General features: G+C 72.0%; 87 protein-coding genes, 1 tRNA gene and 4 pseudogenes. 41 read left to right on the top strand and 51 right to left on the bottom strand.

The features are described 5' to 3' along the window. Window positions 1–90 precede the first annotated feature (90 nt). Entirely contained in the window at window positions 91–771 is a 681-nt protein-coding gene (locus tag ACFCV8_RS01940; protein WP_376683282.1) for a (2Fe-2S)-binding protein, read from the bottom strand. A 199-nt stretch (window positions 772–970) separates the two neighbouring features. Between ACFCV8_RS01940 and ACFCV8_RS01945 the strand changes: the two genes are divergently transcribed. Next, window positions 971–2,014 carry a DMT family transporter gene (locus ACFCV8_RS01945; RefSeq protein WP_376683283.1) on the top strand — a complete coding sequence of 348 codons (1,044 nt, stop codon included), beginning with the start codon at window positions 971–973 and terminating at the stop codon, window positions 2,012–2,014. Here ACFCV8_RS01945 and ACFCV8_RS01950 read toward each other — a convergent pair. The 3 genes from ACFCV8_RS01950 to eat all read right to left on the bottom strand — a co-directional run bounded on the left by ACFCV8_RS01950 (window position 1,984) and on the right by eat (window position 5,740). Next, the gene (locus ACFCV8_RS01950) at window positions 1,984–3,369 is read right to left on the bottom strand and encodes a peptidoglycan DD-metalloendopeptidase family protein (RefSeq protein WP_376683284.1); all 1,386 of its coding nucleotides are present in this window, start codon (window positions 3,367–3,369) and stop codon (window positions 1,984–1,986) included. The genes ACFCV8_RS01945 and ACFCV8_RS01950 overlap by 31 nt on opposite strands. Window positions 3,370–3,511: 142 nt before the next feature. Further along, on the bottom strand, window positions 3,512–4,234 hold the full coding sequence (locus tag ACFCV8_RS01955; protein WP_376683285.1) for a gamma-glutamyl-gamma-aminobutyrate hydrolase family protein: 723 nt from the start codon (window positions 4,232–4,234) through the stop codon (window positions 3,512–3,514). 48 nt (window positions 4,235–4,282) lie between these two features. Then, entirely contained in the window at window positions 4,283–5,740 is a 1,458-nt protein-coding gene (eat, locus tag ACFCV8_RS01960; protein WP_376683286.1) for an ethanolamine permease, read from the bottom strand. 260 nt (window positions 5,741–6,000) lie between these two features. Here eat and ACFCV8_RS01965 point away from each other — a divergent pair, with 260 nt between their 5' ends. Genes ACFCV8_RS01965 through ACFCV8_RS01975 form a run of 3 tightly spaced genes read left to right on the top strand, consistent with a single transcriptional unit; the run spans window position 6,001 to window position 9,627 of the window. Further along, entirely contained in the window at window positions 6,001–7,365 is a 1,365-nt protein-coding gene (locus ACFCV8_RS01965; RefSeq protein ID WP_376683287.1) for a glutamine synthetase family protein, read from the top strand. 43 nt (window positions 7,366–7,408) lie between these two features. Next, window positions 7,409–8,836, top strand: coding sequence for an aldehyde dehydrogenase family protein (locus ACFCV8_RS01970; protein ID WP_376683288.1), 1,428 nt, complete (start codon window positions 7,409–7,411; stop codon window positions 8,834–8,836). A 5-nt stretch (window positions 8,837–8,841) separates the two neighbouring features. After that, window positions 8,842–9,627 (top strand): 3-oxoacyl-ACP reductase, encoded by a 786-nt coding sequence (locus ACFCV8_RS01975; protein ID WP_376683289.1) that lies wholly within the window; start codon window positions 8,842–8,844, stop codon window positions 9,625–9,627. Here ACFCV8_RS01975 and ACFCV8_RS01980 read toward each other — a convergent pair. Beyond that, complete coding sequence (locus ACFCV8_RS01980) at window positions 9,624–10,232, bottom strand: TetR/AcrR family transcriptional regulator (RefSeq protein ID WP_376683290.1); 609 nt, start codon at window positions 10,230–10,232, stop codon at window positions 9,624–9,626. The two genes, ACFCV8_RS01975 and ACFCV8_RS01980, sit on opposite strands and share 4 nt — an antisense overlap. 172 nt (window positions 10,233–10,404) lie before the next feature. Here ACFCV8_RS01980 and gndA point away from each other — a divergent pair, with 172 nt between their 5' ends. Beyond that, window positions 10,405–11,847 carry an NADP-dependent phosphogluconate dehydrogenase gene (gene gndA, locus ACFCV8_RS01985; protein WP_376683291.1) on the top strand — a complete coding sequence of 481 codons (1,443 nt, stop codon included), beginning with the start codon at window positions 10,405–10,407 and terminating at the stop codon, window positions 11,845–11,847. Window positions 11,848–12,022: 175 nt separating this feature from the next. Here gndA and ACFCV8_RS01990 read toward each other — a convergent pair whose 3' ends face one another. Both ACFCV8_RS01990 and ACFCV8_RS01995 read right to left on the bottom strand, forming a co-directional pair. Further along, on the bottom strand, window positions 12,023–13,393 hold the full coding sequence (locus tag ACFCV8_RS01990) for a hypothetical protein (protein WP_376683292.1): 1,371 nt from the start codon (window positions 13,391–13,393) through the stop codon (window positions 12,023–12,025). Window positions 13,394–13,767: 374 nt separating this feature from the next. Further along, window positions 13,768–14,196, bottom strand: a complete 429-nt coding sequence (locus ACFCV8_RS01995; protein WP_376683293.1) for a hypothetical protein — start codon at window positions 14,194–14,196, stop codon at window positions 13,768–13,770. 21 nt (window positions 14,197–14,217) lie between these two features. Here ACFCV8_RS01995 and ACFCV8_RS02000 point away from each other — a divergent pair, with 21 nt between their 5' ends. Continuing rightward, the gene (locus ACFCV8_RS02000; protein WP_376683294.1) at window positions 14,218–14,760 is read left to right on the top strand and encodes a GNAT family N-acetyltransferase; all 543 of its coding nucleotides are present in this window, start codon (window positions 14,218–14,220) and stop codon (window positions 14,758–14,760) included. Between the two features lie 217 nt (window positions 14,761–14,977). On the opposite strand, the gene ACFCV8_RS02005 is transcribed toward ACFCV8_RS02000, so the two are convergent. The 3 genes and pseudogenes from ACFCV8_RS02005 to ACFCV8_RS02015 all read right to left on the bottom strand — a co-directional run bounded on the left by ACFCV8_RS02005 (window position 14,978) and on the right by ACFCV8_RS02015 (window position 17,949). Continuing rightward, window positions 14,978–16,087 (bottom strand): trypsin-like serine peptidase, encoded by a 1,110-nt coding sequence (locus ACFCV8_RS02005; RefSeq protein WP_376683295.1) that lies wholly within the window; start codon window positions 16,085–16,087, stop codon window positions 14,978–14,980. A 58-nt stretch (window positions 16,088–16,145) separates the two neighbouring features. Beyond that, a pseudogene (locus ACFCV8_RS02010) lies at window positions 16,146–17,005 on the bottom strand (transposase); the annotation flags it as partial. 83 nt (window positions 17,006–17,088) lie between these two features. After that, the gene (locus tag ACFCV8_RS02015; protein ID WP_376683364.1) at window positions 17,089–17,949 is read right to left on the bottom strand and encodes an alpha/beta fold hydrolase; all 861 of its coding nucleotides are present in this window, start codon (window positions 17,947–17,949) and stop codon (window positions 17,089–17,091) included. Between the two features lie 105 nt (window positions 17,950–18,054). On the opposite strand from ACFCV8_RS02015, the gene ACFCV8_RS02020 reads away from it, so the two are divergent. Beyond that, entirely contained in the window at window positions 18,055–18,882 is an 828-nt protein-coding gene (locus tag ACFCV8_RS02020) for an SDR family oxidoreductase (protein WP_376683296.1), read from the top strand. A gap of 429 nt (window positions 18,883–19,311) precedes the next feature. On the opposite strand, the gene ACFCV8_RS02025 is transcribed toward ACFCV8_RS02020, so the two are convergent. From ACFCV8_RS02025 to ACFCV8_RS02035, 3 genes are all read right to left on the bottom strand, one after another. Next, a complete protein-coding gene (locus ACFCV8_RS02025; protein WP_376683297.1) occupies window positions 19,312–20,037 on the bottom strand; it encodes a dienelactone hydrolase family protein in 726 nt (241 codons plus the stop codon). A 681-nt stretch (window positions 20,038–20,718) separates the two neighbouring features. Beyond that, window positions 20,719–21,225: a GNAT family N-acetyltransferase gene (locus ACFCV8_RS02030; RefSeq protein ID WP_376683298.1), complete on the bottom strand. Its 507-nt coding sequence runs from the start codon at window positions 21,223–21,225 to the stop codon at window positions 20,719–20,721. A gap of 12 nt (window positions 21,226–21,237) precedes the next feature. Continuing rightward, window positions 21,238–21,414 carry a hypothetical protein gene (locus ACFCV8_RS02035; protein ID WP_376683299.1) on the bottom strand — a complete coding sequence of 59 codons (177 nt, stop codon included), beginning with the start codon at window positions 21,412–21,414 and terminating at the stop codon, window positions 21,238–21,240. A gap of 321 nt (window positions 21,415–21,735) precedes the next feature. Here ACFCV8_RS02035 and ACFCV8_RS02040 point away from each other — a divergent pair, with 321 nt between their 5' ends. From ACFCV8_RS02040 to ACFCV8_RS02060, 5 genes and pseudogenes are all read left to right on the top strand, one after another. After that, a complete protein-coding gene (locus ACFCV8_RS02040; RefSeq protein WP_376683300.1) occupies window positions 21,736–22,248 on the top strand; it encodes a tetratricopeptide repeat protein in 513 nt (170 codons plus the stop codon). Window positions 22,249–22,254: 6 nt separating this feature from the next. Continuing rightward, window positions 22,255–22,797, top strand: a pseudogene (locus ACFCV8_RS02045) (IS630 family transposase); the annotation flags it as partial. A gap of 44 nt (window positions 22,798–22,841) precedes the next feature. Continuing rightward, window positions 22,842–23,678 (top strand): class I SAM-dependent methyltransferase, encoded by an 837-nt coding sequence (locus ACFCV8_RS02050; protein WP_376683301.1) that lies wholly within the window; start codon window positions 22,842–22,844, stop codon window positions 23,676–23,678. A 618-nt stretch (window positions 23,679–24,296) separates the two neighbouring features. Beyond that, a complete protein-coding gene (locus ACFCV8_RS02055; protein WP_376683302.1) occupies window positions 24,297–25,385 on the top strand; it encodes a Dyp-type peroxidase in 1,089 nt (362 codons plus the stop codon). After that, entirely contained in the window at window positions 25,385–26,182 is a 798-nt protein-coding gene (locus ACFCV8_RS02060) for a family 1 encapsulin nanocompartment shell protein (RefSeq protein WP_376683303.1), read from the top strand. Before ACFCV8_RS02055 ends, ACFCV8_RS02060 begins: the two co-directional genes overlap by 1 nt. A 7-nt stretch (window positions 26,183–26,189) precedes the next feature. Here ACFCV8_RS02060 and ACFCV8_RS02065 read toward each other — a convergent pair whose 3' ends face one another. Then, the gene (locus ACFCV8_RS02065) at window positions 26,190–27,590 is read right to left on the bottom strand and encodes a M64 family metallopeptidase (RefSeq protein ID WP_376683304.1); all 1,401 of its coding nucleotides are present in this window, start codon (window positions 27,588–27,590) and stop codon (window positions 26,190–26,192) included. A gap of 204 nt (window positions 27,591–27,794) precedes the next feature. On the opposite strand from ACFCV8_RS02065, the gene ACFCV8_RS02070 reads away from it, so the two are divergent. Then, a complete protein-coding gene (locus tag ACFCV8_RS02070) occupies window positions 27,795–29,171 on the top strand; it encodes a tetratricopeptide repeat protein (protein ID WP_376683305.1) in 1,377 nt (458 codons plus the stop codon). Between the two features lie 15 nt (window positions 29,172–29,186). Here ACFCV8_RS02070 and ACFCV8_RS02075 read toward each other — a convergent pair whose 3' ends face one another. The 4 genes from ACFCV8_RS02075 to ACFCV8_RS02090 are packed head-to-tail and all read right to left on the bottom strand — an operon-like array spanning window position 29,187 to window position 32,089. Beyond that, window positions 29,187–29,366 carry a hypothetical protein gene (locus ACFCV8_RS02075; protein ID WP_376683306.1) on the bottom strand — a complete coding sequence of 60 codons (180 nt, stop codon included), beginning with the start codon at window positions 29,364–29,366 and terminating at the stop codon, window positions 29,187–29,189. A 16-nt stretch (window positions 29,367–29,382) separates the two neighbouring features. Continuing rightward, window positions 29,383–30,126: an aspartate/glutamate racemase family protein gene (locus ACFCV8_RS02080; protein WP_376683307.1), complete on the bottom strand. Its 744-nt coding sequence runs from the start codon at window positions 30,124–30,126 to the stop codon at window positions 29,383–29,385. Window positions 30,127–30,158: 32 nt separating this feature from the next. Next, window positions 30,159–30,587, bottom strand: a complete 429-nt coding sequence (panD, locus tag ACFCV8_RS02085) for an aspartate 1-decarboxylase (protein ID WP_376683308.1) — start codon at window positions 30,585–30,587, stop codon at window positions 30,159–30,161. A 44-nt stretch (window positions 30,588–30,631) separates the two neighbouring features. Beyond that, on the bottom strand, window positions 30,632–32,089 hold the full coding sequence (locus tag ACFCV8_RS02090; RefSeq protein ID WP_376683309.1) for an MFS transporter: 1,458 nt from the start codon (window positions 32,087–32,089) through the stop codon (window positions 30,632–30,634). A gap of 101 nt (window positions 32,090–32,190) precedes the next feature. On the opposite strand from ACFCV8_RS02090, the gene ACFCV8_RS02095 reads away from it, so the two are divergent. Together ACFCV8_RS02095 and ACFCV8_RS02100 are read left to right on the top strand one after the other, a co-directional pair. Beyond that, on the top strand, window positions 32,191–33,111 hold the full coding sequence (locus ACFCV8_RS02095) for a LysR family transcriptional regulator (RefSeq protein ID WP_376683310.1): 921 nt from the start codon (window positions 32,191–32,193) through the stop codon (window positions 33,109–33,111). A gap of 451 nt (window positions 33,112–33,562) precedes the next feature. Beyond that, window positions 33,563–34,066, top strand: a complete 504-nt coding sequence (locus ACFCV8_RS02100; RefSeq protein ID WP_376683311.1) for a GNAT family N-acetyltransferase — start codon at window positions 33,563–33,565, stop codon at window positions 34,064–34,066. Between the two features lie 301 nt (window positions 34,067–34,367). Here the strand turns inward: ACFCV8_RS02100 and ACFCV8_RS02105 are convergent, their stop codons facing one another. The 3 genes from ACFCV8_RS02105 to ACFCV8_RS02115 form a co-directional block, all read right to left on the bottom strand. Next, window positions 34,368–35,315: a hypothetical protein gene (locus tag ACFCV8_RS02105; RefSeq protein WP_376683312.1), complete on the bottom strand. Its 948-nt coding sequence runs from the start codon at window positions 35,313–35,315 to the stop codon at window positions 34,368–34,370. Window positions 35,316–35,568: 253 nt separating this feature from the next. Continuing rightward, window positions 35,569–36,270 carry a DUF5701 family protein gene (locus ACFCV8_RS02110; RefSeq protein ID WP_376683313.1) on the bottom strand — a complete coding sequence of 234 codons (702 nt, stop codon included), beginning with the start codon at window positions 36,268–36,270 and terminating at the stop codon, window positions 35,569–35,571. Window positions 36,271–36,798: 528 nt separating this feature from the next. Next, window positions 36,799–37,590, bottom strand: coding sequence for a GH25 family lysozyme (locus ACFCV8_RS02115; protein WP_376683365.1), 792 nt, complete (start codon window positions 37,588–37,590; stop codon window positions 36,799–36,801). Window positions 37,591–38,199: 609 nt separating this feature from the next. Between ACFCV8_RS02115 and ACFCV8_RS02120 the strand changes: the two genes are divergently transcribed. Beyond that, window positions 38,200–39,072 (top strand): methylenetetrahydrofolate reductase, encoded by an 873-nt coding sequence (locus ACFCV8_RS02120; protein ID WP_376683314.1) that lies wholly within the window; start codon window positions 38,200–38,202, stop codon window positions 39,070–39,072. Window positions 39,073–39,088: 16 nt separating this feature from the next. On the opposite strand, the gene ACFCV8_RS02125 is transcribed toward ACFCV8_RS02120, so the two are convergent. The 4 genes from ACFCV8_RS02125 to ACFCV8_RS02140 form a co-directional block, all read right to left on the bottom strand. After that, window positions 39,089–39,787 (bottom strand): L,D-transpeptidase family protein, encoded by a 699-nt coding sequence (locus ACFCV8_RS02125; protein ID WP_376683315.1) that lies wholly within the window; start codon window positions 39,785–39,787, stop codon window positions 39,089–39,091. Between the two features lie 131 nt (window positions 39,788–39,918). Continuing rightward, entirely contained in the window at window positions 39,919–41,730 is a 1,812-nt protein-coding gene (locus ACFCV8_RS02130; protein WP_376683316.1) for a choice-of-anchor A family protein, read from the bottom strand. Between the two features lie 105 nt (window positions 41,731–41,835). After that, window positions 41,836–42,414 (bottom strand): dienelactone hydrolase family protein, encoded by a 579-nt coding sequence (locus ACFCV8_RS02135; RefSeq protein ID WP_376683317.1) that lies wholly within the window; start codon window positions 42,412–42,414, stop codon window positions 41,836–41,838. A gap of 90 nt (window positions 42,415–42,504) precedes the next feature. After that, entirely contained in the window at window positions 42,505–42,966 is a 462-nt protein-coding gene (locus tag ACFCV8_RS02140) for a hypothetical protein (protein ID WP_376683318.1), read from the bottom strand. A 338-nt stretch (window positions 42,967–43,304) separates the two neighbouring features. Between ACFCV8_RS02140 and ACFCV8_RS02145 the strand changes: the two genes are divergently transcribed. From ACFCV8_RS02145 to ACFCV8_RS02155, 3 genes are all read left to right on the top strand, one after another. Further along, window positions 43,305–44,219, top strand: a complete 915-nt coding sequence (locus ACFCV8_RS02145) for a diiron oxygenase (protein WP_376683319.1) — start codon at window positions 43,305–43,307, stop codon at window positions 44,217–44,219. Between the two features lie 34 nt (window positions 44,220–44,253). Beyond that, window positions 44,254–45,903 carry an FAD-dependent oxidoreductase gene (locus ACFCV8_RS02150; protein WP_376683320.1) on the top strand — a complete coding sequence of 550 codons (1,650 nt, stop codon included), beginning with the start codon at window positions 44,254–44,256 and terminating at the stop codon, window positions 45,901–45,903. A gap of 215 nt (window positions 45,904–46,118) precedes the next feature. Further along, complete coding sequence (locus tag ACFCV8_RS02155) at window positions 46,119–47,735, top strand: chitobiase/beta-hexosaminidase C-terminal domain-containing protein (RefSeq protein ID WP_376683321.1); 1,617 nt, start codon at window positions 46,119–46,121, stop codon at window positions 47,733–47,735. A gap of 21 nt (window positions 47,736–47,756) precedes the next feature. Here the strand turns inward: ACFCV8_RS02155 and ACFCV8_RS02160 are convergent, their stop codons facing one another. Further along, entirely contained in the window at window positions 47,757–48,284 is a 528-nt protein-coding gene (locus tag ACFCV8_RS02160; RefSeq protein ID WP_376683322.1) for a DoxX family protein, read from the bottom strand. 269 nt (window positions 48,285–48,553) lie between these two features. Here ACFCV8_RS02160 and ACFCV8_RS02165 point away from each other — a divergent pair, with 269 nt between their 5' ends. The 3 genes from ACFCV8_RS02165 (at window position 48,554) to ACFCV8_RS02175 (ending at window position 51,487) form a co-directional block, all read left to right on the top strand. Beyond that, window positions 48,554–50,569, top strand: coding sequence for an FAD-dependent oxidoreductase (locus tag ACFCV8_RS02165; RefSeq protein WP_376683323.1), 2,016 nt, complete (start codon window positions 48,554–48,556; stop codon window positions 50,567–50,569). A 71-nt stretch (window positions 50,570–50,640) separates the two neighbouring features. Further along, a complete protein-coding gene (locus ACFCV8_RS02170) occupies window positions 50,641–51,198 on the top strand; it encodes a PadR family transcriptional regulator (protein WP_376683324.1) in 558 nt (185 codons plus the stop codon). Window positions 51,199–51,361: 163 nt separating this feature from the next. After that, window positions 51,362–51,487, top strand: coding sequence for a hypothetical protein (locus tag ACFCV8_RS02175; RefSeq protein ID WP_376683325.1), 126 nt, complete (start codon window positions 51,362–51,364; stop codon window positions 51,485–51,487). Between the two features lie 159 nt (window positions 51,488–51,646). On the opposite strand, the gene ACFCV8_RS02180 is transcribed toward ACFCV8_RS02175, so the two are convergent. Both ACFCV8_RS02180 and ACFCV8_RS02185 read right to left on the bottom strand, forming a co-directional pair. Further along, window positions 51,647–52,684: a hypothetical protein gene (locus tag ACFCV8_RS02180; RefSeq protein ID WP_376683326.1), complete on the bottom strand. Its 1,038-nt coding sequence runs from the start codon at window positions 52,682–52,684 to the stop codon at window positions 51,647–51,649. Then, on the bottom strand, window positions 52,681–53,505 hold the full coding sequence (locus ACFCV8_RS02185; RefSeq protein WP_376683327.1) for a phosphatase PAP2 family protein: 825 nt from the start codon (window positions 53,503–53,505) through the stop codon (window positions 52,681–52,683). Before ACFCV8_RS02185 ends, ACFCV8_RS02180 begins: the two co-directional genes overlap by 4 nt. 162 nt (window positions 53,506–53,667) lie before the next feature. Between ACFCV8_RS02185 and ACFCV8_RS02190 the strand changes: the two genes are divergently transcribed. From ACFCV8_RS02190 to ACFCV8_RS02205, 4 genes are all read left to right on the top strand, one after another. Next, window positions 53,668–54,291, top strand: coding sequence for a TetR/AcrR family transcriptional regulator (locus ACFCV8_RS02190; protein WP_376683328.1), 624 nt, complete (start codon window positions 53,668–53,670; stop codon window positions 54,289–54,291). Between the two features lie 258 nt (window positions 54,292–54,549). Next, window positions 54,550–55,563, top strand: coding sequence for an SPFH domain-containing protein (locus tag ACFCV8_RS02195; protein WP_376683329.1), 1,014 nt, complete (start codon window positions 54,550–54,552; stop codon window positions 55,561–55,563). Beyond that, entirely contained in the window at window positions 55,560–56,456 is an 897-nt protein-coding gene (locus ACFCV8_RS02200; RefSeq protein WP_376683330.1) for a hypothetical protein, read from the top strand. Before ACFCV8_RS02195 ends, ACFCV8_RS02200 begins: the two co-directional genes overlap by 4 nt. A gap of 70 nt (window positions 56,457–56,526) precedes the next feature. Further along, window positions 56,527–57,021: an FBP domain-containing protein gene (locus ACFCV8_RS02205; protein ID WP_376683331.1), complete on the top strand. Its 495-nt coding sequence runs from the start codon at window positions 56,527–56,529 to the stop codon at window positions 57,019–57,021. Here the strand turns inward: ACFCV8_RS02205 and ACFCV8_RS02210 are convergent. Beyond that, window positions 57,012–58,256, bottom strand: a complete 1,245-nt coding sequence (locus ACFCV8_RS02210; protein ID WP_376683332.1) for a cytochrome P450 — start codon at window positions 58,254–58,256, stop codon at window positions 57,012–57,014. The two genes, ACFCV8_RS02205 and ACFCV8_RS02210, sit on opposite strands and share 10 nt — an antisense overlap. 260 nt (window positions 58,257–58,516) lie before the next feature. On the opposite strand from ACFCV8_RS02210, the pseudogene ACFCV8_RS02215 reads away from it, so the two are divergent. Next, window positions 58,517–59,925: pseudogene (locus tag ACFCV8_RS02215) on the top strand (NF041680 family putative transposase). On the opposite strand, the gene ACFCV8_RS02220 reads toward ACFCV8_RS02215, so the two are convergent. Further along, window positions 59,922–60,341 carry a hypothetical protein gene (locus ACFCV8_RS02220; RefSeq protein WP_376683333.1) on the bottom strand — a complete coding sequence of 140 codons (420 nt, stop codon included), beginning with the start codon at window positions 60,339–60,341 and terminating at the stop codon, window positions 59,922–59,924. The pseudogene ACFCV8_RS02215 and the gene ACFCV8_RS02220 overlap by 4 nt on opposite strands. A 373-nt stretch (window positions 60,342–60,714) precedes the next feature. On the opposite strand from ACFCV8_RS02220, the gene ACFCV8_RS02225 reads away from it, so the two are divergent. Further along, a complete protein-coding gene (locus ACFCV8_RS02225; RefSeq protein WP_376683334.1) occupies window positions 60,715–61,515 on the top strand; it encodes a GPP34 family phosphoprotein in 801 nt (266 codons plus the stop codon). A 632-nt stretch (window positions 61,516–62,147) separates the two neighbouring features. Here the strand turns inward: ACFCV8_RS02225 and ACFCV8_RS02230 are convergent. After that, the gene (locus ACFCV8_RS02230) at window positions 62,148–63,374 is read right to left on the bottom strand and encodes a PQQ-binding-like beta-propeller repeat protein (protein WP_376683335.1); all 1,227 of its coding nucleotides are present in this window, start codon (window positions 63,372–63,374) and stop codon (window positions 62,148–62,150) included. A gap of 232 nt (window positions 63,375–63,606) precedes the next feature. Here ACFCV8_RS02230 and ACFCV8_RS02235 point away from each other — a divergent pair, with 232 nt between their 5' ends. Continuing rightward, window positions 63,607–64,179 (top strand): TetR/AcrR family transcriptional regulator, encoded by a 573-nt coding sequence (locus tag ACFCV8_RS02235; protein WP_376683336.1) that lies wholly within the window; start codon window positions 63,607–63,609, stop codon window positions 64,177–64,179. A 31-nt stretch (window positions 64,180–64,210) separates the two neighbouring features. Continuing rightward, a complete protein-coding gene (locus tag ACFCV8_RS02240; RefSeq protein ID WP_376683337.1) occupies window positions 64,211–65,176 on the top strand; it encodes an alpha/beta hydrolase in 966 nt (321 codons plus the stop codon). Window positions 65,177–65,218: 42 nt separating this feature from the next. Here ACFCV8_RS02240 and ACFCV8_RS02245 read toward each other — a convergent pair whose 3' ends face one another. Further along, window positions 65,219–66,955, bottom strand: a complete 1,737-nt coding sequence (locus ACFCV8_RS02245) for an Imm49 family immunity protein (RefSeq protein ID WP_376683366.1) — start codon at window positions 66,953–66,955, stop codon at window positions 65,219–65,221. Between the two features lie 315 nt (window positions 66,956–67,270). Between ACFCV8_RS02245 and ACFCV8_RS02250 the strand changes: the two genes are divergently transcribed. From ACFCV8_RS02250 to ACFCV8_RS02260, 3 genes are all read left to right on the top strand, one after another. Further along, window positions 67,271–68,392: a hypothetical protein gene (locus tag ACFCV8_RS02250; protein WP_376683338.1), complete on the top strand. Its 1,122-nt coding sequence runs from the start codon at window positions 67,271–67,273 to the stop codon at window positions 68,390–68,392. 16 nt (window positions 68,393–68,408) lie between these two features. Continuing rightward, window positions 68,409–69,530 (top strand): phosphotransferase family protein, encoded by a 1,122-nt coding sequence (locus tag ACFCV8_RS02255; RefSeq protein WP_376683339.1) that lies wholly within the window; start codon window positions 68,409–68,411, stop codon window positions 69,528–69,530. Window positions 69,531–69,902: 372 nt separating this feature from the next. Next, entirely contained in the window at window positions 69,903–70,448 is a 546-nt protein-coding gene (locus ACFCV8_RS02260) for an SMI1/KNR4 family protein (protein WP_376683340.1), read from the top strand. Window positions 70,449–70,687: 239 nt separating this feature from the next. Here ACFCV8_RS02260 and ACFCV8_RS02265 read toward each other — a convergent pair whose 3' ends face one another. Continuing rightward, a complete protein-coding gene (locus ACFCV8_RS02265) occupies window positions 70,688–71,095 on the bottom strand; it encodes a DUF6188 family protein (RefSeq protein WP_376683367.1) in 408 nt (135 codons plus the stop codon). A gap of 374 nt (window positions 71,096–71,469) precedes the next feature. On the opposite strand from ACFCV8_RS02265, the gene ACFCV8_RS02270 reads away from it, so the two are divergent. Then, entirely contained in the window at window positions 71,470–72,132 is a 663-nt protein-coding gene (locus ACFCV8_RS02270; RefSeq protein WP_376683341.1) for a hypothetical protein, read from the top strand. Between the two features lie 608 nt (window positions 72,133–72,740). Here the strand turns inward: ACFCV8_RS02270 and ACFCV8_RS02275 are convergent. Continuing rightward, window positions 72,741–73,904: an agmatine/peptidylarginine deiminase gene (locus ACFCV8_RS02275; RefSeq protein ID WP_376683342.1), complete on the bottom strand. Its 1,164-nt coding sequence runs from the start codon at window positions 73,902–73,904 to the stop codon at window positions 72,741–72,743. Between the two features lie 155 nt (window positions 73,905–74,059). Between ACFCV8_RS02275 and ACFCV8_RS02280 the strand changes: the two genes are divergently transcribed. Continuing rightward, window positions 74,060–74,695: a TetR/AcrR family transcriptional regulator gene (locus tag ACFCV8_RS02280; protein ID WP_376683343.1), complete on the top strand. Its 636-nt coding sequence runs from the start codon at window positions 74,060–74,062 to the stop codon at window positions 74,693–74,695. Here the strand turns inward: ACFCV8_RS02280 and ACFCV8_RS02285 are convergent. From ACFCV8_RS02285 to ACFCV8_RS02320, 8 genes are all read right to left on the bottom strand, one after another. Next, window positions 74,624–75,520 (bottom strand): ABC transporter ATP-binding protein, encoded by an 897-nt coding sequence (locus tag ACFCV8_RS02285; RefSeq protein WP_376683344.1) that lies wholly within the window; start codon window positions 75,518–75,520, stop codon window positions 74,624–74,626. The genes ACFCV8_RS02280 and ACFCV8_RS02285 overlap by 72 nt on opposite strands. Further along, a complete protein-coding gene (locus tag ACFCV8_RS02290) occupies window positions 75,513–76,490 on the bottom strand; it encodes an ABC transporter ATP-binding protein (RefSeq protein ID WP_376683345.1) in 978 nt (325 codons plus the stop codon). Before ACFCV8_RS02290 ends, ACFCV8_RS02285 begins: the two co-directional genes overlap by 8 nt. Continuing rightward, window positions 76,487–77,341, bottom strand: a complete 855-nt coding sequence (locus ACFCV8_RS02295) for an ABC transporter permease (protein ID WP_376683346.1) — start codon at window positions 77,339–77,341, stop codon at window positions 76,487–76,489. The genes ACFCV8_RS02290 and ACFCV8_RS02295 overlap by 4 nt, the downstream gene beginning before the upstream one ends. After that, the gene (locus ACFCV8_RS02300; protein WP_376683347.1) at window positions 77,338–78,297 is read right to left on the bottom strand and encodes an ABC transporter permease; all 960 of its coding nucleotides are present in this window, start codon (window positions 78,295–78,297) and stop codon (window positions 77,338–77,340) included. The genes ACFCV8_RS02295 and ACFCV8_RS02300 overlap by 4 nt, the downstream gene beginning before the upstream one ends. Then, window positions 78,294–79,955, bottom strand: coding sequence for an ABC transporter substrate-binding protein (locus tag ACFCV8_RS02305; RefSeq protein WP_376683348.1), 1,662 nt, complete (start codon window positions 79,953–79,955; stop codon window positions 78,294–78,296). The genes ACFCV8_RS02300 and ACFCV8_RS02305 overlap by 4 nt, the downstream gene beginning before the upstream one ends. 289 nt (window positions 79,956–80,244) lie before the next feature. Continuing rightward, on the bottom strand, window positions 80,245–81,258 hold the full coding sequence (locus ACFCV8_RS02310; RefSeq protein ID WP_376683349.1) for an agmatine/peptidylarginine deiminase: 1,014 nt from the start codon (window positions 81,256–81,258) through the stop codon (window positions 80,245–80,247). 211 nt (window positions 81,259–81,469) lie between these two features. Further along, window positions 81,470–83,227 carry an amidase gene (locus ACFCV8_RS02315; protein ID WP_376683350.1) on the bottom strand — a complete coding sequence of 586 codons (1,758 nt, stop codon included), beginning with the start codon at window positions 83,225–83,227 and terminating at the stop codon, window positions 81,470–81,472. Between the two features lie 367 nt (window positions 83,228–83,594). Then, window positions 83,595–84,170 carry a TetR/AcrR family transcriptional regulator gene (locus tag ACFCV8_RS02320; protein WP_376683351.1) on the bottom strand — a complete coding sequence of 192 codons (576 nt, stop codon included), beginning with the start codon at window positions 84,168–84,170 and terminating at the stop codon, window positions 83,595–83,597. 700 nt (window positions 84,171–84,870) lie between these two features. On the opposite strand from ACFCV8_RS02320, the gene ACFCV8_RS02325 reads away from it, so the two are divergent. Both ACFCV8_RS02325 and ACFCV8_RS02330 read left to right on the top strand, forming a co-directional pair. Beyond that, window positions 84,871–85,554 (top strand): TetR/AcrR family transcriptional regulator, encoded by a 684-nt coding sequence (locus ACFCV8_RS02325; protein WP_376683352.1) that lies wholly within the window; start codon window positions 84,871–84,873, stop codon window positions 85,552–85,554. 132 nt (window positions 85,555–85,686) lie between these two features. Beyond that, the gene (locus tag ACFCV8_RS02330; protein ID WP_376683353.1) at window positions 85,687–86,850 is read left to right on the top strand and encodes an agmatine/peptidylarginine deiminase; all 1,164 of its coding nucleotides are present in this window, start codon (window positions 85,687–85,689) and stop codon (window positions 86,848–86,850) included. A gap of 489 nt (window positions 86,851–87,339) precedes the next feature. Here ACFCV8_RS02330 and ACFCV8_RS02335 read toward each other — a convergent pair whose 3' ends face one another. From ACFCV8_RS02335 to ACFCV8_RS02355, 5 genes and pseudogenes are all read right to left on the bottom strand, one after another. Further along, on the bottom strand, window positions 87,340–87,873 hold the full coding sequence (locus ACFCV8_RS02335) for a SpoIIE family protein phosphatase (protein ID WP_376683354.1): 534 nt from the start codon (window positions 87,871–87,873) through the stop codon (window positions 87,340–87,342). Continuing rightward, window positions 87,813–88,016: pseudogene (locus tag ACFCV8_RS02340) on the bottom strand (SpoIIE family protein phosphatase); the annotation flags it as partial. The pseudogene ACFCV8_RS02340 and the gene ACFCV8_RS02335, both read right to left, overlap by 61 nt. Beyond that, window positions 87,929–88,357 carry a hypothetical protein gene (locus ACFCV8_RS02345; RefSeq protein ID WP_376683355.1) on the bottom strand — a complete coding sequence of 143 codons (429 nt, stop codon included), beginning with the start codon at window positions 88,355–88,357 and terminating at the stop codon, window positions 87,929–87,931. The pseudogene ACFCV8_RS02340 and the gene ACFCV8_RS02345, both read right to left, overlap by 88 nt. Window positions 88,358–88,782: 425 nt before the next feature. Next, window positions 88,783–88,856: transfer RNA gene (locus ACFCV8_RS02350), tRNA-Pro, on the bottom strand. Window positions 88,857–88,908: 52 nt separating this feature from the next. Then, complete coding sequence (locus tag ACFCV8_RS02355; protein ID WP_376683356.1) at window positions 88,909–91,542, bottom strand: AAA family ATPase; 2,634 nt, start codon at window positions 91,540–91,542, stop codon at window positions 88,909–88,911. Window positions 91,543–91,650: 108 nt separating this feature from the next. Between ACFCV8_RS02355 and ACFCV8_RS02360 the strand changes: the two genes are divergently transcribed. Beyond that, complete coding sequence (locus ACFCV8_RS02360; protein WP_376683357.1) at window positions 91,651–92,151, top strand: DUF309 domain-containing protein; 501 nt, start codon at window positions 91,651–91,653, stop codon at window positions 92,149–92,151. 91 nt (window positions 92,152–92,242) lie between these two features. Then, window positions 92,243–92,704, top strand: a complete 462-nt coding sequence (locus ACFCV8_RS02365) for a hypothetical protein (RefSeq protein ID WP_376683358.1) — start codon at window positions 92,243–92,245, stop codon at window positions 92,702–92,704. A 7-nt stretch (window positions 92,705–92,711) separates the two neighbouring features. Here ACFCV8_RS02365 and ACFCV8_RS02370 read toward each other — a convergent pair whose 3' ends face one another. The 4 genes from ACFCV8_RS02370 to ACFCV8_RS02385 are packed head-to-tail and all read right to left on the bottom strand — an operon-like array spanning window position 92,712 to window position 97,120. Next, window positions 92,712–93,947 (bottom strand): FAD-dependent oxidoreductase, encoded by a 1,236-nt coding sequence (locus ACFCV8_RS02370; RefSeq protein ID WP_376683359.1) that lies wholly within the window; start codon window positions 93,945–93,947, stop codon window positions 92,712–92,714. Next, window positions 93,944–95,389: an NAD(P)/FAD-dependent oxidoreductase gene (locus ACFCV8_RS02375; protein WP_376683368.1), complete on the bottom strand. Its 1,446-nt coding sequence runs from the start codon at window positions 95,387–95,389 to the stop codon at window positions 93,944–93,946. Before ACFCV8_RS02375 ends, ACFCV8_RS02370 begins: the two co-directional genes overlap by 4 nt. Window positions 95,390–95,408: 19 nt before the next feature. Beyond that, window positions 95,409–96,842 (bottom strand): FGGY family carbohydrate kinase, encoded by a 1,434-nt coding sequence (locus ACFCV8_RS02380; protein ID WP_376683360.1) that lies wholly within the window; start codon window positions 96,840–96,842, stop codon window positions 95,409–95,411. Continuing rightward, entirely contained in the window at window positions 96,839–97,120 is a 282-nt protein-coding gene (locus ACFCV8_RS02385; RefSeq protein WP_376683361.1) for a hypothetical protein, read from the bottom strand. The genes ACFCV8_RS02380 and ACFCV8_RS02385 overlap by 4 nt, the downstream gene beginning before the upstream one ends. 186 nt (window positions 97,121–97,306) lie before the next feature. On the opposite strand from ACFCV8_RS02385, the gene ACFCV8_RS02390 reads away from it, so the two are divergent. After that, on the top strand, window positions 97,307–98,314 hold the full coding sequence (locus ACFCV8_RS02390; RefSeq protein ID WP_376683362.1) for a hypothetical protein: 1,008 nt from the start codon (window positions 97,307–97,309) through the stop codon (window positions 98,312–98,314). 127 nt (window positions 98,315–98,441) lie between these two features. Next, entirely contained in the window at window positions 98,442–99,971 is a 1,530-nt protein-coding gene (locus tag ACFCV8_RS02395; protein ID WP_376683363.1) for an amino acid permease, read from the top strand. Window positions 99,972–100,034: the final 63 nt, after the last annotated feature.

Below are 100,034 nucleotides of genomic sequence, written 5' to 3' on the forward strand. Positions count from 1 at the left end.
GTCCTTGAGACGCTGGGGGCCGGGCCCCCCCCCGTGGGGGGGGGGGGGCACGCCCCCCCCCCCACGACCACGGCCGACAGGCCGGCCGGATCAGCGGCGTTCGAAGACGCAGTCGCCGCACAGTCCGCCCGTCGGCGTGCGGTAGTAGAGGCAGCAGCTGCGCCGGCGGAACGCCGCGTCGTGCGGGGCGCCGGTGGTCCGCAGGTCCGGGTGGTCGAAGAGCTCGGCGGTCAGCGCGCGGGCCCGTGCCACCACGTCGGGGCGGCGATGGGAGCCCGCCCAGGAGACCAGTTGGCGCAGGGCTCCCGCGAGCGCGGAGCCCGCGTTGCCCCACAGCAGCCGGTCGGACAGCGGGCCGTCCCGGTGGACCGCCTCGGCGAGCGGCACCAGGTGCCCGTACTGGACGGCCTCGCGGATGCGGTCGGCGGTCCCGGGCAGCGAGCCGGTGCCGTCGAGCCACAGGTCGTCGGGGGACGACGACCGCGGATCCCAGCGCAGGGCGCCGGGCGACAGATCGGGGAGCCGGCCCGTCGCCGCCGCCGGCCCGAGCGCCACCGACCAGAGCCGGGCGGCCAGCCCCAGGTGTGCGATCGAGGCGGCCACCCGGCGCTCGGCCGTCCCCAGCCGGGCCGCGACCGCGTCGACGCGAGCCGTCAGCGGGGCCTGCTCCCCCGCGTACAGCCGTGCCAGCGGGTGGTGTCCGCCGCCGGGCGGCGCGGTGGTCCGCAGCGCGAAGAAGCCGTCCGCCGGGCCCGCCGGGGACTCGTCCATTGCCTGTGCTCCTTCCCGGCGCTCCGGCGTGGAGCGGCCCCGCCCACGGTAGTCCCACGGGGCAGGGCAGTGGCCCCGGGCAGGAGGGCCACCCACCGGGGGTGGAGACGGGTACCGCGGCTGTACTACTGAAGCAGTACGTCCGATTGCCCTCTCAGGGACGACGACGCGGCGCCTCCTGGACGACATCGTGGGGTGCATGAGTTCCCTCGCGCTTTCCGTGCTGTTGTCCCTGGTCTCCGCGGTCGCCTACGCGGCCGGGGCGATCGTCCAGGAGCGCGTGGCCACCACCGGCGACGGCGGGTCGCTCGCGCCGCTGCGCAACCGGATCTGGTGGGTGGCCGTGGCCCTGAACGGGGTGGGCGCGGTGCTGCACGTCGTGGCGCTGGCCTACGGTCCGCTCAGTCTCGTCCAGCCACTGGGCGCGCTGACCATCGTCTTCGCCCTGCCGATGGCGGCGCTCTTCGTCCGCAGGCGGGCGGGGGCCACCGCGTGGCGGGGTGCGGTCATGGCGACGGCGGGGTTGTCGGGGCTGCTCGCGCTGACGGGGCACTCCGGGACCCACGCGCTGCGCGGGCCGGACCAGTTCGTGCTCGCCGGGGTGGCGCTGGGCGCGGTCGCGCTGCTCACCGGGGTCGCCGCCGGCGTGCGCCGTCCGGTGGCGCGGAGTGTGGTCCTGGCGGGAGCGGCGGGTATCGCGTTCGGCATCGCCTCGGTGTTCGTGAAGGCGGTCGCGGTGGTGTGGACCTCAGGTGCGGTGGTTGCCGGGCTGGTGGCGATCGCCCTGTTCGCCTCCGCCGGGACGCTGCTCTCCCAGGCCGCCTACCGGGGCGCCGGGCTGACCGCGCCGCTAGCGACGGTGACCGTGGCGAATCCGGTGGTGGCGGCGGTCGTCGGCATCGCGCTGTTCGGGGAGCGGTTCCGGTACGGCACGACCGGAACGGTGCTCGCGCTGGCCTGTGCCGTGGTCGCCGGGGGCGGCCTGGTCCTGCTCATGACGGAGCGGCTGGGCGCGGAATGCGGCGAGGGGACGGACGACGGCCCTCCCGACGCGGATGCCGCTCCGCGGGCGGCCGGCACCGCGGTGCGCCCGGCGCCGCCCCCACGGCCGCTGCCCACCGTCCTGCCGCTGGAACGCCTGGACCGGGTGATGTTCGGCACGGAGCGGACGGGGTCCGGGTCCGGCCGCCCGCCCGTGCTGGACGCCGCCGTTCAGACCTTGACGCCGCCCGCCCTGAGGTAGGCCAGCGGGTCGATGTCCGATCCGTAGCCGGGGCCGGTACGGATCTCGAAGTGCAGATGCGGGCCGGTGACGTTGCCGGTGGCGCCGGAACGGGCGATGCGCTGGCCCGCCGTGACATGCCGGCCCTCGCGCACGTGCAGCGCGGACAGGTGGGCGTACTGGCTGTACTTGCCGTCGCTGTGCCGGATCACGACCTGGTAGCCGTACGCCCCGCCCCAGCCAGCCGAGACGACCGTGCCGGAGGCGACCGCCCGGATCGACGTGCCGGTCGGGACCGGGAAGTCGACCCCCGTGTGGTAGCCGCTGGCCCAGGAACCGGGCTTGTGGTACGGGGTGCCGAGGCCCGCCGCCACGGGGGCGACGAGACCGGAGTGGTGCGTGGCCTGCTGCTTCTCGGGCGGGTGGCTCCCGGTCTTCTTCGGCTTCGGCCCGGGCCTGGCGGTCTCGTGGTGGGCCTTGGGCTTCGCGGTGTCCTTGCGCGGCTCGGGCTGCTTCGCGGTGTCCTTGCGCGGCTCGGACTTCTTCGCGGTCGCCTCGTGGGGCTTCGCCGTCTGCCGCTCGGGGGCGGTGGCCCGGTCGTGCCGTTCGGTGTTCGGGGTTTCGGTACGTTGCGGTGCGGGTGCGGTGGTCCCGCGGGTCTTCGGGGCGGCCTCGGGCCCGGACCGCTTCTCCGGCCGGGCCGCCGCCGGGCGCGGAGCGCGGGCGCTGTCCAGGCTCAGCCGCTGTCCGGGAAGGATGAGGTCGGGGTCGTCGCCCACCACCTCGCGGTTCTGCGCGTAGAGGTGCTGCCAGCCGCCCTTGAGGCGCTTGTTCGCCGCGATCGCGGAGAGCGAGTCGCCACGCGCCACGGTGTACGACTCCCGCTTGCCGGGCACGGTGGTCGGCGTGGCCGGGGCAGACGTGCGCGGCGCCTTCGGCGCACCGGTCCGCACCTGACCGGTGCGCTCGGACTGCGGGGCGATGTCGGGGGCCTGTCCGTCACGGGTCAGCCCCGCCTCGGTGGAGCAGGCGGGCCAGGCGCCCGGCCCCTGCGCGTCGAGCACCTTCTCGGCAATGTCGGTCTGCTGCTTGCGGGTGGCCAGGTCGGCGCGCGGGGCATAGACCGTGCCGCCGTAGGCCGCCCAGGTGGAGCGGGTGAACTGGAGCCCGCCGAAGTGGCCGTTGCCGTTGTTCATCTGCCAGTTGCCGGAGGACTCACAGGCCGCGACCTTCTCCCAGACGTCCGTCGGGGCGGCCTGTGCCGACACCGCGGCGACCAGCGGGAGCGCGATGCCCGCACCGCCCACGGTGACCGTGAGCGAGGCACGGTTGATCCGACTGGGCTGATACTTGCGGTGCCGTCCGTTCGCGGCCATGACTTGGCTCCCCCACTGGCATAGGACACGTCGCAATCGCCCAACTTATGTCCAGGCAAAGGGAGATGACAAGGGAGCGGGAGGGCGCACGGGGCACAGGGGGCGCACCCGTCCCGTCTCCGCCGCGGCCGGGGCCCGCCGGTCAGGGTGCCGGAACGCCCGCCCGGCCGGCGAGGCGGTGCCGGACCGCCGCCTCCACGAGCGCGGCCATGACCCGGGTGTCCTCGCCCGCCTCGGGGTGCCACTGGACCCCCAGCACCAGACCGTCGTGGCCGGTCAGCTCCACCGCCTCCACGGTGCCGTCGGCCGCGTGGGCGCTCGCCGTGAGGCCGGTCCCCAGCCGGTCCACGGCCTGGTGGTGGTAGGTCGGCACCGCGACCGGCTCGGCCACGGCTTCGGCGTACCGGGTGCCGGGCACGGGGGTGACGGTGTGTTCGCCGAAGACCCCGGTGCCCCCGGTGTGCCCGTCCAGGTGCTGGCGCAGGGTGCCGCCGAGGGCTACGTTGAGCAGTTGCATGCCCCGGCAGATGCCGAGCAGCGGGACGCCCCGGTCGATCGCCGCCCCGATCAGGGCCAGCTCCCAGGCGTCGCGGGCACGGCACGGCGGGCCCGTACGGGGATCGGGGCTCGCGCCGTAGCGGGCCGGTTCGACATCGGCGCCGCCCGCGACGACCACACCGTCCAGCGCGTCGACGGCCTCCCGGGCCGCGTCGGCGGTGTCGTCGGGCGGCAGCATCACCGCCAGCCCGCCGGCCGCCCGCACCAGACGGGGGTACCCGGCGGGCAGCAGGGCCGCGGGCATCTCCCACACCCCCCACCGGGCCGGTTCCTGGTAGGTGCTGATGCCGATGACGGGCCGGGCCATGGGGTCTCCTCCGGTTCGTGGCCAACTCTTCCGACGCGGTCGGTACGTTCAGTCCCGGGAGAGTTCCGCCTCGGCCGCCGCCAGGGCGGCGAACTCTTCCTCGGGGGCTCCCGCGACCAGGCGGTGACGGCTGTAGAACGCGAAGTAGGCCAGCGCCACCGCGTACACACCGAGCGCGATGAACGCCGCGTCCCGGTCCACCAGGAAGGTCGCCACCAGGGCCGAGCATGCCAGGACGAAGGCCACCGAGGAGGTGAGCGCGCCGCCGGGCGTGCGGTAGGGGCGTTCGAGCTCCGGTTCGCGGCGGCGCAGCACGACGTGGGAGAGCGCCATCAGGGCGTAGCTGATGGTGGCGCCGAAGACGGCGACGTTCAGGATCCGGCCGCCGTTGCCGATCCAGGCGGCGAGGGTGAAGCCGATCGCGCCGGGGATCAGCAGGCCGAGGTAGGGCGATTTGCGGCGGTTGGTCAGCGAGAGGAAGCGCGGCAGGTATCCGGCCCGGGAGAGCGCGAACAGCTGGCGGGAGCCGGCGTAGATCAGTGAGAAGAACGACGCCACCAGCCCGGCCAGGCCCGCGTAGTTGACGAAGCGGCTCAGTCCGGTGGGTCCGCCCTCGCCCTCCAGCGCGACCACCAGCGGGTTGCCCGCCTCCTGGATGGCCCTGGCCCCCTGCGCGCCGGTGGCGGCGAAGAAGGTGAGGACCGCCAGCCCCACCAGTACGGTCAGCGAGATGGCCAGCGCCCTCGGCATCGACCTGACCGGGTCCTTGGCCTCCTCGGCGGCGAGCGGCACGCCTTCGACGCCGAGGAAGAACCACATGCCGAAGGGGAAGGCGGCCCAGATGCCGAGCAGTCCGAAGGGCAGCCAGCTCGACGAGCCGACGGCGCCGTGGTCCACCGGGATGTCGTCGAGCCTGCTGACGTCGAAGTCGGTGAGCGCGCCGACGGCGAAGACGAGCAGTGCGGCCACCGCGACGGCGGTCACGACCAGGCTGAAACGCAGCGCCTCGCCGACGCCCCACAGGTGGATGCCGATGAACAGGGCGAAGCAGGCGAGGTACACGGGCCATCCGGAGGTGAGACCGAACAGGCCGAGGGACTGGACGTAGTCGCCGATGAACAGCGAGATCGCGGCGGGGGCGAGGATGTACTCGATGAGGATGGCCGTTCCGGTCAGGAAGCCGCCCCAGGTGCCGAGTGCGCGGCGCGCGAAGCCGTAACCGCCGCCCGCGGTGGGCAGGATGGCGGAGAGTTCGGCCAGCGCGAAGACCAGGCAGGCGTACATCAGGCCCATCAGCACCATGGCCGCGGCGAGCCCGCCGAAGCCGCCCTTGGACAGGCCGATGTTCCAGCCGGAGTAGTCACCGGACACGACGTAGGCGACGCCGAGCCCGGTGAGCAGCAGCCAGCCCGCGCTGCCCCTTCGCAGGGTGCGGCGATGCAGGTAGGCGTCGGTGCCGGACGGTTCGCCGGGCGGGCTGGTGGGGGTGTCGGTTCCCTGGGCCATGGGCGCTCCAGACGTGTGGCGGCGGCTCTGGGTCGAGGGCGGGGAGGCTGACCGATCCTCGATCAAAGGTTCAACCGGACACCTTTGTGGAACGACCGGTGAAACACAAGGGCCCGTCACCAAGCTGCGCCGACCAATGCGAAACAGGCCCGGCGGCGCGTACCCGCCGGACCGGTCCGCCACCCACGGCCGGGCCCCCTTCCCAATCAATGGTCTCCTGTCATACCTTACGGATCCCGGTGCACCCAAGGAGGAATCCCGTGGCAGACCGCACACCCCCGCTGACCGTCGAGAAGCTGCGCGCGCTCGTCGCGGACGGGTCCGTCGACACCGTCGTGCTGGCCTTCCCGGACATGCAGGGGCGGCTCCAGGGCAAGCGGTTCGCCGCCGGTTTCTTCCTCGACGAGGTGCTGGAGCACGGCACCGAGGGCTGCAACTACCTGCTGGCGGTGGACACCGAGATGAACACCGTCGGCGGCTACGCGATGTCCTCCTGGGAGAGCGGCTACGGCGACTTCGCGATGCTCCCGGACCTCGCCACGCTGCGGCTGCTGCCCTGGCACCCGGGCACCGCGATGCTCCTCGCGGACCTCGCCTGGGACGACGGCCGCCCGGTGGCCGCCGCACCGCGCCAGGTGCTCCGCCGCCAGCTGGACCGGCTGGCGGGGCTCGGACTGCGTGCCCAGGTGGGCACGGAGCTGGAGTTCATCGTCTTCAAGGACAGCTACGAACAGGCCTGGGACCGCGGGTACCGGGGGCTGACCCCGGTCAATCAGTACAACATCGACTACTCCATCCTGGGCACCGGCCGCGTGGAGCCGCTGCTGCGCCGCATCCGCAACGAGATGCAGGGCGCCGGACTGACCGTCGAGTCGGCCAAGGGGGAGTGCAACCTCGGCCAGCACGAGATCGCCTTCCGTTACGACGAGGCGCTGGTCACCTGCGACCAGCACGCCGTCTACAAGACGGGCGCCAAGGAGATCGCCGCGCAGGAGGGCGTCGCGCTCACCTTCATGGCCAAGTACGACGAGCGCGAGGGCAACTCCTGCCACATCCATCTCTCGCTCACCGACGCCGGGGGCACGAACGCCATGGCCGGTGACGGCCCGGACGGAATGTCGGAGCTGATGCGCCACTTCCTCGCCGGACAGCTCGCCGCGCTGCGCGACTTCTCCCTGCTGTACGCGCCGAACATCAACTCCTACAAGCGGTTCCAGCCCGGCTCCTTCGCACCGACCGCCGTCGCCTGGGGGCACGACAACCGCACCTGCGCGCTGCGCGTGGTCGGGCACGGCGCCTCGCGCCGCTTCGAGAACCGGCTGCCCGGCGGCGACGTGAACCCGTACCTCGCCACCGCGGGGCTGATCGCCGCCGGGCTGTACGGCGTGGAGCACGGGCTGGCGCTCCCGGAGCCGTGCGCGGGCAACGCCTACACCGCCGGGTACGAGCAGGTCCCGGGCACTCTGCGCGAGGCCGCCGACCTGTGGGAGGCCAGCCCCGTCGCCAAGGAGGTGTTCGGCGAAGAGGTCGTCGCGCACTACCTGAACATGGCGCGTGTCGAACTGACCGCCTACGACGCCGCCGTCACCGACTGGGAGCTGCGGCGTTCCTTCGAACGCCTGTGACCTCCTCCCCCGCCCCGTCCGCCACTCCCGATCGAGGCCGTACGTGTCCCACCCGAACGCACCGCAGACCCCGGACGCAGCACACACCGAGGACGCACCGCACACCCTGGACGTCCTGAACCCGGCCACCGCCGAGGTCGTCGCCACCGTCCCGTCCACCACCGCCGCCGAGGTCGACGCGGCCGTCGCACGCGCCGTCGCCGCCCAGCGCGTCTGGGCCGCGGCGGCGCCCGCCGACCGTGCCCGGCTGCTCCGCCGCTTCGCCGCCGTCGTCGACGCGCACACCGAGGAGCTGGCCCTGACCGAGGTCCGCGAAGCCGGTCACACCCTCGGCAACGCCCGCTGGGAGGCGGGCAACGTACGCGACCTGCTCGACTACTGCGCGGGCGGTGTCGAGCGGCTGCTGGGCCGCCAGATCCCGGTCGCCGGCGGCATCGACTTCACCCTGCTGGAGCCGCTGGGCGTCATCGGCGTCATCACGCCCTGGAACTTCCCGATGCCGATCGCCGCCTGGGGCACGGCCCCGGCACTCGCCGCCGGGAACGCCGTCCTGCTCAAGCCCGCCGAGACCACCCCGCTGACCGCGCTGCGCCTGGCCGGACTGGCCCTGGAGGCGGGGCTGCCCGACGGGCTCTTCCAGGTGCTGCCCGGCGAGGGGCCGGTGGCCGGTGCCGCTCTCGTGGAGCACCCCGGCGTGGCCAAGATCGTCTTCACCGGCTCCACCCGGACCGGCAAGCACATCATGGCCCGCTGCGCCGCACGCGTGAAGCGCCTGACCCTGGAACTGGGCGGCAAGAGCCCGAACGTGGTCTTCGCCGACGCCGATCTGGCGGCCGCGGCAGCCGCCGCGCCGATGTCCTTCCTGGACAACGCGGGCCAGGACTGCTGCGCCCGGACCCGCATCCTGGTCGAGCGCTCGGTCCACGACCGCTTCCTGGAACTGCTGGCACCGGCCGTCGCCGCCGTGGTGGTCGGCGACCCGTCGGACGAGAAGAGCCAGATGGGGCCGCTGATCTCGGCGGCCCAGCGGGACCGGGTGCGCTCGTACCTGGAGGACGGGCCGGCGCCGGGCACGGAGACGATCCTCGGCTCGGCCCCCGAAGGCCCCGGGTTCTGGTACCCGCCGACCGTCCTCGCCGGTGTGTCGCCCGACGCCCCGGTCGCCGTCGACGAGGTCTTCGGCCCGGTCGCCGTGGTGCTGCCCTTCGACGACGAGGCGGACGCCGTGCGGCTGGCGAATGCCACGGAGTACGGGCTGTCCGGGTCGGTGTGGACCCGGGACGTGGGCCGTGCGCTGCGCGTCGGGCAGGGGCTGCGGGCCGGGAACCTCTCGGTCAACTCGCACTCCAGCGTCCGCTACGCCACACCCTTCGGGGGCTACCGGCAGTCCGGGCTGGGCCGTGAGCTCGGCCCCGACGCCCTCACCGCGTTCACCGAGACCAAGAACATCTTCATCAGCACGGAGGACTGAGCACCATGACCGACACCACCGTCGTCTGCCGCCGCCTGGCCGGCCGCACCGCCGTCGTCACCGGGGCCGGAAGCGGCATCGGCCTGGCCACCGCGCGGCGCCTGGCCACCGAGGGCGCGTACGTCGTCTGCGCCGATGTGGACGAGACGGCCGGAAAGGCCGCCGCCGAGGAGGTCGACGGCCTCTTCGTCCGTACCGACGTGACCGATGCCGAGCAGGTGGAGGCCCTGTTCAAGGCCGCGTTCGACGCCTACGGCTCGGTCGATGTCGCCTTCAACAACGCGGGCATCTCGCCGCCCGAGGACGACTCCATCCTGGAGACCGGTCTCGACGCCTGGCGCCGGGTGCAGGAGGTCAACCTCACCTCCGTCTACCTGTGCTGCAAGGCGGCCATCCCGTACATGCGCCGCCAGGGCAAGGGTTCCATCATCAACACGGCGTCCTTCGTCGCCCGGATGGGCGCGGCCACCTCGCAGATCTCGTACACCGCGTCCAAGGGCGGGGTGCTGGCGATGTCGCGGGAGCTGGGGGTGCAGTTCGCGCGCGAGGGCATCCGGGTCAACGCACTGTGTCCGGGGCCGGTCAACACCCCGCTGCTCCAGGAGCTTTTCGCGAAGGACCCGGAGCGGGCCGCCCGCCGCCTGGTGCACATCCCGGTCGGCCGCTTCGCCGAGGCCACCGAGATCGCCGCCGCCGTCGCCTTCCTGGCGAGCGACGACTCCTCCTTCGTCAACGCCACCGACTTCCTGGTGGACGGCGGTATCTCCGGCGCGTACGTCACACCGCTCTAGGCGATGCCCACACTGGCCGTTCCCGGCCCCGGATCCGTCGCGGACGGCCAGTGCTCCAGCAGGAAGTGCAGCGCCTGGACGGACCGTTCCCAGGAGGCCTGCACATCGCGGGGTGCGCCGAATCCGCCGCTCGCCTCCAGGGCGCAGTAGCCGTGGAAGGCACTGCGCAACAGCCGCACCGCGTCCGTGAGATCGGGCTCGGTCAGGCCGTAGGCGCGCAGCATCCCGCCAGTGATCTCGATGGTCCGGCGGTACGCGGACGACCCCGCGACGATCTCGGGGTCGACCCGCATCTGTGTCGCCGCGTACCGTCCCGGGTGCTCCAGGGCGAAGGCCCGGTAGGCGTCGGCGAACCCGGTCAGCGCGTCCTTGCCCGCGCGGCCCGCGACGGCGGCCGCGATCCGGTCGATGAACTCCCCGGCGGCCAGCAGCGCGACCCGGGTGCGCAGATCGTTCAGGTTGCGGACGTGCGAGTACAGGCTGGCGTCCTTGACGCCGAAGCCCCGGGCCAGAGCGGAGAGGGTGACCTTCTCGAAGCCGATGGAATCGGCCAGGTCAGCCGCCGCCTCCACCACGCGTTCGGTCGTGAGACCCGCGCGTGCCATTCCCCACCTCCGTCGGAGCAGTTCTTAGAGCATCCAGGAATTTTCCTAATATACACAGGAAGCCTCGTCCGGACGACGCCGAACAGGCCGTCCCGCCGCCCCGTACCCATACTGAAGACTCCGGCCTGCCGAAGATCCAGGCACCTCCCGAGACAGATTGCGGAGCATCACGATGAGCGGCACCGCGCAGATCGGCGTCACAGGGCTCGCGGTCATGGGCCGCAACCTCGCGCGCAATTTCGCCCGCCACGGATTCACCGTCGCGGTGCACAACCGGACCACCGCGAAGACCGAGGCCCTGGTCGAGGAGTTCGGCGGCGAGGGATCCTTCGTTCCCGCACGGACGGCCGAGGAGTTCGTCGCGACACTGGAACGCCCGCGCAGGCTTGTGATCATGGTGAAGGCGGGCGAGCCGACCGACGCGGTGATCAAGGAGTTCGCCCCGCTCCTGGAGGAGGGCGACGTCATCATCGACGGCGGCAACGCGCACTTCGAGGACACCCGCCGCCGCGAGAAGGAGCTGCGCGGGCGCGGCATCCACTTCGTCGGGGTCGGCATCTCGGGCGGTGAGGAGGGTGCGCTGCACGGACCGAGCATCATGCCGGGCGGTTCGGCCGAGTCGTACCGTTCGCTGGGGCCGTTGCTGGAGCGGATCGCCGCCAAGGCCGAGGACGGCACCCCGTGCACCACTCACATCGGCCCCGACGGGGCCGGGCACTTCGTGAAGATGGTGCACAACGGCATCGAGTACGCGGACATGCAGCTGATCGCCGAGGCGTACGACCTGCTGCGCTCCGTGGCGGGCTACTCCCCCGCGAAGATCGCCGAGACCTTCCGGGGCTGGAACTCGGGCCGCCTCGACTCGTATCTGATCGAGATCACCGCCGAGGTCCTGGCGCACACCGACGCGGCCACCGGCCAGCCCTTCGTCGATGTCGTGGAGGACCGGGCCGAACAGAAGGGCACGGGCCGCTGGACGGTGCAGATCGCGCTCGATCTCGGGGTGCCGGTCTCCGGCATCGCGGAGGCCGTCTTCGCGCGGTCACTGTCCGGGCACGCGGATCTGCGCGCCGCCGCCCGGCACCTGGCGGGCCCGACGGCCGTCCCGCTCGACGAGACGGCGGCCGCGGCCTTCGCCACCCGGGTGGAGCAGGCGCTGTACGCGTCCAAGATCGTCTCGTACACCCAGGGGTTCCACCAGATCCGGGCGGGCAGCGAGGAGTACGGCTGGGACATCGACCTCGGCGCGGTGGCGTCGATCTGGCGGGCCGGGTGCATCATCCGCGCCGCGTTCCTGGACCGCATCCGGGCCGCCTACGACACCCGCCCGGACCTGCCGAGTCTGCTGTCCGACGCACGGTTCGCCGAGGAGATCGGCGCGGCGCAGGACGACTGGCGCGCGGTGGTCGCCGAGGCGGTGCGGCAGGGGGTGCCGACGCCGGGGTTCGCCGCCGCGCTCTCGTACTACGACGGGCTGCGCGCCGACCGGCTGCCCGCCGCGCTCACCCAGGCGCAGCGCGACTTCTTCGGCGCGCACACCTACCGCCGGACCGATCGCAGGGGTTCCTTCCACACGCTGTGGGGCGGTGACCGCTCCGAGGTCGCCGTGGGCTGACCGGCACCCGCGAGCACGCCCCTGCCGGGCGTCGCGCGAGGAGTGCCTCCTTCTCGATGCCGCGTCCGGCACGGGTTTCCCGCACCGGACGCGCCACCGCTGCCCGGTGGAGTCCGCCCCGTGCCGCACGGGGCGGGGCGGCCGCTGCGGCGGTCCGCTCCGCCCCGGTGGCCGGTCAGTTGACGGCCAGCACCGCCGTGTTGTTGGTGAGGTCCGGGTCGAAGTCGAAGGGGTACGTGCCGAACTCGCCGTAGGCGGGGTGGATGCTCACGGCACCGGTCGCCCCGGGTACCACGGTGTCGACGCGCACGGAGAACGCGAACGTGCGCTGTGTGTCCTCCAGCACCCAGTACCGCAGGTCGCAGTCGTAGCGCGGGGCGCCCGTCTGCTTCGGGTAGTAGCCGCCGGCGAGGGTGCGGGGGCGGCAGCCGGACGGTACGCCGGTGACCGTGGTGCCCTCGGGCACGATCAGCCGGACCTCGGCGACCGGGTCGCCGGAGCCGAGATTGCCGAACCAGGCCGGTCCGTTGTTCTTGAACGTGAGTTCGGCCGTGCTCGTCCCGCCCGCCGCGCCAAAGATCGCGTCGCCGGTCACGGAGAAGTCCGCGGTGCTCTTCGCGCCGATCTGGAGGATCGTGTAGTCGTCCCGGGAGTCGATGTCCTGGGCTCCGTCGCCCGGCTCGACGTCGATGTCCAGCCGTTCGTTCAGCGCCTGCGGGGCGAGCCGTACTGTCAGCGGCTCGGGCAGCTCGAAGGAGTCTCCCGGCGCCAGCACCTGGTCGAACGTGCAGACCACCTGGGTCGACGGAGCGTAGTCGTCGCCGTCGGTCGTGGTGTAGGTGCAGGCTTCGTACCGGGTCAGGTCCGTCAGGCCGTACGAGGCGGACAGCTTGACGGTGAGCCCGTTCGCGCTCTCGTTGCCGTTGTTGGTGACCTCGAACGGGATCGTCCACTCGTCTCCGGGCCGGCCGTCCTCGATGCCTGCGACGGGGGCGATGGCGAGATCGGGCCCGGCGCCGACGGTGAGTGTGGTGTCGAAGCTCTCGTGCGGCGCGGTGAGCGTGCCGTCGGGCCCGCCGGTGGCCGTCGCCTCGTAGGTGATCCTGCCCCGCGCACCGGCTTCGGCGCCGTCGGCCGCGCGCACCGTCAGGAACACCTGGTTCTTGTAGTCGCCCCCGATCGCGGGCACCACGGGGATGTCGCACACCGCGCTCGTGCCGCTGGGTGCGCAGTTGTCGGGCCAGGTCACCTCGGCGACCCCGGCGAGGCCGGAGACGTCGACGGTAAGTCTGCCGTCGGTCACCGTGAAGTTCTCGTTGTCGTGGTAGACACCGACCTCGAGGGTGCGGGACTGCGGCTGTCCGCCGTCGGTGCCGAGCGGAATGGTGCGCTCGTTCGGCTCGTTGATCCACAGCTGGTCGGTCTGCGGCAGGTCGTCGGCCGCGAACGCGGGCACGGCAAGGCCGACGGTCAGCAGACCGGCGACCACCGTCACGGCGGCACCGGATCTGAGACGTACGCGGCGTTTGGCGGAGAACGATCTCATTGCTACCCCCCAAGGGTGTGATGAAGCACCGGCAACCCCGGCGCGCCGGGAGGATCATCACATGGCGGGAGCCGCGTCGCGCCCTGGTTTTCCGCCCTTCGGGAGTGAAGAGTCCGGGCTCGTCCGACTATTGACGGCCCGTCAGCTCGGCGACCCGGCTTCGGCTTCGGCTTCGGCTTCGGCACACGATCCGGGAAAGGGCGCTTCCCTGAGGTCCGTCACATTCTGCGGGCTGCCGACGCCGACCGGTCGTACGGTGCCGGCCCGCTCCGCGTGCCACGCGCCGGAGCCCCCGGCCGCGTCCTTACCGTCCGCACGGTCCGGTGTCCCGGCGCGGCTCGGCATCCGCGGAACCGAGGGCTCCACGCCTGCGTTCAGCGGCCTCCGTCGGCTCCCATGTGGAACCTCGTCAGCGCGAAAATGATCACGAGGTCGAGTGCCATGACCGGGATGGCCCACGCCGGGTAGTACGGAACGAACATGAACTGCGTGATCAGGCTGATCCCCGCCACCGCCGCACCGGCCCCCCGGCCCCAGCTCTTGTTCGCCAGGATCGCCAGCCCGGCGACCACGAGCGCCACACCGACCACGAGGTGAATCACACCCCAGGCGGTGAGGTCGAACCGGTAGATGTACCGGGTCGAGGCCGCGAACAGGTTGTCCTCCGCGATACCGGACGCGCCGAGGAGAATGCTGAGCGGCCCGCTGATCATCATCAGGGCCCCGGCTACCTCGGACGCACCGTCTATCGTCGTGCCGGACCCCCTGGGCCCTGGCGATGTCTTGTTCGGCGTCGCTGTCATGGCCGTCGCCTTCCTGTCGCGATGCGGCCACCGACGCACACGGCCCGTGCGAAGACGGCCACGTTCCCCTGCCAGGATCCCCGCAAATCTCCGGGACCGCCACCGCGTCCCGACGCGAAGAGGCCGACGGACGCCGACCCGGCCGCAATCGGGTACCACCGGGCCGAAGCCCGGCGCCCCGGCGACCGTACAAACCTCTCCGCGCCTACATTTACGCATAGCCGGAAACCGGACCCCCTGCCCGAAAGGCCCACGATGACCATCGAGATCACCGACTCCCCCGACACGCGTCGCTACGAAGCCCGCGTGGACGGACGGCTCGCCGGCTTCGCCGAGTACCTGCGCACCGCTGAGAGCGGGCTTGTCGTCTTCACGCACACCGAGGTCGACCCGGAGTTCAATGGACAGGGCGTCGGCTCCGCGCTGGCCCGCACGGGCCTGGACGCCGCGCGGGCGGACGGGCTGCGGGTGCTCTCGGTGTGCCCGTTCATCACCGCCTGGATGGCCCGGCACCCCGACTATCAGGACCTCGCCTATCAGAGCCGCAGCAAGGTCGAAGACTAGGCCCGCTGCACTGTGGGGTTGTGACCCGCTGCCGCCTGCGTGGTGCGAGGCAGTGCACGCCGGCCCCGGACTGTCGCAGGGCGCGGGCGGCCCGGGGGCCGCTTACCCGCGCCACGCCACGCCATGCCGGGCACTGGCCCCCCCGGGGCCCGCCCGTATCCGGGTTCCGGCGGCGCGGGCCCCGGCCGAGGGGCCGGCCCGATCCGGACGGAAGGCCCTACCGCGACTGAGCCCAGTCGTAGAGGCGGTGGGCGCTGTCGCCGAGGCGCGTGGCGTAGAGCGTGGGCGCGGGCCCGCCCGCGAGTTCCTGGTCGGCAGTGGTGACCCCCACGACGGTGCCGGTGCCGGTGCGGGCGTCGAAGCGGGCAAAGTGCGGGCCGCCGCTCGACCCCGAGGACATGTCGCAGGCCTCACCCCACAGCAAGGGGACCTCGGGACCGGGGCGGCTGCTTCCCGCGCAATGGACCATACGGGATCCGACGTACTTGTCCGTGGGGTCGTTGAGCCCGTAGTTCGGGTACCCGAAGGAATGGACGAACTCGTCCTCGACGGGCTTGCCGAAACCGATTTTCTGGCTTCCGGTGACATCCTCGATCGAGCGGCCCCCGGCAGTGGCGTTCGCCACGAGGAGTCCCGTGTCGAAGCCGGCGGCAGCGACGTCCGACGATTCCGTGGTGTCCGGATCGGCGTTCCACCGGGAAGAGGTGGCCATGGTCCTGATGCTGAAGCCGCCGAGCGGCTTCGTTCCGTTGCGGTAGCCGGGCACGAAGTAGAAGTTGTGGTTCCAGGTGTCGTCGGCAGAAGGCGACCCGACGCTTCTCAGACAGTGTGCCGCTGTGATGACGGTGCTGCGGTTGGTGCTGGTGACGACCGTCGCGGTGCAACTGCCGTCGTAGCCGTCGGAGAAGGTGAAGAACAGCCGGCCGACGTTCTTCTCGACCGCCCCGCCGTGTGTCCACACGGCCCCGGGGTCCGGGGTGTTCCCGGGAAGCGGCCGGGGGTCGTCCGGCGTGTTGTCGTTCTCGGGCACGGGGGTGATTTCAGGGACCAGAGCCCCTGCCAGCTTCATCCGCCCGGGGGTCCAGTAGGTGTTGATCCGGTTGCGCTCCTGCGCGGTCGTGGCACCGGCGTGGGTGGTGATGGTGTCCGGTCCTGTCGCACCGGCGCCAAAGGACGAGGGCTCGGACGGTGCGGCGTTGGCGGCGGCGGTCGGTGCGAGCAGCGCGGCAACGGTCGCCGGAACGGCGAAGGCCGCGCCGATCGCGTGCCGAAGAGCCCTGCGGGTGCCGTCCTGGTGACCGCCTGGGCGGTGAGGAATTGTACGCATGCGCGAGAAAGTAGTGACGCGATGTCAGGAAGCGGTCAGAAGAGTGTGAAGGCGGTGTCCGAGCGGTCGGCCGACGTGCCGATGATCGTCTGGAGCCGCTCCTCGGGTTGGGAACACGGGCCGGGCAGGTGAGTTGAGCGCGGATGTTCCTGAACCCTCGGCGGACCCGGGCCGGAGTGAGCCGGTCGGAGGTGGTCGGCTTCTCCCGGGGACGGCGGAGGTCCGCGGCGGGCGGTCGGGCGAGCCGGAGCCGGGTGTGAGCGACGATCGGGAGCCGGGTCCAGTGGTCCGCCGCCTCGGGAGTCCGGAGCTTCGGAGTGGGCCGGCCCAGGGTCTGCTTCGCGAAGCGGAAGGTGTGCTCCAGATCGAAGCGGCGGAGAAATGCCTGCCAGGAGCGGTCCGCGTCGTCCGGGGTTGCGCCGGTCTTGGAGGACCCTGACCACACCGGCGGGGCGTCTCGGCCCTTCGTCAGATGCTCGACCTTCAACCGCATCGACGTCCCCTCGATCAAAGGCAGTTCCCCGTCGCGGTCGAGCCAGGAGGAGCAATGGGTGAGCCTTGGGCGGATCCGGTCCCATGCCTGGGCCTCAGCCTCGGCCTTGCCGTAACTGGTCGCGTCCGTGACCTTGGTGATCGCGGGCTCGGGCCGGGTCTCCGGCCTGGTGAAGCGGAATTCCGGGCCGTGCTTGGGCGGCCGGCCGTGGACGCCATGCATCCGCGGTGGATTCGGCAGCCGCATGCCGCGGTCCGAGCGGACCCGGCCGACCAGCTCGACCGGCAGGTCGCGCAGGACCCAGGCCAGGCCGGTGACGTCGTAGCCTGCATTGCTCACGGTCACAATGTCCGGGTCCCCGGCCTGCCACTGACAGCGGCGGTGAACCGTTCAACGACTCCTCGGAGCTGGTCGGCGGTGAGCGACGCGGTTCGAGACCCATTTCGACGCCGGACCCTCCGCGATGCCGATGGCCGAGGACGACGTCAGCCGGCGAACCGGCCAAACCCTAGGCGCCCACCGTGCCTTGCACGAATCGCCGAATGTGCCTGCGCACGGCGTCAGGCTGCTCCAGCCAGGGCTCGTGCCCAGCGCCCTCGATCCGCCTCAGCGGAAGATCGAGCCGGAGCGCGAGTGATTCAAGAGCCGACACAGGGCGGGGATCCTCGGCCCCACCAAGGAGCTCCGTTCGCGGGGGCAGGCACGCGCGCAACTCGGCCAGATGCGCATCGAGCGGGTCCGCGCGTCCTTGCCTGCCGAGTTCACCATTCATAGTCCAGTTGACGGGGCGACGATGCCGGCCGCTCCGCGCGGCCCAGTGCCACCCGCGTTCGGGATCGGCGTGGTCAGTGAACCAGGCCAGCGTGAGCAGCTCGACTTCCTGTTCCTCCGTGCGGTCCGGCAATTCCTGCAAAGCGCGCAGCCGCTCCTGCTGTGCCGCGGACATGCGGCGATCGCGCTCCGCTCGGTCCCCTGAGCGCCAATCGCCGACGAACGGCCCGCACATCAGCAGCATCGCGGCAACCCGGTCATGGTGCGCCAGGCAGAACCGGCTCGCCAGGTCGGTGCCATAGGAATGTCCGATCAGCACGGCCTTGGAAACGTTCCATGCGTCGAGCAGTTCGGCGAGATCGTCGACATGCCGGGCGAGGGAATGGCGCCCCCGCCACGGCGACCGGCCCGTGCCACGCTGGTCGTACCGGTACACGGGCGCAAGGTCCGCGACCATGGCGGCGACATCGCCCAGGTAGTCCGGCAGACCCGGACCGCCATGGAGCATGACTACGGGCGGCTGCCGGGTGGTGTCCCCCAGCGCTGTCCAGCGCAACTCAGCCCCGTCCGTCAACGACACGAGGCCCTGCTTCTCCATCAAGGTCACTGCCGAGAACCTACCGGTCCCACCGAGTCCCTGCCAAAGGCTGAAGAACAAGTTTCGAAGCCGGACCGGCATGAGGTTCCCCTACCGTTTCGCATCATGACGATCCTGATCATCGGCGGTAGCGGATTCCTGGGCGCCGAGCTGGTGCGCCAGGCGGCGACGGCCGGGAACGCGACGGCCGCCACCTTCGCGACCAAGCCCGGCAACGCTCCCGGAGTCGCGTGGCACGCCCTCGACCTGCGGGACCCCGAATGCATCGAGACGGTCATGGCCGAGGTCGGCCCGCGCTTCGTGGTCAACGCCACGAGCGGCGGGTCCGACTGGGCGGTCACGGCCGAGGGCCCCGTCCGCCTGGCGATGGTTGCGGCGAAGTACGGCTGCCGCCTGGTCCACGTATCCAGCGACGCGGTGTTCTCCGGAGCCCGCATCCACTACGACGAAAGCTGCCTGCCCGACCCTGTCACCCCGTACGGCGCGGCCAAGGCCGCGGCGGAGACCGGCATTCGTCTCGTGTGCCCGGACGCCGTTGTCGCTCGCACGTCGCTGATCATCGGCGACCGGAGGTCCGTACACGTACGTCTGGTGCACGATCTCGTGGCCGGCGTCCGCAGCGGTGCCCTGTTCACCGACGACATCCGCTGCCCCGTCCACGTAGCCGATCTGGCCGCCTCGTTGCTGGAACTCGCGGCCGGCGAGGCGAACGGCGTTCACCATCTGTCGGGGGCCGACGCCGTGAGCCGTCACGAACTCGGAGTCCTTGTCGCCGGACGTGACGGGCTCGACGCCTCCCGGCTCCGCTCGGGCCTGCGGGCCGCCAGCGGGCTTCCCGGAGCCCTCGACGTCCGCCTCGACGGTCGCACCACCCAGCACAACCTGCACACCACGTTGCGTGGTGCCCGCCAGTTCCTGACGACGGGGGTTTGACCGCCCCTCGAAGCGAAGCGCTCGACCGTACCCAGCCGGGCTGGCCGTACCGGACGTGGGCCCGGCCCCTGAGCCGTTCCGGGCAGCGCGGGTGAGCCGGCCGGCGTGTGCGGGTGTACGCAGGTGAGGTTCAGGGAGCGCCGCTGGGGTTGGTCTTGCTCAAATCCGCCTGTTTCTGGACCACTTCGTACTGACGTGACAGGGCATCGGCTCGGGGTGCGCCCGGCTCCGGGGCCGCTGTTGTCGTGGCCGTGGTTGTGGTTGTCGCCCCGATCCATGCCTTCCTCGGCAGCCGGCCGGCCACCCGCGTACGACGTACGCGCCCTGCTTGCACGGCCTCCGGCGCCCGGCGCCCGCCGCGCGAACCGGGCGTGCCGGAGCTGGACAAGGACGACGACGGGCAGGAGTGCGTATCAGGAGCCGCCCGGATCAGTCCGTGACGGACAGACACTCGGCGAGCAGGGCGACGATGTCACGCCAGGCTCGCTGCGCGTGCCGTGGGTGGTGGCCGACGCCGGGACGCACGGTGTGGTCGACCGTGGGGTGGTGGAAGGCGTGAAGGGCTCCTCCGTAGACCACGAGGCGCCAGTCGACACCGGCGGCCTGCATCTCCGCGGTGAACGCCTCCCGTTGCGCGGGCGGCATGATCGGGTCTTCCGACCCGACCCCGGCCCATACCGGGCAGCGAATGCGTGCCGCCTCGCCCGGCCGGCCCGTGGTCAGTGCGTTGACCGTCCCGATCGCGCGCAGGTCGACGCCGTCGCGGCCGAGTTCCAACGCGATCGCACCCCCGGTGCCGTAGCCGACGGCGGCGATCCGGTCGGGGTCGGACCGCGGCTCGGCGAGCAGCACGTCGAGCGCGGCGTGACCGATGGCGCGCATCCGGTCGGGGTCGGCGAGCAGCGGCATGCAACGGGCCAGCATTTCCTCCGGGTCCTCCACATAGCGTCCGCCATGGAGGTCGAAGGCAAGCGCCACGTACCCCAGCTCGGCCAGGGCATCGGCCCGGCGGCGCTCGACATCGCTGAGCCCCGTCCCCTCGGGTCCGATCAGGACTGCGGGCCGGCGCTCGGCACCGGCCGGAAGCGCGAGGTATCCGATCATCGTCAGGTTGTCGGCCGGGTATTCGACCGTGCGGGATGTGACCGTCGTCATGCGACTGGACGGTAATCTGCGTCGCGCCCACTCGGAGTGGTGTTCACCGATGGCAGACAGCAGTCCGCTCCCGAGCGCATCGCCCGGACGCGTCGACCGCCTGTCGGCAAACGATGGCGCAACCCGTCGGCCGCATCGTCCGCCTCACCACGAACGACGTCACCGACGACGGGACCACCGATACCGTCCAGTTGGAAAACCCGCCGTCCCCCACTGCCGGAGCCCGTCGCCAGCCTGATGCGGGCCTGCGTCCAGCCCGGCCAGCACCTGCCCCACGCCAGCAGCAGGAACTCACAGCGGCTCTTCCCCGGCCGCCGGCCGGGACAACCCGTGAACCGGTCAGCCTCCAAGCCCGTCCGGCGAGATCGGCGTGCCTCCGTAGCGCGGCAGGACCTCCGCGAACCGTCATCCCGTCCTCCGAGCCCCGGCCCCGCCATCGTGAGGGCACTCGGCTGCCACGGCAAGGCCACCACCCGCGTGGTCATCGAAGCCGGCGGGACCTGGAGCCGATACGCGCCCGGCGATCACATGCGGTGACCATCGCGAGTCGCCCCGCCAACGCCCCACACCACCGGTGCCCGCAAAGGGGGGTTCTTGGGCACGGAGTCGGCTCCGTGGGATCGACTCCGACTCGCGGCCTTGCCGTTCCAGGTTCCCTGGACGGGCAGGACGCCGAGCTGGTCAGCCGAGGGCGCGGCGGTAGCGCAACTTGTTGAGAGAGGCCCCACCGGTGGTGTCTTCCACGGCTGCGCCATCCGCGCGCCAGCCGGCGGCTTCGTAGAAGCGTCGGGCGCGGCGATTGTCTTCCAGGACCCACAAGGTGGCCTGTGCGTAGTCGGCCTGTCCGAGAGCCGTCAACGTGGCCAGCATCAAGTGCTTCCCGATCCCCGTACCCCAGACTTCGGGCATCGCGTAAAGCGTGCCGATTTCCGCGACGGCAGGGACCTCCTGAGATGGGCCGAAACCTGCGAATCCGACGATCTCCGCCTCGGTCTCGGCTACCAGTACTCCCGACATCGGCCATCGTGTCTCCGCGATGCGTTTCTTCCACGAGGACTCTTCGCGGGTTGGTTCCATCGCGTCGAGGTAGTGCTGGGGGACAAGACCGGCAAAGGCCGACTGCCAGGAGCGCACGTAGACGTCTGCGACCATTGATGCGTCATCAGGCCGTGCTCGTCGAGTCTGCATGACCGTCATTCTTCAAGTCACGTCAAGCCGGGCCAAGTTCTTTTCCCGCGGGCGATACCAGGTGCTCGGCCACCGGGTTCGCCGGTGGTCCAGCCGATCCGGCAGCGGTTTCATGGTGGGGTCATCGAGTAGGTGGACACATCCGGCCATGGTCGACCGCCGGTTGTCGAGATCGATGTCGTCGAGCATGAGCGTGCCGATCCTAGCGACTCGGGCGGCGTGCGCCGCGGCGAGGATGAGCGGTGCTGCGGGGTGGTAGCCGCCGCGACGGTCCGTTCGACCCGGGCGGGGACCAGCGGCTGCAGCACGCAGCTGACAGCGGCCCGGCCCTCGACGAGGCAGGCACCCGCATCCGCACCCGCATCCGCATCCGCATCCGCCGAGGAACACGCCCCCATCCGTCACAGACGCCGACGCTGCCGCGCCTGGCCGCCCCACAGGCAGGCGCCCGCGGACGAGGCTGCGTTATGGTGAGCCGATCTTCGGACCCGCACGCATGGGGGCGCAGCAGTGACGACCGACGTGACGCCCGAACTGGCCGAGGCGATCCAGCGTGGCTACGACCGGCGCGACCGCGCGAACATGGTGCCGACGATCGCCTACTTTCAGGCGCTGCTTGCCGAACACCCTGACCACCCGGTCCTCGTATACGAGGTGGGTGGCGCCTACGACACGGCGGGCGAGGAGGAGACCGCCCGCGGCTACTACGAGCGGGCGCTCGCCCTCGGCCTCGACGGTGATGTGCTGCGCCGGTGCCTGTGCCAGTACGCCAGCACCCTGAGGTGGCTGGGTGAGCTGGACGAGTCGCTGGCGGTGCTCGACCGTGCCCGCAGGGAGTTCCCCGACTCGGACTCCGTACGTGTCTTCCGTGCGCTGACCCTCAACGATGCCCGGCAACCAGACGAGGCGGTGGCCGAGTTGCTGGCCGTCGTCACCGGGCACGCCGAGGTCACCGACCTCGGGCGGTGGGCAGTCGGGCTGCGTGGCCTCGCCCAGTGGCTCGCCGACGGCCGGCCCGAATAGGAAGCAGTTGTCCCGCTGCGCCGCGTGCAGGGCCGTGTGATCCGGATCGGCCGTGAGGCGTCACGATGCCCGCACGCCCGTCGCGGCGTCACCTCCCAGCGCACCAAGACCTGGAAGGGATCCCCCGGGCCCCGAGCGTGACGCCAGGCTCGACCGGGTCGAGCACGTGCTGGAGCACTTCCCGGACCGGGTGTTTGCGTTCGACGAGTTCCGCCCGCTCGACATCCGCCCCGCCGCCGGAACCGGCTGGGCCCGCGCCGGCCGCCCCGAACGCCATCCCGCGACCTGCCACCGCACCCACGGCGTCCGATACTTCCGCGGCTGCTGCTCCGTCGGCGGCGACACCCTGTGGGGCGCGGCAGTTCACCATCGCCAACTCCGACCATCCCAACCGCACCGCGCAGACCCGATTCCTGCAGGCCTACCTCCGCCGGTGCGACGCGAACACCCGCCCCCGAGACGCTGGCCGCCCGACGCCGCGAACGCGCCCGTATCCGCGGTGAGAAGGGCATCCGCCGGGGTGGCCGAGGACAGGCAGCCGCTGCCTGAAACTGCCCGCACTCCCCCGGCGGCCAGGCACTACGGTGGGATGCATGTCCGAGCTCTCCGTGCGGGATTTCTACGACGATCTGGCCCGCGACTACCACCTGATGTTCCGGGACTGGGACGCGAGCATGGCCTACCAGGCCGAGGTATTGGGCGGGCTCCTGCGCGAATCCCTCGGCGCAGGACCCCACAGCGTCCTGGACTGCTCGTGCGGGATCGGTACCCAGGCCATCGGCCTGGCCCTGGCCGGGCACCAGGTCATCGGCAGCGACCTGAGCCCGGTCGCCGCCGCGCGCGCCGCCGCCGAGGCGGCGGTCCGGGGCAGCCGGCTTCCGGCCGCTGCGGCCGACATGCGCCAGCTGCCCTTCAAGGACACATCATTCGACGTCGTCCTCTGCGCGGACAACTCACTCGCGCACCTGCTCTCCGGGCAGGATCTCCGGGCGGCACTCCTCGGCATGAGACGGGTGCTCCGAGACGACGGACTGTTGATGATCACAGTCCGGGCCTACGACGAGGCGCGCCGGACCAGGCCCACGACGACACCTCCCCAGGTCACGGAAACACGCGACGGCCAAGCGATCACCTTCCAGCTGTGGCGCTGGCACGAAGACGGCGAGCGCTACGACCAGGAGCACTTCCAGCTCATCCCCGCAGGGAACACCTGGGATGTCCGAGTCCGCCGGAGCACCTGCTGGGCGCTGACGACGCCACAGCTGACAGAGTTCGTGGCTGAAGCCGGCTTCACCGACATCACCTGGCACAGTCCGGCCTCCAGCGGGTATTACCAGCCCGTGCTCACCGCGGCGCGCTCCCTCGGCGCAGTAGCCCGGACATCGGCTCCGCCCTGCCCGGCTTTCCGTTCGTCCATGCCGAACCGGTGAACGTTGCCGGTCGGAGCACTGGCCTGGCCTGGCCTGGCCTGGCACCGGCACCGGCACCGGCACGGACGACAGCGATCCCCTTTCAGAGGCCGGGTACGACGGCAGCCGGCGCAGACGACCGTCGCGTGGCTGCCGTGGCTGCGGTGGCTGCCGTGGCTGCGGCCGAACACGTAACAGGCAGGGCGGGGCCGTCCGCCGAAGTCGCCCCGGGGCAGGCGAGGCACCCGCTGACGAAGCTGCTCGCGACGACGACCTCTACCTCGAGCCGGTCGTGGAGACGGAGCACTTCTGCCCCCTCTGTTCTGTCCGCCCCCGGCCGCTGCAGCTCATGCTGCGGAACCGGCCCTCCCGCCGCAGACCGGACTGTCCCGGCCTCATTCCGTCAAGAGCTCCCGGGCCGTGCCCGGCGGATCGGGGCCGGGTGCAGCGCTGTCGTTCCTCGTCCTGCCCGACGGCTCCCAGGGTCCCGAGGAGACGCGGGCCCCGACCGGTGGTCCGTCGCCCGGGCGGGCGACCCGGGGTGCGGTGGCGGCGGGGCCGTGCGTAAGTAGCACCAGGCCCCTTGCCCGTGCCGTCACCGCCCTCGTCACCCGCCCTCGCCGCCCAGGGAGCTCCCGCATGTCCGACGCCACCCCGGAGCCCGCGGCAGCCGGTCCGGAGCCGGCCGCGGCCCAGCCGGTCGTCGCACCGCTGACCAGTGCCGCGCTGATCCTGGTCGCCACGATCGAGCCCGGCGGCGAGGCGGCCGTGCGCGAGGCGCTGCCGGATCTGGCGGCCTTCGCCCGTTCCATCGACTTCCGGTATCCGGAGGCGGGTCTGGTCTGTGTGAGCGGTTTCGGTTCCGAGGCCTGGGACCGGCTGTTCTCCGGGCCGCGTCCGGCGCTGCTCCACCCCTTCGAGGAGCTGCGCGGTGCCCGGCATCACGCGCCCGCCACCCCGGGGGATCTGCTGTTCCACATCCGGGCGGAGCGGATGGACGTCTGTTTCGCCTGGGCGAACAGGCTGCTCGGCCGGCTCGGGGACGCGGTGCGGGTCGTCGACGAGACGCAGGGGTTCCGCTATTTCGACCACCGGGACCTGCTCGGTTTCGTCGACGGCACGGAGAACCCGCTGGGGGACGACGCGCGTTCGGCTGCGCTGGTCGGTGCCGAGGATCCGGCGTTCGCGGGCGGCAGTTATGTCGTCGTGCAGAAGTACCTGCACGACCTGACCGCCTGGAACTCGCTGAGCACCACGGAGCAGGAGCGGGTCATCGGCCGTACGAAACTGGACGACGTCGAATTCGCCGACGACGTCAAGCCCGCCGATTCGCACGTGGCTCTCAACACCGTCACCGGCCCGGACGGTGCGGAACGCGACATCCTGCGCGCCAACATGCCGTTCGGCAGCTTCGAGCAGGGCGAGTTCGGCACGTACTTCATCGGGTACGCCGCCGATCCGGGGGTGACCGAGCAGATGCTCCGCAACATGTTCCTCGGCAGTCCGCCCGCCACCCACGACCGCATCCTCGACTTCTCGACCGCGGTCACCGGCACGCTGTTCCACGTCCCCAGCGCCGACTTCCTCGGCGCCCCGCCGCCCCCGCCGCCCCCGGCCGGAGCCGCCGCCCGGCCGGAGCCCGCGTCCGCGCCGGTCACCGCCCCGGCCCCGGCCCGGTCCGCCGACGGTTCGCTGCACATCGGCAGCCTGCACGAAAGCGCCCAGTGATGAACAATCTGCACCGCGAACTCGCCCCTGTCACCGATGCCGCCTGGGACCAGATCGAGGAGGAGGCCCGGCGCACCTTCAGCCGCCATGTGGCCGGCCGCCGGGTCGTGGACGTCACCGACCCGGACGGCCCCGGACTGGCGGCCATCGGCGACGGCCATCTCCGCTCCATCGACCCGCCCGCCCCGGACGTCATCGCGCGGGCCCGCACCTCGGTGCCGGTCATCGAGTGGCGGGTGCCGTTCACGGTGACCAGGTCGGCGGTGGACGACGTCGAGCGCGGATCGGACGACAGCGACTGGCAGCCCGTCAAGGACGCCGCCCGCACCTGCGCGTTCGCCGAGGACATGGCGATCATCGACGGGTACGCCTCGGCCGGCATCACCGGGCTGCGGGACGGCTCCTCGCACGCCCCGCTGACGCTCCCCGCCGACGCCCGCGACTACCCGGCCACCGTCAGCCAGGCGCTGACCCGGCTGCGGCTCGCCGGGGTCGACGGCCCGTACCGGCTGCTGCTCGGGGCCGACGCCTTCACCGAGGCCACCGAGACCTCCGACCACGGATACCCGGTGGCCACCCATCTGGGCAGGCTCCTGGACGACCAGATCCTGTGGGCGCCCGCCGTCACGGGCGGGGTGCTGCTGTCCACCCGGGGCGGCGACTTCGAGCTGTGCCTCGGGCAGGACCTCTCCATCGGTTACCAGGACCACGACGCGACGAGCATCCGGCTCTACTTCCACCAGGCGTTCACCTTCCGGATGCTGACGCCGGAGGCCGTGGTCCCGATCGTGGCCTGAGCCCGGGTCACTTCCTGCGGTGCCCGGACGCCTTGACGTCCCAGGTCAGGGTGGTGGTGGCGAGGGCTCGGACGGCGGGGTCGCGGATGGCGTCCGTACGGTCGACGGCCCGTGCGGTCACCCGGTGGCCGCGGCCGTCGGGGCGGACGCCGAGCGAGGCGGGGGTGACGGTGGTGCGTCCGCGGGCGGCGGCCCGCTCCACGCCGTCCACGTACCAGCGCAGCTCGGTGCGGGCGAGGCCGGCCGTGGTGCCCGGCCGGTGGGTGCGGGAGGCGGTGCCGGTGGTGCGTACGGTGATGCGGTGGCCGCGGGCGAGGGCGGTCCCGGTATCGACGGTGCTGGTCAGAGCCTTGCCCGCGCGGTAGAAGCCGGCGATCATCGCTTCGCGGCCGGGCAGGTTGAACTCGGTGTTGCCGAGCTCCCGCATGATCGAGGACGCGGTGGGGCGGTAGAGGCCGAACGGGTAGTAGGCGCTGCCCTCGTACGTACCGACGGTGCCGCCCGCCGGATCGGGCCGGCCCAGCCAGCGGTACCACTTCGTCCGCTGCCGCGCGAGCCGGTCGGCGGTGTACGTGGTGGAGTTGATGCCGCCGACCTCGCCGCCGGTCCAGGTCCCGTACTCGTCGTAGGTGTACTCGTCGTCCAGCAGGCCCACCGAGTGGCCTATCTCGTGCGCGGCGATCATGCTGGACGCGGAGTGGCCGGAGGAGAGGGTGGAGACCCCGTTGAAGGGGTAGCCCTCGGCCTGGAGCCCGGAGTAGCCCGCGCCGCCGTACTTGGTGGAGTTGGCGATGACGACCACGAGGTCGGCGGCCGGGGCCTTCGCGGCGTACGCGGCGACCTTGTCGATGTCCGCGCAGATCAGCCGCTCGATGCCGGAACACCAGAAGCCGCTGCCGAGCGCGGTGTTCCGGGCGGTGCCGGTGTCGGGGTCGCCGCTGATCCCGGATTCGGCGGAGACCGCGTCGACGGTCCACACGTTGAACAGGTCCTGGTAGCTCCGGTAGGGCTCCAGGGCCGTGATGTCGGCCCACTTCGCGGTGGCGTCCGCGTGGAAGTCTTCCTGCTGGACGGCCGTGTAGCCGTCGCCGATGATCACGACGTCCAGGCGGTCGTCGGTCGGTCCGGTCACCGCCTGTTCGCCCACCGCGCCGTCGGCGGCGGCCTCGGCCGCACCGAGCGGGGCGGCGGTGGCGGCGCGGGCCGGGGCGGTGGCCGGGACCTCGGTGGTCCGCCCGGCGCCGCCGGGGTCGGGGAAGTACTCGGCCGATACGCGGCGGCCGTCGCCGTGGCCCGTGGGGGCGGCCGAGGCCGGGGCCGCGGTGGCGGCGGTCGCCGTCACGAGGGCGGCGAGGGCCAGCGCCGCCGTGACGTGGGCCGTTCGGCGGACGTGGGGGCGTATCCGCATGGACAACTCCTTCTGCTCCGGGGTGACTTCCAGGGCACGACCGACATGTAACCCATGAGTTAAGTCGAATTGATGTGGCGCTTAACCTAGAGGTGAACGAACCTTCGAACAAGACCCGGGCGCCGGTGCCGGTGGTCCGCATCCGGGCATCTACGATGCGTGGACCGCATTTCGGGGCGGTACGAGGCGGAAGGGGGCGGCGCGATGGAAGCGAAGCGCACGACGGGACGGGAAGCGGCATCGGAGAACGACCCCAAGGCGCTCGGCCGCCGTGTCCAACACCTGCGCATCGAACGGGGATTGACGCAGCGTCAGCTCGCCGAACCGCTGTACACCCCGGCCTATGTCTCCACCCTGGAGGCGGGCCGGGTCCGCCCCTCGGAGGCTGCCGTACGCCACCTCGCGGACCGGCTCGGTGTCACGTACGAGGAGCTGGCCACGGGGCGCCCGGCCCATCTGGCGACCGCACTGCGGCTGCGGCTCGTCGAGACCCAGCGGGCCCTGGCCACCGGTGCCGCCGAGGACGCCGCCACGGACTACACCGAACTGCTCGCCGAGGCCGGCCGGCACGGGCTCGACGAGGAACGCGCCACGGCACTGCTCGGCCTCGGCCACTGCGCCCTGGAGACGGGCGACCTGCCCACGGCCCGCGAGCGCTTCGAAGCGGCCGAACGGCTCCTGGCCGACGCACCGCTCCCCCGCCGCGCCCCGGCGATCCGGGGCCGGGCCGTCGCTCACCTCCTGGCCGGCGAACTCCGTTACGCCTGCTACCTGCTGGAGAGCGCCATCGACGAGCTGAACGCCTCCGGGCTCCAGGACCCCGGCGCGCTCCTGCTGCTGTACACGGCCGCGATCGCGCCGTACATGGACATGGGCGCCCACGCCCGCGCCGCCCAGGCGGGCGAACTGGCCCTGGCCCTCGCGCCGCAGGTCTCCGACCCCGAGCTGGTCGCCGGGCTGCACCGCAGCGTCGCCCGGACCCTCATCGCGGCGGGCCGCACCGCCGAGGCCGACGCCTCACTCGCCCGGGCCGCGGAGATCTACCAGCAGCTCCAGATCCGCACCGAACTCGCCCACTGCCACTGGATGCGCGGCTACGTCCACGCCCAGGACGGGGACCTGCCGGGCGCCGAGAGCGAACTGCGCGCCGCCCGCGACATGCTGGCGTCCAAGCGGGCCCGGCTGTACACGGCGCAGGTCGAGGTGGAGCTCGCCGATGTGCTGCGCCGCCGGGGCAAGACCGGCGAGGCCCGGGAGCTGCTCAACCGGCTCCTGGGCGAACTGCACCCGGAACGGGGCTCGGTGCACGCGGGCGGGGCGCACCGGATGCTCGGCCTGATCCATGAGGAGCAGGGCGATCCGGAGGCCGCCGAGGAGCACTACGTCACCGCGCTGGCCCTGCTGGAGCGGGCCGGGGCCGCCGGGGACCTGGCGGACATCTCCCGGCTCCTGGGCGACCTGCTGCGCCGTGCGGGCCGGACCGAGGCGGCCATGGACGCCTACCGGACCGGGCTCGGCCACCGCTCCTCCCCCGGCACCACCACGCTGGGCCCGGCCCCGGTCCGCCCCACGACGGCCTGACCCGGGCGACCGGTCCTACGGCTGCGGGGCGGGTTCGGGGCGCGGCGTCGGGGGCTGCGGGATCGGGTCGGGCGCGGGGCCGGGCGGCACCGGTCCCGGGGGCGCGGGCGGCGGCTCCGGCAGCGGCGCGGGCGGTCCGGGCATCGGCCCCGGGGTGGGCGCGGGCGGCACCGGGTCGGGGTACGGATTGGTCATCGGGGCCTCCGAGGGGTCACGTCGTACGTCCCGTACGGGTCGCTTCCTCCACCGTCCCCCGGGGCGGCCGGGGGCGCCCGGTGGGTCCGCCCGAGCGGGTTCCGAAAACGCCACCGCAGTACGTGGAGGCGGGCCGGGTCACGGCGGCGGCCGCTGCGGCGAGCCCCGGCCGGGGGCTGGAGAGCACCGGCACACGGGTAGCCGTCCGGGCGGCCGCCCCGGCCATCGACGCCTGGGCGAGCACGATGACATCGGCGTCCGTCACCGCGTCCGCCGCGGACGCCACCAGATCCAGGTAGCCCTCGTGGTCACCGTCCTCGAAGCGCGCCCAGGCACCGCCCACCACCACGGCGCGCACCTCGACCGGCCGGTTCCCCGCCTCCTCGGCGAGCAGCGCGAGGGTCGGTGCCAGTGTGTCGGCCACGGCCGCGAGCACGACCACACGGTCCCGGGTCACGGCGGCCGCCGCCATCGGCCGGTCGACGCGCAGCACGGGGACGCCGAGCTCCGCCGACCACGCCTCGGCGACGGCGCCGATCGTCGAGCAGGTGCACAGCACGGCCCGGGCGCCGTCCGCGACGGCACCGGCGAGCAGTGCCCCGGTCCTGTCCGCCACGGCTTCGGGCCCGGCCTCCCGTGCCTGGGCGAGCAGGTCCTCGCGTACGAGGTGGCGCAGGGCGAACCCGGGGTGGTCGGCGTCCCTCAGGGCGTCGAAGACCGGCACATGGACCGGGGAGGTGTGCAGCAGCGCGAGAGTCACCGCCGCACGCTACCTCCCCGGGGCGGGCCGGATCAGTGCCCCGGTGCGGCCACCGCGTGCGGGCTGCGCACGGCAGCGCCCCCGGGCGCGGGCTCGGAGGCGTCTGCGCCGAGTTCGACGACCCGGTTCGCGGCGTCGACGTGCACGACGCGCGGCTTCAGCGCACGGGCCCCGGCGTCGTCGATCTGGGCGTAGCTGATCAGAATGACCAGGTCACCGGGGTGGACCAGATGGGCGGCGGCGCCGTTGACGCCGATGACGCCGGAACCGCGTTCGCCCTCGATGACGTAGGTCTCAAGCCGGGAGCCGTTGTCGATGTCGACGATGTGCACGAGCTCGCCGGGCAGCAGATCCGCCGCCTCCATCAGCTCGGCGTCGACGGTGACGGAGCCGACGTAGTGCAGGTCGGCGTGGGTCACGGTGGCGCGGTGGATCTTGGACTTGAGCATGGTGCGCAGCATGAAGGTACTCCTGGGGGTGGGCTCCCTGCCTGCGTTCGTACAGGTCAAGGGCGTTCACCCACCTTACGTCGGGTCGCCCGTACGCCCGGCGTGCCGCCGGTTTCCCGGGACCCGCGCCGGGCTCGTGCCGGCCGCGCCCGTCGGGTCGTCCTCGGTGGGGCCGGGCACGCCTGCCGTCCGCGAACCCCTGCCGGTGAATCGCCGACGGCATCAGGGGCCGGCGGCGACTTCGGGGAGGCCGCTTCTCCGGTCCGGGAACCGCGGCGAAGACCTCCAGCGGCTGCCGGTGCTCGCCCGCGTCCACGGTCTCCCGCTGTCCGGCCGTGAGGTGCTCGCGGGGACGTGCGGCGTCGCGCCGCCCGTCGGGCCCGGTGCACCCCGATCCCGGCGTGGGCGAGGGCGAGCAGCGTGACGGCGGTCAGCAGCATCGGCGTCGTCGTGACATGGCCGAGGAGAGTGAGGAGGTACGGGGTGAACATGCCGAGGTACGCCGCTGTCCAGAACCGGGCCGTCCAGCGGGCAAGCCGGTGGGGCGGGGCGAGGGCCGCGGTCCGGGTGAGGCCGTGGGCGAGGGTCAGTCCGTAGGCCGCGCCGAGAACGATCGCGGCGAGGAGGGCGAGGGGCTCGTTCTCCGTCGCCGCCGCGACGGCGGCGATCGCCGTGCCGGCCGCGACGGCCAGGAGGCCCGAGGTGGGTGTGGACGGGGCTCGCCGTGCGGTGAGCAGACCGGTTCCGGGGACGACGGCGGTCGCGACGCCCGTGAGGACCAGACCGGTGTGGAGGGTGGCCGGCAGCGTGACGAAGCCGATGGTGGGGGCTATGAAGACCCAGGGCGCCAGGGGCAGGACCGTACGCCGGAAGCGGCGGACCGCGTGTGCGTGGGAGGTTTCGGAGCCGTGGGCCGGGGCCGGTCCGGCGGTCTCGGGTGCGGCCAGGGCGAGCCATCCCGCCACCACCCCGAGGACGACGTGCGGAACGTACGCCGTCACCATCGGCCAGGGCGCCCACTTCGCGATGAGCGCCGCCGCGATGCCGCCCGTCGCGAAGCCCGCGGAGACGAACAGGCCGGGGCGGCGGGGCGAGCCGGAGAGTTCCTTGATCCAGGCACTGCCCGCGGCCAGCAGCGCGCCCGCGCCGACACCGGTCAGGAAGCGGCCGGACAGCAGTGGCCAGACGCCTCCCCACACTCCGCCCGCCATGAGGAGAAGGGTGGACAGGATGTTGAGGGCGAGGGCGGTGAGCGCCACCGGGCGCCGTCCCCTGCGGTCCGCGAGAGGGCCAGCGACCAGGAGCGCCGGGATCAGGCCGACGACATACACCGCGAACAGTCCGGTCACCGTGGACTGGGTGAGGCCGAGGTGGCCGCGGTAGGCGCCGAGCAGGGCCGAGAACTGGTTGGCGCTCCAGCCGGAGGCCAGCATGATCCACGCGGCGCGGGCGCCCCGGGTTCCGGCGGCCACGGGGACTGCGTCGGCGGGGGCGGTGACAGGGGGTGAGGTCATGCCCCCATTCGTATGTGCCCGACCGTTCGGCCCGCACCGCACGTTCACGATTCGTGAAGGGCCCGCGCCACCCGGCCGGGTCCTCGTCTACTCTCGGATGCATGGTGCTTGACCTGCGGCTTCTGTCGTCGTTCCTGGCGGTTGTCGAGGAGGGGCACTTCGGGCGGGCCGCGGCGCGGCTCTTCCTGTCGCCCCCCGCCGTCACCCAGCACGTACGCCGTCTGGAGAGCCAGGTCGGCGTGCGGCTCCTCGACCGGTCCGCCTCCCCCGTCGTGCCGACGGCCGCGGGGGTGCGGCTCGCCGGGCACGCGCGCACCCTGCTCGACGCCGCGCATGCCGCGCTCGACGATCTGTCGGACGTCACGCGGGAGGCCGATGTCCAACGGCCTCTGCGGGTGGGAATCATGGGGCACGGTTCGGCGGAGCTGACGCCCGCGGCCATCAACGCCTACCGGCGGGCCCGGCCCGAGGTGCGGGTGGAGATCCGGCAGCTGGACTTCACGGAGCATGTGTCCGCGCTGGTGGAGGACCGGGTGGACGTGGCCTTCGTGCGGCCCGGCCCGGACGACGAGCGGATCGCCGCGGATGTCCTCACCACCGAGCAGCGGATCGTCGTCGTGCACGAACGGTCGCCGCTGGCCGACGCCCGGGCCTCCGGGGTCGGCGTGGCGGACCTGACCGAGCTGCCGCTGTTCCGCGTTCCGGGGCACACCCCGCACTCGTTCACCGAGTACCTGTACTTCGACGACCGCGCCCAGCGCCGCAGCTCCGAGCTGGCCGTCACCCCGCAGGAGGTGCTGACCGGCGTCGTCACCGGGCGGGCCGCGGGCTCCGGCCTGCGTTCCTTCGCGCGGTACTACGCGTGGCCGGGCGCCGTCTTCGTACCCGTCCTCGACGCACCGTGGGAGAGCAGCTATCTCGCGGTGCGGTCCGGAGACGACAACCCGGAGGTGCGGATCTTCCGGGCGCTCGCGGTGGCCCTCGCGAAGGACCTGGGCCCCGGAATCAGCTTCCCGGGCTGACCGGCCGACGTCACCGGGGTGGGGCGGCACGGATCTTCGCGTGGGCAGTCCTGGGAGGGGGGCCGGCAGGAGCCGGAAGGCGGCGTGGGGTCAACGCCGTTCCCCCGCGCGTCGTCGGCGGCGGGCGCCGGTCGATGACGGCCGCCGTCGCCTTGCAGGCGCCGCAGGCGTTGTTCCGGTCCGGCACCCGGAAGTACGGGGAGACGGAGAGGCCGTCGTGCTCTGTGCCGCACAGGGGCGCGTCGGAATCCGTACGGGCATGGGCCGTGTCGCAGGCGTGGGCGACGGCCTGGTCCCGGAAGCCGTCGCCGTACCGGTCACGGAGTCTGCCGATCGAGCGGGAGCCTCGATCGGGTGATCGCGGGCCCTGACCGGCATGAGAGCAGGGCCTGGCGGTGTGCGGGGAAAATCCAGGGGAGCGGACGGCCGTACGCTGCTACGGTCGGGCGCCATGAGCTGGCTTCCCGATGACTTCGTCCACCCCGTCCTGGTACCGCTGCCGGGCGGTGGCCACCACCTGCGGCCAATCCGGGAGGCGGACACCCCGCTCGACTATCAGGCCGTGATGGGTTCGCGCGAGCGGCTGTGGACCATCTTCGGCCCGGCCTGGGGCTGGCCCGCGGCCACCATGACCTACGAGGCCGATCAGGCCGACCTGTTGCGTCACGAGAAGGAGATCGCCGCACACCAGTCCTTCAACTACGCGCTGTTCGACGCGGCGGAGGCAGTGCTGCTCGGCTGCGTCTACATCGACCCACCGGAGAGGGCCGACGCGGACGGCGAGATCTCCTGGTGGGTGGTGGACGAGCTGGTGGGCAGCAAGGTCGAGCAGGCCCTCGACGCACTGGTGCCGCAGTGGATCGCCGCCGACTGGCCGTTCGAGCAGCCGCGCTTCCTCGGCCGCGAGATCTCCTGGTCGGACTGGCTCGCCCTGCCGGAGCATCCCGACACGTAAGCGGTTGTTTGCCCGTGCCGATCTCGAAGGCTGTCGGCCGAACGGGAGTCCCGATCGGGGTGACCGCGGCGGTTTCCACGTGTGAAAGCAGGTCCTCCAGGTGGCTCGGGGATGCGATCCCGTTCCGAGCGGTTCCCGTCGGCTCTGTTGTCTTTGTCGTACGTTGATCCTGCCCGCCACGAACGAGGCGGTGATCCGGTGGTCGATGGTCACGCGGATGAGCCGGCGTCCAGGACGGCCACGGTGTACCGGACGGCGCCAGGCGTTCGGCCGCAGCCCCTCGGCCTTCGCCGACGTCATGTCAAGGCCCGGCTCCACCGCGGTCCCCTTGGCCCGAAGCGGTCCGTGCCCAGCGGATCGCCGCTGTTCCAGCACGCCCGGAAGGCGCTGATGGTCCGGCATCAGAACCGTCGCCGGCAGCCCTTCCCGCCAGGGCGGCACCGGCGCGAGCGGCAGCCGTCCGGATCTCTGCCAGGGCGCGCTCGCGGTCGACCGCTGGAGGCTGGAACCGGTCGGGGGCCAGCCGGACGTGCTCCTGCCAGGAGTCCTGCCAGAACTCCACGGTCCAGCCGGGCCACCGCGCCGGCACCTCGTACGCCTCGGCGGACGCCCCGAGCACCCACCAGCCGACCCGGCGCCGCAGCGGATCGATGTGGATGCCGGCATCGGCGGACACTCGGCACACCCCGTGTTCGGGGCCGCCCGACAGCCGGTGGAGCAGCGCGGCCCCTTCCCTGACCGGGTGATCGGCGACATTCGCCACCGCGTAGCAGCGGTCCGGACCCACGGTCACCACCGCGACCATCGGTTCGGGCTCGGCCAGTTCCTCGTCGTCCGGTTCCAGCAGCGGTCCGCGGAAGGTGCCGGACCCGCGGTCACGTACGTGCTCCGGGTCCAGCCCCAGGTAGGTCCGCAGCTCGGCGGGGCCGTCGTGAACCCACCGCACGTCCCACCCCGGCCAGGCTTCCCCCAGCAGTTCCAGGAACGCGGCCCGGTACCGCATCACGGTGCTCGGCCCCTCCCAGGCGAACAGCAGCAGCACTTTTCGGCCGAGGTCGATCAGCGCCGCCCCCTGGCAGCACGTGTCGTCCAGCCACCAGCCGTCCGCCCTCAGGCGCTGGACCATCGAGAGCGATGCGGCCGGTCCCGCCAGCAGGTCGAGGTCGAGACCCGCCGCACCCCAGCGGGACAGGTACAGCTCGTACTCCCCGCTCTCACGGACAACGACAAAGTTCGCACGATCGGCCACTCGGCCAGAATGGCGGGCGCCGACAGCCGGACGCCACCCCATTGACGTCCCCTGACGTCCCCGAACGGGCGCCGTGTCCAGGATGCGGGGGGGGACGGCCGGGCCGCGGCGTCCCGCTCGCGTTCGAGCAGGACGCCTGCCCGAACGGGCTCCGGCCCGGGCCCGGGCAACGAGGCGGGCGTATTCGGGCGTTCCGGCAGCGCGGCGAGGTGCCGTGGCTGCCGTCGCCCGCCCGTCAGGGATTACGGGACGGCTATGGGACGCGGCGGCCGGTCGCGGAGGCGAAGCCGAGCCAGGTGTGCCGGTTGCCCGCCCAGCACCAGCCGACCTTGGGGGCGTTACGGCGTTCGCGGCCGTCCCGACCGGTGCCGTTGCTGATCCAGATCGCCGGGGTGCGGGCGTCCAGAGTGCCGTTGGGCCTGCGGAGCCGGGAGCCGATGGCCATGAAGCAGTGGTTGCGTTCCAGGGCGGCGGGCTGTTGCAGCACCCAGTGGATGCCCTCGGTGTGCGTGAGCGGGGTGCGGGCCTGTGCGGTGAGGGCGGGCAGCGCCTCGTCCGGGCTCCAGTTGGCCATCTCGTCACCCCGGTCGGGACCGGTGAGGAGGTAGAGCGGCGCGTCCGGCAGCAGGACCGTTTCGAGCGGGGTGAAGAGGTCGATGTCGGGCATGTCGACGACCACGAAGCCGGGCTTGTCGTCGCGGCGGAGCAGCGGCGCGAGGGCAGAGGCGGGGGCGCGGTCCGGGTGCACGGCGAGCAGGGCGCCCCCGCCGGTCGTGGACGCCTCGGCAGACCCGGACTCCTTGGCGAAGGTGCGCAGTTCGGCGGCGGACAGCCCGGCGATCTCGTGCACCCCCAGCTCGATCAGGCGCTCGGCCTGCGCGCTCAAGCCCGGAAGGGCGGGACGAAAGGTCGAGGCGGGCGAGGTGGACGAAGCGGTGGTTACGGTGTCGGACACGATGCTCCCCGGGACAGCGACGTGGACGGGCCCAGGGTGAACGCGGCGGCCCGCCGGAACGTTCCCGCCGCCGCGATGGCACGGCCGGGCCCCGCCGGGCAGCGGACACCGTCGGCGAGTTTCCTGTGCCGACGGAGGTTGGCGGTCACCAGGTTCGCGCCATCAGAGTCGAACGGCTGCTCGGAGGGGTGAACGTGGAGGCCTCACCGGTCACCTTCCGCCTGGCACCGGGCGTAACAGGGTTCCGCGACCGGGGTGGCCCGCCCCTGCCGAGTACCGGTCCCACTCGCGGGCAGCAGCACCGGCACCTTCTTTGAACACGACGTCGGCCTCCACGACCACGACGGGTCATGAAGGCCGGCGTCAAGCCCCCCCCTTTTCGCCGGCGGTGCCGACAGCAGGCCGGTGGGCCGGCCGTGCCGTCGGCAAGGGCCCCGGGCCGCAGCGGTGCGCGGCCTGCTGCGGCCCGGGCTGCCGGTCACACCGGGGTCACGGACTCCCGGGGTGCCCGCGTACCGGCACCGGCTGTCAGGGAGTGTTGTTGGCCAGGGCCAGCAGACGCGAGCGGTCGCCGCTGAACCGGTCGCGGTCGACGTTGCCGGAGACCCCGCTCACCGCACCGGTGGAGGTGTACTGCCAGACGGTCCAGTACGGGAAGCCCGTGGGGATGCTGGGGCTGCCGGCGGAGGTCCAGTGGGCCACCCACAGCGGGCTCCGGGCCGACATGCCGGTCCAGCCGCCGGTGCACGAGTTCCACCAGCTGGGGCTGGTGTAGATCACGACGTCGCGGCCGGTGCGGGCCTTGTAGGTGTTGTAGAAGTCGAGGATCCAGGACTGCATCGCCGCGGGTGTCTTGCCGTAGCAGCTGCCTTCGATGTCCAGTACTCCGGGGAGGGTCAGGTTGTCGCGGGACCAGGCGCCGCCGCTGCTGGCGAAGAAGTTCGCCTGCGCCGCGCCGCCGGACACGTCGGGCCGTGCGAAGTGGTAGGCGCCCCGGATCACGCCCGCGTTGTAGGCGCCCAGGTAGTTGGCGCTGAATGTGGGGTCCTTGTACGTGGTGCCCTCGGTCGCCTTCATCCAGGCGAACTCGATGCCCGCGCCGCGGACCGCGCTCCAGTTGATGGAGCCCTGCCAGCTGGAGACGTCCACGCCGACGGGGCTCGCCAGGAGGTCCGCGGCAGGCCGCGCGCCGAGGTGCAGCTGCCGGGTGTCCGGCTTGAAGTCCTTGCTGTCCTGGACGTAGCCCACGCCCATGTAGCCCCTGCCCTGCGGCACCGGGCTGTCCGACGGCAGCGGTGCCGAGGAGGCGGTGCCCGACATGAGGCCGAGGGCCAGCGCGGCGCTCACGCCGGCGACGCCGACCGCGGTGAGTCTTTGCTGTACTGATGTGAGGGAAAGGCTCCGGGGGAACAAGGCTTCCTCCTGCTTGGTGGGGGGAGTGGGATGCAGCGGTGCCGCGTGGTCCTTCGGTGCGGTGGATCCCGCCGCGCCGGTGTACGGGCGGTGCGGCGGTCGGAAGGCCGTGCGTGCGTCCGGTCAGGAGGAGTCGGCCACACGCTTTCCCGGAGGTCTACGCGCGTCCGATGACGCGAACATGACATAGTGAGCCACAGGAGGGCATGCGCGGTAAACAGTTTTCCGTCCCGTTAGTGGACTAGGCCAATACACGCTTCTGTGAGCTGCGGAAACGGGCGGGTCCCGGCAGAACTTTCGTCAACTGACGTGTCCCGAGGGGGCGTCGGGGAAAGCGCCGGAGCGGTCGGGCCCGCGTTCCGCGGCGGCGGCCCCTTCGGGCTCCGCGTACACGTCGGCGCGGCGTCCGCGGAACGGCCCCCGGCCTCCCGCCGCCGCACCACCGCGCGGCCGGGCCCGGCCACCGGGCGGCTCCCGGGTGTCTGTTACTCTCCCCCGGCCCCCGACAGGAGCACGATGAACCCTCTCAGCCCTTCCGTCCCAACGCCGCGTACGTCGCTGCTGGACGGCTTCTCCCTCGAAATGACCGGCAAGGACGTGCCCGGACTGGAGGAGGCCGCACACCTCATTCCGCCCGGGACACGGATCAACGTGACGTTCCTGGGCAACGAGGACGCGCGGATGCGGCTCGGCGCGGCCCGGGCCGTGAAACGCCTCGGGTTCCGCCCGGTGCCGCACATATCCGCCCGGCGGCTGGGTTCCCGGGCCGACTTCGAGGACTTCCTCGGCGGCCTGCGGGCCGATGCCGCCCACACCGACGTCTTCGCCGTCGGCGGCGACCCCGCCCGCCCGGAAGGGCCCTACCCGGACTCGCTCTCCCTGATCGAGTCCGGGCTGCTGTCCGCGTACGGGGTCCGGCACATCGGGATGGCCGGGTACCCGGAGGGCCACCCGGCCATCGCCTCCGACGTGCTGTGGGCCGCGCTGCGCAAGAAGTGCGCGGCCGTCGCCGACCAGGGTCTGGGCGCGGACGTCATCACCCAGTTCGGCTTCGACGCCGGGCCCGTACTGGACTGGATCGAGCGCGTCCGCGGCGAGGGCATCACGCTCCCGGTCCGCGTCGGCGTTCCCGGACCGGCCGGGGTACGGCGGCTGATGGGCTACGCGACCCGGTTCGGCGTCGGCACCAGCGCCTCCATCGCCAGGAAGTACGGCCTGTCCCTCACCAATCTGATGGGCACCGCGGGGCCGGACAGGTTCCTGCACGCCCTGGCCGAGGGCTACGACCAGGGGCGGCACGGCGAAGTGAGGATCCACTTCTATACGTTCGGCGGGCTGAGGGCCACCTCCGAATGGGTCGCCGGGGCCGGCCCGGGAGCACGCTCGTAGCGGTGCCCCCGGCCGTTCAGGATCCGGTGCCCGGCTTGACGCCCCAGACGTAGACGGCGTCGTCGAGCTTGAGCAGGTCCCACAGCGAGGCGGCGTCCTCGACGGTGAGGTTGACGCACCCCGCGGAGCCGCCGCCGTCGAAGAGGTCGCCCGGGTGTCCGTGCAGGGCCTGGCCGCCGTCGAAGAACTGGGAGTACGGCATGGGGGCGTCGTCGTACAGCGAGGAGACGTGGTCCTTGTCGCGCCAGTAGATCGAGTGCCAGCCGGGCCGGGTCTCCTGCGAGTCGCGCCCGGTCCGTATCGGGACCGGGCGGAAGTCGATCCGCTTGCCGGTCTGCACCCACAGCAGCTGCCGGTCCATGTCCACGCAGGCGACCCGGTAGGTGCGGGCCGGGCAGTGCCCGGCGGCGTTCGGGTCGTCGGACGCCTGGACGGCGAGCATGTAGCGGTAGGTGGACAGGTCGGCGTATCCGTCGGTGCGGGGGAACTTCTGCTTCACCTGGAAGGCGCGGACGGCCTCGCAGTCGGCCTCGGACTGGACTCCGTCGACGGGTCGGCCGAGGTACTTCTCCAGCTGCCGCTGGTAGGGGCCGGTCGGTGCGGTGCACGCGGCGGCCGCGACGGGGGCTGCGGCGGCCGGGGCCGCGAGCGGCACGGACACGAGGGCCGCCGCGGCGGCAGCGGCCACGACGGCGGATATGGGGGCAGGACGCACGGGGGGAACCTCCTGGCGTACGGGGAACCGTTTCAGCCAGTGAATCAGCGCACCGGTCCGGCCGCCCTGTTGTGGTGGCCGAACCGGTGACCGCCCCGGTGGCCCGGGGCGGCCCTGCGCCGGATCGGTCGTCAGCAGTTCTTGCCCTTGCAGGGCTCACGGCGCTCGTTGGACAGCTCGACCTCCACGCCGGTGGAGCTGTTGGCCGCGGTCACCGCGTAGGGGCCGAAGACCGGGTTCTCGGGCCGCGCGAAGCCCTCGGGTACGGCGGTCTCCAGCAGGTAGTAGTCCCCGAGCGGCAGGTCCGTGAAGTCGCACCGCCCGTCCTCGTCGGTGGAGCAGCCGGGCCCGAAGCGGATGTCCGGGTTCACGCCCGTGGTCTGGAGACCGGCGATGCCGTTGGTCTCCCGCCAGGTCTCGAACACGGCCCCCGGAAGCGGGCTGTCGTCCGTGCGGTCGGTCTTGGTGAGGTGGATCGAGCCGTGGTTGTCCGGCCCGGGGACGGCGATGTCCCGGGCCTCGACCTGTACGCCCCGGCCCGCGTTGCCCTCGGTGAGGACCAGCGGGCCGAACACGGCGGGGTCGGGCAGTTCGTAGCCGGCCGGGGCGGCGGTCTCGCGCCAGTAGTACGTGCCGGGGGTGGTGGTGATGGCACAGCGGCCGTCGGCCGCGGTGACGCAGTCGGTCACCCGGGTGTCGGGGGTCGTGCCGCCGGTCTGGAGACCCCGGATGCCGTTGCTCTCCCGCCACAGCTCGAACTCGGCGCCGGGCAGGGTCTCACCGGTGTCGGCGTCGGTCTTGAGGACCCGCACCTCGCCGGTGACCGGGCCCGGACCGGAGCAGTCGGGCAGGTCGCCGTCGAAGGGGTAGGCGTGGAACTCCTGGCCGCCACCGCCGCCCTCGATGCTGGTGTGGGTGAGCGAACCGGTGGTGAAGAAACGGCCGTTGACACCGGCCATGGTCACCGTCGTCATGGACGCCTGGTCGCCGATCAGGAAGCTGCCCTGCATCTGTCCGATGCCCTGGAGCCGGACGGAGGTGGCGTCGGGGATGTTCCACAGCAGCCGCTCACGGAGGGCGTTGAGCGGGTCGGTGCTGTCGTCGATGCCGCCGCTGTAGGTGTTGACGGTGCGGTTGGCCCCCAGGATGTTGACCAGGACGGTGGCGTCGTCGGGGATGTTCTCGAAGACAAGTCCCTGCGGGCCGCCGCCGGGCGCGGTCAGGTCGAAGTCCACGTTGAAGACCTGGATCGGGGACCTGCCGTTGCCGCGGAAGACGGTCTGCCCGCCTTCGTTGACCGCCGTTCCGGTGGCCGGCCGGGAACTGCCGCCGACCCGGGCGTAGCACTGGCTGGCCGCGGTCAGTTCGTCCCGCAGGCCGGCGTACGGCCGGGCGGCGCCCTGGTCGTGGACGAGCCGTCCGTCGACCGTGCCGGACTCGGTTCCGGCGTACCGTGCGACACCGGGGGTCTCCAGCACTCCACCGGTGAGGTCGAGGCGCTGGCCCGGGGCCACCGTCAGGTTCCCGCCGGTGGTCAGGAAGTCCGCGCCCGCGGGCGGCGGAACGCGGGAGCCCACCCCGGCGATCCCGAGGTTGTACAGTCTGCTGGCCCCCGCCTCCTTCTGCTGGTCGAAGTCGTCGAGCACGACCACGCGGCCCTCGGCCTCCGCCGCCCGGCCCCGCACCAGGAAGTCGTCGCCGACGAAGACGTTGATGGCGTTGTCGCGGCCGGCGAACGGCCCGTTGTTGACCCCGGGGAAGGGGTTCGGACAGGAACCGGGCACACACGGGCCGAGGCCGCCGGGCAGCGGAGCGGCGTAGGCGGGCGCCGCGCCGAGGCCGAGGGCGAGCACCGGCACGGTCGCCGCGGCCACGGCCAGGGCCGTACCGGTGCTTCCGATCCGGACACGCAGCGCGCCGAAGCGCTGGGAGATACGTCTCATGAGGGCATGTTCGACGCCCGTCCCGCGCCGGACGCCCGCATGACACGGAGCGCTGATCGGATCTCGCGGTCTATCTCATGCGAACGGCGTACGCCGGGCCTGGCGTCACGCTTCCAGGGCGCGGAGGAAGGCGATCGTGCGGTCGAGGAACAGGGTGGCGGCCCCGGCGTCGTACGAGGGGAGCGAGCTGTCGGCGAACAGGTGGCGGTCGCCGGGGTAGAGGTGCAGTTCGGCTTCGGGGACCTCGGCGGCCAGGGTGCGGGCCGCGTCCGCGTCGCCCTCGTCGGTGAACAGGCGGTCCTCCTCCATCGCGTGGACCCGGACCGGGAGCCCGGCCGGCCAGGCCCCGAAGGCCGACACCGGAACGCAGGAGTGGACGAGCACCGCGCCGCGTACGCCCGGCCGGGTCTGGGCCAGCTTCTGGGCGGGCAGCACGCCGAGCGAGAAGCCGATGTGGACCACCCCCGCGGGCGCGTCCGCCGCCGCCCGGACGCCGCGGTCGAGCAGTTCGTCGAAGCCGGTGCCCTCGGCGTGGGCCAGCCCCGCCTCCAGGGTGTCGAAGGTACGGCCCTCGTAGAGGTCGGGGGTACGGACCGTGTGGCCTTCGGCGCGCAGGGCGTCGGCGAAGGCGGCCACCCCGGGGGTGAGGCCCTGGGCGTGATGGAACACGAAGACGTCAGCCATGAAAAAACTCCAAACAAATGTTCGAATAATAAGTCGAATGACAGGGCCTGCCGGAACGGGGTCGTCATGCCGGGCGCCACCGGCGCGAGCTCACTCCCTGAACTTCGACTCGCTACCGGGCGCGGGGGCCAGGAGCACGGGCCAATCGCCCCCTTCCTCCGGCGCGCCGTCCGGAGCGCCGACGAGGAGCGCGGTCGCGGGCGCCGCCCGCGCGTACAGCTCCGGGTCCACCACCGCCTCCGCGCGCAGGATCAGCACCGCCCCGGGGTCCGCCGCCGAGCGGTCGGGGAACTCCGCCGGATCCACGCCCATCCGCGTCAGCACGGCGGCGTACACCGCGAGGCCCACGGTCAGACGGTCGCCGTCGAGGGCGTGTTCGGCCCAGCCGTCGGTGCGCACCAGGTACAGCACACCGTCGCCCTCGTAGCAGAGGTCGCCGAGCCGGGCCGCGGCACGCTCGCCGGGCGCCCCGTCCGGATCGACGCGGAGCGTGACGACGGGCACCTCGGGCTCGTCGGGGTCGACGCCCGGGCGGACATGGAGCCGGGCCATGAGCGGACCTCCAGTGAGGGACGGAGCCAACAGCGATCAGTACAGCACGGCGCACTGACAACCGCGGTCCGCCGAACCGCTCGGCCGGACCAGGAGCGTCCAACATGCTGGAGAAGAGGGACGGTTCACTCCACGGAGCGGTCACGGACGGGCGGCGGAACACGGGCTTCCGTGGCCGCCGGACCGGAGGTCGGCCGACCGGATTCGGTCCAGGGGGTAGGCCCGCACCGCACTCTTGCTATACGTTCCGTCTAACAGCTTGCTAGACGTCACGTCTAACAAGGGAGTGAGGCGCCCGGCGGGCGTCGGGTCGATCCGTCGAATCGAGGAGCCGCACCATGGCAAGCAGCACCGTTCGACCGCAGGACCGGGAGCGGTCCGACGAGCAGGAAGTCGCCCGGCGCCTGCTCGACTCGTCGGCGAAGCTCTCGTACGACCCGGCCACCGAGGTGGACTGGGACACTCCGCTGGACAAGGAGTTCCACGGCGCGAGCCCGGAGTGGAGCACGCTCTACAACACGTCGTACTGGAACGAGATGACCGAGGAGCAGCGCAAGGAGCTCACCCGGCAGGAGGCCGCTTCGGTCGCCAGCACCGGCATCTGGTTCGAGATGATCCTCCAGCAGATGGTGCTGCGGGACATCTACACCACCGACGCCACCGACCCGCGGTTCCAGTGGGCCCTGACGGAGATAGCCGACGAGTGCCGGCACTCCGTCATGTTCGCCCGCGGGGCGGCGAAGCTGGGCGCTCCGGCGTACCGGCCGCGCCGTGCGGTGGTCGAGCTCGGGCGCGCGTTCAAGACGCTCGCCTTCGGCGAGGCGGCGTACGCGGCGATCCTGGTCGCCGAGGAGGTGCTCGACGTCATGCAGCGGGACTGGATGCGGGACGAGCGGGTCGCACCGTTCGTCCGCACCATCAACAACATCCATGTCGTCGAGGAGTCCCGGCACATGAAGTTCGCCCGCGACGAGACCCGCAGGCGGCTGCGGAAGGCGGGCCCGGTGCGTCGGCGGATCAACGCGTTCGTGATCGCCGTCGCGTCCTACTTCATCGTCACCAGCATGGTGAACCGCGAGGTCTACGCGAACGCCGGGCTCGACACCCGGCGCGCTCTCGCCGAGGCCGGTGCCAATGAGCACCACAAGTCCCTGATGCGGTCCAGCTGTTCGGGGCTGATGGAGTTCCTGGCCTCGGCCCGGCTCCTGACCCGGCCTGCGCTGGCCCTGTACAAGCGCGCCCACCTGATCTGATCCGTCCCGATCCGAGCGACCCCGAGATGACGAGATGACCTACGCCATCACCCAGACCTGCTGCAACGACGCCACCTGCGTCGCCGTGTGTCCCGTCAACTGCATCCACCCGACCCCGCAGGAGCGGGCCTTCGGCAGCACGGAGATGCTGTACGTCGACCCGAGGTCCTGCATCGACTGCGGGGCCTGCGCCGACGCCTGCCCGGTCGACGCGATCTTCCCGGTGGACGGCCTGCCCGAGGGGCAGCGGGAGTACGCCGCGATCAACGCCGCGTACTACGCGGACCGCGAGCCCGGGCCGGCGGGCCCGGGGCCCAACTTCCACCACTGGGACGCGCCGTCGTTCGAGCGCAGTCTGCCCTCGGACTTCGGGCCGATCCGGGTCGCGGTCGTCGGGACGGGACCGGCCGGCATGTACGCGGCCGAGGACCTGCTGCTGCACACCAACGCCGAGGTGACGCTGGTCGACCGGCTGCCGGTGACCGGTGGGCTGGTCCGGTACGGCGTGGCGCCCGACCACCCCTCCACCAGGAAGGTCGGCGACACCTTCGCCCGCTTCCACACCCATCCCCGGGTACGGATGCACCTGGGCGTCGAGATCGGCAAGGACATCACCGCGGCGGAGCTGGCCGCCCACCACGACGCGGTGATCTACGCGGTGGGCGCCTGCGCCGACCGCCGGATCGGCATCCCGGGCGAGGAGCTGCCGGGCAGCATCCCGGCGGCCTCGTTCGTCGCCTGGTACAACGCGCACCCGGAGTCCGCTCCGGACGCGTTCGAGCTGTCCTCGCCGCGGGTGGTGGTGGCGGGCAACGGCAATGTCGCCCTCGACGTCGCCCGGATCCTGGTCACGGACCCGGCGGCCCTGGCCGGTACGGACATCGCGGACCACGCGCTCGCGGCGCTGCGGGCCTCGAAGGTGCGCGAGGTGGTGGTGCTCGGCAGGCGCGGGCCGGAGCACGCGGCGTACAGCACCTCGGAGTTGCTGGCCCTGAAGCGGCTGCCGGGTGTGGAGCTGGTGGTCGACGACCACGATCCCCGGACCGGCGGGGCGATCGACGGGGCGGCCGGGGGCGGCAGGGCGGCGGTGCTGCGCGGGGTACGCCGGGAGAGGACCGACCTGACGGGAGAGCCCGGCCCCGGACGGCGCATCGTGCTGCGGTTCCACGCCGCCCCCGTACGGGTGCTGGGCGACAGGGGCGTACGGGCGGTGCGGGTGTCCGACGGCCGGGACGAGTCGGAGATCCACGCGGGCACCCTGCTGCGGGCGGTCGGCTACCGGGGCCTACCGGTCGCGGGTCTCCCGTTCGACGAGGCGACCGGCACCGTGCCGCACGAGCGCGGCCGGGTGACCGGGATGCCGGGGACGTACGTGGTCGGCTGGATCAAGCGCGGGCCCTCGGGCGGGATCGGCGCCAACCGGGCCTGTGCCGCCGAGACCGTGGGCACGCTGCTGTCCGACGCGGTGGCCGGCCGGCTGACGGCGCCGCGGGCCTCGCCCAGGGAGTTCCGGCGGCTGGCCCGGAGCCGTAACCGCCAGGTGATCGATGCCAAGGGGCTGGCCGCCATCGAACGGGCCGAGCTGGCCCGGGGCCGAGCCGGGGGACGTCCGCGGGTCAGATTCGGCACGGTGCCGGAGCTGGTCGCGGCGGCGCGGGGCGGCCGCCCGAGGGCATCGGGATGAACCGGCCACGGGGCGAAGGGGACGGGCCGCCCCGCGGCACGGCGCCGCCTCTCCGCCTCAGACGTTCATGATCGCTTCATCCGGACGCCCACCGGGTCCCACCGCCGCCTGACCCACGACACCTAACGTCTCTGGTTCAGACCGGTTATCCACTCGTTACACAACCGGTCCGGAAGACCGGAGCGGGCCTTCCGGACCGGGGAACAGGGACCCCCGTGAGATTCGCCCCCCTCGTGATCGCCGCGACGTCCGTCGCGCTGATCGCCCCCACCGCCGCGCAGGCCGACTCCCCCGGCACGCGCACCCCGGCCGCCCCCGCCGTCAGTGTCCCGGGCGGGCGGTACGAGCAGGCCGTCGAGGTCAGGTTCCAGGCCGAGCGCGGCACCACCGTCCGGTACACGCTCGACGGCACCACCCCGACCCGCGACAGCAGCGTCTACTCTCCCGGCCGGCCGCTGCGGATCACCAAGGACACCAACGTCACCGCGGTCGCCTTCCACGGCAACCGGAGCAGCGTCCCGGTCTCCTACGGCTATCTGATCAAGACGCGGGAGAAGCCGCTCGCCCGGCTCGTCGTCATGTCCGACGTGCACGTCGGCAGCCACAAGGACGCGGACAAGAAGTACGAGAGCTTCTTCGACACCATCGGTTCGGTCTTCCCCCGGCCCGACGCGATCCTGTCCAACGGCGACATGATCAACGACAACGGTGACGGCAAGGGCCCCGACCACCGAATCGTCTCCGAGATCTTCCAGGACAACCTGGCCCGCAAGGGCATGACCGGCACCCAGCTGCTGATCTCCAACGGGAACCACGACGCGAGCCTCGCGGCGATCCGGTCCGGCTACCCGGCCGCCTGGTTCCCCGACTCGGGCGGCGGCTACTACGAGTCGGAGGTGAAGGGCCTGCACGTCCTCACCGTCAACACCGAGACGTACGACTCCGACACCGCCCAGCGCGGCTGGCTCAAGAAGCGGCTCGCCGCGATCACCTCGGACCCGGCCAACACCGGCAGGCCGGTCCTCATCCAGGGCCACCGGCCCACCACGGGGACGACGATGGACGGCCAGCAGGCGGCCAACCCGCGGCTCGCCGAGGACCTGAGCGCCTTCCCGCAGGCCATCCTCTTCTCGGGCCACTCGCATCTGAACGTCAACGACGACCGTTCGATCCACCAGCGCGACTTCACCTCGGTCAACGACGGTTCGATGTCGTACGTCGAGATCGACCACGGCTACCAGATGGTCACCGAGAACGGTCTGGCCGACCGCTTCGAGACGCCCACCGCGCAGGCGCTCTTCGTCGAGGTCTACCGGGACCGCACGGAGATAGCGCGGGTGAACATGGCCGCGGACAAGCACGACATCTACACCGGCGGAAAGTGGTCGGCCAACTGGCAGCCGCCCTACGCCAGCGCGGGCACCCTCGCCGGTTCCACCTGGACGGTGCGGCTGAAGGGCTCGACGAACAAGGAGATCAAGAAGAACTTCCGCTACACGGACGCCACGCGCAACACCGTCGCGCCCGCGTTCACCACGAGCCGTCCGCTGTCCCGGGTGGACGGTGCCAAGGGCGGCACGGCCCTGCGGATCGCGCAGGCCCGGGACGACCAGATGGTGCACCACTACACCGTCGACATCACGGACGCCAGGACCGGCGCCCCGGTCGTCTCGTCCAAGGTCCTCTCGGACTACACCTTCATGCCCCGTCCGAACACCCTCGACATCCCGGTGCCGGGTGCCGTGCCCGGTGGCCGGTACATGGCACGGGTGGTCGCCGTCGACGCGTACGGGAACGCCTCCCCGGCCGCGTCGCTGACCTTCCGCGGGTAGCGGGACCCTCGGGGCGGGCCGTCAGGTGGTGTCGGGATCCACCGCGGCCCGCCCCCTGGCGCGCCTGCCGACCACGGCCGCCGCGGCGAGCGCGCTGCCCGCGAAGGCCAGGGCGACGGTCCACGGCCGGTCGAGGACATGCCGGGTGGCATGGTCGAGGGAGTAGCGGCCCGGTCCGGCCAGGCCGATCGCGGCGGCGGTGAAGCCGAGGAACGCCGGGTACTCGAAGCCGCCGCCCTGCGCGAAGAACCCGGCGGGCGCGTGCACGGCCACGGCGCCGGCCATCGCCCCGGCCGCCGCCGCACCGGCCGCCGGGGTGGCGAGGCCGAGGGCCAGCAACGCACCGCCGCCCGCCTCACCGAGCCCGGCGGCGACCGCACTGTGCTTCGGCGGATGGAACCCCATGGCCTCCATCGCGGCGGTGGTCCCCTCGATGCCCCCGCCGCCGAACCAGCCGGCCAGTTTCTGGGTGCCGTGCGCGGCCAGCACCGCACCGGTTCCGACCCGTAGGACGAGCAGGCCGAGGTCACGTCGGTCGAGGCAGGGCATGGGGTCCTCCGCAGGGGTTTCGGGTACGGGCGAGGGGCACGCGGGCGACCGTGCCGCACCGGGCGGGCCGGGCGGGGCGCCTCGCCGCACCGGTCGGACGGCGCGATTCCACTCTCCGTGGCCCGGGGCGCCGACGGGTCCCGCTGCTGGGCCGTCCGGGCGACGGCCGGTGTCCGGCAGTGAGACCCACGTCATTGTGCAACTTGTTGCACAATGACGTTCCGGTGGATTAGAACTGGCGCAACCGACACCGCGCGAGGAGCCACCCCATGAGCCCGTACCCGAATCTGCTGAGCCCGCTCGACCTGGGGTTCACCACGCTCCCCAACCGGGTGCTGATGGGCTCGATGCACGTCGGTCTCGAAGAGGCGGAGAACGGCTTCGAGCGGATGGCGGCCTTCTACGCGGAGCGTGCCCGCGGCGGCGTCGGCCTGATGGTCACCGGCGGCATCGCGCCCAACGCGCGGGGCTGCTCCGTCCCCGGCGGGGCCATGATGACCACCGAGGCGGAGGCCGGGCGGCATGCCCGGGTGACCTCGGCCGTCCACGCGGCGGGCGGCCGGATCGCGATGCAGATCCTGCACTTCGGCCGCTATGCGCACCACCCCGGGCTGGTGGCGCCCAGCGCGATCCAGGCGCCGATCAGCGCCTTCACCCCGCACGCCCTGACCGACGACGAGGTCGAGGAGACCATCGAGGACTTCGCCCGGGCCGCCGGGCTCGCCCGCCGGGCCGGGTACGACGGGGTCGAGATCATGGGCTCCGAGGGCTATCTGATCAACGAGTTCATCGCAGCCGCCACCAACCACCGCACCGACCGCTGGGGCGGCTCGTACGAGAACCGCATCCGCTTCCCCCTCGAGATCGTGCGACGGGTCCGGGAGCGGGTCGGTGCGGACTTCATCCTGATCTACCGGCTGTCGATGCTGGACCTGGTTCCCGGCGGTTCCTCGCTGGAGGAGGTCGTGCGCCTCGCCCGGGAGATCGAGGCGGCCGGGGCGACGATCATCAACACCGGGATCGGCTGGCACGAGGCCCGCATCCCCACCATCGCCACGTCGGTGCCGCGCGGCGCGTACACCTGGGTGACCGAGAAGGTCCGCGGCGCGGTCTCGGTGCCGCTGGTGACCAGCAACCGGATCAACACACCGGAGGTGGCCGAGGAGATCCTCGCCTCGGGGCGGGCGGACATGGTGTCGATGGCCCGGCCGTTCCTCGCCGATCCCGACTTCGTCGCCAAGGCGGCCGCCGGCCGCGCCGACGCGATCAACACCTGCATCGGCTGCAACCAGGCCTGCCTCGACCACATCTTCAGCGGCAAGGTCACCTCCTGCCTGGTCAACCCGCGTGCCTGCCACGAGACCGAGCTCGTCCTCGCGCCGACCCGTACCGTGAAGCGCGTGGCGGTCGTGGGCGCCGGTCCCGCCGGCCTCGCCTGCGCGGTCTCGGCCGCCGAGCGCGGGCACACCGTGACACTGTTCGACGCGGCGGAGCGGATCGGCGGCCAGCTGAACGTGGCGCGCCGCGTCCCCGGCAAGGACGAGTTCGACGAGACGCTGCGCTACTTCGGCACCCGGCTGCGCGAGGAGAAGGTCGAGCTCCGGCTCGGCACGCCGGTCACGGCCGAGGTACTGGACGGCTTCGACGAGGTGGTCCTGGCCACCGGCGTCGTCCCGCGCTCCCCCGGGATCCCCGGCCAGGACCACCCCAGCGTGGTCGGCTACCTCGACGTACTGCGCGACGGGGCACCCGTCGGCGACCGGGTGGCGGTCATCGGAGCGGGCGGCATCGGCTTCGACGTCGCCGAGTTCCTGACCGACCCGGGCGAGGCGGCGAGCCGCGACCCCGAGGTCTTCTTCCGGCAGTGGGGCGTCGACACCGACTACCGCGAACGCGGTGGGCTCCGCGCCCCGGAGCGCCCACGGGCCCCCCGCAGCGTCCACCTCATCCAGCGCAGGACCGGCAAGGTCGGTGCGGGCCTGGGAAAGACGACGGGCTGGATCCACCGCACCGAGCTGCGCCACCGAGGCGTCACGACGATCGCCGGGGCGTCCTACGAGCGGATCGACGACGAGGGCCTGCACCTCACCGTCGACGGCGAACAGCACGTGCTGCCCGTCGACACGATCGTGCTCTGCACGGGCCAGGAACCGCGCCGCGACCTGTACGAGGAGCTGTGCGCCGCGGGCCGGGCGGCACACCTCATCGGCGGCGCCGACGTGGCCGCCGAGCTGGACGCCAAGCGGGCGATCCGCCAGGGCACGGAACTCGCGGCCGCGCTGTGACCCCCGGGTCGGGTGGTGCGGTTCGCCCCCGCACCACCGGACCGAACCGGACCCGCACCTAGGATGCGCCCATGTCACTCCCCCATGCGATCCTCACCGCCCTCCTGGAGAAGCCGTCGTCGGGGCTGGAGCTGACCCGCAGGTTCGACCGCTCGATCGGCTACTTCTGGTCCGCCACGCACCAGCAGATCTACCGGGAGCTGGGAAAACTGGAACAGGCCGGACAGATCCGGGCGCTGCCGACGGAGCAGCCCGCCCGGGGCCGGAAGAAGGAGTACGAGGTGCTGGCGGCGGGCCGCGAGGCACTCACCGCCTGGGTGGCACGCCGGGAGGACCCCAAGCAGGTCCGCGATCCGCTGCTGCTGCGCATGCGCGCCGCGGCGGTCGTCGGCGCACCCGGGCTGGACGCGGAGCTCCGCCGCCATCTGGGGCTGCACCGCCGCCGGCTCACGGAGTACCTGGAGATCGAGGAGCGGGACTTCCCTCCCGGGCGGGAATCCGAGGAGGACCGGCTGCGTCATCTCGTCCTGCGCGGCGGCATCGATCTGGAGAACTTCTGGATCGGCTGGCTGACCCGGGCCCTGGGCGAGCACGCGGAGTCGGCCCACGGCCGGCCGGAAGCTCCCTGAGGACCACGGCCGGCCGCGAACGCCGCGGCTCCTGCTCGCGGGGTGGTGAGCCGCTCGGGGAAGGTCCGTGCGGAGAGGTCCGCCGCGTCCCGCGGCAACCGCGCAACCCGCCGGTCCGCGACGGAGTCCGAAGGGCAGACGCAGGTGGCAGAGAGAAGGACGTATGGACGAGATCCTGGTGAAGGCGTTCAAGTGGGTTGCTCGCGGCGTGGGGCTCGCCCTCGACCTCACCAACCTGCACGCCGGTTTCGAGCACCTGCGACGCGACGCCCGGAAGAACCGCCGCTGAGGGCTGTCCCGTGATCCCTGGCGGGTGCACGACGAAAGCCACGACACCTGGCCGCGCTTCGAAACGTCAGGACAAGCCCGGCATTCGGGTGTCCCTCCGCCTCGCGACACACCGCATCCGAGGCCGTGCGCTCATCCACCGGGGATTACGGGGCGGCGCTCAGGACGTGCTTCGGACGGAACGCCGGACACCCCGCCCCGGCCCGGCGGGACTTCCGAGCCGAGCCGGGCGATGAACGTCACCGTGATCGCCGTCGCCCGGCCGCCTGCCTCCGCCGGCCGGCTCCCGCTCCCGTTCCGGGCCCGTGCTGCCTGCCACCGCCCACGACGGCGATCCGGTGGCCGGGGCGTCCTCGGCGGTACCGAGGGGCGTGTTCCGTGCCTGGGCGCGGCTGAGCAGGACGACGCCGCGCACCGCGGCCGCCGTCCCGAGCAGGGCGAGGGCCAGACTCACGGCCCCGCCCTGGAGGCGCTCACCGAGCAGCGCCAGGCCGATCGCGGCGGCCGCCACCGGGTTGGCGAGCGTGACGACCGCGAGCGGTGCGCCCAGGCCGCCCCGGTAGGCGGTCTGGGAGAGCAGCAGCCCGCCCATCGCGAACGCGGAGACCAGCAGCGCGACGACGAGCAGTTCCCAGCTGAACAGCGGGCCGGTGCGGTCGGTGACCGAGACGGTCAGGGTCTGGGTCAGCGCGGAGGCCACCCCGGAGGTGATCCCCGAGGCGGCGGCGTGTCGCAGTCCGGGGCGGGCTCCCGGGCGGCTCAGCCCCGCGACGACGGCCATGGTGCCCGCGCCGACGGCCAGCGCCTCGGGCAGGCTGAGGACTTCGTGCGGGGCGCTGCCGCCCGCGGTCAGCAGGAGGGCGCCCAGCCCGAGCAGAGTGAGGACCGTGCCGCGCCATTCGATCCGGTCGACCCGGCGTCCGGCGGCCCGCGCGCCGAGCGGCACCGCGGCGACCAGGGTGAGCGCACCGAGCGGCTGTACGAGGGTGAGCGGACCGTACTTGAGCGCCGCGACGTGCAGCAGCGCCCCGCCCGCGTTCAGCGCCACCGCCGACCACCAGGCGCCGCGCCCGAGCAGCCGCAGCACCCCGGTGCCCGGTTCGGTGCGCCCGGCGAGCCGGGCCTGCGCCACCGCGGCCGAGGCGTACGCGGCGGCGGAGACCAGCGACAGGGCGACGGCGATCACCGTGGCGTTCATCGCCCGGCTCCGGCCCGGGCGTACCCGGACGCGGGCTGCGCACCGGTGCGGCCGCCCACCGCGGACGGCCAGGGAAGCGGGGCCCGTACCGGCTCCGCGCGCGGCAGCCGCAGCGCCGCAAGGGCCACCGCGAGCAGCGCGGAGACCACGATCGAGTCGAGCCAGTAGTGGTTGGCGGTGCCCACTATCACCAGCAGGGTGAACAGCGGGTGCAGCAGCCACAGCCAGCGCCACCGCGTCCGGGTGGCCACGATCAGCCCGACGGCGACCATGACCGACCAGCCGAAGTGCAGCGAGGGCATCGCGGCGAACTGGTTCGCCATCGAGTCGGTCGCCGGGGTGTCCCCGTACACCGTCGGACCGTACACCTGGCCGGTGTCGACGAGTCCGGTGGCGGCCAGCATGCGCGGCGGGGCGAGCGGGAAGAGCAGGTGCAGGGCGAGCGCGGCACCGGTCAGGGCGGCGAGGACGCGGCGCGACCACACGTAGTGGCGCGGGCGGCGCCAGTACAGCCAGGCCAGGAAGAGCAGCGTGGCCGGGAAGTGCACGGTCGCGTAGTAGGTGTTCGCGAGATGGATCAGCGTCTCGTCGCGCAGCAGCAGACTCTGCACCACGCCCTCGCCGGGCAGATGCACGGCGCGCTCGAAGTCCCAGACTTTTCCGGCGTTGCGGAACGCCTCCTCCACATGGCCGTTCGCGGCCTGCCGGCCGAGTTTGTAGATCACGAAGAGTCCCACGACCAGAAGCAGCTCGCGGACGAGGGGCGGTCGGGCAGAACTGTCCGGCTCCCGATCTGCTGGTTCGCTACCGGCGTCGATCACCCGGTGCCCCTTTGCTGACGAAGCGGTGTTACGGCGGCATGGTCTGGACCACGCCATATCGATACGCCAGTGTACCGATACGTTTGCGTATCGGTACACGCGCGTATCGGTACACTGGCGTATCGAAGAACCTCGCCGCAGCTTCGCCGAGAGGGAAGAGTCATGCCGCCGCAGGACGTCGCACCGGAACCGACCCACGCACCGCGCCGATCGAAGATCACCCCGGAGCGGGCCCAGGAGTTCTACGCGGCGGTCCTCGACATACTGCGCGAGTCCGGTTACGAGGCGCTCACCATGGAGGGGGTCGCCGCCCGGACCCGCTGCGGCAAGTCCACGCTCTACCGGCAGTGGGGCTCCAAGCCCGAACTGGTGGTGGCCGCGCTGCACGGCACGCAGCAGGCACTGCTGCCGCACATCGACACCGGCACGCTCGCGGGCGATCTGCGCGAGGCCGCGCGGGCCATCGGCGCGGGTTCGCGGCGCGACACCCCGCTGATGCACGCACTCAGCCACGCCGCGCTGCACAGCCCCGACCTGCTGTGCGCCCTGCGGGACGCGCTGATCGCGCCCGCCGTGGCGACGATCAACGCCATGGTCCGGCGCGGCGCCGAGCGGGGCGAGATCCCGGCGGACACCCCGGCGGCGGAGTTCGTCGCCGCACAGCTCATGGGCGTGATGCGGGCCCGGCCGCTGCTGGAGGGCAAGGAAGCGGACGCGGCATATCTCACCCGCTTCGTGGACACCGTGATCCTCCCCTCGCTCGGGCTCGGCGCGTCCGGGCCGTAAGGGCTGTTCCGCAGTCCCGACAGACGTGGGCCGTCGTTCGAGCGGATGACGACGACCCGCTCGCGCCGCACCGTGGGGACGGGGGCGGCGCACCACCGGGCGGCCGGTGACTCCTCGGGGGGGCACCGGCCGCCCTCTCCTTTTCCGTGCCGACTCCTCCGTAACGCGCCCTCCGTACGGAACTCCCATTTCTCGTCCCCTTGACGATAAATGGCAGTCCGATTTATCGTCGCTGTGACGAGAAAAAGGGGGGCCGTCATGGCCGACATCACCCGGCGCCTGGGCTGGCGCCATCTGCGCTCCGCGCCCACCGCCCACATCCGCCACCACCGGCGCGGCCGGCTCGCGCACGACGGACCGGGGCTGAGCTTCTGGTACCGCTCGCTGAGCGCGGCACTGTCGGAGGTGCCGGTGAACGACCGGGAGCTGGCGATGGCCTTCCACGCCCGCACCTCCGACTTCCAGGACGTCACCGTTCAGGCCACCGTGACCTACCGGATCAGCGCCCCGGCCGAGGCCGCCGCCCGGCTGGACTTCTCGATCGACCCGGACACCGGGGCCTGGCGCGGTGCACCGCTGGAACAGATCGCCACCCTGCTGACCGAGACCGCCCAGCAGCACACCCTGGACGTACTGGCCAGGACAGCACTGGCCGCGGCACTGGTCGACGGGGTCGCCGCGGTGCGCGAGCGGGTGACCGCGGGGCTCGCCACCGAGCCCCGGCTGCCCGCCACCGGCATCGACGTGGTCGCGGTCCGGGTGGTGGCGATCCGCCCCGAGGCCGAGGTGGAGCGCGCCCTGCGCACTCCTGCTCGCGAGCAGATCCAGCAGGAGGCCGACCGGGCCACGTACGAGCGCCGCGCCGTGGCCGTGGAGCGGGAACGGGCCATCGCCGAGAACGAGCTCGCCAGCCAGATCGAGCTGGCCCGCCGGGAGGAGCAGCTGGTCGAACAGCGCGGCACCAACACCCGCCGGGAGGCCGAGGAACACGCGGCGGCCGACGGCGTACGCGCCGAGGCGGAGGCGGCGCGCACGGTACGGCTGGCCCGCGCCGAGGCCGAGGCAGCCCGCGAGGTCGGCGCCGCGCGGGCCGATTCCCAGGCCGCCTGGCTACGGGTGCACGGCGAGGTGGACGCCGCCACCCTGCACGCCCTGGCGGCGACCCGGCTGGCCGAGAACCTGCCTCGCATCGACAGCCTCACCCTCTCCCCCGACGTGCTCACCGGACTGCTCAGCAAGCTCGGCACCACCGGCCCGGAGCACCGGGTATGAGCCTCGCCCCGCGCGCCGTGCTGGTGCACCGCACCACCGAGTACGAGGAGCTGCTGGCCCGGCACGGCACGCACGGTCAGGCCGCGTTCTTCCTCTCCAGCCGGGGCCGGTCCATCGAGGAGGTGACGCGGCGCCACCGGCGGACCCGGCAGGCGCTCGCCGATGTGGCGGCGGCCGTTCCGCTCCAGTGGCGCCGGTCGCAGGTGGAGCGCGCGGACCTGGACCGGTTCCTGTTCGGGCCGGAGGACGTGGTGGTCGTCGTCGGGCAGGACGGGCTGGTGGCCAACGCCGCCAAGTACCTGGCGGACCGCCCCGTCGTGGGCATCGACACCGACCCGGGGCGCAATCCGGGCGTACTGGTCCGCCACCGGCCCGGGGACGCGGCCGCACTGCTCCGGGCGGCCGTGGCCCCGGGCGGCGCGGTGGAGGAACTCACCATGGTCGAGGCGGTGGCCGACGACACCCAGCGGCTGCTCGCACTCAACGAGATCTACCTCGGCCCGCCCGGCCATCAGACCGCCCGCTACCGGATCGGCCCGGACACCTCCGCCACCGCCGAGGCCCAGGCGTCCTCCGGAGTCCTGGTCGGCACCGGCACCGGCGCCACCGGCTGGCTGCGCTCACTGTGGCAGGAGCGCCGCAGCGAGCTGCGCCTCCCGGCACCCACCGACCCCCGCCTGCTCTGGTTCGTCCGCGAGGCCTGGCCCTCCCCGGCGACGGGCACCTCACTGGTCGCGGGCGAGCTGGGGCACGGGCAGGGGCTGCGGCTCACCGTCGAGTCCGACCGGATGGTGGTCTTCGGCGACGGAATGGAGACGGACGCGCTGGAGCTGGCGTGGGGCCAGACCGTACGGCTCGGCATCTCGGCGGCCTCGCTGCGGCTGGTCGTCTGACCCGCCCCAGGGAAACCTTGGTCAATTAATCATTTGCCTAGGAGTCATAGGCACGGTTACTTTCCCTGTCATGAAAGCCGTGAGCGAGCAGGACATCCGCACATCGTTCATCAACTGCTCCAAGGGGGAGGCCAAGCGACTGCCGTTGCCGCGTGATCTCGACGAACTGCCCTGGGACGATCTCGACTTCCTGGGCTGGCGCGATCTCTCCGCCCCCGGACGCAGCTACATCGTCACCGAACGCGCGGGCGAGTTCATCGGCGTGACGCTCCGCTTCCCCTCCCATCAGCGCGGCTTCCTGCACCGGAGCATGTGCTCCCTGTGCCTCACCACGCACCCCGGCAGCGGCGTCTCGCTGATGACTGCCCGCAAGACGGGCGCCGCGGGGCGCGAGGGCAATTCGGTCGGCCTGTACATCTGCACCGATCTGGACTGCTCACTGTACGTCCGGGGCAAGAAGGTCCCGGCACCCGGCGGGCGCTTCAAGGAGTCCCTGACCACGGAGGAGCAGGTGGAACGCACCCGGTCGAACCTCGACGCGTTCCTGGACAAGCTCTACGTCTGATCCCGCGCCCCGGCCGCGGCTCCGGCCGCGAAGGTGACGGGCAGCTCCTCGGGGCCGCGCAGTCCACCCGGCCGCCTGCGCAGCTCCCCGGGCGCCACGGCGAGGGCGAGACCGGGGAGCCGGCGCAGCACGGTGCCGATGGCTACCCGCCCCTCCAGCCTGGCCAGCGGTGCCCCGAGGCAGTAGTGGATTCCGTGCCCGAACGCGAGATGGGCGTTGTCCCGCCGTGTGATGTCGAGGCGGTCGGGGTCGGGGAACCGGTGCGGGTCGCGGTCGGCCATGGCCGAGGCGACGAGCACCGTCGCACCGCGGGGCACGGCGACCCCGGCGATGGTGAGGTCCTCGCGCGCGAACCGGGCGATGCCGGGGTCGACGGGCCCGTCGTAACGCAGGAACTCCTCGATCGCCCCCGGCAGCAGCGCCGGATCGTCCCGCAGCCTCCGCATCTGGCCGGGGTGGGTGAGCAGCGCCGCGATCCCGCTGCCGATCAGATTCACGGTGGTGATGTATCCGGCCACCAGCAGCAGAAGGGCCATCGCGGTCAGCTCGTCCTCGTCCAGGATGCCTTCGGTGTCCCGGGCTGCCACCAGGGCGCTGAGCAGGTCGTCCTCGGGCCGGACTCGCTTCTCCCCGATGAGCCCGGTCAGATATCCGCGCATGTGCCGCCACGCGGCGTCGGTGCGCGCGGGGTCCGGCGGCTCGGCGCCCCGGGGCATCAGGTCGTCGGTCCACCGCCGGAAGGCGTGGCGGTCTCCCTCCGGGACGCCGAGCAGTTCGCCGATCACGGTGACCGGGAGCGGCAGCGCGTAGGTCGCGACGAGGTCGGCCCGGCCGTCCGGCACGATCCTGTCGAGCAGCCGGTCGGCGATCTCCTGGACACGGGGCTCCAGCCCGGCCACCCGGTGCGCGGTGAACTCCTTCGACACCAGGCGGCGCAGCCGGGTGTGGTCGGGCGGATCGGCACGGAGCATGTTGCGCAGTACGGAATCCCGCTCCGTGACGGGCAGTTGTTCCATGAGCCGGGGGTCCGAGGCGTCACGGACATCGCTGCTCAGCCGCGGGTCGGACAGCGCGGCAAGGCCGTCCTCGTACCGGGTGACCAGCCACGCGTCCAGGCCCCCGGCGATGACCGCACGCCGTACGGGGCCGTCCTCGCGCAGCTGCCGGTAGAAGGGGAAGGGGTCCGCGACGAAGGCGGGATCGCCGTAGGGCAGAAGAATCGGCTGCCGGTCCATCACGCCTCCCGGGCCCCCCGCTCCATTGGCCTCCACTCCACCCTAGCTTGTCGTTTATGGTCCGCTATCGAACGCGGCTCGAACTTGGTGAGCGCTTTCGCAGTTCACCGGACGTGAAAGCGGCCTTCGGCTGATCCTTTGCTCCGTCACAGAGGCAGAGGATCAGCGCGAAGGCCGTGGTCGTGAGTTTGGTGCATCAGGGCGTCCTACTGGACGCGTTAGTGGAAGTGTCACGCTTCCGGTCGGAGTTATACGCGTGACTGACCGTGCGGGGCGACGCGTTGTTCGAGTTGTGCGACGCGCTGTTGTGCACGGACGGGCCGGTACGGACCCTGGTCGACCTGGCGCTCGCGCCGGAACACCGTCGTGGTCACGGAGCCCTGTATGGCGGGCTCAACCAGGGACAGGTCGACGTTGCCCGGCTTCGCCGGGCCCTGGCCGGGGTGCCGCTGCCACGGGCTGCGGACGGCAGGCTGGTGCTGGCCGTGGACGTCTCGCCGTGGCTGCGGCCGGACGCCAACACCTGTGCTGACCGGGCCTTTTGCCACACGTTCGGCCGTGGCGAGGGCAAGCATCAAATGGTGCCGGGCTGGCCGTACTCGGTGGTGGCCGCACTGGAGACCGGCCGCACTTCCTGGACCGCGGTGCTGGACGCGGTCCGCCTGGAGCCTGGGGCGGACGTCGCAGCAGTGACCACAGCCCAGGTCCGCGAGGTCATCGAGCGGATGGTGGCTGCCGGGCAGTGGCAGCCGGGCGACCCGGAGGTGCTGGTGGTGCTGGACGCCGGATACGACGCCCCCGCATCGCTCACCTGCTGGACGGTCTGCCGGTGCAGGTCCTCGGCCGTCTCCGTTCCGACCGCGTGATGAGGCGGCCGGCGCCGCCGCGCGTCTACGACCCGAAAGGCGGCCGACCACCCAAGCACGGAGGCGAGTTCGTCTTCGGCGACCCTGCCACCTGGGGCACCGAGCAGGCCGTGACCGTCACGGACACCCGTCTCCACGGGAAAGCGACCGCGCAGGCGTGGGACCGGCTGCACCCGCGGCTGACGCGCCGGGCGGCATGGCTCGATCACGACGGACCGCTGCCCATCATCGAAGGCACCGTTGTCCGTCTGGTCGTCGAGAAACTGCCCAGCGGCGGGGTGAACAAGCCGGTCTGGCTGTGGTGGTCGGGCACCGGCGCCACCACAGCGGATGTCGACCGGTGCTGGCAGTCCTTCCTTCGCCGCTTCGACCTGGAGCACACGTTCCGGCTGTTCAAGCAGACCCTCGGATGGACGAAGCCCCGGCTCCGCAGCTCGGATGCGGCCGACCGGTGGACGTGGCTGGTGATCGCCGCCTACGCCCAGCTCCGGCTGGCCCGCCCGCTGGCCACCGACCTCCGGCGGCCCTGGGAGAAGCCGAGCCCGCCGAACAGACTCACGCCCGCCCGAGTCCGCAGGGGGTTCAGAAACCTGCGCGCGAAGACCGGCTCTCCAGCCGGTGCACCGAAACCGTCCCGCCCCGGACCCGGCCGACCGCTCGGCTCGAAGAACCACCGCCCCGCCACCCGCCACAACGTGGGCCGAGTCCTCGCCACCGGCCAGGCATACAGCCGCCCTGCTCACCACAAGAAGGGCACCAAACCCAGGCGAACCGTCACGGAGCTACCAGGTCAGACGTCTTAAGGGCGAGTAGCGGCAGCAGCGATGCCGGCCTCCCGAAGTGTGCGGGCCAGGTGCTCCATCTCGGGAAGCGTTCCTGAGTAATCACCATTCAGCACACGGTGCAGCACAGCCTTGGCGTTCTTCAGGTCAATGCCGAGCTCTACCCGCAGCACGCGCATGATGGCGACGCTCTTCGTCGGCGGACTGCTCACCTGCAGCCTCGCGGATCCATGCTCGGCGAGCATCTGATCCCGCCGTTCGGCCGGCACGTCGCCACCGCACACGGCAACCGCAAATCCACAGGCGAAACAGGTTGATTCAACATCCCATCGCAACCGGCCGTCCACCAGGGCCTGAACTCCCCAGCACTCCAGCTCCGCACCGCAGTCCTGGCACTCAGCGAAGTACCTGACGGATTCGAAAACCGCCTGCTCCATCCCCACCCCCAACGGAGACGAGGTTAAACGACAAGCCTAGAACCTGTCGTCAATCTGCCGTCGTCCGGAGGGCGGCTACGCTCCGTCCGGTGCGGGTGATCGCAAGGCGCTGGAATGGTCTCGCAGCGGAGCCGCCGGCGCGCTCCGGCAGCGCCGCCAGGGCAGGGTGGCAGACGATGCGCGGCAGACGGCGACTCGGCTCCGGGAATGATCCCGCCATGCCCACAGGCCATGAAGGCACGCCCGGTTCCTGGCAGAAATGCCCGTGCGTCCGGGCTCGGCCGCCAGGAGGCCGCCACTCCGGCACCGGCCGCAGGCCGAGCGTCCTGCGGAGCTCTCCCTTCCACAGGGCGCCGCACCTACCCTGGCAGGCATGACCACGGGGGACGGACTACTCCTGCTCGCGGTGGTCCCGGGCAGACGGCACATACGCATACGAGGCGACAGTCGGCTTCGGTACGCCTTGCGGGCCTCGGAGTTGGCGGATCTGTGCCTGGCCGGACGGATCGCCGTCGGGCGCCGGCGGATCGAGGTGCTGGACGCCCGGCCTGTCGAAGACCGTCGCCTGAGCAATGTCCTGCGAGGTCTCGGCACAGCCGCTCCCCCTCCCGGCCTCAAGGACTGGCTGCGCCGGACACCGCGCTCCCTGACCGTCGAGTATCTCTCCCGGCTGGAGGACCAGAAGGCGGTCCGTGTCCGTCGGTGGCGCGATTCCAGCGGCCGTACCCGCAACGACATTCTTTCCGTGGACATGCCGCGCCGCCGGGCTCTGCTGACCCGCCTCGACAGTGTGGTCCACCCGGGCTCCGCACAGTCCGTCGCCGACCGCGACCTCGCCCTCGCCGTGCTTGCCCAGACGGCGGACCTCGCCCGTGCCGCCTACCCTGGACTGCGCGGCGTCACCGACCGCCGCCGGATGGCCGCCCTCGCCGCAACGCACCGTCTCGCCCCCGCAGCCGCCGGAGCGGCCCCGGTCGCCGACGTGGAGCTCGCCACGGCACTGATCACCGGAGCCGACGTCCTCACCCGCCGGCTCCTCGGCGAGCTCAGCGACCTCTACGCCGACTTCACCACCGGCGGCCATGGCCTTGGCCACGGCCTGGACTCCGGCGGTTGGTCCGAGGGCGGTGCAGGCGGCACCGGCCACCACGGCGACGGGCACACCGCCTGGTGACTGCGACGAGCGGGAGTCGCACGGCTCTTGACCTTGCACGGGCCCGGTGGAACTCGGTACGCGAGCCGTGCGGGCATCCCCCGCCGTCCATCGCGCGACATGGGGCGCCGGGGGCTCCCCTACCAGCCGTCGCTCGGTGTCGGGCCACACCATGAGCGATGCGAGAGCGGCTGCTGCCTGCGCACCGCACCGCACCGCTCAGGAACATCCCGCCGCCCCGCCCCGGCGTGGAACTTCCCGGCGACGCCGTCGGGCACGGCGCGGGCGTCCAAGCGCTTCCACCTCCGCAGCGACGGACAGTAGCGGCCGGACGAACTCCCGATCGGCGTCGGACAGTTCATGGCACCGTTTCATCCGACCAAGATCCACTGAGCAAGAGCTTTCGAAGGCACTGCCCAGGCCCCCTCTTCGGACTGGCGTCTGCCGTGCGGCGTCCGGCACTTCCCCCGGGCTCCCGGTTCCGCCCGAGCAGGAGACCCTCGTGGCCGCCGCGTTGCCCGAGCCGTTCTCGTGGATCCGGCACGAGGGCCGCCCCCCGTCTCGCGATCGCCCGTGCCGGACGCCGCACGGCCCGGCTTCCGGCCGGACGACGACCGTTCGGGGGCGGGCCCCCGGGGTTTCCCGGCCCGCGGTCAGACCGCCGGCAAGGCGTACAGGCGTTCGGCGTGCAGCACCGCGAGCCGCTTGCCCCCGCCGACGACGTACCAGCGCTGGATGTCGCCGGACCCGTCGTTGTACGTCCAGCGCAGCTTGCCCGTCGCAGCGTCGAACGCGTGGATGCCGCCCTTGTCGTCCAGCTCGCTCGCCGCGTACACCGTGTCGCCGGCCTTGGTGAACTGCCAGGCGTAGGCGGCCTTCTCCAGCAGGTCCTGGTTGCGCCAGACGACCTTGCCGGATTCCGGCTCCACGGCCCACATGCCGTGCAGGCGGTCGGAGACGTACAGCACTCCGTCGAGCACCCGCGGGCCGTTGAAGGAGGTGAAGTCCCCGGTGTCGAGCGTCCAGCGCTCCGCGCCGCCGTCCAGCGCGAACGCCCGCAGCCGTCGCCCTTCGGCCACGATCACCAGGCCCTTGTGCACGGCGAACTGTTCCCAGTTGGAATTCTTGAGCTTCTTCGTCCAGAGCTGCCGGCCCGTGACGGTGTCGCGGACGGTCACGTTCCTGCGGTAGTCCGTGTAGACGAGGCGCCCGTCGGCCACCTGGGCGGTGATGCCGTGCTCCTCGGTGCCCGCGTCGCGGCGTTCGCGCCAGACGACCTTGCCCGAGGCGGTGTCGATCGCCGCGATCACGTTGTTCGGCGTCGAGAAGTCCTTTTCGAGGATGCCGGCCAGGACGTACACATGCCGGTCGTCGGCGGCTATCGGACGCGGCTGGTCGTACTCCTTGCCGATCCTGCTCCGCCAGGTCTCCTTGCCGCTCCGCGGATCGAGGCCCACCACGTCGCCGTCGTACTCCGCACTGGCCAGGTACAGCGTCCCGCCACCGAGGAGCAGCCCGGCCCCAGGTGTGGTGACGCCCTTGCGGGACCACTTCTCCCGCCCGGTCACGAGGTCGTGCGCGACAAGAGGGTCACCGGCCACCAGAGCGAGGCCGCCGGTGACCGCGAGCGCGCTCGCGCTGCTCAGTGAGTCGTTCCCGGTGACCGCCTGCCACAGCGGCTTCGGCGCTCTGCCGGGCGGGGGCGTGACGAAGGACTCGTCCGCCCCCTTGCCGCCCGGCGTCGAGCCGGCGTCGGGTGCTTCCGGATCGTCCGGCGAGCATCCCCAGGCCCCGGCGCCCAGCAGCACCAGTCCCAGCCCGGTGCCGCCCAGCCGAAGCGCCTGCCGCCGCGAGACCGATCGCGCGTCGCGTCCGCCCATGTCCGTGCCCCGTTTCGTTGCATACGAGAATTCCGGCGCCCGCAGACGCCATGGCGAGCTCACCGTAGCCATCACTTTTCGGCCAGCCACGAGGCGGGACGTAAACATGACAAAGCCGTGAAGGACCCGCGACAACCCTCTTTCGGCATCGACCGCACCGGACGGCGCGGGGCAGGGCAGGGCAGGGAGCCATGAATTTACACTTCTTCATCCCGGTGTTAAATTTGTATCCATGGCCAAGGTTCTCTCCTCCCAGCTCGTGCTCGACGCCGCCTACCGCTGCTTCTGCCGCAACGGATACCGGCGCACCACCGTCTCCGACATCGTCGACGAGGCCCAGATGTCGCGCCCGACCGTCTACAAGTACGCCGGGAGCAAGGAGGAGGCGATCGTCACGGTCGTCCGGTCCCGGCTGGAGGACGCGCGGACGGCGGCGCGGGCGGCGGCCGATGCCGCGGGCACGCCCGAGGAGAAGGTCCTCGCCGTGCTCACGGCGAAACTGGAGGTCGCCATCAGGCTGTGGCACGACAGCCCCGCGCACGCGGCGGAACTGCTGTCGGCGGCCACCGCCCAGGCGCCCGATCTGGTCACCGGCTACACCGACCACCTGGCCGAACTCCTGGTCGCGGCCCTCTCCGGCGTCGCCCCCGAGACCGCCGAGCAGGCCGCCGCCGTCCTCCTCACCTTCACCCGCGGCCTGGAGGAGGACCTGCGCGACGCCGACGCCGTACGCCGGGAGCTGCGTACCGGCGCGCGGATGATCACCCTCGGGGCGCTCGCCGGCCCCGCCTCCACCCCGACCTGATCACCACCGGCCGTCAGCGAAAGGCACCACCATGAGCAGCACCGCCCCCACGTACTACCGCGACCAGCGGGCCTGGCGCGACCTCCAGCAATTCCTGCCCGAGCACCTGCGCCTGACCGACGCCACCGCACCCGAGGAGGAGTACTGGGACTGGCGCGGCAACCACATCCATCTGGACCGCTACCGGAACCCGGAGGCGAGGGCCAAGGTCGTCCTGCACCACGGGGTGGGCACCAACGGCCGCCAGATGTCCCTGATCCTGGGCGCCCCGCTCGCCCGGCGCGGCTTCGAGACCGTCGCCCTGGACAACCTCGGCTACGGCCTCACCCGGGTCAGGGCCGGTGCCAACCCGTCCTACGACGACTGGGTCGACCTCGTCGTCGACTTCCTCGCCTTCGAGCAGTCCCGCGACGACCGCCCGATCGTGCTCTACGGCCTCAGCGCGGGCGGCATGCTCACGTACCACGTCGCCGCCAAGGCGCCCCGCTCCACTCTCGCGGGCATCGTCGGCATGACCTTTCTCGACCAGCGCGACCAGCGGGTGCGCGACGAGACCGCCCACGACAGGCTGACCTCACGCGCGGGCATACCTCTCTTCCACCTGCTGGCCAGGACCCCCGCGGCCCGCATGAAGTACCCCATGACGCTGGCGTCCAAGATGTCGGCGCTCGCCAACGACCCGGCCGCCCTCGAGGTGATGCTGAAGGACCGCACCTCCGCCGGGAACTGGGTCGGCGTCCGCTTCATCGACCGCTACGGAAGTTACGCCCCGGCCGCCGAGCCGGAGGACTTCGACGCCTGCCCCGTCCTGCTCACCCAGCCCGCCGAGGACCGCTGGACCCCGCTCCACCTCAGCCGCCCCTTCCTGTCCCGCATCACCGGAGTCCCCGTCGGCACCGTCGTGCTCGACGGCGCCGGTCACTACCCCCTCGAAGAACCCGGACTGACGCAGATGCAGGACGCCATCGCCGGCTTCGTCACCGAGCACACCGCATGACGCGGCGCCCCCTCACATGCGCCTGACGGCGGCCTGCAGCCGTCAGAAGGGCTCGGCCGACCGCAGCAGCTCCGGCGGCAGGTAGGGCGATTCGACGCGGATGGCCCAGCCGCGACGGCGGGCATGGCAGGCCAGACCGAGAATGTCGAGATTGATGGAGGCGTCCGGGTCACCGGCGCGATCGGCGACCTCGTAGTAGGCACGATGGGCTTCGAGCGCGTCGGCCAGAGCCAGGTTGAAGCTCTCCTCGTCGCCCTCCACCAGCTGGGACAGCAGCACGGCCGGCGGCATGGGGAAACCCCAGTCCTTCGACTTCTCGTCCTGCTCCAGCGCGCGCCGCGCGGCGGGTTCGGGGTCGGCGCCCTTGAGGTAGGCGTGGAGGGCTTCACGGTACGCGTCGAAGGCGGAGCCGTCCGGGCCCGCGACGGCTGGGCCGGTGAGGACCAGCGGGGCGAGGTCCTCGCGCGTGCCGGTGATGAGGGCCAGGGCGGTGGCCGTCTGCCAGCTGCCGGCACTGACCTCTTCGCCGCGCTCCGCCGGATAGTGCAGCGTGCGGCCGTCGATGGTCACCTCGGCCTCGGTGCCCGGCTCCGCGAGGGCGATGCGGAAGAGGGCCGCCCCCATCCGGGAGGCCAGCTTCAGATGGGTGAGCTGGGCATCGGTCACCCGGCCGGAATCCTCCGCACGCCACTGGAAGAGGCGTTCCTGATCACCCATGACACTGGCGAGCCGCCAGACCTCGAGGGGCTTTCCGTCGACGGGGGTGAGCGCTTCCCGGGTGTTCTTCTCGTACCAGGCCTCGGCCTCCGGCACCACCGTCTGCTCGCGGGCGGGCCGCTCGACCACCAGCGGACCGGCGGCGAGCGCGGCGACCGCGTCGGGCCGCCGGTCCCGGCCGAATCCCGCGACCCGCGGGCCGGGGGACGCGAAGCCGGTGACCAGGGCGTGCGGAAGGTAATCGGTGCGCACGGCCGGGACCCAGCCCAGCGTCCGGTACGCGAGCGCGGCAAGAGCGATCGGGACGAGAGGGAGGAGAGACCTCGCGGGGGCGGAGGGACCCCGCAGGGCCCGGAGCCCGAGGAGAAGGTCGGCCAGCCCGGCGTCGAAGCCCTCCCGGTCCTCGGCGGCCAGGGCTCGCAGCGTACGCAGTGCCACGCCGTCCGGCCGCTCCTGAAGGGGCTCCCCGGTCTCCTGGGCGCGGGTACGGACCCGGTCCAGGGCCGCGTCGACGGCGGCGAGCCTGGCCCGCGCACTCGGCGGGTACTCCTCCTCGTCGCCGGTGTCGTCCAGGACCACGGCCATCAGCCCGGTGGCGAGCTCACCGCCGGGCGTCCCCCGCGCCCCGTCGGCGAACTTCTGCCGGGCGAAGTGGAAGGCCTCGCCGTGCCACTTGGCCTTGTCCCTGAGGAGCGTCAGGCACAGGGCGTCGATCCACTCCCCTGGCGTGACGCTCTCCTCGGGGGCATCGTCGCCCGGGTCGTATCCCATGCCGAAGTTCACGTAGTCCAGGAACACCTGGAAGCTGCAGTGCGGGTGGTAGGCGGCGTAGGCGACGGCACCCGCCGCGGCTTCGGAGGCGTCCTTGAGGGCGGCCTCGGCCTCGGGGGTGGCGAGGCCGGATGTCCCGACGGAGAGCGCGCCGAGGTAGTCGAGGAACTCGTCGGCGATCATCTGCCATTCGTACGTGGTCATCCGGCCTGCCCTCGACATGGACCGCACCTGACCCCCGATGCGGTTCGTGAAGTCCTCGCGCGCCGCCGACACGACGGCGCCGCCCACCTGGTGACGTTCTATTCGCACTGCCTCGCTCCTTGGTCGATCTACGCAGCAGCCTATGCGCGGGGTCTGACATCGACGCTCGCGGCGGGTCCGGCGGCCATGGCCCAGAGGTCGGCCGACTTCCCGCCGGGCAGCCCTCGGAGCAGCGACACACCGGCACGGCGTTCGCGCGTGCGGGCGCGGGCCCACCACCCCGGACGGCCACGGCCAATCCGATCCTCCCCTGCCCACCACGGCAACGTCTCTGGGCACAACCACTCTTCTGACGTATCGTCAGCTTCCGCGCAAGCATCGCCGGACCCGCCGGAGGCCCTCGTGCCCGAACGCCCCGTAGCCCTCGACGAGTACCCCGTGCACCAAGTGCCGCTCTCCATGCGCCACGTCGCCACCAGCGACCGCAACGCCTACGACCGCTGCATCTTCCACGTCTTCGACCACTCCGGCCGCACGCTGCTCGTCCTGGGCCTGGGCGTCTATCCCAACACCGGTGTGATCGACGCCTTCGCCACACTCCGCACGGGCGATGAACTCCTGGCCGTACGCGCCTCCGACGCCCTCACCGAGGACCGGATGCGGATGGAGGTCGGCCCGCTCCGCATCACCGTCGACGAGCCGCTGAAGCGCTTCACACTGCGCTGCGCCGCCGACCCGGCCGACCCCGACGGCCTGTCGTACGACCTCGTCTGGCAGGCCGCCTTCGAGCCGCTGTGGGAGCCCCACCACACCACGCGCCGCGGAAACCGCCTCACTCTGGAAGGCCGCCGCTTCGTCCAGGCCGGCACGGTGACCGGCGTGATCCGCGCGAAGGGCGAGGAGATCACCGTCACCGCCGGCGAGTGGACGGGTACCCGCGACCGCAGCTGGGGCGTACGTCCCATCCCCGGCGAGGACGCCGGACGCGCGGGAGAGGAGCACGTTCCGGAAGGCTTCCACTGGCTGTGGTGCCCCGTCCGGTTCGACGACCGGTTCCTGATGGTGATCGTCCAGGAGGAACCCGACGGCTACCGCACCCTCGGCGAAGCCGTCGAGATACGTGACGGTCGCCCCGACACCCAACTCGGCTGGCCCCAGGTGGACATCACCTACCGGTCCGGAACCCGCCTCCCCGAGCGGGCCGTCATCCATCTCACCGACCGCCACCGCGGGAACCTGGAACTCACCGCGGAGGTCCTCGTCTCCTCCCCACTGGCCGTCGGCGCGGGCTACCCGCCCGCCGACGACTGGAGCCACGGGACGTGGCAGGGCCGCGACTGGACCGACCGGCGCAGTTACGACCTCACCGGCCTGCCCTCACACCCCATGGCCGTGTTCGGCGTCGTCGAACACGCCGCCCGCTTCACCCTCGGCGGTGCCACCGGCTACGGAATCCTCGAGCACGGCACGTTCGGCCGCCACGATCCGAGCGGCTTCACCGGCTACGACTCGGTGGCGCCCTGACGCACGGAGGCCCCTCATGGCAGCAGCCCCCGGAACACCCCGGATCCGGCGCACCACCCGCGACCCGGAGGAACTCGCCCGTCGCCTCGCGGCCTGGCTGGCCACCGTCCGTCCCGGGGCCCGGCCGGCCGCCGTCACGGTGCCGGACTCCAACGGCATGTCGAGCGAGACCCTGCTCTTCGACATCGAGGACACCGGGCAGGGCACGCCCTCCGCGCCGCTTCCCGTCCGCCGCTGCGTCCTGCGCCTGGCCGCGGACCCGAACGCGTACACCGTCTTCCCCTCCTACGACATGACCCGCCAGTTCAGGGTGATGCGTCTGGTCGCCGCGCACACCGACCTGCCGGTGCCCGCTGTCCACTGGCTGGAGACCGACCCCGCCCACCTCGGCGCGGAGTTCTTCGTGATGGAGCGCGTCGAGGGGCGAGTGCCGCCGGACGCCATGCCGTACACCTACGCGGGCAATTGGCTGCACTCGGCCACGGACGCCGAGCGTGCGCGGCTGGAGCACGCCAGCATCTCCGTCCTGGCGCGACTGCACGACCAGGTGCCGGTCCCGGAGGCCGGATTCCTCGCGGGAAAGGGAAGCGGCAGCCCGCTGCGGCAACACGTGGAGGACCTGCGGGCGTACTACGGCTGGGTCGTCGAAGGCCGCCCGCGCTCCCCCGTCATCGAGGCCGCCTTCACCCGGCTGGAGGAACTGTGGCCGGCCGAGGAGGGCGAGACCGTGCTCAGCTGGGGTGACGCACGGATCGGCAACATCATCTATGACGGATTCGAGCCGGCCGCCGTCCTCGACTGGGAGATGGCCGCCCTCGGGCCACGGGAGCTGGACCTCGCCTGGGCGATCTACCTGCACCGTTTCTTCCACGACCTCACCGTCGCGCTGGGGCAGGAGGGACTGCCGGACTTCTTCCGGCGGACGGCGGCGGAGGAGCAGTACGCGAGACTCACCGGGTACACCCCGCGGGACATGGACTTCCACACGCTCTACGCCTGTCTCCGGCACGCGATCGTGATGCTGCGGGTCGGTTACCGGCAGATCCACTTCGGCGAGGTCCCGCCACCGGCCGACCCCGACGATCTGGTCATGAACCGGGCGGCGCTGAAGGCCATGACCGAGGGCCACTACTGGTAGCGGGCGCCGCGCCGGTTCCGTCGGGCCGGGCGGCCGGCAAGCGGACCCTCCGACCGCCGAAGCCCACGTCTTCCGACCGCTGGTCCGCGCCGGTTCCGGGGCGGATCGGGGCAGTGGCCCTCAGCAGTGGTGGTGCGCCCGGCCGTTGCGCGGCTCCGGCACTCGGTGAGGGACCCGACTCCACGGCCCCTGCCGCCGGCCGGGAAGCAGGTCCCTTACTGATACCGGGGAACGGCCGAGGGCCGATCCCGGATCCTGCCCACGCGGGGGTGCTGAGGTCCGGGCGGTCCGCAGGGCTCGGCGGCGGCGCAGCGCCGCCGGTCAGTACGGTGACTGACCGAATCATCCCCAAGCGCACAAGGAGACACCGCCGTGGTCCACCCGGCCATCACCCGCCTGTCATCCCTGCTCGGAGGGCCGGGCATCCCGGGTGACACCGTCGACTGGGACGATCTGGCACGGACCACGGGCCTGAGCCTGCCCGCCGACTACCGCGACTTCGTCACGCTCTACGGTGGCGGGGAGCCGGACGAGTACCTCGGCATCAGCACGCCGCCGGTGGGCGGCTCCCCGTACGGCGATCTCCTCGACGGACTGGACTTCGACCCCAGGGAGGATCCGACGGCCCTGACCGGCACCGGCCCGGAGAACCCGGAGAAGGGACGGCTTCTCCCCTTCGCGAACAGCGCCAACAGCGATGTGGCCTTCTGGCTCTGCGACACCCGGGTCCCGGACGGCTGGGACGTAGTCGTCTTCAGGCGCCAGCCCCTCCACGGGGAGGAACGCTGGGTCCGCTTTGACGCGGGCTTCGGCGATTTCCTGGTCGGCGCCCTCGACGGCACGCTGCCGAACCCCTTCAGCGACAGCGGGTTCACCAGGCGCCCGCACGCCTACCGCAACTGGCGGCAGCCACTGTGACCAGGGCGTCAGCTCGCGGCGCCGACGGACAGTCCACTACGCCACTGCGGCATTGGCCGCTGCGCGGCTCCGAGAGGGCCATGGGCAGCCGCAGGACGGCGCCGTTCTGGCCCATTTGTCGGTGCACGGCCTTGACTCCCCATCCACGGACACGCGAACGTCCCCAGGCGCCAGGCCCCCCACTTCGGTCGCTCAGTCCTTAAGACGTGAGCGCACGAATTGTCAGACCGAGTGAACTCTCACTGCGGCTCTGCTCGGCCGGGCGAGACCGCGAGACCGTTGCCAAGGACCGACGTGAAGCGCCATCCCCGCGGCCCGGTGATCTCCCATGCCGCCCCCGACGCGCTGTCCGAGCAGTTCAGGTGCGGTCCGGCGTCGAAGACCATCCTCAGAGCGCCGGACTTGAATGCGACTGCGGACAAGACCGACGCCCCGAGCAGTTGGGAGGCCATGCTCCGCGAGGCCGGGGCCAGGGGAACACCGGGATTCGTGCGGACCGGTCCGTGCGAGAGGAGGGCCGGGGGTTCCACCACGACATCCCATCCTGAGTCGAGGGATAGCACCAAATTGCGGGCAAGGGTGGCCCTGGCAACGCGACGGCCTCGGAGGTTCAGGACCCACCGGTCAGAGTGTTCGACCGGATTCATGTCAGTGCTCACTCCTGCACCCTGGCCTACCGCGTCACGGTGGTCCAGGGAAATACAGTGCCACGTCAGGCCACTTCGGCGGCTCGCTCGATGGCCTTGAGGCGGTTCTTCGAGCAGTAGGCGCCCAGACCGAGGACAGGTGGCTCAGGTATTGAGCCGGGTCCAAGGCCCCTGGCAGGGTGCGACCTGCGCACCGGGATTGGCGTACTTCACCGGCCTTCACCCCCGTTCCTGAATCCTCACCGACTGGATGGCGTCTTAACGCTCCCTGAGAAGCAATCACAACCTGTCCGTAGGACTGCTTGCGTTCGCGTGACCGCCGTCGCCCCGTTCAGACACCCCACATCCCATTCGGATTTGCCTATCGTGACGTCATGCGAGCATCGGATGGTTCGGTCGAGTGGCTTGAAGACTTCATCACCGCGTGGCACGGCCCACGTCAACCGCGCTACGGCCTGACGGAGACGGAGCTACCCGAGTTCCTCCCAGCGCCGCTCCGACACCTGTACCGTCACGCCGGGCGCTGGCCCGGCCCGAATCCGGAGGAGCACGTTCCGGAATCACCCGGGATCTTCCAACAACAGGATGTACTCCTGCGCGCCGAGGATCTGAGCCTTCGTGATGGAACGGTCGAGTTCCTCAGCGAGAACCAGGACAGCTGGACATGCCGCGTTACAGCCGCCAGTCCAGCGGCACCCGTTGTGCTGAGCAACGCCCACTGGATGTGGGACGACGAGCCGGAAGACGAGTACACCGCGCTGACACCGTCTCTCGAACAGTTCCTGACGAGCTTCGTGCTCCAGGAAACGGTCTTCGGATGCCGCAATCTCGCCACCACCAGCGAGCCGGCGGCCCTGCCCGACCAGTCAGTCCCGCTCTGGCTGGACGGCTGGTACGTCTTCGAAGAACCCAGCCACAGCTTCTGGAGCGTCGGCTCCGCGCTCGTCGCCGACATCAGCGGAACCCGCTGGATCGGCTGGAACACTCCGGCCGCCCCCTCGGTCGAGCTCGGCAAACTGCAAATGATCCGAAGCTAGGTTTCTGCGTCACTCGGTGCCCTCTCTCCAGCATCCGGACCGTACGCGGCCCAACACCGCTTCCCCGGCCCGAGAATCCTTCGCTTCCGCCGGTCGACGGCGTATCGGTCTGCGCCACCGGCGGACGCGGAATCCGTGGGGTTCCTTCGGATCGGTTTGCTGGGCACGCGGACAAGGGGGAATCGGCGGTCACGGCCCTGTGGCGGGCGTGGTGGTCGCGTGTGGTCGCACGCCGAGGATGCCAGAGCCGTGGAGGCGGTCGCCATGCGTACCGACGCCGGCCGAGGCCGCAGCTGCCACCGGAGCGGCCGTCGACATGCCCGCCCCGGACCACCACAGGACGACTGTGCGCCAGGGCGGCTTCGCCATTCAGAACTCGGCCGAAGGGGCTTTGCGCAGGCTCCTCGAAGGTGAGACCGGAAGGCTCGAAGCGGAGGGGAAAACCCCCACGGCAATCGGCATTCGCATGGGTGCGAACGTCACCGGGAGATCACTGCCTCCCGGCGGTGGGGCCCGGCCGGAGCAGGCAGTGGTTCACCTCTCCGGCCGGGCCCCGGCGTTGCCTTCCCGGGCTCCGGCGCGTCCCTCGGCCTTCGTGCGCTCGCCCGCTACGGCACGGGCTGCTGCTGGGTGACACAGTGGATTCCGCCGCCGCCGGTGCCGAGGCGGTCGATGTCGAGCTGTTCGACGACCCGGCCGGGGTAGAGCTGGGCGAGCGTGGCCCTGGCCGCCGCGTCGGCCCTGGTGTCTCCGAACTGGCCCGAGATGACGGCCCCGTTGCACAGGTAGTAATTGGCGTAGGAGGCGAGGAAGTCCCCGTTGGTGGAGCGGATCTTGTTGTAGTCGGGGCCCTGGAGCCGGCTCACCGCCATCGGCCCGCCGCTCGCCGTGGTGGAGGCGGACAGGATCTGGAACTGCTGGCGCGCGTCCTTGGCGTAGACGTCGGTGTCCGTCGCCAGGGGCATCTGGACGAGCGCCTGCCCGGGGGCACGGAAACGCGAGGTCGCATCGACGTGGTCGTCGGTGATGTCCTGCCCGGACACGCCGTCGAACCAGATCACCTTGGAGGCCCCGTACGCGGCACACATGGCGGTTTCGAGCTGCGCCTGCGACTTGCCGGGGTTGCGCTTGGTACTGATGAGGCTGCTGCGGGTCGCCATCAGGGTGCCGGCGCCGTCCTGTTCGATCGCGCCGCCCTCCCCGACCAGGCCCGCGGAAGTGAACGGGGCTCCGGCGTAGGCGGCGATCCGCTCGGCGACGAGGGCGTCCTTGGCGTGGGTCTGTTTGTTGCCCCAGCCGTTGAAGTTCAGTCCGACCGCGTCGAGGCCGCCGACTCCGTCGACGCGGAAGACCGGGCCGCTGTCGCGCATCCAGCAGTCGTCGACCGGGATGGAGCTGATGACGGTGACCGAGGGGCCGCACTTGGACCGGGCGTCGGCCGCGCTGCCGGAGTTGGCGCACATGACGACGGGCTCGTACTTGGCGATGGTCCGCGCGATCAGCGCGATGTCGGCCTGGACTCCGCCGAGCAGGTTGCGCCCCCAGATCGCGGTGCTGTCCGGCCAGGCCATCCAGGTACGAGTGTGACGGACGTCCTCGACCGGGACGCGGAAGGAGCCCGCCGTGGCAGCCCGGACATGCGGCGACGCGGCCCGGGCCCGCCCCTCGGCCGCCGCGAGGGCCGCGCCTGCGGCGGTGAGCCCTGCCGCCGCGAGGAACCCGCGCCTGCCCATGGCGCCACCCCGCGCATGGGCAACTGCGTGCTCGTTCATAGGGATCTCCTCTGTGGTCCTGGCCCACCGACGTGGCGCGGCGGGAGTCTGAAAGCTAAAACTGACCGAGCGCTCGGTCAATAGTTTGGACGGCGAATCTCCCGAGTTCTCGCAACGCCGCAGGTGGCGGTCGGGGCGCTCGTTAGAGTGACCGCATGGCAGCATCGGCGAAGGGCCCCCAGAAACTCTCCCCTCCTCCCGCCCGGCCGGGGCGGGCGCGTGTGTCGGCGAAGGGTGAGCAGACCCGCGCGCGACTGATCGCCGCTGCCCGGACCCTGCTGGCGGGTGAGATGAGCGAGCGTTTCACCACACGCAACGTGGCGGCGCTGTGCGGGGTTTCGCACGGTATGTGCCACTACCACTTCCAGGATCGCACCGATCTCGTCCTGGCCGTCGTCGAGGACATCCGCCCCGAGTGGATCGCCCCACTGGAGGCGGCCGTCTCCGCGCCCGGCACGTTCGCCGAGCGCGCCGAGCGCGTGGTCGACCTGCTCGGCCGGCCCGAGGGCGCGGATCTCGCGCACCTGCACTCGGCGCTGCACTGGCACGCCCTGAACGACGACCGGGTACGGGAATCCCTTGGCGCCGAGTACCGGCGCTGGCGCGCCGCTTTCGTCGACCTCTTCCAGGTCCTGGCCGACGAACGGGGTGGGCACCTCGATCCCCGGCCGTTGGGCGAGGCCGTCGCCGCCGCCGTGGACGGCCTCGCCGCCGCGGAGTCACTGGACGCCGGGGTCGACACCGGCCCGGTCCTGCGGAACCTCGTCCGCACGCTCGCGGCCGGCGCCTGAGCCGGTCGTGACCGGCCGCAGCGCCCGGCGGGCGGCCGAGATCGCTTCCGGGTCCCAGCCGGGGCGGGGTACGGACTCCAGGAGAAGCCGCGTGTAGGGGTGCCGGGGCGCGGCGAGCACCTCGGCCGTGGGTCCCGCCTCGATGACGGCACCGTGGCGCATGACGACGATCTCGTCGGTGACGCACCGGACCACGCCCAGGTCGTGGGTGATGAAGAGGTATCCGATCGAGGTCTGCTCCCGGATGTCGGCCAGGAGGTTGAGGATCTGCGCCTGGACCGACACGTCCAGTGCGGCGACCGCTTCGTCCAGGACGAGTACGGCGGGTTCGACGGCCAGGGCGCGGGCGATGGCCACGCGCTGGCGCTGTCCGCCGGAGAGCTGACGCGGCAGCGCCTCGGCGGCGCGTGTCCCGAGGCCCACCTGGTCGAGGAGTTCGCGTACGCGCTTCTCCGGGTCGCGCCCGGGAAAGTGGAGCCGCAGCGTCTCGCGGAGAACCGCCCCGACGCTCGTCCTGGGGTCGAGGGAGAGGTAGGGGTCCTGGAAGACCATCTGGACCTCGCGGGCTCGGGCCAGACGCCCTGCCCGGCCCCGCCCGGCACCACGCTCCCGCCCGACGCGGGACCGGTCGCGCACCAGGACCTCGCCCTCGTCGGCCCGTTCCAGGCCGACGACGATCCGAGCGGTGGTGGTCTTGCCGGAGCCGGACTCGCCCACGATGCCGAGGGATCCGCCCTCCGGCAGCGTGAAGGACACGTCGTCCACGGCGCGCACGGCGCCGAAGGTCCGTCGCAGGCCCTTGACGACCAGTACGTTCTCAGTCATCGACAGCGCTCCCTTCGAGCCGGTCGCTGTGGTGGCAGGCGGCGTGGTGTTCCGGTCTGCCCGGGACGGGCAGCGCTTGCGGTGCGTCCCGCTCGCAGAGCTCCGTCGCCAGGGGACATCGGGCGGCGAAGGCACAGCCGTGCAGTGCCCGGCGGAGGTCGGGGGGCTGACCGGCGATGGCGGCGAGCCGCCCCCGGGGCCCTTCCATCCGGGGAGTGGAGGCGAGCAGGGCAGCCGTGTACGGGTGGCGGGGCCGCGCGAAGAGGACTTCCGCGGGGCCGCTCTCGGCGATCCGTCCCGCGTACATGACGTAGACACGGTCGCTGATGGCCGCGGCGAGGTCGAGGTCGTGGGTGACGAACAGCAGCCCGGTGCCGAAGCGTTCACGCAGCCGGCTCAGCAGGGCGATGACCTCGGCCTGGGTGGTGACGTCCAGCGCGGTGGTGGGTTCGTCGGCGAGCAGCAGCGCCGGGTCCCCCATGAGGGCGGCAGCGATCATGACGCGCTGGAGCATGCCGCCGGACACCTGGCCGGGGTACTTGTGCAGGGCGGAGGCGTCCAGACCCACCGCCTCCAGGAGTTCACCGGCCCGGGTCGTGGCGTCCGCCCGGCTCATGGTCCCGGTCAGCCGCACGCTCTCGGTGAGGAAGTCGCCGACGCGGCGCAGCGGATTGATGGCGGCGCGCGGGTCCTGGAAGACCATGGCGACCGTGCCGGTGCGCAGGGCGCGCAGTTGCGCGGCGTCCATGGTGAGCACGTCCCGGCCGTCGACCCGGACGGTGCCCGCGGCGACGGCGGCCGGTGGCAGCAGCCCCAGCGCGCTGCGTGAGGTGAGTGTCTTTCCGGAGCCGGACTCGCCGACGAGTGCGACCGTCTCACCGGCGTCGACGGTGAGGTCGATGCCGTCGAGGACCGGGCGGGCGGTGCCGGGCAGCGTGATCCGCAGCCCCTGGATGTCGAGTGTGTTCATCGGTCCCTCCGGGCGACGCGGTCGGCCCAGCGTTCCCCCACCACGTTGAACGCGACGACGGTCAGCACGATGAGCACGCAGGGCAGGATCGCGGACAGCGGGTAGCCGCGCTGGATGGCGGTCTGCCCGTCGAAGACCATGCGGCCCCAGTCGGGGGTGAGCGCGGGGATGCCGAGTCCGAGGAAGGAGAGGCCCGCGAGATCCATCAGGGCGTAACCGAAGTTGATGGCGGACTGGGCGAGGACGACGGGGGCGACGTTGGGCAGGATGTGACGCAGACAGATCTGGAGGCCGGAGTGGCCCTGGACCCGGTAGGCGCTGGCGTAGGGGCGTTCGCGTTCGGCCAGGACCAGTGAGCGGGTCAGCCGGCCGACGTAGGGCAGGTAGGCGATCGCGAGGGCGATGACCGGGGCGAGCAGCCCTTCTCCGTAGATCGAGACGATGAGGATCGCCAGCAGCATTCCGGGGAAGGCGAAGACCAGTTCGGTGCTGCGCGAGAGCACGGAGTCCAGCCAGCCGCCCTTCCAGGCCGCGGCCGTTCCGACGGCGACGCCCGCGACGGTGGAGAAGGCGACCACCCCGAGCGGGCCCAGCAAGGAAGCGCGCGCGCCGGTCAGAAGACGGGAGAGGGTGTCCCGGCCCGCCACGTCCGCACCGAGCGGATGATCGCCGGAGGGGCCCGCGAGCGCGTTGCCCAGGTCGACGGCGTTGGGGTCGTGCGGTGCCAGCACACCGGCGAGCAGCGCTCCGACGACGACGAGGACCGCGAACACCAGACAGCAGAGATGGAGCGGTGACCCGGCCGAACGGATCCGGGCGAGGCCGGGTCGGCGGGTGAGGACGGCGGTCATGCGGCGGACCTCCTCGATCCGAGGGTGATCCGCGGGTCGACCAGTGGCATCAGCAGGTCGACGGCGAGGTTCACGATCATGAACAGGGTCACGATGATCAGGGAGACGGCCTGGACGGTCGGGAAGTCCTTGGTCGTGGTGGACAGTTCGAGGAGCTGTCCGATGCCGCCGATGCTGAAGGCGCTCTCCACCAGGACCGTGCAGACCAGCAGTGTCGAGACGATCAGACCGCCGGTCGTCAGTACGGTGCCCAGCGAGTTGCGGAACACATGGCGGCGGATGACCTGTCGCTCCGGCACTCCCCGGCTCCGGGCCACGGTGACGTGTTCGCCGTCGAGGGCTTCCAGCATCGCCGAGCGGGTGACCCGGGCGAGCAGGCCGATCAGGTAGAGGGCGAGCGCGATGGCGGGCAGGGTCAGATGCCGGAGCTTGTCGAGGAAGCCGTCGCCCGCACCGCCGCTGGGAAACCAGCCGAGCTTGACGGCGAACAGCCCCTGGAGCAGCACCGCCGCGACGAAGGACGGGGTGCCGACGGCGAACGTGGTCGTGACCAGGACGGCGGAGTCGGTGGCGCCGCCGCGTACGGCCGCGAGCCGGCCGAGAGCGAGCCCGATGACGACGACCACCACCAGCGCCATGGCGACCAGCAGCAGCGTGGTGGGCAGGCGGTCGGCCAGAAGCCGGGAGACGTCGGTGCGGTAGGTGATCGACCGCCCGAAGTCGCCGTGTGCCATGTCGCCCAGCCAGCGCAGGTACCGGACGAGGAAGGGGTCGTTCAGGTGGTACTGCGCGTTGATCGCGGCGAGCGCCTCCGGCGAGGCGGAGCGGCCCGAGAGCAGAAAGCTCGCGGGGCTGCCCGGCGCCAGATACATCGCGCCGAAGACCACGAACGACGCACAGAGCAGTGTGGCGGTCATCTCCGCCAGCCGCCGCAGGGCGAATCTCGTGAAGCTCACCGGGCAGCCCCCACGTCGGCCGCCCACGGGTAGTACATGTACGAGATCGTGGTGGGTGCTCCGGTGATCCTCTTGTTGAGGAAGACCGAGGTCGGCCACTCGGCGACCGGGATCCACAACAGCTGGCCGGCGGCGCGCTTCTGGAGCCGCGCCTCGATCGCCATCCGCCGGTCCGGGTCGTAGGCGGCGGTCGCCCGGTCGACGAGGTCGTCGTACCGCTTGTCGCTGTAGCCGGCGAAGTTCATGTACGAGCCGGTCCTGAAGTTCGACAGCAGGTCCAGCGGGTCGGTGATCGAGTCGTAGTAGGTGAGCGGGAACATGTCGATGCCCTCGCGCGCCCCGGCATCGGTGAACAGGGCGGTGAACGCGTTCGGGGCGATGGTCCTGAGTTTGATGTCCAGGCCGATCGCGGTCCCCGCCGCCTGCACGGCGGTGGCGAGCATGGAGACGTCCTGGCCGATGGAACTGGTGGCGACGGTCAGCGTCCTGCCGGTGGCGCCGGCCTGCTTGATCAGTGCCTTCGCCTTCTCGATGTCCGGGGCGGTCGGCGGCAGTCCGTCCAGCGCGGCCCTACGGGCCTGTTCGGAGGCACCGGCCCAGGCGGCACGGGTGGTGAGGGAGCTGGTGACGGTCCCCACTCCTCCGAGGGCGGACCGGACGAAACCGGTGCGGTCCAGGGCCAGGGAGAGCGCACGGCGGACACGGACGTCGCCGAGCGGCCCCTTCATGCTGGTGACGTTGACACTGACCGTGCTCAGTCCCTCGCCGAAGTACAAAGTGCCGGTGCTGCTGCCGCGCAGCCGGTCGTAGCTCTCGGTGGGGACCAGGTAGCCTCCGTCGGCCTCGCCGCTGAGGAAGGCGTTCGTGCGGGCGGAGGGGTCGGTCAGGAAGCGGAAGACGACCTTGCCGGACTTGGCCCTGGTGCCCCAGTAGCCGTCGAAGCGGTCGAGCTCGATCGACTCGCCCTTGTGCCAGGTGCCGAGCTGGAACGGGCCGGTGCAGCCGAGCCCGCCGGAGGTGCCGTAGTTCCTGCCCGCCGCCTCGACACCGGCCTTGGAGGCCACCGCACCGGCGGCGGTCGCCATGTACTGGGGGAACTGGGAGTCGGGCTTCCTGAGCTCGACGGTGACCTGAAGCGGACCGGTCTTCCTGACCGAGGCGACGTTCCGGAACACCTGGGCCCACGCGGCGGCGTTGTGCGGGTCCATCTGCCGGCCCAGGCTGAAGACCACGTCGTCGGCGGTCATCTCCCCGCCGTTGTGGAAGCGGACGTGCGGACGGAGCTCGTAGACCCAGGTGGTGGGGGTGGGGTTCGTCGCCTTCCGCGCCAGGCCGGGCTCGGTCCTGAGCCCCGGCGTCCAGCGCATCAGGCTCTCGCACACGTTGGAGAGAACCGTGTTCTGCGGGTAGTCGAACGCGACGGTGTAGTCGAGCGTCGACGGCTCCGCGTAGGTGGCCCAGGTGAAGGAGTCGATCTCCCCCTTGGCCCTGGGCGTCTGCCGGGACAGGGTGAGATCGCCGGAGGCGCCCTCGCCGTTCCTGGGAGGTCCGGAGCAGGCCGTGAGCAGCGCCACTGCGGACAGGACGGCCGTCGCGGCGGCGAGCCGGACGGGCACGACGCGACTGCGTCTGCCGGTGCGGGGTGAGGGTGTGGTCATCGTCGCGCTCTCTTTCCGTACGGTGTGGCCGTACGTGAACTGGGGAGGCTGCCGGACCGCCGAGACGGTCCGGCAGGAGCGGGCGGTGGGGTCAGGGGCCTGGGGGTTCGAAAGGGCGTCGTCCGCCCGGAGCACAGGCCCGGCGGTGTCCGGTGCGTGCGATCGCGAGGCGGAGGGCCGCCCCGGAACCGGGATACCGGGATGCACCAGGACGTATCGGGGTGGTCCCGACAACGCGGCGGGCGCGCGCACCGGGCACGCGAGCCCGGCAGGGTCCGGACGAGAGGCCCTACGCGAGGGGGCGGGCGGCGGGGATCTGCTGTGTGATGCAGTGGACCCCGCCGCCGCCGAACGCGATCGCGGGGGCCCGCACCCCGACGACCTTGCGGCCCGGGTAGGCCGACGCGATCACCGCGAGCGCGTCCTCGTCCTGCGGCACCCCGGCGACGGGGACGACGACGCCGCCGTTGGCGACGTAGTAGTTGAGGTACGACACCTCGACCTCGTCACCGGCCACGTCCGCGAAGGCCACCTGCGGAACGTCGATGATCTCCAGCGGCCGGCCGTGGGCGTCGGTGGTGACCTCCAGCACGGCGCGGTTGGCGCGCATCCGCGCGTAGTCGGGGTGGCCGGGCTCCTCCGGAAGGGAGACCACGACCTTGCCGGGTGCCGCGAAGGCACAGACCCCGTCGACGTGCCCGTCCGTCTCGGTGTCGAGCAGCCCTCCGTAGGGAAGCCAGACGACCTTGCTGACACCGAGCCGGGACTTCAGCTCGGTCTCGATGTCGTCCCGGCTCATGCCCGGATTGCGGTTGGGGTGGAGCAGGCACTGTTCGGTGGTGATCAGGGTGCCCTCGCCGTCGACGGTGATCGCTCCCCCTTCGAGGATCATGTCGGAGTGGATGCGCTCCACCCCGAGGTGCTCCAGCAGCAGGGAGCTGATCCGGTCGTCGGCGTCGTACGGGTGGTGCTTGCCGCCCCAGGCGTTGAAGCGGAAGTCCACCCCGGCGCGGTGGCCGTCGCCGTCGAGGACGAACAGCGGGGCGGAGTCGCGGAACCACGAGTCGTCCAGGGGCAGTTCCACCACGTCGACCTGCGCGCCGCACCGGGTCCGGGCGTCATCGCCGTGGCCGGGAGGGGCAACCATCGTGACCGGCTCGAAGGCGGCGACGGCTCGGGCGACGTTCGCGTACTCCTCCTTGACCTCGTCCAGCACGCCGCCCCACAGATCCGGACGGGTGGGCCAAGCCATCAGGCACCCGTCGTGCTCGGACCACTCGGCAGGCATACGGAATGCAGTCATCACATCTCATTTCTTCTTGCCAGACGCACTTGTCGAGGGCCGCCGACCAGGCACAAGGCCGGTTCGGGCCACAAGACGAGTACGGGGGTGTGCGGGAATCTTCCTCTCAACTGAAAATTCAGTCAAGAGACGGGCGGTCTTAAAAATCACCGCTCGACAACGCGGAGGACCAGGCGTCCGTACGGGTACCGACTCCGCCTCTGCCCGGGGCTCAGTGTGTGCCGTCGACCTGTCCGCCGACGGGGAGCCGCGGGGTGCGCGGCGGCTCCGCGCGGCGTCGCCCGGTCGCCTCGAAGGCCGCGGCCAGCCGGAGCAGCGCGTTGTCGTCGTAGGCACGGCCCGCGAAGGTCAGCCCCACGGGCATGCCGGTGTCGGCCATGGTGCCCATCGGCACGGTCACGGTCGGAATGCCGAGGTGCCGGGGTACGAGATTGCCGTTCGCGACCCACACGCCGTTGCGCCACCCGAGGTCGGCGGAGGCCTCGTTCACGTCCATGTCGGCCGGACCGACATCGGCGACCGCGGGGAACACCACTGCCTGGAGGCGCAGTCCGTCCATCCACGCCTCCAGGTCGATCCTGCGGGTCTCCTCGAGCCCGCGCAGCCCCTGCTCCAGATGCGGGATCTCGGTGAGCGAGCGGTACGGACGGTCGCGCACCAGCCCGGGGTAGTCGGCGATCACATCGTCGAAGCCGGCGTAGCGGTCCGGCAGTTCGCCGGGATGCTTGGGCCAGATCCGTTCGCCGTCGACGTCGGCGAGGGACGGGAGCGCGGGGTCGGCGTTGGCACGCAGGAAGTCGTCCCAGGCCCAGGCCGACAGGTCCAGGGCCTCGCAGGCGAGGAAGTCGTGGCCGACCAGGCCCCGGGTCCGCAGGGACGGTGCTCCGGGACGGTCGGACTCGTAGTTGGTCACCACGGGGAAGTCGACCTCGACGACCTCGGCACCGGCGGCCTCCAGGTCACGGCGGGCGGCCTGCCACAGGGCGACGACCGAGGCGCGTGTGTCGATCCGCTGCCCGGTCTGGCCGCCGATGCCGCCGCCGTGCCCGGTCCCGGCATCGGGGTCGGCGTTGATGTACATCCTGGGCACGCCGACGCGCTTGCCGACGAGCGCTGCGCGCGCCGCTGCCGCGTCCGCGGGGGCCAGCGCCGGATACGACGCCGGGCGCACCCGGGACGGCGCGGGAAGCGGCACCCACGGCTGGGACCGCCACAGGTCACCGCGCGTTTCCGGGTCGTCGGCGACGATGACGTCGAGGAGTTCCAGGAGGTCGGCCATGGTGCGGGTGTGAGGGACCACCACGTCCATGGTCGGCACGAGCGGCCAGTTGCCGCGCACCGAGATCACGCCGCGGCTGGGGGTGTATGCGCACAGCGCGTTGTTCGACGCGGGCGCCCGGCCCGAGGACCAGGTCTCCTCGCCGAGGCCGAACGCGCCGAACGAGGCAGCGGTGGCGGTGCCCGAGCCGTTGGAGGAGCCGGAGCCGTAGGCGCTGGTGAGCCAGTCGGCGCTGTACGGGCTTTCGGCGCGGCCGTACACGCCGCGCTGCATGCCGCCGTTCGCCATCGGGGGCATGTTGGTCAGGCCGATGAGCACGGCCCCCGCGGCGCGCAGCCGCTCGATGGCGAAGGCGTCGCGCTGGGCGACGAGGTGCTCGAACGCGGGCGAACCGGCGGCGGCGGTCAGCCCCTTGGCGAGGTAGCTGTCCTTGGCGGTGTAGGGGATACCGTCGAGAGGACCGAGGGCCCGGCCGCGGGCGCGGCGCGCGTCGGACGCCTCGGCGTCCGCGCGGGCGCCGGGATTCATCACGACGAGAGAGTTGAGCGCGGTGGCGGTGCCGGGCCGGTCGTACGCCTCGATCCGGGCGAGGTAGGCGTCGAGCAGGCCGACCGCGGTGGCCTCCCCCTTCTCCAGTGCCGTGCGCAGGTCGGCGATGCCTGTCTCGACGACATCGAATGCGCGGTTCATACGGGTGCCTCCAAGGTGATTGGGTCGAACGATGCGGTGCGAGGCGCGTCCGGCCTCGAAACACGCAGCGCCGGGCCGGAGTGCGAGCAGGAGGGCGCGGCCGTACCGCCACGGGCGGCAGCGGGAGAGAGGGCGGCCTCGGTCCGGGCCTCTCGGCGGCTGTGTGGCGTGAAATAGCCAGGAACGATGGAGCCACTCTGGCATTGACTGAAAATTCAGTCAATAGATGAGAGATGCAGGGACCGGGATCCACCGGCTCGGGCGCCGTGGCATTGATCAAATCCGCTGTTCCCGACGACCTGGTGGGCGGCGACGACCGGCAGCACGGCCGCTCCGGTCCGCTCTCCCTCCGGAAGAGGCCCTGGATCTACCCCAGCCGCGCCAGTTCGGCGTCGATGGCACCACGCATCAGATCACGGGCGTGCTCGATTCGGATCCCGCCGCTCAGCCATCGCATGCTCAGGCCCTCCAGGAGGGCGGTGAGCCGCTCAGCGGCTGCGGCGAGCGAGGAGGCGGACGCCATCGGCTGCACGTGGCCCAGCAGTGCCGCCACGTCCTGCACCCAGGTGAGGGTTGCCCTGGCGAGGTCCTCGCGCAGTTCCTCGTCGAAGACGGCGCTGGCCCGCAACTCGCCCCAGGCCGAGCTGTTCTCCCTCACCTCGACGGTGTCCTGGAGTTCCAGGAGGAGGGTGTCGTCCAGTTCCTCGCGGGGGGTGGGGGCGGGGGCGTCCGGGTCGCGACTGGTGGTGTAGCGCTCGGCGCGGTTGTTGATGAACTCAAGCGTCTGGCGCAGGATCCCGGTGCGGTCCTTGAAGTGGTAGTAGATCAGCGCGGTGGACACACCCGCCTCGGCCGCGAGTTCTTCCACGCGCAGCCCGCGGACCCCGCGCCGGGCAATCACCCGGGCGGCCGCTTCGAGGATCTGAGTACTGCGTGAGGCCATGACGCGAACCCTACCGGGCGCTTTCCGGCAGGGCGCTCGCGGCCCGGGGCAGAGCCTCCGCGGCCCGGAGCAGGGCATTTTCGAACGACCAGGACCGCCCGGCGCGACCGGACAGCGACCGGACACCCCCGGGTGCGTCCACGGATCCGGCCGGATCACCGCTCACGCGGGGCGCCACGCACTGCCACGGCAAAGCGGCGCGGGCACGGCTCACCGCGCTCGACAGTGCTCCACAGTGACAGTGACGGCCTCACTGGCGGTGGGCCCTTGGACGAGACACACGATGGTGATCGCCTTTCCGGCTCCGCGCCGCGGATGCAGAAGGGCCGCTCGTCGCCCAGGCCACCGAACGGCAGCTCATTCACCGGCCTCCGTCCCGATGCGGTGGACACAGCCGGCGGGGCCCGGATCGCTGCCCGACGCCATGAAGGCGTCACTGTCCTCGGGCTGGACGAACCCGTGCCGTCGCCCCTGGACGCCAGGAAGACGTCTCGGACATCCGCGCAGCCGGACCGGGCAGCACACCGGGGAGCCGAGCAGACATGCGGGTGCTCTTTCAGCGGGAGGGGGCCAGGAACGGAAGGCCGGCTGCTTCCTCGCGCGCGGACGAGGCGACAGGTCCGGCAGGAGCCCTCGGGCGAACAATGGACCCAGAGGCCGCGTCAGGCTTCTAACTAAAACTTCAGTCAATTATGGCACCATGGTCACGCAGATCACCGGGAGGGATCAAGTGGCGACGGACCGCAGAACGGCAATCCTGGAAGGGGCCGCCCGGCTGATAGCCCGCCGCGGGGTGCGCGGCCTGCGGGTCGAAGAGCTGGCGGCGGAAGCCGGTGTGTCCGCTGCGCTGATCTACTACCACTTCAAGGACCGGGCCGGCATCCTGCTCCGCACCCTGGAGTTCATCAGCGACCGGGCGGAACGGTACACGGCCGAGCGCGGTGACCACACCGCACCCACCCGTCACAGGGGCGCACTGGAGCGGTCCTTCCTTCTGGAGCTCCAGGACCTGCCCGAGGTGCGCGAGAACAGCATCGCCTGGGGTGAGCTGCGGGCCAGCGCGGTCTTCGACCCCGTACTCCGGAGCGACCTGGCCAAAGCCGGTGCGGCCTGGGCCCGCGAGGTGGCGGAGCTGCTCGGCGCGGCGCACCCGGCGGCCTCGGCGGCGGCCCGCGCCGCATCCGCCGAACGGCTCACCGCCCTGCTGGAAGGGCTCAGCATGCGCTGGCTGAGTGGCGTCCTGTCGCTGGAGCACGCCCAGAAGCTCATCATGGAGGCGATTGCGGTGGAAGCGGAGCAACTGGACGGTCCAGGGGCGCAGCCCCTGGGACCCGGGGGGTCCGGCGGCGCAGAGCGGGTGCGCGCCACTACGCGAGAAAATTGACTGAAATTCTAGTCAGTGTCACAGTGGGGTCCGGTTCGTTCGGACTCGTGCGCGAGTCCGTCCTTCCACCGTCTCGTGTCCCCCACCGCGGCCGGATGCCTTCCTGCCAGTCCACGATCGGAGCAGTCCACGGTGATCACGCTTCCCCCCTCCCGTCGTTCCGCCCTGCTCGCCTTTGCCGGAGCCGGCGCGGCCGTGCTCGGCGTCTCGGCCTGCGGCCCCGGCGAACTCACGCGAAAGGGCGATGCCTCCGGCAGCCCGCACAAGGAGGCAGCAAGCGCCGGCACGCGACGGATGGGGGCCGAGTGGGAGAGCCACACCCGGACCTTCATGTCGTGGCCCGCGCTGGATTCGGTCTGGGGGGAGGACCTACCCTACGTACGGGAGGACATCGCGCGGGTGGCGCGTGCGATCGGGGAATACGAAGAGGTCGTCCTGATGGCCCGGCCCTCGCAACGGGCCGCGGCCCAGAAGGCGTGCGGTTCCCAGGTCGAGGTCATCCCGCTGGAGGTCGACGACCTGTGGGCCCGCGACACCGTGCCCGTCTTCGTGAAGGACAACGGCAAGGTCACGGGCGTCGACTTCAACTTCAACGGGTGGGGCGACAAGCAGGTTCACGGCGACGACGCCCGCGTCGGTCGCACCCTGCTGCGGAAGTACGCGATCCCCCGTGTCCAGGCGCCGTTGGTCGCCGAGGGAGGATCCTTCGAGTGCGACGGCGAGGGGACCCTGATGGTCACCGAGAGCTCGATCGTCAACAAGAACCGCAACCCCGGCAAGAGCCGAGACCGGATCGAGGCCGAGCTCAAGCAGACCCTGGGCCTGGAGAAGGTGATCTGGCTGGCCGGGGTGCGCGGCGAGGACATCACCGACGCCCACGTCGACAGCCTCGTGCGGTTCACCGCACCCGGTGTGGTCCTCCTGGACGAGGCGTTCCCGGGAATGCCCGCCGACTCCTGGTCGCGCTCCTCCGACCAGGCGAGGCACGTACTCTCCAAGGCCACCGACGCCCGGGGCCGGCGATTCGAGATCATCGACCTGCCGCAGCCCGACCTCGACAAAATCACGGGGCGGGGCGACAGCTTCGTGTCGAGCTACGCCAACTTCTATGTCGCCAACGACGCCGTTTTCCTTCCCAGGTTCGGCGACAGGGCGGCCGACGACCGCGCCCGCGGGATCCTGCAGGAGCAGTACCCCGAGCGCGATGTCGTGCAGGTCGAGATCGACACCATCGCCTCCGGCGGCGGCGGTATCCACTGCTCGACCCACGACCAGCCCGGCAAACCGGCTGCCTGACACGACGGCGCGTCGCGGCCACCGCGTCCGAGCTCCGCTCGGGGCGCGCCGGGCTGCCGGGAGCCCACAGGTCCGGCTCCGCCCATTGATCCAAGAGCCATCGGCCAGGTCGGCTTGGTTCCCGCTGTCCGCCGTGGGTGGACAGCTCGGCCCGGATGGCTTTCCCGCGCGGGCGGTAACGCGTGCCCCGGTGCTCGGCGCAGTGGGCGACGAGGAACGGGCCGCGTCCGTCTTCGTCGCCGCCGCAGGCCCGGCTCGGATGGAATGAGGTGCTGCTGCCGTCGGAGACCTCGCAGATCAGGGTGCGACCGCAGAGGAGGCGGACGCGGATGGGCTGTGTGCCGCGGCGGACGGCGTTGGTGATCAGCTCACCGAGGACCAGCTCGGCGATGAATCCGATCTCATCCGGCCTCCATGCGTCCGGTCTGCGGGCACAGTGCGAACGCACGGGAGCCACTGCCGCCGGGCCGGAGGGGACGTCCCATTCGGCTACGCGGGAAGAGGCCAGCAGTTGGGTGCGAGCCACCAGCAGGACGATGCCGTCGCTGAGAAGGGGCGAGGAGCACGGCGTCGAGGACGGTTGCCGCACATGTCTCTTCCGAGGTGCGACCCTGCCCCGTCGACAAGGGCGGCGCGCAGCGGCTCCAGGCACGTGCCGCGGTTGCGGTGCTCGACGAGGCCGTGGGTGAACAGCACCGGCCGGGAGCCTTCCGGCAGGGACAACTCGGCGATCTCCACCGGCAGACCGCCGCACAGGCCCAGGGGCGGCGAGACGAGCACATCGGCAAAGGAGACCGTGCCCTCCGGGAGGACCAATGCCGGTTCGGGACGGTCGGCGCAGGCCGGCGTCGCCCGTCCGGTGACCGCGTCGCCGATGGCGTGTGGACAGCCGGCACGCCGGTGATGACCGCGCCGTTGCTGTTGCGACTCGTCGGCGTCGACCGGGCGACCAACTCTTCGTGCCGGCACAGGAGTTCTTTGGCGGGAAGGTCGAGAGCGGAGAAGGTGTGGACGGCGGTACACAGGCGGCCCATGGTGGCGGCGGCGTGCAGGCCGTGGCCCACGAAACCGCCGATGATCAGGGCGAAGCGGGCGCCGGGCAGCGGGATGAGGTCGAACCTGTCACCGCCGACGCCGGCCTGGGCAGGGCGATACCGGTGGGCCACGTGAAGAGCGGACCATTCGGCCAGGGGGCCGGACGGCAGGCAGCGTTGCGGGTGGCGGCCGTCGTGTGTTCGCGGGCGTGACGGCGGGCGTTGTCGATCACCACCACGGCACGGGCGGCCAGTTCCCTGTCGGAGGGCAGGTCCTCTTCGTCGAACGGCCCCGGCCCCTCCCGGTACCAGGAGCCGGCCGGTCCCAGCACTACCTCACGGGCCCGTAGCTGCGCGGTGACGAGCGAGTGGATGCCGTAGTGCAGGATCTGACGGGCCCGATCGGGGTTCTGACCCGCCCAGGCCGTCGGCAATGCGCGGAGCCGGGCCGTGAACACCGCGTGGCCGCTCATCGCACTCGATGCCATCGGCTCGCTGGGCAGAAACCTGATCAGTTCACCCGAAGGGTGGAGGCGCGAGTCCTGCCGGACGCCGCTGACAGCCGTGCGGCGCAGCTCGGGCGCGGCCCTCGGCGGGCTCCCCGCCCTTCAGGACCGGCTCCAGGAGTTCGACAGTGGCGAATTCGGCGAAGCGCGGGACTCCAACTCCGGTCAGCTCCCGGGCGGTACGCGCCACATCCTGGCTGGTACCGATCCGCGCCCCGGCGTCGTGCGACGGCTTCAGACGCTCCCGGGCGACTTCCGCCCTGCCGGTCAGCGTGCGTTGTGCGGCGGGGTCCCGCAGGGTCAAGGACACCGGTCCCCATCCGGCCCCCAGGAATGATCAGGGCCGGTTTCGGATGTCTCCGAAACCGGCCCTGATCTACGACTGTCTCCAGTCGGGACGACAGGATTTGAACCTGCGACCCCTTGACCCCCAGTCAAGTGCGCTACCAAGCTGCGCCACGTCCCGATGCGAAGGACCTCCCCGGGCTGCCGGGGGGCTTCGCAGGACAAACATTACCTCACTCCGAGGACCGGATCGACGCCCGTGCCTGGTGGGCGCGGTTCGCCAGGGATTCCGCGCCGCAGGCGGTGGCCAGTTTGTACGCCCGGGCCAGTTCGCGGGGCGAGCAGATGGCGATGCCGTAGTCGACGAGGGCCAGCGCGTGTTCGTACGCGGACGGGGACGATTCCAGGTGGCGGACCGACTCGGCCAGCAGGCGGGTGGCCTCCTCGGGAGCGGCGAAGACTGCGAGGCAGCGCAAGGCCTCGCCGATCGCGGTCTCCGTGCCGAAGCGTTCGGCGTGGACCCGTGCGGTAGCGGCGAGCCGGGCGGCGCGGTCCGGGTCCTCCTCTGCCAGGGCACGGGCGAGGTCACCGGCCCACGGGGCCCATACGCCGTTGAACCTGCCGCGGGGTTCGAGGCCCTGGCCGGCCGCTTCGAGCTCGGCGATCGCTTCCTTCGTACGGCCTTCGGCCAGCAGCAGCCGACCGCGTACACACGGGCCGTCGGGGAGCACCATCGCGCTGGGGTAGGGCGCCGAGAAGGTGTAGCGGTCGGCGATCTCGCGGGCCTCGGTGACCCGGCCCCGGGCGACCAGGGTGTCGATGAGCAGGCAGGCCGCGTCCCAGTGGACCGGCAGTCCGCTGCCCACGCGGTCGGCGAGGCGCAGTCCTTCGCGCAGGAAGCCCTCGGCCTCCGCCAGCCTGCCGCGACGGCGGTGGACCAGCCCGAGCAGGGTGTGGGCGAACGCGAGGTGCGCGCCGCTCCAGCCGGAGATCTCGAAGGCCCGGACGGCCTCGCCGAAGAGTTCCTCGGCGCGGTCGAGCTGGTCGGTGAAGGCGTAGGTGATGCCGACCAGTGTGGGCAGCTCGAAGCCCCATTCGGCGTCGGTCCAGCCGAGTCCCCGGGCCGGGTGTCCGTCGACCAGGGCGCGTTCGCAGAGGTCGACGACGAGCTGGGCGTTCTCTCCGCGCAGCATGGCGTCGAAGGCGCGGAGCGTGAGCAGGGCGCGCTCGGCGTTGTCGCGGCCGTGCAGGTGGTCGGCGTTGCGCGCGAGCCGGGCGGAGCGGGCGGGGCCGTCGTCCTCGGCGGCCTGCATGCCCTCCCAGAGGAAGTGGGCGGCCTGTAGCCGCATCAGGCCGGGGCCCGGGGCGGTACGGGCGGCCTCCGCGGCAAGGGCGCTCGCCGCCTCCTTGAGCTGGTTGTTGTGGGAGTGCGCGGCGGCGAGGCGGTAGGTGGCGTCGATGCGCTGGTCGTCGTCGAGTCCGGGCATGCCGAGGGCGTCGCGCAGGTGCTGGACGGTGGTGGCCGGGGAGCCGAGCAGGGTGGCGCAGCCCAGCTCGTACAGCAGGGTGGCCTTCGCGCGCTCGCGCGGGGGTTCCCGCAGGGCGCGCTCGAGGCAGCGGCGGGCGGCGTCCGGGGCGCCGACGGCGAGGTGCTGCTTGGCCGCTTCGCGGAGCTGCTCGACGAGCTCCTGGTCGTCGTCCGGGTGGACTTCGAGGAGGTGCCGGGAGGCCGCGGCGGGGCCGAGCCCGGCCCTGTTGATCGCCCAGGCGGCCCGGCCGTGCATGGCGGTGCGGGTGGCCGGCGGGATGGAACGGTAGACCGCGCTCGCGATGAGCGGGTGGACGAACTCCAGCGGGTCGAAGCCGGTGACGATGCGGGCTTCACGCAGCCGCGCCGTGCAGTCGGCGGCCTCGGCCGAGGTCATTCCGGCCAGGGTGGCGGCCAGGTCCTGGGAGATGTCGGTGCCGAGGACCGCCGCGGCCCACGCGAAGCGGGTGGCGTTGGTACCGAGCCGTTCGAGCCGGGCGACGAGCCCGCTGCCGCGAGCGGAGGCGCCGAGCTCGCGCAGCAGTCCGGCCGACTCGTCGAGCGGCACCAGTTCGCGGTCCTGCACCTTGGCGACGAGCTCGACCGCCTCGTACGGGTTGCCGCCGGTGACGGCCCACACCTCGCGGCAGAAGGGATCGTCCGCGTGTTCACCGAGGGCGGCGCGGACCAGTACGGCGGTGGCGTCCGGGGTGAGGGCGCGCAGCGCGACCCGCACCTGGGAGGGGTGGGCGCCGCCCACCCCGTCCTCCTTCTCGCGGGCGGCCAGCTCCTCCGGGCGGTGGGCCTGGACGACCAGGACCGGAAGCTCGCCGAGGCGCGCGGTGAACGAGGCGAGCCAGGCGAGGGATTCGCCGTCGGCCCAATGCGCGTCGTCGATGACGAGCAGCAGCGGACGGTGGCTCAGCCGGGAGGCGAGGCGGCCGACGACGTAGTCCAGCCCGTCCCGCACACCCTGCGGGTCGGGCTGCGGGCCGCTCGGCTCGGCCAGTCCGAGGGCCGGTGCGGCGACCTCGTACCAGGAACCGAACAGGGCACGTACCTCGTCGGGCGGGAACTGGTCGAAGGCCGGCTGGAGCAGTTGGCGTACGACGTGGAACGGCACCGAGGTGACCGTTTCGCCGCCCCGCGCGGACCAGACCGTGCAGCGGTCGGCGGCCATCGCCTGGATCTCGGCGAGCAGCGCGGTCTTGCCGATGCCCGCCTCGCCGCTGAAGATCAGCAGTCCGCCGACGGCTTGGGCGCCGCAGAGTGCGTCCACCGCCTGCGCGGCGGCGGCGAGTTCCGGTTCGCGTTCGTACAGCGGCCGGGACGGCTTCATCCCTACCCTCCCCAAGGGTGGTGCGTGTGGATTTCGACACTAGTCGTGAACGGTGGTCGACGGACAGTGGTTCGGACAGTTCACCGCGGGTGCGGGCACAATCGTGGAGTGGACGAGAAACGCAGGGACCGCGACGCCGGGGGCAGGGCACGCAACGCGCGCCCGCGCGACGGGCTGGGCCGCCCGCTTCCGTACGGGAGCGAGGGGGTCGCGCGGCAGCCGGAGGGGGTGGTGCGTACCCCCGAGGAGACCGTGCGCGAGGCGCAGCGGCTGCTGGACGCGGGGATGCCGTTCCATGCGCACGAGGTGTTCGAGGACGCGTGGAAGTCGGGCCCGGACACGGAGCGGGAGCTGTGGCGCGGGCTCGCGCAGCTGGCGGTGGGGCTGACCCATGCGGCCCGGGGCAACGCGAGGGGCGGGGCCCGGCTGCTGCGCCGTGGTGCGGCGGCGCTCGGGGGCATCACCCCGGCCCGGCCGTACGGGATCGGCGTCGAGGGGCTGATCGGCTGGGCCGAAGGGCTGGCGGACGAGGTGGCCGAGGGGGCCGCGTCCGGCCGGGGTGTCGATCCGGTGGCGCGGGCTCCGCGGCTGCGCGGCCCGGTGCGGTGAGGGTGCGGGAGCGGTCCGCTCCGCAGCGGATTCGCCGCCCGTCGCACCGAGCGGCGAACAGGGCGGCCCGCAGCCATTACGATCGCGCGTCATGAGCACATCTGACCAGGGCCAGGAGCAGGACCAGGGCGCGAAGGCCCCGATAGCCGCCGAATCGGACACCGTAGACGCGAAGACGAAGACGGACGCGGAGACGGACGCGAAGGCGGACGGTCCGACGGCGGAGGTGACGGCGGACATCGGTGAATCCGGCGCCGGCACGAACGGGCTCGACGCGGCCGACGAGGCCGACGGGCGGAAGCTGACACCTCGCCAGGCGAGACGGCTGCGGATGGCCCTGTCGGCGGTGGGCATGGCCGCGATGGCGGTGGTCCTCGCCCTGCGGATCGCCAGCCGGTCGTCCGTCCTGGTGGTCGGGGTGTACGGGCTCGCGCTGATCCTGTGCGGAATCGTGATCGAGCTCAGCCGCAACGGACGCACCCGGCTGGGCAGTTGGCTGCTCGCCGTGGGCCTGGTGGCGGCCATCGGTTCGGACTGGCTGCTGATTCCCTGACGTACGGTCAGCACACCGTGATCCGTACGGTGCCGCCGTCCGGTTCGACCCGGTCGAGCCAGCCGGCGCGCAGCGGGAACGAGCTGCCCGGCTCGGCGGGCCGCAACAGCCGCCGCCGGTACAGCTCCCGGCCGTCCTGCCGGACGGTGAGCAGCGGCGCGATGAGCCTTCGGTCGGCGCGCAGGAGGAAGCGGCCGCCGGTCGGGAGGGTGCCGTCGGGACCGACGAGGTTGGGTGCGACCCAGCGCAGCGGGGCGTCGACGGCGACGGCCGGCCTGCCGGTGGGCCATGCGCCGGTGGTCAGGTGGCGCAGTACGGGCGCGGCGACCGCCCGGCCCTCGGCGAAGGCGTGGCCCGCGCTCTCCACGCCGTGCAGCAGGTTGCCGACGGCGAAGACGCCGGTCCGGTCGGTGCGGTGGGCCTCGTCGTAGGCGGGGCCCCGGGTGCCGGGGTCGAGGGTGACGGTGCCGCGCCGGGCCAGTTCGTGCTCGGGGATCCAGTCGCCGGTGAAGACGACGGTCTCGCAGCGCAGTGTGGTGGTCCGGCCGTCGTGGTGGCGCACGGCGACGCCGGTGAGCCGTTCCCGTCCGGTGAGAGCGGTGACGGTGGTACGGGTGAGGACGGGGGTGCGGTCGCGGCCCCGGGCCAGGGCGGCGAGCGGGGCGGGCGGCCGGTCGGTGACCAGGGCTACGACCTCCGCGCCGGCGACGCGCAGGGTGTCGGCCGCGGCACGGCCGACGGGCCCGTCGCCGATGACGACCGCGCGGCCGCCGATGCGCCGCCCGTACAGATGGACGGCCTGCTGGAGTTCGCCGGTGGTGTGGACGCCGGGCGGGCGGCTGCCGGGGACGAGCCGGGCGCTGCGGGGGCGTTCGCGGGCGCCGGTGGCGAGGACGATCGCGCGGGCGGTGATGCGTTCGAGGCCGGTGGGTGCGGTGGTGTCCACGGTGAGCGGTCCGGCCCAGTCGGTGACGGTGACGCCGGTGCGCAGGGCGGCTCCGGCGCTCAGGGCGGTGGAAACGCAGCTTCGGGCGTACGCGGGTCCGGTGGCCGTGCCCCTGCCGAGGACGGGGCCGCCGAATCCGCCGTGGTGGCAGTGGCGGGGGATGCCGCCCGCGGTCTGTTCGCGTTCCAGGATCTCGACGCGGCCCGCGCCGGACGCGGCGAGTTCGGCCCCGGCGGCGAGTCCGGCCGGGCCGCCCCCGATGATCAGGACGTCGACGGTGCGTTCGTGCCGGGTCATGACCGGGCCTCCTCGAACAGGGCGCGGACCGTGGCCCCGCAGTAGAACCCCTGGCACCGGCCGTTGCCCGCGCGCGTTCTGCGGCTCAGGCCGTCCGGGGAGCCCGGTGGCACGGTGCTCGTCAGGGCGTCCCTGATCTCGCCCGCGGAGACGCGTTCGCAGTGGCAGACCAGGGTGCCGTACGCGGGATCGCGGGCGATGAGCGTGGCGTCCTGGTAGGGCCGGGGGAAGGACTCGCCGAGGTTGGGCAGGGTGACGGGCGGCAGTTCGGCGGGTTCGCCGAGGTCGAGGCCCGATTCCCCGAGGAGTTCCATCACATGGGCGGCGATGGCCATGGAGGCGGTGAGCCCGGTGGAGCGGATGCCGCCGACGGTGATGTGGCGCTCGTCGGGCCGGCAGCGGATGCGGTAGTCCTCCTGGCCGATGGCGGCGCGCAGTCCGGCATAGACGGCGGTGACCTCCTCGTCGAGGAGGTCGGGCAGGATGCGGCGGCCCTTCTCGCGCAGCAGGGTGAGGGCGTCGGCGGTCGATCCGGTGGCGGTCTTGTCGTCGATGTCCTCGGCGGTGGGGCCGAGCAGCACGTTGCCGAAGACGGTCGGCGCGACGAGTACGCCCTTGCCCGCGGCGGTCGGAACCGGGAGCAGGATGTGGCGGACCAGGTCCCGGGCGAGCTTGTCGAAGACGAGGAGCTGGCCGCGGCGCGGGGTGACGGTGAACTCGGTGTGGCCGAGCAGCCGGTCGATCTCGTCGGCGTGGAGACCGGCGGCGTTGATCAGGTGACGGGTGCGCAGGGTGCCGCGGGAGGTGGTGAGAGTGTGGAGGCCGTCGCCGTCGTCGATGGCGCTCACCCGGCAGTTGAGGTGCAGGTGGACTCCGGCGCGCACGGCTTGGGTGGCGTAGGCGAGCGGGGTCGTCCAGGGGCAGATGATGCTCTCGTCGGGGATCTCCAGGGCGCCGAGGGCGCCGGGGCCGAGCCGGGGTTCGCGGGTGCGCAGTTCCTCGCCATCCAGCAGGCGGGCCTCGTGGTACTCGTTGCGCTCGGCCTTGGCCAGCAGGGCGGGGAGGGCGGCCAGTTGTTCGTCGTCCCAGGCGACGAGCAGGGCGCCCACGCGCTCGACGGGGATGCCGCTCTCGGCCGCGTAGGCGCGCAGCCGGTGCTGTCCTTCGCGGACGAGCCGGGCTTCCAGGGTGCCCGGGACGGCGTCGAAGCCGGTGTGCAGGATGGCGGTGTTGGCCTTCGACGTGCCGGTGGCGATGTCGTCGGAGGCGTCGAGCAGGGCGGTGCGCAGGGGGTGGCGGGCCAGTTCGCGGGCGATGGCGGTGCCGACGACGCCCGCGCCGATGACGGTCACGTCGTACACCGGGACTCCGGTGCCGAAGCCCGTGCCGGGCGGCCGCTCCATGGTCGTCAGCGTTCCGGAGGTGGTGATCGTGGTGCGCATGGTGTGACTCTCGTACGTGTCAGGCATGGTCCAGCAGGGTCTGTACGCCGGTCCGGAACGCGGCGAGCCGTTCGGCGGCCCGGTCCGCGCCGATGCGGGGCTCGTACACTGCGGCGGGCTTCCAGTCGGGGACCGCCTCGCGGACGGTGAGGTGCGGGTCGAGGCCGAGCCGGGCGACCGCTCCGATGCCGAGCGCGGTGGCGTCGGGCAGCGCGGACACCTCGACGGGCCGTTGCAGCAGGTCGGCCTGGGTCTGCATGAGGAGCTCGGAGCGGGTCAGGCCGCCGTCGACGCGGAGTGAGGTGAGCGGTGCGCCGAGGTCGGTGGCGACCGCCTCGGTGAGCTCGACGACCTGGGCCGCGATGCCTTCGCACAGGGCCCGCACCAGGTGGCCCCTGGTGGTGCCGAGGCCGAGGCCGGTCAGCGAGCCGCGCAGGTCGCCGCGCCACCAGGGAGCGGCGAGCCCGGCGAGCGCGGGGACGAAGGTGACGCCACCGGAGTCGGGGACCGTCCGGCCTACGGGGTCCAGGTCGGCCGCGCCGGAGATGACCCCGAGGCCGGCCAGCCAGTCGACGGCGGAGGCGGCGGTGTAGACCTGCCCGTCGAGGCAGTAGGCCGTACGGCCGCCGAGCCGCCAGGCCACGCAGCCGACCAGTCCGGTGGTGCCGCGGCGCGGGGCGGGCCCGGTCTGGGCGAGGAGGAAGGCGCCCGTTCCGTAGGTGCATTTGGCGTTGCCGGGGTCCAGGGCGTTCTGGGCGAGGAGGGCCGCCTGCTGGTCGACGAGGAGTCCGGTCAGCGGGAGTTCGCCGCCGAAGGCGGTCGTCGTGCCGACCGTGCCGTCGCAGTCGACGACGTCCGGCAGGCGCTCGTCGCCGAGGCCGAAGATGTCCAGGGCGCGGGGCGACCAGCCGACCTGCTCGAGATCGAGGAGCTGGGTGCGTCCGGCGGTCGCCGCGTCGGTGACGAACGCTCCGGTCAGCTGGTGGACGAGCCATGCGTCGGTGGTGGTGACGACACCTTCGCGGGTCAGTTCCCGGCGGATCCAGGCCATCTTCGGCGCCGCGAAGTAGGGGTCGAGGGGGAGGCCGGTGAGCCGGGTCAGCTCTTCCTCGTAATCGGCGAGTCCGGCGCAGAGTCCGGCGGAGCGGCGGTCCTGCCAGACGATCGCGTCGGTGAGCGGGCGCCCGGTGGCCGGGTCCCAGGCGAGCACCGTCTCGCCCTGGTTGGCGAGGCCGACCGCGCGGACCGGCTCTCCCGCTTCCCGCAGTGCCCGGCGGCCCGCCTCGACGACCGAGCCGAGCAGTGCGGCGGGGTCCGTCTCGACCGCTCCCGCGGAGCCGTGCCGTACGGACACCGGCACCGACGCGGAAGCGATCACGCCGCGCTCGGGACAGATCACCAGGGCCTTCGTCCCCGACGTGCCCTGGTCCACGGCGAGTACCGGGCCTGTCATCGACTTCTCCAGCGGTGCGGAAGCTCGGCGGCTTGAACGGAATCGTGATCACTGAACTCGCGGCCCAGAGTGGTGCAGACCACCTCGTACGTCAAGGGCCGACCGGCCCTTGACCGGAACTGCCCGAACAGAAGGTTCGCTTTTGAACGTCCGGTTGAATGAACGGACTTGAGTAAGATCCGCGAATCGGCCCGGAGATCGACGGCGGTGGCCTTACACTCACCGCCGTGCAACAACCGGACGCTTTCGAGCAGTTCGTTCTCCAACAGCTGTTTCACCCCCCACGTCCTTGAGGATTGATGAGATCGAAACCCTGTCCCGCGCACTGTTCCACCGGCTCCCGGGCCTCCCGCATCAGCATGGGTTCCATGCCGCCACCGGGCTGCGTGACGTGCTGAGAAGATCTATCGACCGTCGCATCACGGCCCGCGGTCCGGCCTGTCGTACGAGGGCGGAGCAGGTCCATGGCCAGCGGTGATTTCCGGCCGGTCTATCACCCGGCCGGCCATGACAACGATCTGCGGGCCGCGTTACAGGATCTGCGCACGGGACGCTGGATGTCCATGCGCAACCTCCTGGAGAACACGCCGGACTGGACCCTGTGGACCCAGCGCACCCAGGTACTCGGCGCGGTGGCCGCCGGTTCGGACGCGGTGCAGGCCTGGCTGGCCGAGGAGCCCCGGAGCATCGCCGGCGCGGTGATGCAGGCGCGGGTCGTCGTCGAACGCGCGGTGCGCGCCCACCGCGAGGGTCACCACCGGGCCCGTGAACTGTGGCAGGAGGCCTGGCAGGCCTGCCGGACGGCGGCGAACGCCTCGCCCGTGGACCCGGTGCCCTGGATCTGCCTGCTGGCCCTGTCCCAGCTGGACGAGCAGCAGCAGTTGGAGGAACACCGGCTGCATCCGCCGGGCCCGATGCTCTTCCCCGGCCCGTGGGGGCTGCTGGCGGAGGCCGACAAACGCGATCCGTACAACCGCGAGGCCTACCACCGGATGCTCCAGTTCGTGTACGCCCGCAAGGCCGGCGGTTCCCTCTCGGAGGCGGTCAACTTCGTTCAGTGGGCGGCCTCTTCGGCGCCGGACGGCTCCGCGCTGCACGCACTGCCGCTCTATGTGCGGGTCGAGCGCTATCGCCGCGAGCAGGGTCACGAGAAGGCCCTCGACCTGCACTGGGTCACCGAGGACGCGGAGCGGGACGCGGTCCGCGCGCTGGACCTCTGGTTCCGTCGTACGGCTCCGGTCGCGCGCTCGCTGCTCGACCTCAACTACCTGGCCCACGCCTTGTGGGGCGCGCTGCAGTTCGCGGACGCGGCAGCGGTGTTCGAGGCGCTCGGCCCGTACTTCACTTCCGTTCCCTGGGTGTACCGCACCCGGGACCGCAAGGGCCCCGGCGACGCGGAGGACGTCTTCCTCCGCGCCCGCAGCCGCTGCCTGGCAGCGCCCCGCACCCCCGGACGGGGGCCGCGCCGCTGAAATGACGGCCCGGGGCCGCCGGTTCCGTCCGCCGGCCCCGAGCCGGTCCGGGCCCGTCCGCCGTCATCCCCTTCCTTCCCTCTCGTCCGTCCCCCTCTTTTCCGTACCGCTCATGGAGGTTTTCCCGATGTCCATATCCACCCCGACCCAGTCGGGCGCGGAGGCCGTACCGCCGAGAGACGAGGAGGAGCGCCTGCGCGAACTCGGCTACCAGCCGGTGCTCGCCCGCCGCATGGGCGGCTTCGGCAACTTCGCCATCAGCTTCTCCGTCATCTCGATCCTCTCCGGCTGCATGACCCTGTACGGCTTCGGCATGTCGACCGGCGGTCCGGCCGTGATGCTCTGGGGCTGGGCCGGTGTCGGGCTCTTCGTCATCTGCGTCGGCATGGCACTCGCCGAGGTCACCAGTGCCTACCCGACGTCGGGGGCGCTGTACTACATGGCGGACCGGCTGGGCGGGCGCAAGTGGGGCTGGTACACCGGCTGGCTGAATCTGCTCGGTCTGCTGGGTGCGATCGCGGGCATCGACTACGGCGCGGCGCTGTTCACCGGCGCGTTCATGAACCTGCAGTGGGGATTCACCCCCACCCCCGGCAAGACGATGATCATCTTCCTCTGCATCCTGCTGCTGCACGCGACGCTGAACCTCTTCGGCGTCCGGCTGGTCAGTGTGCTGAACTCCATCAGCGTGTGGTGGCACCTCGTCGGTGTCGCGGTGATCGTCACCGTGCTCGCGGTGGTGCCCTCGCACCACCAGTCGCCGTCGTTCGTCTTCACCGAGTTCGTCAATGACACGGGCTGGCACAACCCGCTGTACGTGGCGGCGATCGGCCTGCTCCTCGCCCAGTACACCTTCTGCGGTTACGACGCCTCCGCCCATCTGTCGGAGGAGACGTCGAACGCCTCCGTGACGGCCGCCAAGGGCATCGTCCGCGCGATCTGGGTCTCGTGGATCGCCGGTTTCGTGCTGCTCGCCGGGCTGACCTTCGCCATCCAGGACTACGCAGGCACCCAGAACAGCCCGACCGGGGTGCCTCCGGCGCAGATCCTGATCGACGCACTGGGCACCTCCGGGGCCACCGCGATGCTGCTGATCGTGATCGCGGCGCAGCTGTTCTGCGGGAACGCCGAGGTCGCCGCCGCGAGCCGGATGGTGTTCGCGTTCAGCCGTGACAACGCGCTGCCCGGCTCGGCACTGTGGCGCAAGGTGAGCGGCCGTACCCAGACTCCGGCCAACGCGGTGTGGCTGTCGGTCGCGGTCGCCGCGGTCCTGGCACTGCCGTCGCTGTACTCCGCCACCGCGTACGGCGCGGTGACCGCGATCAACGTCATCGGGATCACCCCCGCCTACGCGATCCCGATCTTCCTGAAGCTGCGCTCCGGTCACCGGTTCGAGCGCGGGCCCTGGCACCTGGGGCGGTGGAGCAAGCCGATCGGCTGGATCGCCGTGGTGTGGGTGGCCATCGTGACCGTGCTGTTCCTTCTTCCGCAGTCGTCCCCGGTGACGGTCGACTCGATGAACTACGCCTCGATCGCGCTGATCGCGGTGCTGGTGCTGGCCACCGTGTGGTGGTTCGTCGCCCGTCGCTCGTACAGCACGCCGTCGGCGTACGGCAACGCCCGCGAGCAGGCGGAGATCGAGGAAGGCATCGTCTGACCCGGCTCCGCCGCCCGGCCCTTTGGCCTCTTTCGGCCCTCCCGGACCTCCGCCCACGACGAG

Source organism: Streptomyces sp. NPDC056347 (assembly GCF_042262625.1).
Lineage (GTDB): Bacteria > Actinomycetota > Actinomycetes > Streptomycetales > Streptomycetaceae > Streptomyces.

Coding starts and splice junctions, on each gene's coding strand:
- ACFCV8_RS01940 (WP_376683282.1), bottom strand. CDS start 771: ATGGACGAGTCCCCGGCGGGCCCGGCGGACGGCTTCTTCGCGCTGCGG.
- ACFCV8_RS01945 (WP_376683283.1), top strand. CDS start 971: ATGAGTTCCCTCGCGCTTTCCGTGCTGTTGTCCCTGGTCTCCGCGGTC.
- ACFCV8_RS01950 (WP_376683284.1), bottom strand. CDS start 3,369: ATGGCCGCGAACGGACGGCACCGCAAGTATCAGCCCAGTCGGATCAAC.
- ACFCV8_RS01955 (WP_376683285.1), bottom strand. CDS start 4,234: ATGGCCCGGCCCGTCATCGGCATCAGCACCTACCAGGAACCGGCCCGG.
- eat (WP_376683286.1), bottom strand. CDS start 5,740: ATGGCCCAGGGAACCGACACCCCCACCAGCCCGCCCGGCGAACCGTCC.
- ACFCV8_RS01975 (WP_376683289.1), top strand. CDS start 8,842: ATGACCGACACCACCGTCGTCTGCCGCCGCCTGGCCGGCCGCACCGCC.
- ACFCV8_RS01980 (WP_376683290.1), bottom strand. CDS start 10,232: ATGGCACGCGCGGGTCTCACGACCGAACGCGTGGTGGAGGCGGCGGCT.
- gndA (WP_376683291.1), top strand. CDS start 10,405: ATGAGCGGCACCGCGCAGATCGGCGTCACAGGGCTCGCGGTCATGGGC.
- ACFCV8_RS01990 (WP_376683292.1), bottom strand. CDS start 13,393: ATGAGATCGTTCTCCGCCAAACGCCGCGTACGTCTCAGATCCGGTGCC.
- ACFCV8_RS01995 (WP_376683293.1), bottom strand. CDS start 14,196: ATGACAGCGACGCCGAACAAGACATCGCCAGGGCCCAGGGGGTCCGGC.
- ACFCV8_RS02000 (WP_376683294.1), top strand. CDS start 14,218: ATGCGGCCACCGACGCACACGGCCCGTGCGAAGACGGCCACGTTCCCC.
- ACFCV8_RS02005 (WP_376683295.1), bottom strand. CDS start 16,087: ATGCGTACAATTCCTCACCGCCCAGGCGGTCACCAGGACGGCACCCGC.
- ACFCV8_RS02015 (WP_376683364.1), bottom strand. CDS start 17,949: ATGGAGAAGCAGGGCCTCGTGTCGTTGACGGACGGGGCTGAGTTGCGC.
- ACFCV8_RS02020 (WP_376683296.1), top strand. CDS start 18,055: ATGACGATCCTGATCATCGGCGGTAGCGGATTCCTGGGCGCCGAGCTG.
- ACFCV8_RS02025 (WP_376683297.1), bottom strand. CDS start 20,037: ATGACGACGGTCACATCCCGCACGGTCGAATACCCGGCCGACAACCTG.
- ACFCV8_RS02030 (WP_376683298.1), bottom strand. CDS start 21,225: ATGCAGACTCGACGAGCACGGCCTGATGACGCATCAATGGTCGCAGAC.
- ACFCV8_RS02035 (WP_376683299.1), bottom strand. CDS start 21,414: ATGCTCGACGACATCGATCTCGACAACCGGCGGTCGACCATGGCCGGA.
- ACFCV8_RS02050 (WP_376683301.1), top strand. CDS start 22,842: ATGTCCGAGCTCTCCGTGCGGGATTTCTACGACGATCTGGCCCGCGAC.
- ACFCV8_RS02055 (WP_376683302.1), top strand. CDS start 24,297: ATGTCCGACGCCACCCCGGAGCCCGCGGCAGCCGGTCCGGAGCCGGCC.
- ACFCV8_RS02060 (WP_376683303.1), top strand. CDS start 25,385: ATGAACAATCTGCACCGCGAACTCGCCCCTGTCACCGATGCCGCCTGG.
- ACFCV8_RS02065 (WP_376683304.1), bottom strand. CDS start 27,590: ATGCGGATACGCCCCCACGTCCGCCGAACGGCCCACGTCACGGCGGCG.
- ACFCV8_RS02070 (WP_376683305.1), top strand. CDS start 27,795: ATGGAAGCGAAGCGCACGACGGGACGGGAAGCGGCATCGGAGAACGAC.
- ACFCV8_RS02075 (WP_376683306.1), bottom strand. CDS start 29,366: ATGACCAATCCGTACCCCGACCCGGTGCCGCCCGCGCCCACCCCGGGG.
- panD (WP_376683308.1), bottom strand. CDS start 30,587: ATGCTGCGCACCATGCTCAAGTCCAAGATCCACCGCGCCACCGTGACC.
- ACFCV8_RS02090 (WP_376683309.1), bottom strand. CDS start 32,089: ATGACCTCACCCCCTGTCACCGCCCCCGCCGACGCAGTCCCCGTGGCC.
- ACFCV8_RS02095 (WP_376683310.1), top strand. CDS start 32,191: ATGGTGCTTGACCTGCGGCTTCTGTCGTCGTTCCTGGCGGTTGTCGAG.
- ACFCV8_RS02100 (WP_376683311.1), top strand. CDS start 33,563: ATGAGCTGGCTTCCCGATGACTTCGTCCACCCCGTCCTGGTACCGCTG.
- ACFCV8_RS02115 (WP_376683365.1), bottom strand. CDS start 37,590: ATGTCGGGCACCGCCTCCTCGGCACCGCTGCCGTCGGACAGCCCGGTG.
- ACFCV8_RS02120 (WP_376683314.1), top strand. CDS start 38,200: ATGAACCCTCTCAGCCCTTCCGTCCCAACGCCGCGTACGTCGCTGCTG.
- ACFCV8_RS02130 (WP_376683316.1), bottom strand. CDS start 41,730: ATGAGACGTATCTCCCAGCGCTTCGGCGCGCTGCGTGTCCGGATCGGA.
- ACFCV8_RS02135 (WP_376683317.1), bottom strand. CDS start 42,414: ATGGCTGACGTCTTCGTGTTCCATCACGCCCAGGGCCTCACCCCCGGG.
- ACFCV8_RS02140 (WP_376683318.1), bottom strand. CDS start 42,966: ATGGCCCGGCTCCATGTCCGCCCGGGCGTCGACCCCGACGAGCCCGAG.
- ACFCV8_RS02145 (WP_376683319.1), top strand. CDS start 43,305: ATGGCAAGCAGCACCGTTCGACCGCAGGACCGGGAGCGGTCCGACGAG.
- ACFCV8_RS02150 (WP_376683320.1), top strand. CDS start 44,254: ATGACCTACGCCATCACCCAGACCTGCTGCAACGACGCCACCTGCGTC.
- ACFCV8_RS02160 (WP_376683322.1), bottom strand. CDS start 48,284: ATGCCCTGCCTCGACCGACGTGACCTCGGCCTGCTCGTCCTACGGGTC.
- ACFCV8_RS02165 (WP_376683323.1), top strand. CDS start 48,554: ATGAGCCCGTACCCGAATCTGCTGAGCCCGCTCGACCTGGGGTTCACC.
- ACFCV8_RS02170 (WP_376683324.1), top strand. CDS start 50,641: ATGTCACTCCCCCATGCGATCCTCACCGCCCTCCTGGAGAAGCCGTCG.
- ACFCV8_RS02175 (WP_376683325.1), top strand. CDS start 51,362: ATGGACGAGATCCTGGTGAAGGCGTTCAAGTGGGTTGCTCGCGGCGTG.
- ACFCV8_RS02180 (WP_376683326.1), bottom strand. CDS start 52,684: ATGAACGCCACGGTGATCGCCGTCGCCCTGTCGCTGGTCTCCGCCGCC.
- ACFCV8_RS02190 (WP_376683328.1), top strand. CDS start 53,668: ATGCCGCCGCAGGACGTCGCACCGGAACCGACCCACGCACCGCGCCGA.
- ACFCV8_RS02195 (WP_376683329.1), top strand. CDS start 54,550: ATGGCCGACATCACCCGGCGCCTGGGCTGGCGCCATCTGCGCTCCGCG.
- ACFCV8_RS02200 (WP_376683330.1), top strand. CDS start 55,560: ATGAGCCTCGCCCCGCGCGCCGTGCTGGTGCACCGCACCACCGAGTAC.
- ACFCV8_RS02205 (WP_376683331.1), top strand. CDS start 56,527: ATGAAAGCCGTGAGCGAGCAGGACATCCGCACATCGTTCATCAACTGC.
- ACFCV8_RS02210 (WP_376683332.1), bottom strand. CDS start 58,256: ATGGACCGGCAGCCGATTCTTCTGCCCTACGGCGATCCCGCCTTCGTC.
- ACFCV8_RS02220 (WP_376683333.1), bottom strand. CDS start 60,341: ATGGAGCAGGCGGTTTTCGAATCCGTCAGGTACTTCGCTGAGTGCCAG.
- ACFCV8_RS02225 (WP_376683334.1), top strand. CDS start 60,715: ATGACCACGGGGGACGGACTACTCCTGCTCGCGGTGGTCCCGGGCAGA.
- ACFCV8_RS02230 (WP_376683335.1), bottom strand. CDS start 63,374: ATGGGCGGACGCGACGCGCGATCGGTCTCGCGGCGGCAGGCGCTTCGG.
- ACFCV8_RS02235 (WP_376683336.1), top strand. CDS start 63,607: ATGGCCAAGGTTCTCTCCTCCCAGCTCGTGCTCGACGCCGCCTACCGC.
- ACFCV8_RS02240 (WP_376683337.1), top strand. CDS start 64,211: ATGAGCAGCACCGCCCCCACGTACTACCGCGACCAGCGGGCCTGGCGC.
- ACFCV8_RS02255 (WP_376683339.1), top strand. CDS start 68,409: ATGGCAGCAGCCCCCGGAACACCCCGGATCCGGCGCACCACCCGCGAC.
- ACFCV8_RS02265 (WP_376683367.1), bottom strand. CDS start 71,095: ATGAATCCGGTCGAACACTCTGACCGGTGGGTCCTGAACCTCCGAGGC.
- ACFCV8_RS02270 (WP_376683341.1), top strand. CDS start 71,470: ATGCGAGCATCGGATGGTTCGGTCGAGTGGCTTGAAGACTTCATCACC.
- ACFCV8_RS02275 (WP_376683342.1), bottom strand. CDS start 73,904: ATGAACGAGCACGCAGTTGCCCATGCGCGGGGTGGCGCCATGGGCAGG.
- ACFCV8_RS02280 (WP_376683343.1), top strand. CDS start 74,060: ATGGCAGCATCGGCGAAGGGCCCCCAGAAACTCTCCCCTCCTCCCGCC.
- ACFCV8_RS02285 (WP_376683344.1), bottom strand. CDS start 75,520: ATGACTGAGAACGTACTGGTCGTCAAGGGCCTGCGACGGACCTTCGGC.
- ACFCV8_RS02290 (WP_376683345.1), bottom strand. CDS start 76,490: ATGAACACACTCGACATCCAGGGGCTGCGGATCACGCTGCCCGGCACC.
- ACFCV8_RS02295 (WP_376683346.1), bottom strand. CDS start 77,341: ATGACCGCCGTCCTCACCCGCCGACCCGGCCTCGCCCGGATCCGTTCG.
- ACFCV8_RS02305 (WP_376683348.1), bottom strand. CDS start 79,955: ATGACCACACCCTCACCCCGCACCGGCAGACGCAGTCGCGTCGTGCCC.
- ACFCV8_RS02310 (WP_376683349.1), bottom strand. CDS start 81,258: ATGACTGCATTCCGTATGCCTGCCGAGTGGTCCGAGCACGACGGGTGC.
- ACFCV8_RS02315 (WP_376683350.1), bottom strand. CDS start 83,227: ATGAACCGCGCATTCGATGTCGTCGAGACAGGCATCGCCGACCTGCGC.
- ACFCV8_RS02320 (WP_376683351.1), bottom strand. CDS start 84,170: ATGGCCTCACGCAGTACTCAGATCCTCGAAGCGGCCGCCCGGGTGATT.
- ACFCV8_RS02325 (WP_376683352.1), top strand. CDS start 84,871: ATGGTCACGCAGATCACCGGGAGGGATCAAGTGGCGACGGACCGCAGA.
- ACFCV8_RS02345 (WP_376683355.1), bottom strand. CDS start 88,357: ATGAGCGGCCACGCGGTGTTCACGGCCCGGCTCCGCGCATTGCCGACG.
- ACFCV8_RS02355 (WP_376683356.1), bottom strand. CDS start 91,542: ATGAAGCCGTCCCGGCCGCTGTACGAACGCGAACCGGAACTCGCCGCC.
- ACFCV8_RS02365 (WP_376683358.1), top strand. CDS start 92,243: ATGAGCACATCTGACCAGGGCCAGGAGCAGGACCAGGGCGCGAAGGCC.
- ACFCV8_RS02370 (WP_376683359.1), bottom strand. CDS start 93,947: ATGACCCGGCACGAACGCACCGTCGACGTCCTGATCATCGGGGGCGGC.
- ACFCV8_RS02375 (WP_376683368.1), bottom strand. CDS start 95,389: ATGCGCACCACGATCACCACCTCCGGAACGCTGACGACCATGGAGCGG.
- ACFCV8_RS02380 (WP_376683360.1), bottom strand. CDS start 96,842: ATGACAGGCCCGGTACTCGCCGTGGACCAGGGCACGTCGGGGACGAAG.
- ACFCV8_RS02390 (WP_376683362.1), top strand. CDS start 97,307: ATGGCCAGCGGTGATTTCCGGCCGGTCTATCACCCGGCCGGCCATGAC.
- ACFCV8_RS02395 (WP_376683363.1), top strand. CDS start 98,442: ATGTCCATATCCACCCCGACCCAGTCGGGCGCGGAGGCCGTACCGCCG.